Below are 115,343 nucleotides of genomic sequence, written 5' to 3'. Positions count from 1 at the left end.
TCGGGTTTTTAAAAAAGCTACCACTATTACCTAATTCTTTTGGGTCTGGCAACTTACTTTGGCGAATTGCTATAACGGCATTGGAAATATCTTTTATGGTAGGGTTGGTTATCGCTTCTTTTTCTAATTGTTGTTCAATTGCTCCGTAGCCAGAGTTAATTTTGTGGTCTTTTTTGGTGAAAGAAAAAGTTACCGACGTAATTACAAATTGATCTTTTCCTTCATTTTTAAAAAATGAATCTCTGTAGCCAAATTTACATTCCTCTTTGGTTAAGGTAATTAATTCTTGGTCTTCTATTCTAATAGCTTCACAACTAACAAAACAATCTTTTAACTCTATACCATATGCGCCAATATTTTGAATAGGTGCGGTACCGGTATTTCCAGGTATTAAGGACATGTTCTCCAATCCTCCAAAATTATTCTCAAGGGTCCACATGACCATATCATGCCAGTTTTCGCCTGCCATCACCTTCACTTGTGCGCTGTTTGCAGATTCTGATACAATTTTCTTTCCCTTTAAATCTACATGAATAAACAATGCTTCAATATAATCTGAAAGCAACATATTACTACCGCCACCTATAATGATTTTTCTGTCATAATCATGGTTGCCAAGAATATCCTGTAATTCTTCAATAGACGTAACTTCAACAAAGAATCTTGCTGTAGCATCAATACCAAAAGTATTATAGTTTTTTAGGGAAAAGTGTTCATGTACGATCATTAACCTTTGTAACTTTTAAGTGCTTCTTTTAAAATTTGAACAGCTCTTTTTAAACTATCTTGGTCAAGAACATATGCAATTCTAATTTGATTTTTACCTAGTCCTTCTGTAGCGTAAAACCCTGCTGCGGGTGCTACCATAACAGTTTCGTTGTCTATGTTAAATTCCTCTAGCAACCATTGAGCAAAGTGATCGGCATCTTTAATAGGTAGTTCTGCTATACAGTAAAAAGCACCTTGCGGTTTAGCAATTTTAATACCTTCAATTTTTTCTAATTCCGCAATAAGCAGATTCCTTCTTGCAACATATTCCGTCTTTACTTCAGCAAAATAGCTATTTGGTGTATCTAAAGCCGCTTCACTTGCAATTTGCGCATATGTAGGTGGTGATAGTCTAGCCTGTGCAAATTTCATTGCCGTTGCAATAAACTCTTTATTCTTTGATACCAAGTATCCAATTCTAGCACCACACATACTATATCTTTTAGAAACCGAATCAATGACAATAGCGTGTTCCTCCAATCCTTCTTCTTTTAAAATGGAAGCATGGGTTTTATTGTCATATGTGAATTCTCTATAAACTTCATCTGCTACCAGATAAATATTGTGTTTTTTAACTAGAGTAGCTAATTTTTGAATTTCTTCCTTGCTATATAAATATCCTGTAGGGTTACCAGGGTTACATATTAATATAGCCTTGGTTTTAGGTGTAATTAGTTTTTCGAAATCCTCAATAGGAGGTAGTGCAAAATTATCTTCTAATTTAGAAACTACAGGTACTACGGTTACGCCACATGCTGTTGCAAATCCGTTGTAATTCGCATAAAAAGGTTCAGGGATGATGATTTCATCATCTGTATCTGCAATGGTGTTCATTGCAAAAGACAATGCTTCTGATCCACCGGTAGTTACAATAATATCTGTAGCACTTACTTGAATGTCGTTTTTAAGGTAGTACTGCGCAATTTTGGTTCTAAAAGTCTCAGAACCTTCGGTACGGCTGTATTCCAATACATTTATATCATTATTTTTCACAGCGTCTAAAGCTTGCTGCGGAGTCTTAATATCTGGTTGCCCTATGTTCAAATGAATGACATTAACTCCTCTCTTTTTTGCATTTTCAGCAAACGGAACTAACTTTCTTATAGGTGATTGAGGCATGGTGAGCCCCTTATTTGATACAGATGGCATATTATTCGAATTTTTCACAAAAGTGATAAATGATTATGGTTCTTACAAAGTAATTAGGCTTTTATTTGGTTTTGCCTATCGTGTTAAAATTAGGTACTGTATCAAATTATTATGTATCTTAAAAAGGGTTAACTAATTCATATAGATTATGTTACGTAAATATAGAATACTATTGATTCTTTTGTCATGTTGTTTTTCCTTTTCAGGAATAGCACAAACCTATCAATTACCTGCCGGAAAGAAATTTCATAAAGTAAAGTTTCAATTGATTAATAATCTCATGGTCATACCTATTGATGTCAATGGCACGGAGTTATCTTTTGTGTTAGATTCTGGTGTTGGTACACCAATTTTATTCAATTTGGCGGATCAAGATTCTATTCAATTAAATAATGTAACCGAAATTACAATTAATGGGCTAGGGGAAGGGGACCCGATCAATGCATTAAAATCTACCGGAAATTTTGTGCAGTTAGGTAATGTCAAGAATACTTCCCAAAACATTTATGTAGTAATGGATGCTGGTGTTAACTTTTCGCCAAGCCTTGGTGTGCCTGTGCATGGTATAATTGGATATGATCTATTTAGAGATTTTGTAGTTGATATAAACTATGTAAAGCATACCATAAAATTTCATGACCCTGAACTTTATAGGTACAAAAAATCTAAGAACACTAGGGTTGTAGATATGTCTGTCATTAGAAAGAAGGCATATTTAGATGCATTTGTTATGATAAGTAAGGATGAGGAAATACCTGTAAAAATGTTATTGGATACGGGAAGTAGCGATGCAGTATGGCTATTTGAAGATGAAAGAATTCAATTGCCCGAAAAGCATTATCAAGATTTTTTAGGAAAAGGGTTGGCAGGTGATATTTTTGGGAAGCGAACAAAAATAAATCATTTAAAGATTGCAGATTTTGTACTGAGTGATGCAAAGGCGGCTTTTCCTGATATGGAGACGTTCACTACAATTTCAGATTTTGGAGGTAGAAACGGAAGCTTGGGCGGTGAGGTGATAAAACGTTTTAATGTGGTATTCGATTATAGAAATGAAAAATTGATAATGACCAAGAATGCCAATTTCGGTAAACTATTTCAATATAATATTAGCGGAATTGATTTGCAACATGCGGGTATGCGTTATGTTTCAGAACGAATTACCGATTCAAACGGTGTGCTAAATAGCAGTGCCAAAACCTATGGAAATGTACAAATTATACTTCAGGGTGCTACAAGGTTAAGTTTGGTGCCAGAGATTATAGTTTCGGGTATACGCCAGGGGAGTCCGGCACATTCGGCGGGCTTACGAGAAGGCGATGTCATTCTGGCAGTGAACGGTAAGCGAATCCATCGATATAAATTACAAGAGATTATGCATATGCTTAATTTTAAAAAGGACAAAAAAATTAAGGTTTTGGTAGAAAGGTATGACAGCGACCTGCTCTTTAGTTTTGTCTTAAAACCTTTATTTGACGAACAGTAAAGCATAAAAAAAGCCAAACTTTTCAGTTGGGCTTTGAATTTTTAAAAAGTTCTTTTATTTGGTACCAGTAGTAGCTTGAACTTCTCCTTTGATTTTTAAAACCTTAGTAGGAGTGTCAGCGTTAGAAATAACCGTAATTGCTTTACGGATAGGACCAACTCTATTGGTATCATATTTCACTTGAATTTCACCTGTTTTACCTGGTAAAATTGGATCTTCTGGTTTTTTTGGAATGGTACAACCACAACTAGAACTAACTTTACTCACTATAAGTGGTGCAGTTCCTGTGTTTGTAAATTCAAAAACTCTTACTCCGTCAGATCCTTTAGCGATTTCGCCGTAATCCACAGTTTCAGATTTAAACTCTATTTTGGCAGCTGCGTCCTGTGCAGTTAAACTAAAACCTAGTAAGCCAACAAATAATACAAGTACTATTTTTTTCATCATTTATAATTTTGGGTGGATGTCAAAATTAAATCTTTTCAGATCAACCTCAAAATCCTTTTGTTATACTCTAACGTTACTTATTTTTGTTTCGTATTTATCTTTGGGTGAAATTTAGCTGAAATGACCGTTAGAATGTCAGTTCGGCTTTAATTTTTAATAACCCAGTTTATTATTATTCAAAAACTGTTCCAAAAAATGGAAATTCCTTCAAAATATAATCCGCAGGCCACAGAATCACAATGGTATGATTACTGGATGAAAAACGGCTACTTTCACTCAGAACCAGATGAAAGAGAACCATATAGTATCGTTATACCACCACCAAACGTAACTGGTATTTTGCATATGGGGCATATGTTGAACAATACAATACAAGATGTACTCATAAGAAGAGCCCGTCTTTTAGGAAAAAATGCATGTTGGGTACCGGGAACGGATCATGCCTCTATTGCAACCGAGGCAAAGGTAGTTGCGAAATTAAAAGAGCAAGGCATCAATAAAAACGATCTTACCAGAGATGAGTTTTTAAAACATGCGTGGGATTGGACAAATGAATATGGCGGAATCATTTTAGAACAGTTGAAAAAACTGGGTTGTTCTTGTGATTGGGACCGTACTGCGTTCACCATGGATCAAGAGCGTTATGATAGTGTTATTAAGGTTTTTATTGATCTCTATAACAAAGGGCTAATATACCGTGGGTATAGAATGGTGAATTGGGATCCTGAAGCACAAACAACCTTGTCTGATGAAGAAGTTATCTATGAAGAAAAACAAGGTCTTTTATATTATTTGTCTTATGCCATAGAAGGGTCAGATGAGAAAGTAACCATTGCAACCACAAGACCGGAAACTATATTAGGAGATACCGCAATTTGCATTAATCCGAACGATGAGCGTTTTACACATCTAAAAGGTAAAAAAGTAATTGTTCCTATCTGTAATAGAGTAATTCCTATTATAGAAGATGAATATGTAGATGTGGAATTTGGTACAGGGTGTTTAAAAGTAACGCCTGCACATGATATCAACGATAAAGCATTAGGAGAAAAACATAACCTAGAAACTATCGATATTTTTAATGATAATGCAACCTTAAATAGTTTTGGATTGCATTATGAAGGTAAAGATCGTTTCGTAGTAAGAAAAGAGATTTCTAAAGAATTAGAAGATTTAGGTATTCTGGTTAAGACTGAGACCCATATTAATAAAGTAGGTACTTCAGAAAGAACCAAGGCTGTTATTGAACCTAAATTATCTGATCAATGGTTCCTGAAAATGGAAGATTTGGCAAAACCTGCTTTAGAAGCGGTGATGGAGAGTGGCGATGTAAAGTTGCATCCAAAGAAATTTGAAAACACATACCGTCATTGGATGGAAAATGTTCGTGATTGGAATATTTCTAGACAACTATGGTGGGGACAACAAATACCAGCATTTTATTTTGGTGACGGACAAGAAGATTTTGTTGTAGCGGCTAACATAGCAGATGCATTAAAACTTGCAAAAGATAAATCAGGTAATTCAGATTTAAAAGAAAGTGACTTAAGACAAGATGCCGATGTTTTAGATACGTGGTTTTCATCGTGGTTATGGCCAATGAGTGTATTTGGCGGTATTATGGAGCCAGATAATGAAGAGATAAACTATTACTACCCAACAAACGATTTAGTAACCGGACCGGATATTCTATTTTTCTGGGTAGCTAGAATGATTGTTGCAGGGTATGAGTTTAGAGGAGAGAAGCCTTTTGAAAATGTTTATTTCACCGGATTGGTAAGAGATAAGCAACGAAGAAAAATGTCAAAGTCATTGGGTAATTCACCAGATGCTTTAAAATTAATAGAGGATTATGGAGCTGACGGAGTTCGTGTAGGTCTTTTGTTAAGTTCAGCTGCAGGTAATGATTTAATGTTTGATGAAGATCTTTGTCAGCAAGGAAAAAACTTTGCTAATAAAATTTGGAACGGTTTCAGATTGGTGAAAGGATGGGAAATTGCAGATATTCCTCAACCAGAGGCTTCAAAACTTGGTTTAGAGTGGTATGAGTCAAAGTTGAATAAGACATTATTAGAGATTGAAGATCATTTTAGCAAGTTCCGTATTTCAGATGCTTTAATGTCAATATATAAGTTGGTTTGGGATGATTATAGTTCTTCTTTATTGGAGATTATTAAGCCTGCATATCAACAGCCTATTGATAGAACTACTTTTGATAAGGTAATAGAGTTGTTTGAGCAGAACCTTAAATTGTTGCATCCTTTTATGCCATTTTTGACCGAAGAAGTTTGGCAACATATTGCAAAAAGAGATGAAACTGAAGCTTTGGTCATATCAAAATGGCCAGCCGTTGGTAAAATTGATGAAGAGTTAATAGCTCAGTTCGATTTTGCTGCTGAGGTAATATCCGGTGTTAGAACTATAAGAAAGAATAAGAATATTCCAATGAAAGAATCATTGGAGCTATCAGTTCTAAATTCTGAAAATGCAAGTAACCGTTGGGATGTGGTAATTTCCAAACTTACCAATGTATCTGAAATCAGTTATTTAGATGAACAGTTAGAAGGTGCATTGACTTTTAGGGTAAAGAGTAACGAGTATTTTGTGCCTATGGAAGGTGCTATTGATATAGAGGCAGAAATCATTAAGATCAATGAAGAGCTAAAATATACTAAAGGCTTTTTAACATCAGTTCAAAAGAAACTTTCTAATGAACGATTTGTAAATAATGCTCCTGAAAAGGTCATAGCTATAGAACGCAAAAAATTGGCTGATGCCGAAGCTAAAATAGAAACATTGGAAAAAAGTTTAGCTAGTTTAGGCTAACATTTCATTCCGTAAATTACGAAAGCCTCATTCCTAAACAATTAGGAATGAGGCTTTTTCTATTGTTAAAAGTATTTAGGTAGTCATGATGTTTTCGTATTTTTAAATAGAACAAAAAAGCTAAGAAAATGAAACCACTAAAAAAAGAAGATATTAAGCAAGAGGTATTTGATTTGTATGATGCCTATGCCCATAATAAACTAGAACGTAGAGACTTTGTACAGAAACTGTCCATGTACGCCGTAGGTGGTCTCACAGTGCCATCGTTAATGAGTTTTCTAATGCCAGATTATGAGAATACTTTTTTGGTTGATAAAAACAATCCAGATTTGGATTCGGGTTTCATTACTTATAATTCTCATAAAGGAGGTGGTGAAATCAATGCATTATTATCCAAACCAAAATCGGCAGAAGGCAAATTGCCAGGTATCGTAGTGGTTCATGAAAATAGAGGATTGAACCCCTATGTTGAAGATACAGCGAGAAGAGCAGCTTTGGCTGGTTTTATAACTATTGCACCAGACGCATTGAGTCCGTTAGGTGGTTACCCTGGTAATGACGATGAAGGTCGCGCTATGCAACGTAAAAGAGATAGAAATGAAATGCTTGAAGATTTTATAGCGGCATTCGAGTATTTGAAAAATCATGAAGATTGCAATGGTAAAATCGGTGTAGTAGGTTTTTGTTTCGGTGGATGGATTTCTAATATGATGGCAGTAAAAGTATCGGATTTATCTGCTGCAGTACCTTTTTATGGAGGACAACCAACAGAGGGTATTGAAAACATTAATGCACCATTAATGTTACAGTATGCCGGATTGGATGAACGCGTGAATGCGGGTTGGCCAGCATATGAAAAAGCATTGAATGAATTAGGTAAAGAGAATGTTGCTTATTTCTATGACAATGTAAATCATGGCTTTCATAATACGTCTACACCTAGGTATGATGAACCAGCGGCAGAATTAGCTTGGTCACGTACCATGGATTTTTTCAAAAAAAAATTAGTATAAAGCACTGGTTTTAAGGACTTGTAGGTGTGATTGAACTGGTGAAGTTTCTGATATAGAGCTAGTAATCAATTTGTTTGAGTTAAGCTAACACGGCTAATCCCTTTAATTTTGTAGTATAAACAATCTAAAAACACACACATTATGAGAAGTCTATTATGGTTAGTAGCAGTTATTTGTATAATTATATGGTTATTGGGAATGTTAGGTATAGTACCAGGTCTTGCAACCGGTAGTTTAGTTCACATTTTATTAGTAATAGCGGTTATCGTTATTCTTTACAATATCATTTCAGGTAAAAAGGTCTTGTAATTTCAATTTTACAAACCAATTTTATCAAAAAAATATATGAACCCTTGATTAATGTCAAGGGTTTTTTTATGCTTAAATAGTATCTTTAGTACTATGATTAGACCTTATGTACTTGCCGAAACCAATTGGGAACATTTAAAAGATGAAAAAATAGAATTGGCAATTTTGCCATGGGGAGCCACAGAAGCTCATAATTATCATTTACCCTATGGTACGGATAATTATCAAGTACAAAGTATGGCTGAGTCTGCTGCTGGTGTCTCTTGGGAGAAAGGAAGAAAGGTAATGGTTTTGCCTACTATACCTTTTGGTGTTAATACAGGTCAGAGTGACATATATTTAGATATGAATTTGAATCCGTCTACTCAATTGGTTATTTTAAAGGATTTGGTAACCGTACTAAATAGGCAAGGCATAAAGAAATTATTGCTGTTCAATGGTCACGGAGGTAATAATTTTAAACCGATTATAAGGGAATTAGGATTATTGTTCCCAGACATGTTTATCAGTTTTTGTTTCTTTCCACCCATGTTCGATAAATCTAAATATTTTAAGGAAGAGGGTGATCATGCCGATGAAATGGAAACGAGTTTAATGCTTTATTTAAGACCTGATTTAGTATTGTCAAAGGAGAAATGGGGTAGTGGTAGTGCTAAAAAGTTTAGGATAAAGGCTTATAATGAAGGTTGGGCTTGGGCAGAAAGGCAGTGGTCAAAGGTTAGTAGTGATACGGGTATAGGTAATCCGGAGTTTGCTACTACAGATAAAGGAGAGCGTTTTTTTAATGATGTGTGTGCAAAGTTAGATGATTTATTTTGCTCACTTTGCGACGCTGATTTGGAAGATCTTTATATTTAATTTTTTACAACAATTAAATGTTCTGCTGTAGATTCTTTTATGGCTGCTCGTTTTAGGTGAATATCCAAATCAATTTTTAAAGAAAAAAGGGCACTTAGAATAATTATATTTTTAAATATGTATTGCCCTGCTAAAGTAAAAACCAATTCACCTTTTCCAAAAATCTCCTCTGGCATTAAAAATAGAGGTGTAAATGTGAATAGAATATGAATTATAGCAATACTGATAATAATTCTAGGTTTCCAATTAAGTAGAAGAAAGATGCCTATCAATGTTTCGCCTACTGCTAATAATAGTAACCCTAATTGAGAAGGTAGAAATCCTAATGTTAGTATACCAATAGTGTCTTTGGCTAAATCTTCAGCCGGACTCAAATGTGGTATAAATTTAATACATCCAAAAATTAGATAAACAACTCCAATAGAGTTTCGAAGAATATTGGACTTTAATTTTTCTAATCTTTTCATCGAATGGAAGACATTTGTTTAATGATTATTTTAGACCATATATAGGCAGCATTTACTAAACACCAAGATAATGGTTAATCAGTATTTAATTCTTTGTTGGCTAAATCAATATAAGACTGCATGGCTTTTTTCTTGCTCATATTCTTTGCCTGAATTAGTGCATTTGCTTTAAAAGCATTAATTAATGGAGTTTTACTGCCAGGATTGTCAAAATTGGCATTTGCAATCTTATAGTAAGCATATAGTTTTAAAAGTATATCTGCCGGTATTGGTTCAGTATAGTTATTGACCAAGGCAACGGTCTCCTCAAATTCAATACGTAATTTCTTCATTTTCGTTTGGGTCAACAAAAGTAGCTATACAAGTCTCATTACCTTTAACCTTTTGGTTTAGCTTTACATTAATTTGGCAATCTAAAGGTAAAAACAAATCGACTCTAGAACCAAATTTTATAAATCCTGCATCGTCTCCCTGTTGTACGCTTTCTCCTTTTTCGGCATAATTTACAATTCGTCTAGCAAGTGCACCAGCTATTTGTCTGTATAGGATTTCGCCAAACTTAGGGGTTTTTATAACTACAGTGGTTCTTTCATTTTCTTCACTTGATTTTGGGTGCCAGGCAACTAAAAATTTACCAGGGTGGTATTTGGAAAAAGTAATTAAACCACTAGCGGGATATCTAGTTACGTGAACATTGACCGGTGACATAAAAATAGAAACCTGTCTTCTTTTCTCATTAAAATATTCTTTCTCTAAAACTTCTTCTATAACTACAACTTTCCCATCTACAGGAGAAAGAATTTCATTGAAATCCTTTCTTGCCAATCTCTTTGGATTTCTAAAGAATTGCAAAATTATAATAAGTAAAACTAGACCAAGAATTTGTATAGCTAATTTTAGCCATGCTATGTCAATAAAGTAGTGGGCCAAGATTATACTTGAACCTATAATCAAAAAAGAAAACAATATTATTTTTTGTCCCTCTCTATGAAACATAACTGAAAATATTTAAAGTTAAATAAGCAAATGGTGCGGCAAAGACCAGGCTGTCCAATCGATCTAACATACCGCCATGGCCAGGTAATATGGCTCCGCTATCCTTTACACCTGCAGCTCTTTTAAATTTAGATTCTATTAAATCACCAAGGCTACCGGCTACTACAATAACCGTTGCAAGAATCATCCATTGAACAGGACTTATAAGAGCTTCAAAAGTAGCCATTAAATAAGCTGCCGCTAGTGCAAATATAAAACCTCCTAAAGTACCTTCAATGGTTTTTTTAGGAGAAACTGAAGGAAAAAGTTTAGTTCTGCCAATACTTTTGCCTACTAGGTATGCAAATGAGTCGTTTACCCATATTAAAATAAAAATACCCATAATCAATAGTTTGGCAAACGCATCGTTTTTATAAGGTATCATTGTCAGAAAAATACAACCTCCGCCTATGTAAAAAAGACCGATTAAGAATTTTAATGTCGTATTAAGTTTTAAAGGTTTTTTAGCAAATAGATTATATAATAGATAAATATCTATTGCTATGGTAATAACCATAAGAATATTAATGATCTGCTGGTCTTTGACTAAATAGATATAGGCCCACCATAGTGCTAAATAGGCTGCAAAAATATGATAGCCTTTTAAGTGTACTAATTTTTTATACTCGTATAAACAAGCAAGTCCAAAGGTCATAAATAAAAAATCAAAGGCATCAGAACTTAAAAAGACTGCTGACAATAATAGGATTATGTACACAGCCCCTGTTAGTGACCTTCTTAGAATTTCTTTCATACTATAAATCTTCCAGAAGTAAAAGATAAAGATTTTTAGTACTACTACCATAAGTTAGAAAATCATCTGAATTCTCTGCGGTAGCTTTAAAGTGTTTTAATGTAGTTATATTGGCCGGTATTCTTTGGCCGTATTTTTTCTTGATGGTCTTTAAACCTTCTCCTATGGATTCTATTAACTGGCTAGTAGTGGCAAACACCACAACATTGCTAGGTAGTTCGTTTACCTTTTTTTCTAATAGTTGGTTGGAACAAACCAGAATACTGCCGTTTTGGGCTATAAGATGCTCACAAGTGGTAAAAAATACTTCGCTGTCGCGAGCATTATCAGTAAACGTAATAGATTCCTTAGAAAATTTTTGGGCTAGCCTTTCATTGAGAACAAAGAAAGGCTCACTTTCCCAATTATTTTCTGTAACAATATTTCTAATTGCTTTTGAAACTTCTGCGTCAGAATCGCAATAAATGAACTTACCTCCGTTCTGCTTAAAATGAATTGTAAATTTTTCATCAACAGGAATATTTAAATCAGGCATATGATCGCCGCGCGTTTCCGCGGTTTCCTTAGAAACCTTCTTCTTGCCACCACCAAATAAAATATCTAAAAACCCCATTTATGTTGTTGAAATAATTGCTGATCTAAAGTATTGCAATATTACTTATTCTCTGTAATTTCTTGCTCTTCTGTAGATTTGTTGTCCTCTTCTTCTTTCAGTTTCTTTTCGTTTTCCAAGGCTAAAATATCCTTTTCGAAATTTCGCTTACCAAAGATTTTTTCTAAATCTTCCTTAAAGATAACTTCTTTCTCCAACAATCTTTCAGCTAAAGTTGTAAGTTTATCCTTATTGTCAGTTAAAACCTTGATAGCGCGTTGATACTGCTCTTCAATTATTTTAGAAATTTCAGCATCTATCTTACGAGCGGTGTCCTCACTATAAGGTTTTGAGAAACCATAAGAATCTTGGCCAGAAGAATCATAATAGGTAATATTACCTATTTCATCATTAAGACCGTAGATAGTTACCATTGCCCTTGCTTGTTTGGTGACTTTTTCTAAATCACTTAAAGCACCGGTAGAAATTTTATTGAAAATAACTTTCTCTGCAGCTCTACCACCCATAGTTGCACACATTTCGTCCAACATTTGTTCAGGTCTAACAATTAAACGCTCTTCAGGTAAATACCATGCAGCACCTAATGATTGCCCTCTTGGTACAATAGTAACCTTCACTAAAGGAGCAGCGTGTTCTAACATCCAACTAGTGGTTGCATGACCAGCCTCGTGATAGGCAATAGTCTCTTTCTCACCTGGAGTAATAATTTTATTTTTCTTTTCAAGACCACCTACAATTCTATCTACAGCATCTAAGAAATCTTGCTTGGTTACCGCTTTTTTCTCGTTTCTAGCTGCAATTAATGCCGCTTCGTTACAAACATTTGCAATATCTGCACCAGAGAAACCAGGAGTTTGTCTAGCCAAGAAATCAAGATCAAGAGTCTCTGCCGTTTTAATAGGTCTTAAGTGAACTTCAAAAATTTCTTTACGCTCGCGAATATCCGGTAGGTCAACATAAATTTGTCTATCAAATCTACCTGCACGCATTAATGCTTTGTCCAATACATCTGCACGGTTGGTTGCTGCAAGTACAATAACATTTGTATTTGTACCAAAACCGTCCATTTCAGTTAATAATTGATTCAATGTATTTTCACGTTCGTCATTAGAACCTGTAAAGTTATTTTTACCTCTAGCTCTACCAATGGCATCAATTTCATCAATAAAAATAATGGCTGGAGATTTGTCTTTTGCTTGCTTGAACAAATCACGTACTCTAGATGCACCAACACCTACGAACATTTCTACGAAATCTGAACCGGATAACGAGAAGAAAGGCACTTTAGCTTCACCGGCAACGGCTTTGGCTAAAAGGGTCTTACCTGTTCCTGGAGGTCCTACAAGCAATGCTCCTTTAGGTATTTTACCACCTAATGAGGTATACTTATCAGGATTTCTTAAAAACTCAACAATCTCTTCTACTTCTTCTTTTGCACCTTCTAAACCAGCGACATCTTTAAAGGAAGTTCTAGTATCTGTCTTTTCGTCAAATAATTTTGCTTTAGACTTACCAATATTGAAAATTTGACCTCCTGCGCCACCGCCGCCACCGCCGGACATTCTGCGCATTAAGTATATCCAAATACCAATAATCAATACAAATGGTAATAGAGATAACAAGAAATCTAAAATGGCTGTAGACTCTTTACCAAATTCAATAATAGTATCTAAATTATTTTCTTTTTTGATTTCAGTTATTTCATTCTGAAATATTTGAAGATCACCGTAATCTAAGGTATACTGAGGAACATTACCAGAAGATGGTAGAAATGATTTCTCGTTCACATCTTTATGTACCTCTTTAGCAATAGCCTCATCGGTTAAAAATACTTTAGCTTGATTTGTATTTGTGATAATTAAAATCTTCTTAACATCACCATTTCGCAAATACTGCTGTAATTCTGAAGTAGTCGTTTTTTGGGTACTAGCTAAATCATCACTATTGAATAATTGAAATCCAATTAGTAATACTGCTACTAATCCATAAATCCACCAAGAACTAAATTTTGGTTTTTTCGGATTTGTTTTGTTTTCTTTTGCCATTTTAATTTTTTATTAGTTTACGCTACTTTCTATGGTTGTGAATTTTGCATCTCCCCATAAACCTTCTATGTCATAAAACTCTCGAACTTGCTTTTGGAATATATGAACAACTACATTTACGTAGTCCATTAGTACCCATTCCGCATTGTCCTCGCCTTCTACGTGCCAAGGTTTATCTTGAATCGCTTTACTTACTGTTTTTTGGATAGAACCTACTATAGCATTTACATGCGTATTTGAAGTACCGTTACAAACTATGAAGTAATCACAAACGGTATTCTCAATTTCTCTTAAATCTAATAGGTTGATATTGTGACCTTTTACTTCGTCAATTCCCTGAATTATTAATGCAATTAACTCATCTTTGCTAGTTTTACTTTCCTGCATTCAAAAATTTTAGTTTTTACAAAGTTATTATTTTTTTGTTCTTTTAGGACTAGTTTTTAACAATACATTAAAGATTCACAATAAGAACAGTAAATGCAAATAATCAAACTTGATGCCACGCAATCTACAAACACCTATTTAAAGGACCTGTCATTTAAAAAAGAACTTGATGATTTTACTGTGATTACCACAAGTAATCAAACTTTAGGTAGGGGGCAAATGAGTGCTAAATGGGAGTCTGAACCGGGTAAAAACTTAGCATTCAGTATGTTGAAAAATAATATTAACATACCAATACAGCGTGTTTTTTTGGTAAGTGTTTGTGTATCTCTTGCCATTGTAGATGCTTTATACCGTTTAGGAATTCCTGATTTAAGCATTAAATGGCCTAACGACATTCTGTCAGGTAATTCTAAAATAGGGGGTATATTGATAGAAAATATTTTGTCCGGGTCTAAAATTAAACGAACTATTATAGGATTTGGCTTAAATGTGAATCAAGAAGTTTTCAAAAACGCACCAAATGCATCTTCATTGAAAAATATTATGGATGTAGATTTTAATCTTGATTCGGTTTTTTATTCCCTAATAGAACAGTTGCATTTGTATTTAAACAAACCAATAGATTCTTTAGAGCAAGAATTGTATGCGCAATATCATTCTTACTTATTTAAAATAGGAGATAGGAGTAGTTTTAAAAATCAAGATGGTTCACAATTTACCGGCACAATAGAAAAAGTTTCTATTGGCGGTAAACTTATTGTGAGACATGAAGATGGTGGTCTTCAAGAATATGGGTTAAAAGAAATACAGCTAATGTATTAGACCTTTGCCAAATTCGTTGATAATGTATTGATGAAATTGGTAATAGGTTTTTTGATCATCATTGCCATCATAGCATTGAATTCACCTTTAAAACTTAGAACAACTTCACTCTTATTCGCATCTATTTCTATGATATCTGCTGTTAATGTAAAAGGTAGTTTTTCACTAGCGGCACCCAAAACAATTTGACTGAAAGGTGTTTGTTCTTTCTTTTCCAAAACAATTTCTGGCATACCTTTTAAAGCAAAAAGAAATCTATTCTCATTTAAAACTTCAAATTTGTCAATATTTTCAGGCATTAACAATCTAAAATTAGGCAGGTCATTTAAGAAGTTAAAAGTGTCTTCTGTATTTTTAGATATTTCTGCCTTAGGTGTTTCTATAAACATAATTATTTATTTGTCCATTTAGAAGGGTCTTTCCTCCATTCCATTAATGTAATCAACTGCTCTTCTTTTACGTATCCCGTTTCAGATGCTTGTTCAATTAAATATTCGTAGCTACTTAAAGTGTGTAGCTCTGTATTTTTTTCTTCAAAATTTTTGGTGGCGGTTTCAAATCCGTAAGTAAAGATTGCCAACATGCCCTTTACGCTCGCGTCAATAGCTCTTAGGGCGTCTACGGCATTTAAGCTGCTTTTTCCTGTGCTAATTAAATCTTCTATAACAACAACCGTTTGGTGCGCTTCTAAATGACCTTCTATCTGATTTTGACGACCGTGGGATTTAGGCTCAGGCCTTACATATACGAAAGGTAAATTTAGTTTGTCAGCAACTAAAGCCCCAATTCCTATTGCTCCTGTAGCTACACCTACAATACAATCTGGCTTGCCATAAAGTTGTTCTACTTGCTTTGCCATTTCATCGCGGATATAGTTTCTGATGATAGGATAGGATAGTAAAATTCTATTATCGCAGTATATTGGAGATTTCCAACCCGAAGCCCATGTAAAAGGATTTTCCGGTGTCAATTTTATTGCATTAATTTGCAAGAGAAGCTCTGCTGTTTTTTTTGCAGTGTTTTTGTCTAAAACCATGACGCAAATGTATAAAGTTTTTGTTAATGAATTGCCTTTGATTTTGACAAATAAACTCTCTGATACAACAAATGGGGAGTATTTTTCATTAAATCAAGAATCAATAGAAGAGGCAATAAGTTCATTGAGGAAGGGGAAATTGAGGGAAGCGTTTATTTATCATCCTAATTACGATGAAATTTTAAAAAAGTTTACTCAAGTTATTCCCTTAGTAATTGCCGGTGGCGGTGTAGTAAGAAATAAAGAGGGGAAAGTACTTTTTATCTACAGAAACGATAAATGGGATTTACCTAAAGGTAAATTGGACAAGGGTGAGTCTATAGAGGAATGTGCCATACGTGAGGTAGAAGAAGAAACTGGTGTTAGAGGTCTTGTTATAGATAATTATATTAGAACAACGTATCATGTCTTTAAGCGTAACGGAATCAATAAACTTAAACAGGTTTATTGGTATGATATGAGTACCGATTTTGATGGCAAATTAAAGCCAGAGAAAAAAGAAGGCATTTTTAAAGTACGCTGGAAAGGACCAGAGAAAATTAAAAAGGCCCTGGAAAATTCATACGTAAACATCAAAATACTATTCGGAGAAGATTAAAAGTTACTTTTTTATCTTATAAACCGGATATTGTAAATGTGCTTTTTCGTAAAGATCACTTTGCTTAAAAAGCCAATCTAATTGCTTGTACCAGTTTTCGTTGAAATCTGAATCAAGCATTTTTTTATCCTCAAATTTTGCTTTAAGAATAGTGTCGTTTTCTAACATTTTAAGGGCGGTATCTTCAAACACATAAGGGGAGAAGCCCTCTTTTTGTTGAAGAATGGTATCAAAGAAATTCCAGTTAAAAAATGAATCTACTGCAGATGGCTCTAAAGTTTCTAGAATATATCTAAAACCAGGCTGATTTGTAGGTACTATGATGTCGCCTGCATGAAATTCTTTTGTTTCATATGATGTAGTCACAGTAGTATTATAGTGTGGGTAGTGGCCTTCATAAGGAGATGAATATGTTTGGTATTCATGTATTTTATAAGATTCTACAGATATGGTTGAATCTTTTTGAAGAGTGGTATAGGTTATCTTATTTAAATGTAATTTTTCAATGATATTATCCCACTGTCTTCCTATCACGTATGCTTTAGGAATTTTAATAGAATCTGAGGCAATGAAATAATCTTGATAGGCTACTTCGGTTTCTATTGGTACTTCTCGGTTGTATTTTAACCTTTTTAAATCTGTAACTTCACTAATTATGGTATCTGCCTTATAGCCCTTAAATATATACTTGCTAACATTTGTAGTGTCAACTTCATAGGCAATGGGGTAATATTCTTTTGCGTTGTTTTTTAAGAATGCGGCATCTCTTAAAGATTTTATTTTACTTCCGTCTTTTTCGGCAATGGCAATCATTTTTCGCATGAGTTCATAAGTGCCTTCTACACGCATGTCGTATGGCTTTAGCATATGAGTTTCTACCATCATGCCAACAGTATTAAATAATGTAGTGTAGCCTGTAGAATATCTAGGGTGATCCATGAACTGTTTAAAACCTTTTTCTGGCGGACTATTGAAGACATTTACATAAGGTGTAATATCCCAATTAGATTTGGATAAAGAATCTTGTAATTGGGGCATTAATGAACCATGAATATATTCACCTAATTCACCGCCCAATTTATTGTGTTGTGTAAATAAATGTGTAAGAGTATATTGGTAGTCTGCACCGTTGCTTACATGGTTGTCTATAAAAACATCAGGATTTATGAGGTGAAAGATTTCTGCAAAAGTTTCTGCATTCTTGGTGTCCGTTTTTATAAAATCTCTATTTAAATCGTAGTTTTTGGCATTACCTCTAAATCCATATTCCAAAGGTCCGTTTTGGTTTGCACGTGAGGTACTATTCCTATTTAGTGCGCCACCAACGTTATAAATTGGTATAGTGGCAATTATAGTTTCTTTTGGAGTTTCAATCTCATTACTTGCCAAATCGCGAAATAATAACATGGTTGCGTCAATGCCATCACTTTCACCGGGGTGAATACCATTGTTGATTAACATTATAGTATTGTTTTCGCTTAACTTTTTAAAGTCAAAATCGCCCTTGTCGCTGAAAGTAACTATATGCAACGGTTTACCGCTATCTGTAGTACCAATGGTTTGTATGTTGATTGAAGAAAATTCTTTTGATAATTTTAGGTAAAAATCTATGACCTCCTCATAGGTGGCAGTTTCTGTTTTGTTCGATACTTCATAAGGAGTAGGAAAATCTGTCTTTGTATTTTCAACTTTACTTTCGCAAGAGAAAATTAAGAACGCTAAAATGAGGATTGATATATTTTTCATGTACAGACAATTTTAATGGTGATGAATTCCATTCACTGAATGTAAAAATAATCAATACTTCTATTGACTTAAGCTACTTGGGTAATTTCTGTAATTTTATTTCTGTCAATTGGTTTTTGGTTGAAAGTGATTAAGTGGTGGCTTTTGTTTTTATAATATTCCCATTGTTTCTTGTCATAGGGGTCTATAGAAGAGGTTACAATGTTAATTCTGATTTTGTTGGTTATTGGAAGTTCAATAAAGGCCTCTAAAAACTCCCAGCCGTCCATTATGGGCATATTGATGTCCAAAAATATAACCTGTGGAATTGCCTTTTTATTTGTGTAGAAATCAGTTATTGCGTCTAATGCAATTTTACCGTTTTCATATGATTGTATTGAATTGCATTCAACACTTGAAGATATTAATTTACGTAAACCAAATACTGTTATAGCATCGTCGTCAATTATAGTGATGTCACTAATTTTTTTCATTAAAGAAAATTTTAAATTTTGTTCCTTTTCCTACTTCACTACTAACTTCTACTTTGCCGTTCATAGCGTCTATTTGGTTTTTTGTCAAGTACAGACCAATGCCTCTTGCATCTTTGTGGTCATGAAAGGTTTTATACATGCCAAAAAGTTTTTCACCGTATTTGTTTAGGTCGATACCTAGCCCATTATCCTTTATGGAAACAATGGAGTAACCCTCCTTTTTCTCGGCACTTAGAATAACATGTCCGCCTCTTTCTGGATGTCTGTATTTAACTGCATTGGTAATAAAGTTGGTTATGATACTATCTAAGTATGCCGGTACTGCTTTTATGTTGAAACTCGCAGGAATATTATTTTCAATTTTACTTTTGTTGTTAGAAATAAATGGAGATAGATTTTGGCATACATCAACAACCTTGTTATGTAAGTTTATTTCTTTGATTTCAATATTGGTATTTGTGTTAATTGAAACAACCTCGTTTAAATTATCTAAGGTTTCTAATAGATTATTTGAAGCTTTAGTTAGCATTGAAACTATATTCTTCTTTTCAACTTCATCTTCTTCGCTTTCCAAAAAGTTTAAGAGCATGGAGAAATTAGCAGAGTGAGAACGTAGGTTATGTGAAACTATATGTGCAAAGTTCAACAGTTTTTTATTTTGAACCGATGCAATGTTTATAATATTTCTAAGCTCTTTTTCTTTTTCTTTTAATGTTGATATATCTAAGCTGATTCCTACAATACCATATGCTTCACCTTTATTGTTTAAAAGAGGTATTTTAGAACTTAGAAAAGAGGTTTCTTTACCGTCTAAAGTGGTTTTTACAGTCTCTTTCCCTATTACAGGTCTAAGCGTGTTCATTACCTTTAAGTCTTCTTTCCTAGACTTTTTAGCGGCATCGTATGAATACAATTCAAAATCACTTTTTCCTATAATTTCCTTTGGGTCATTAATCCCTAAATACTCACATTCAGCTTTATTGACTAAAACCTTTCTAGATTCGGTATCTTTTATATAAACATTTACGGGTAGGTTATCAATCAGTGTTCTAAGTAATTTTTCATTGTCAATAGTCTTTAAATCCGCTTCTACTTGCTCATGAATATCTTGAAATGTACCTATTAAACCAACCATTTCGCCTTTATTGTAAATAGGTTTTCCGCCGGCCATTACCCATTTTTCTTTACCTGTGGCCGTTATAATTTGCAGCTTTAGATTACTCCAGGATTTACCTTTGTTTTGAGCTTCAAATAATGCCATTGAAATAGTGTTTCTACTATGACCTTCTTTATAATAGAAAAGAGCTGTTTCAATATTTGGATGAAAATCTGGAGAAACCTCATGAATAGACTTTGTGGTGGAGCACCAGAATAATTGGTTGTCTACAATATTATATTCCCATCTTCCAATTTTGGTAATTTCTGCTTGCTGTTGCAAGAGTAACTCTTTCTTGTTGAGTTCTAGCTCATTGTTTACAGCTTCGGTAATGTTACTTAATTGAATTATAGCCCCTACTATATTTTCATTGGTGTCGTACCATGGTGCATTTGTCCATTCAAACCATAGCTCTTGCCCATTAGAGTCGATAGTTTGATGAATACCCATAGGTTGTGGGTTTCCTTTAAAACAATTATCTAAAACCATTTTCCATTTATGGCTTAGGTTAGGGAAAACCGCAAATAAGCTTTTAGAGGTAATACGCTCTTCATTCTTATTAAAAATACTCGTCCATTTATCAGATGTCTGAACAATGTTGTAATTAGTGTCAATAAAAGCCGTTGGTGTTGGCAATTGTCTAATTAGGTACGAGGCACTTGATATCTGGGGAACTTTTATCATACCGGTGTAATTTCTTACGAATGTAGTGCGATTGCTATATTTTGTGGAAAATTTGTTGTGAATATTATCATTATCGTTGTAAATGGTTTAATTTACTATATAATCAATGACTTTTTACTTTTTATTGAAATAAAATTTAAAAGTAGTGCCATGCCCAGGAGAACTGTCAACGGTAATTTTTCCATTCATTGCGTCCATTTGATTTTTGGTTATGTACAGGCCAATTCCACGAGATTCTTTGTTTCTGTGAAAAGTTTTATAAAGACCGAATAATTGATCTCCATATTTTTCCAAATCAATACCTAGACCATTATCCTCAATACATAAAATAGTATAATTTTTGTTCTCTTCAGTACTTAATATAATTATTGGAGCTTTATCATCAGATTTATATTTTATCGAATTTGTAATGCAATTTGTTAGTATGCTATTTAAATAGGCGGGTAAAGCCTTAACTTTTATATCATCGGATATCTCGTTGATAATTTTACCATTATTCTGTTTTAACAGACCGGCTACATTTTGTTCAACAATAAAAACACTTTCATTTAAAGGAAGTAATTTTTTTTCATTATTCAAATTAGATTTTACGGCAACTATTTCTCTTAACCCTTTTATCGTTTCCGATAAGTTGTCAGATGCATTGAAAAGCATTGTCATGTACTTATTGCGTTGAGATAACCCTTTTTCATCGTTTAAGAAATTTAATAACAACGAAAAGTTTGTTGCGTGGGTTTTTAAATTATGAGAGACCATATGTGCAAAATTTAGCAATTGATCGTTTTTCTCTCTAGAGGCACTTATGGTATTTTTCAATTTCTTCTCTAATTTCGTTTGGGTGGTAATATTTTCAATAGTACATAGGATACTTTTTTTATTGTTTAATCCTTTAACTAAGCTACCGGTAACCTTAAGATTTAAGCTGTGGTTAGATTTATTTGAAAATGTAAACTTTACTGGTTCAAAAGATTCTTTTTCTTTTAATTGCGTAACTAGGTCGGTTTCTTTATTTAGAAAAGATTTGCCAATAAATTCTTTGAAATTCTTATTGATAAAATATTCTTTTTCAAAACCGGATAGTTTTATGAACTGTTGATTTACATTTAAAAAGTTGCCATTTTCAAAATCAATAATGGCTAAACCTAAAGGCACTTTCTCAAATAAAGGATATTCACTTAATTCAGCCTCAAGGATGGTTTTTTTAACCTCAATTTTATTATCTTCATCTACTTGTTGAATTGTGCCTATTATTCTAGTACAAGTACCATCTTTAAACTTAGGTCTTCCAATGGTATTTACCCATATTAAGTTCCCGTTTTTTTGTCTTAACTGCGCTTTTACGTTCCAGGGCTTACCTAGATTGATAGCGTCTTCCACAACTTTTTGTATTAATTTTTGAGATTCGTCCACATAAAATTCTATAGCATTTTCTAGAGTGGGTTCAAAATCTATGGGAAGGCCGTGAATTTTATTTACAATAGGTGTCCAAAGCAAAGAATTATTTAAAGCATCAAGTTCCCAACTTCCAATTTTGGCAACTGAAGCTTTATTGTTAAGTAGTAATTTGGTCTTGTTGAGTTCTAGCTCTAATTCTTGAGTTTTAGTTATAGGTTCAATTTTTATAATCACACCTATTATATTGCCATAACCATCTTTCCAAGGGTTTAGGTGCCAAATAGAATCTTCTGATGAATACTGGCAATCATTAGCGTTATACTTAAATTTGATATCCCGAAGCCCATCTAAACTATATTTTAGTCTAGTTTTCAGTTCTTGAGCTAGTTCTGGAAATAAATCAACAAAGTGTTTACCTTCTACTTGATCTAAATTTAACTGAAAATTGGCCTCCCATCTTGGTGAGGCACTAATTAATTTAAAATCTGTATCTATAATTACAATAGAAGATGGAATTTGCTTGATCCAGTCTAAAGAAAACGATGAACTATTTTTTGATCTAATCATTGGTGGAAAGAATTTTCTTACGAATTTATAGGAAAATTACAGTTTGCCCATGTAAATTGTTGTGTTTTTGTGAAAAGTTGTGGTTGAAATTGGAATTCTTGTTGTCTGGCCGACGAACGACACTTATTTTCTTACAGAATTGGGTACTAAACCTGTATAATCGCCTCCATTGCGTATTACGTCTCTTACAATAGAGGAGCTAATGTAAGATTTGCCCGATGAGGTCAATAGAAACACGGTTTCTATCTCAGATAGTTTTCTGTTTGTGTGTGCAATTGCCTTCTCAAACTCAAAATCACCCGGATTTCGTAATCCTCTTAAAATAAAATTTGCATCGACTTTCTTACAAAAATCCACTGTTAGTCCTACATATGATTTTACAGATATAGAAGGTACATCTTTAAAAGCTTCTTCTATAAATTGTATACGTTGTTCTAGGCTAAACATATACTTTTTATCTGCATTTTTTCCGATAGCGATTATGACTTCATCAAATAAAGTGATACCACGCATAATTATATCATGGTGACCTAAAGTTAAAGGATCAAAAGAACCGGGAAAAATTGCGCGTCTCATAAGTATATTTTACTCGATAATCGAGAATTAAATAATCCAACATTTATGTCGAAATATTAGTTGTGTTTTTAGTTCAATACCTCGCGGGCTTGCTTAGAGGTAATTTACATCTTAAATATAGGCAATTTATGACAATGCCTCATTAATGGCGTACTCAAATAACATACCTAATTCAATACCAGCTTCTTTTGCTTGTTGAGGTAAAATGCTTTCAGTAGTTAAACCTGGTGTAGTGTTCATTTCTAATAAGAAAGGTTCATTGCCTATAAATATAAATTCACTTCTAGAGAACCCCGTCATTTTTAGCACGTCATAAATTCTTTTTGTTGCTATAGTTACCTTTTCCAATTGTTCAGGGTTTATTCTTGCAGGTGTAATTTCTTGAGATTTACCTTCGTATTTAGCTTGGTAGTCAAAAAAGTCATTTTCAGAAACTATTTCTGTTATCGGTAAAACTGTAGTTTTTCCATTCAGTTTTAATACACCGACTGAAACCTCTGTGCCGTCAAGAAAACCTTCAATAATAATTTCATCATCTTCTTTATAGGCTGTTTCAATAGCGGCTTTAAGCTCTTCTGATTTATAGACTTTAGTAATACCAAAACTACTACCAGACTTATTGGCCTTTACAAAACAAGGTAGCTTGACCTTATCAATAATTTCGGTTTCATTTATTTCGTCGCCTAAGTTAAGATAGTAAGATGGTGCTGCTTTAATTCCGTAAGGTTTTAAAACGCTCAACAGATCTCTTTTATTGAAGGTTAAAGCAGCTTGGTAGAAATTACAAGAAGTATGTTTTATTCCTAATAATTCAAAATAAGCTTGCATGAGTCCGTCTTCACCAGGCGAACCATGAATGGCATTAAAAACACAATCAAATGTTATTGATGTGCCGTTTAAAGGGATAGAGAAGTCATTTCTGTCTACAGATGTTTCATTGCCCTTATCATCTACATATACCCATTTGTCTTTGGAAATATGTATTCTATATAGATTGAATTTACCTTTGTTCAGGTAATCATAGACCACATTTCCACTTTTAAGCGATATTTTATATTCACTAGAATAACCGCCCATTATAATTGCAATATTTTTTTTCATGTGTATGGTCTAATAAGAATGTTAAAGCAAAGATGGAGTATTGAAATAAAATAAAAAAGAAAACATTCGGCATTCAACAAATATGAAGTATTTTTTATCATACCAAGAACTATAAACCAATGCTGTAAAATGGTATGAGGGCATTTACTATATTTGTCGGGTCAAATAATATGTATGAGGAATTTTTTCAATTTTTTAAAAAGTAAGACTTTTTTAATTCAGCTTGGTCTTGCGTTGTTGGTATTGATTATAGTGATTTTTGTCACATTAAGATACCTAAACAGTACCACCAATCATGGTGAGTTTGTAGAAGTACCGGATTTTTCTAAAAAATCTGTTATGGATATGAGAAAATCAATTGAAGAAGCTGGCTTGCGATATGAAGTTTTAGACTCTGCAAACTACAATCCAGATTACCCTAGGTTCTCTATTATTGAACAAAATCCTTCTGCGGGATCAAAAGTTAAGGAGAATAGAAAAATATATTTCACTGTAAATCCTTCAGGATATAAAAAAGTAACCGTTCCTAAAATTATTCAAGTAACCAAGCGTAATGCTTCTTCAATGTTGAAAGCCGTAGGTTTAGATGTACAACGTGTAACTTATGTAGATGAATTGGGTAAGGATATGGTATATCGTATAAAGTATAAAGGAAAAGATATTAAGCCAGGTGACAAACTACCTAAAACATCTAAGATAGAATTGGTATGTGGTAATGGTAGTATTACAGAAAGAGCAATAATTAAAGCGGAATCTGAAGATTAGATGGAGGATAATATTGAGCGACCAGAAAATGAAGATGGAGAACTTTTTGAGCATCATAAGGTTGTAGCTTCTAAAGGTCAAGTTCCTTTGCGTGTAGACAAATTTTTAATGAATTTCATTGAAAATGCAACACGAAATAAAATACAGCAATCGGCTAAAGATGGTCACGTTTGGGTCAATGACAAAATCGTAAAATCCAATTATAAGGTTAAGGCAGGTGATGAGGTTAAGGTGTTATTTGAGCATCCGCCACACGAATTTTTATTGGTTCCAGAAGATATTCCATTAGACATCGTTTATGAAGACGATGTTTTAATGGTGGTGAATAAACCGGCGGGCATGGTAGTGCACCCAGGGCACGGTAATTATTCTGGTACATTGATCAATGCATTAATTTATCATACAGATAATTTACCATCAAACAGCAATGAAAGACCGGGCTTGGTACACCGTATAGATAAAGATACCTCTGGTCTGTTGGTAGTTGCAAAGACAGAAGCGGCTATGACACATTTAGCAAAGCAATTTTTTGATAAGACTTCTGAGCGTGAATATGTTGCTTTGGTTTGGGGTAATATTGAAGAAGATGAAGGTACAATAGTTGGTAATGTGGGTAGAAATCCTAAAAATCGCCTACAAATGCATGTTTTTCCAGAAGGGGAAGAAGGTAAGGAAGCGGTAACCCATTTTAAGGTATTGGAAAGATTAGGTTACGTCACCTTGGTATCTTGTAAATTAGAGACCGGCAGAACACATCAAATTCGTGTGCATATGAAATACATTGGGCATACATTGTTTAATGATGAACGTTACGGTGGAGAGAAGATTTTAAAAGGAACAACCTTTACAAAGTACAAGCAATTTGTAGAGAATACTTTTAAATTACTGCCAAGACAAGCATTGCATGCCAAGACATTAGGCTTTGTTCATCCCGTCACAGGAGCGCATATGAGCTTTGATTCTGAAGTGCCGAAAGACATGACCAGTGCCATAGAAAAATGGAGGGGTTACAGTAAAAATAGTATAGAATAAGATTCTTCAATACCACTATTTAAACTCTTTTTTGTCTTTTGTAGGTCTTCCTAATTATCCTGTTTATTTTTGGGGTACTAAAATTGCACTATGAAAATTGTTATTTCTCCGGCTAAGTCATTGAATTACGAAAGTGAGTTGCCAACTACAACATATACGTCACCAGAATTTATAGAAGATGCTGAAAAGCTGAATAAGGTTTTAAAGAAAAAGAAACCAAAAGCGCTTTCTGAACTAATGTCTATTTCAGATAATTTGGCGCAATTAAACTGGCAACGCAATCAAGATTTTACAGTACCGTTTACACCAAATAACGCAAGGCCTGCGGTTTATGCCTTTAGCGGAGATGTTTACCAAGGTTTAGAAGCGTACACGTTACCTGAAGAAAAAATGGAGAAGTTGCAACAAACCCTTAGAATTTTATCTGGGCAGTACGGTATTTTGAAACCATTGGATTTAATGCAGCCATATCGTCTAGAAATGGGTACTTCTTTAAAAATTGGGAGAAAGAAAAACTTGTATGAATATTGGGGAGAGAGGCTAACAGATCATTTAAACAATGAGATGGTAGATGGTGAACTTTTGGTAAACTTGGCTAGTAATGAATACTACAGTGCACTAAAACCTAAAAAAATAAAAGCAGAAATTATTACTCCGGTTTTTAAAGATTGGAAGAATGATAAGTTAAAGATCATAAGTTTCTTTGCTAAGAAGGCAAGAGGTGCTATGGTTAGATATATTATTGATACCAATGCTAAAACCCTTAACGATATTAAAGGGTTTAATTTAGACGAATACCAATTTAGTCAAGAACATACCTTAAAAGAAAACCAACCTGTCTTTATTAGATAAAATATAATCTACTCTTTTTCGTTCATAGAGTATATAATAATATGTCTATGAATAGGGTTTATTTACTTTCAGTAATTATCGTTGTACTTCTGTTCTCTTGTACAGATAGAGATGATGAAGTTAACTTGGTCAATATTCGCGTTCAAAACAGTACAGAACTTTTTTTTAGCGAAGTGCGTATAGTTGAAAATGACACTGTTTATGAGAATATTGAAGCAGGTGAATTTTCAGAATATATGGAATTTGAAAGGGCGTATGCGTATACGGCATTATCAATTCTAACAGATTCTACTAGCTTAAATTATGTGCCTGTAGAGATGTCAACAGACACTTTACCAATAGGATTTTATACGTACGAGATATCTTTAGATGAAGAGAATCAAGTAGACTTAACCTTTAGAATAGACGATTAGAGCTACTTCTTTTTATTGATTTTTATTTTTTCTTCAACCGTAGGTCTCTTTTTAATTTTACGTGGTCTTCTTGCTCCATAAGAACTATTGGATATTTTTCCTTTTTTTGATTTTTTGTCTCCTTTTCCCATCTCTCTATTTCTTTGATTTCTGTTTAAGTTAGTAAATTAGAGAAGATTTATCTGTAAAATAGGCTCATGAGAATAAAACACTAATGCAAAAGAAATTTCAACATACTCACCCATATGAACCTTTTATAGATGAATTTACTGAAAAGTTAATTGTAGGAACATTACCGCCGCCCCGTTTTACCACTGGAGATTTAAAAGCGGGTGATGTCAATTTTTGCTATGGAAGTCGTGATGGTCAGCTGTGGCCAATTTTAGATAAAATATTCAATTTAAATCTAAAGTTTGAGACTTCTAAAGAGGCAATTGACCAACGTAAAAATTTTTTAAGGGAAAGACAAATAGGTATTTGTGATATTGTAGCATCTGCTGAACGTGAAAAAATAGATGCATCAGATATTGGAATGCAAAATATTGAGTTGAGAGATGTTTTAGGATATTTAGAAAAGTATCCGAAAGTACATACAATACTTTTTACTGGAGGAAATAGTAAAAATGGACCTGAGTATTTTTTTAGGAAACATTTGAAAGAACATGGGTTGATGCTAAACAGGGTTACTAATGATGTTCCAAGAAATCACAACTTCACGCATCCTGTAACGAACAAAGTAATTAGAACAATCTCATTGATTGCTCCTTCTGGCGCCGCAAATAGAGCGGTGGGAAGTCTTGATAGTTATAAGAGAATGAAAAAAGAAAATCCTAAGTTCAATACCGTTGATTTTAGGGTTCTTCAATACCAAGGTTACTTTTAAGGAGAAGATTTAGTTTCCTAATCTCTACAAACTAAAAAGAGTCCTGCTTTTGAGACAAGACTCTTTTACGAGAACACTATATGAAAATGAAAAATTTTATTACTTATTTACACTGTAAAGATATATAGCTTGTCTTTTATTTTGGAATATTTGTTGTCAATACACACAATTTTGTGGTATACTTCTATGAATATGATATTTCACAAAAATGATTCTCTATTTTCTCTTGGAATAGCGATATTTATGTTCGAATTTTAAAATGTTTGCCGTAAAGTCACGGCTAAAAGTTTTTAATATATGCAACAACAAGAAAGGTTAGCAGAATTTAAGAAATCTGTTCAAAATAAATTTAACGTATACAATAGTCTATTTTTAAACTTACCCTACGAGAACATCGAGAATGTGGGTATGTTGATTCCGTTATTGCTGAATCAATCTGAAAAAGGATTGAGCGATGGGCTAAACCCTAAGGAAATACTGGAAAACTTTTTCGAGAATTTTGTAGAGATAAAATCCGAAAAAGAACAGATAGACTTCATGTTTCGCATCATACAATATGTAGAGCGTCAAGTGGTGCTTTATGATAGTGTTGAAGATGCTGCATTTCCAAAATTACATAAGCATTCAAGTTCTTTGTCTTTAAAAGATTATTTTCAATTGGTTGAAAAGAATAATTCTTGGGATACCATTTGGGATAAACTAAGCACTTTCAGTGCACGTATTGTTTTAACAGCACACCCAACACAGTTCTATACTCCAGCGGTATTGGATATTATCACTAATCTTAGAACATTGATTTTAGAAGATAAAATAGATGAAATAGATGTAGGACTGCAACAATTAGGTCTTACCTCATTGATAAATGCTAAAAAGCCAACTCCGTTAGATGAAGCAAAGAATATTATATACACCTTAAGACATGTTTATTATGATGCTATCGGAGACATGTATGCCTATATAAAGGGTAGTGTAGGCTCCAAGCAATTTGAAAATCATGATATAGTAAAGTTAGGGTTCTGGCCTGGTGGTGACCGTGATGGTAATCCGTTCGTAACTGCAGATATTACCAGAGATGTAATGAACGAACTTCGTTTAACATTAATGAAGTGTTATTACAATGATTTAAAGGGGTTGGTACATAAGCTTACTTTTAAAGCGGTACAAGAACCTTTACAGAAATTGAGGTCTAACTTGTATACCGCTATGTTCGATAGTTCAAAGGATATTGGTTATGAAGATTTAATTGTTCCTTTAGAGGAAATAAGGTCAATACTTATTGAGAAGTACCAAGGTCTTTATTTAAAAGATTTAGAAAAATTTATTGATAAGGTAAAGATTTTTAAAGTTCACTTTGCAACCATAGATATTCGCCAAGACCACAGTATGCATACCAAAGTAATGGTAGAGGTTTTGAAAAAGAACGGATTTATTAAAGAGGAACTTAACGAGTTATCCGAAGAAAAATTAATTGATATTCTATTGCATGAGAATTTAAATTTATCTGCAAGTGATTATGAAGAGGATATTGTAAAGGATACCATTAAGAATATATTACAGCTACAGACCATACAGTCAAAGAACGGTGAAGAAGGGTGTAACAGATATATAATCAGTAACTCAGAAGATAAGTTCTCTATACTATTTGTTTACGCATTATTTAGATGGTGTGGTTGGGCAGATAAGGAAATAACTTTTGACATTGTACCATTGTTTGAAACTATGAATGGTATGGATACAGCTCAAGATACAATGCAGTTCTTATTTAACTTACCAGAATATAAAGCTCATTTAGAGAATAGAAATAAAAAGCAAACTATAATGCTTGGTTTTTCAGATGGTACTAAAGATGGTGGTTATTTAAAGGCGAACTGGTCTATTTTGAAAACTAAAGAAGAGCTGTCAGAAGTTTGTGATCAGCATGATATTGCCGCCGTATTTTTTGATGGTAGGGGAGGACCACCAGCAAGAGGTGGTGGTAAAACGCATCGCTTTTATGCAGCACAAACCAATAAAGTTGCAAATAATGAAATTCAGTTAACCATTCAAGGGCAAACAATTACCAGTACCTATGGTACAAAAGAACAGTTCATTTATAATAGTGAACAGTTGCTTACGGCTGGGTTGTCAAATACCATTTTAGAAAAGGAAATTGTTATTTCAGAATCCGATAGAAATTTGATAGAAGAATTATCTGAATCAAGTTTCAAAAAATATGATGACTTAAAGCATCATGACAAGTTTATGCCGTACTTGGAAAATATGAGTACCCTTAAATATTATACCAAAGCTAACATTGGTAGTAGACCGGGGAAAAGAGGAAACAAGGCGAAACTAGAATTGTCAGATTTAAGAGCAATTTCATTTGTGGGATCTTGGAGTCAGCTAAAGCAAAACGTGCCAGGTTATTACGGTATTGGTACAGCTTTGAAAAAAATGGAAGATGAAGGTAGATTTGATGAAGCTAAAAGATTGTATGAAGAGGTGCCGTTCTTTCAAGCTTTGATGATGAACAGTATGATGAGTCTTACCAAATGTTATTTTGAGTTGACTAGTTATATGAAGGAGAATGAAGAATATGGAGCCTTTTGGGAAATTCTTCTTGCAGAATATGAGTTATCTAAAGCAATGCTCTTAAAACTTTCTGGTATGGAAATATTAATGAAGAAAGAAGCGATATCTAGAGAATCCATAAAAATTCGTGAAAGCATTGTATTACCATTATTAGTAATTCAACAATACGCATTACAAAGAATTGGAGAGGGGACGGAGTTTAAAGAGTTGTATGAAAAAATTGTAACAAGGTCTCTTTACGGAAATATTAATGCAAGTCGAAATTCGGCATAGAGCTGTTTGAAATTATCAATTAAAAAAGCCCGATTCCATTTAGAATCGGGCTTTTTGTTTTTTTGCTGAAAAAGTGAACTATTTTTTATTTTGTTGATTTTTAATAGTCTCTTTATCAATATCAAATGTGTTTGTTTCTATATTGGTATTCCCAGTTGGGTTTGTAGGATTGTTCTGTTCTACTTTTCTTTTAAACTTTTTATTATCTTTTATAATTCCCATAGTTCTATTTTTTTAGGTTCAATTTTAAGATACCAAATAGAAAACGAGAACTCCGTTAATAGGTTTATAAAGCTTTGTTATAGAGTGTTAAACCTACCTATTCTACTGCTTCAGGACTAAGCAGTGCATAAAATAACTCTATTCCATAGGCAATTTGTCCAATCTTTAAATTCTCATTAGGGCTATGCTGATTATTGTCTGGGTTGACCATGGGTACAATGAATGCTGGAATCTTCAATTCATTAATGAAAGGAGAAATAGGAACCGTACCACCCATTATTCTTATCTGAACAGGTTTTTCTCCGAATGTTGTTTCCATAGTTTTTACAATGCTGTTTCCAAAAGGATTACTTAAATCAGTTCTAAAAGCATCGGTCACCGAACCTTCTTTAATGGTAACTATTTTGTCATATTTTAATCGGTCTACCATTGTCGGCTCAGTACTCATTACGTGATAGCCTTGACTTTTAATGTGGTCGACTACTAATTTTTTAAGACGAGTGCCATCGGTTTCAGGTACCAATCTTAAGTCCAATTCTGCCGTAGCAGTGGCTGGTACAATAGTTCTAGCTTTCTCACCGATCCACCCAGAACCTAACCCACGAATATTCAATGAAGGATATTGCAATGCCTCTTGGTAAAAACCACCAACTTTTTCAGGATTGGATATTGCTAAATTTTTATTGATTTCTTCGATGTTATCAGGCACACTTTTTAGAATTTCTAGCGTAGTCTCGTCTAAGGTAATTCCGTCATAATATCCTTTTATTAGAACTTTACCATCAGTATCTTTCATTGTAGCTAACAGTTGCGCCAATTGAAAACCAGGATTGGGAGCGTAATTTCCATAATGTCCACTATGTTGAGGTTTTATCGGTCCGTGAGCAGTTATTGATAAAGTTGTAATGCCTCTACAGCCATAAACAATAGTTGGTTTTGCTGAAACATGAACAGGACCATCATTAATAATTAAGAAATCGGCCTGTAGCAAATCTTTATAGGTACGAACCGCTTTTGGTAACGGGGCGCTACTTTTTTCTTCTTCACTGTCTAATATAACCTTTACGTTGTACGGAATATCAATATTATCTTTTTTAAGCGCATCAATAGCGTTCAAGAACATGATAATAGGTCCTTTATCATCAGAAGTGGATCTACCAAAAAGTCTCCAATCATAGTTGATGTCATCATCTAGATCAGCGAATGATTCGTTTTTCCAACCATCTTTTGTTTTAGACTTTAGAGTGACTTTATAAGGATCAGGTTGATCCCATTTGGTGGCATCTACAGATTGACCGTCTAAATGCATATAAAATAAAATGGTCGGTTTACTGTCGTCCATAGGTAAAGCTCCAAAAAACAATGGTAGACCTTCCGTTTCTAGAATGGTACTGTTAAAGCCACGTTCAGTGAATTTTTTTCTAAGCCAAAATAAGTTAGAATCGATGTCGTCTGCATTTAATGCATCATTGGGTATGGCTACAAATTCCCTTAATTCTGTAATAGCACTAGCTACTTTAGATTTTATAAGAATGGAGTCTTGTGAATGGGCTGAATACAGAGATAATAGCAATGCAAGGGTAAGAAATCTTTTCATGTTCGTTCTCGTGGATATATTCTCTAAATGTAAGCAATATGTAGGGAAAAGTGGGAGATATGATTGCTTAGATGTGTTAATGTAAATCTTAAATTTTATGCAATAAAAAAGGTATTAAAATAAATTAGATTCAAATTTATTTTAATACCCAAGGTAAATACCAACTTATGTGAAATTGCTATCGAATCCCTTCAATAAATTCAGAAATGGCATTAACACCGTTACTTGTCAAATGCTTAATAAAAGCAGAACCTATAATTGCACCTTTTGCTATTTTTGTGGCTTGTTGAAAGGTTTCGGCATCTTTAATTCCGAATCCTACTATTTGTGGCGTGTTTAGGTTCATTTCTGCTATACGTTCAAAATAACTTTCTTGTTCCTGACCAAAGCCAGATTTTGAACCTGTTACACTTGCAGAACTTACCATGTAGATAAATCCATTAGAGGCGTTATCTATTTGGCGAATACGGTCATCACTAGTTTGTGGTGTAATAAGGAAAACATTTAAAAGTCCGTATTTTTTAAACGTTTCTTCATAATCTTCTTGATAAACATCTAACGGAAGATCAGGTAGAATAAGTCCGTCTATTCCAATTTCCTGACATTTTTTACAGAATGCCTCCACACCATATTGTAACATCGGGTTGAAATAACCCATGATAATTAATGGAATAGAAACCGTTTTACGAATATCTTTCAATTGATTGAAAAGTACTTCAGTAGTCATTCCGTTTTTCAATGCAGCAGTAGAGCTTTCTTGAATTGTTGGTCCGTCAGCTAAAGGATCACTAAATGGTAATCCTATTTCAATCATATCAACCCCGTTTTTTTCTAAATCTTCAATGATTTTAACGGTATCGTTGAGTGCAGGGTAACCGGCGGTAAAATATATGGAAAGCAATTTTTTATCTTCTTGTAATCTTGTTGTAATTCTATTGTTCATAATAGTATTATGCTAACTTAAAATAATCTATATATGTATTCAAATCTTTATCTCCACGACCAGAAAGGCTGATAACGACAACATCATCTTTTTTGAATTTTTTATGTTCAAAAATTGCAAACGCATGTCCCGTTTCAATAGCAGGAATAATACCTTCTAGTTGAGATAATTCTAAACCTGCAGCCATAGCTTCATCATCTGTAGCAGAATAAAATTCGGCACGACCAGATTTGTAAAGGTGTGAATGCATAGGACCTACGCCAGGATAATCTAATCCTGCGGAAATAGAATAAGGTTCAGTAATTTGTCCGTCAGTAGTTTGCATCAACATGGTTTTACAACCGTGAATAATACCGACTTTACCAAGTGCGGAAGTTGCAGCACTTTCTCCAGAATTTACTCCTTTACCTGCAGCTTCAACCGCAATAATACCAACCTCAGGTTCATGTAAAAAATGATAATACGTACCAGCTGCGTTACTACCGCCACCAATACAAGCCACTACATAATCAGGGTTTTCACGACCTTCTTTTTCTTTTAATTGCCACTTTATTTCCTCTGAAATTACAGATTGAAAACGGGTTACCATATCTGGGTAAGGATGCGGGCCAATAGCTGACCCAATAATATAATGGGTGTCTACCGGATTGTTGATCCAATCTCTAATAGCTTCGTTCGTGGCATCTTTTAGGGTTCTACTTCCAGATTTTGCAGGTCTTACCTCGGCACCCAACATTTTCATACGAGCTACGTTAGGTGCTTGACGGGCAATGTCAATTTCGCCCATATACACAATACATTCCATGCCCATTAGGGCACAAACGGTAGCGGTGGCAACACCATGTTGTCCTGCGCCGGTTTCGGCTATAATTCTGGTTTTACCTAGCTTTTGAGCCATTAGAATCTGACCAATGGTATTATTTACTTTGTGTGCACCAGTGTGGTTTAAATCTTCTCTTTTTAAATATATTTTACAGCCGTGCTTTTCAGAAAGGCGTTTAGCAAAATATAGGGGAGAAGGTCTACCAACATAGTCTTTTAAAAGCTGATTGAATTCTTTCTGAAAAGAATCTTCATACATCAGTTTTAAATAATTTTGTCGTAGTTCTTCAACGTTTGGGTACAACATTTCGGGTATAAAGGCACCGCCAAATTCACCGTAGTATCCTTTTTCGTCAGCATTATAATTCATAGCGCTTCTTTAAACTTTTGTAATTCTTCAATATTTTTTAAACCCGGTTCTATTTCAAATGAGCTATTGACATCAATGGCATAGCAGTATTTAGACTCAGGTGTTTTTGTAAACTCGTTAATTTTATCAAGATTATTTAGACCAATACCTCCGCTTAAAAAGAAGGGTTTGGTAGAAGGGTAATCTTTTAAGACAGACCAATTAAATGTGTAACCATTGCCGCCAGGTAATTTTCCTTTGGTGTCAAAAAGATAATAGTCGCACACATTTTCATAGGGAGTCAACACATCAAAATCAAATTTATCTTTGATAGAGAAGACTTTAATAATGTCTACTTTCCGATTTATTCTTTTTAATTCAGCTGCAATTTTAATACAATATTCCGGACTTTCATGACCATGCAATTGCAAGCCTTGTAGCTTATATTTACTTACTATATCAACGATATAATCAAAGTCGGCATCGACAAATACACCAATTTTACTTATGGTATGCGGTAGTTCTGGAATTTCACCTTCAAAAAAGCGTGATGAATGTTCCCAAAAAATAAAGCCAAGATAATCTGGTCGCAATTGTGCAACTTCGACCGTATTCAATTTCATACCGCAAACCTTCAATTTCATTATGCTTTCTTTAAGTCATTAATAAATTGAATAGCACTTTTACCAGGGTTGTCGGTTTTCATGAAATTTTCACCAATAAGAAAACCTTGATAACCATATTCCTTCAACTCTTTAATAGCTTCAATAGAGCTGATTCCGCTTTCTGATACTTTAACAAAATCATCGGGAATTAAGTTTGAAAGTGATTTGCTAGTCTCTAAACTAACTTCAAAAGTCTTTAAATTTCTATTGTTAACACCTAACATATCTATACTAGGCATAATAGATTTGTGAAGCTCTTCTTCGTTATGAACCTCTAAGAGTACATCTAGACCCAAGCTTTTAGCCAACTCAGAGAATTTTTTAATTTCTTCCCTAGTCAGAACAGCAGCTATTAAAAGTATAACATCGGCACCATAAGCTTTGGCTTCTATAATTTGGTATTCACTGATTATAAATTCTTTGCGAAGTAAAGGGATTTGTGCGGATGCCCTGGCAATTATTAAATCTTCTAAAGAGCCACCGAAATATTTAATATCTGTCAGCACGCTCATACCACAAACGCCTGCTTTTTCATAACCCATTGCTACCTGTCCAACATTAGCATTTTGATTTATGCTTTCTTTTGATGGGGATCGACGTTTAAATTCTGATATAATTCCCGTGTCACTATTTCTAAGTGCTTGAGCCAAAGAAAATGTATCTCTTTTAAAAATTACCGAATGGGTATACTGAGAAGCTGGAAAAATCAAACTTTTTAATTCAATTTCCTTTCGTTTATCCGCTACAATTTTATCTAGAATATTCATAACATATATGTTTATTATAGTCTCGTTAATTCGAGACACGGCAGTCGATTTAATTTTTACTCAGTTCCTGTATTTTTTTCAAAGCTGCCAACCCGTTACCACTTAATAGCGATTCCTTAGCTTTTTCAAAACCCTCAAGAGGAGTTAGGTTTTCTACCGTAGCAATGGCGATACCTGCATTGGCACAGACCACATTATTTTGTGCTTCGGTACCTTTGCCTTGTAAAACGTTCATGAAAATTTGAGCGGATGATTCTATACCATCACCACCAACAATATCCGATTGTTTAATTTCTGCCACACCAAAATCAGATGGTTTTAGCATTGCCTCGGTAGTATTTGAAATTGTCTTGGTGCTACCTGTCAATGATATTTCGTCATAACCGTCTAAAGCATGTAGCACAGTAAAATTCTTATCGGTTTTCTGATAAAGATAGCCATACATACGAGCTAGCTCAAGGTTAAAAACACCCACCATTTGGTTCTTTGGAAATGCAGGGTTTACCATTGGTCCTAACATATTAAAGAATGTTTTTACTGCTAAATCTTTACGAATAGGAGCCACATTTTTCATAGCAGGATGAAATAGGGGAGCGTGTAATACACAAATTCCTGCCTTATCGATACATTTTTCAAGAAAGCCGGCATCGTTACTAAATTTTATCCCAAGAAATTCCATCACATTACTACTTCCGCATTTAGAAGATACTCCGTAATTACCATGTTTAGTAACTTTAATACCAGCGCCAGCAGTTACAAAAGAAGAAAGTGTAGAGATATTAAATGTGTCTTTACCATCACCACCAGTTCCGCAAAGGTCAATAGGGTTGTAAGCAGATAAATCTACCGCTAAACATAAATCTAGCAATGCATCTCTAAATCCTTCAAGTTCCTCTATAGTAATACTACGCATCATATAGACTGTTAAAAAAGCAGCGATTTGACTTGTGTTGTAGTCACCTTTAGCAATATTTACCAATATGCGTTTCGCATCTTCTTTGGAAAGTATTTCGTGATTTATAAGTTTATTAAGTGTCTCTTTCATAGGCTCCACCTAACCTCCTCAAAGGGGAGGAATAAAGGTCTCCTTATTTATTTTTATTCGTGTTAGTCTTCATCTTCTTATTCAGTTTACCTCTGAGTTGCTAGGAACGTAACCAATTTTCTAACATTTTTTTACCCTGTAGCGTAAGCACCGATTCGGGATGAAATTGCACGGCACGCACATCATAAGTTTTATGACGAAGCGACATAATTTGTCCGTTTTCATCAACCGAAGTTGTTTCTAAAACTTCTGGTAAATCAGGATTTACCACCCAAGAATGGTATCTGCCAACTTCGATTTCATTTGGTAGCCCTTCAAAAATAATATCATCTTTTGTGATTTTTATTTTAGTTGCAATACCGTGATACACTTCATCCAAATTTATTAGGGAACCGCCAAATACTTCGGCGATTGCCTGTTGCCCCAAACAAACTCCAAAAATACTTTTGGTAGGTGCATATTTTTTGATGATTTGTTTTAATAATCCAGCTTCATCAGGAATACCTGGACCTGGAGAAAGTACAATTTTATCAAAAGCATCAACCTCTTCTACGGTAAGTTGGTCATTACGTTTTACAATAACCTCGCAACCTAATTCCTCTAAATAATGTACGAGGTTATAAGTGAAACTATCGTAATTATCTATAACTAATATTTTCTTCATCTTAAATGTCTTCAGCTATTTCTAATGCCTTGGTCAAAGCGCCTAGTTTGTTATATGTTTCTTGTAGTTCGCTTTCTGGGTTTGATGCAGCGACCAATCCGGCACCAGCTTGATAATGTAGTTTATGATTTTTACTTAAAAAAGTTCTTATCATGATGGCATGGTTGAAATTTCCATAAAAATCCATAAAACCTATAGCGCCACCATAATACCCACGACTGGTTTTTTCATATTTTTCTATAAGTTGCATGGCCATGTGTTTTGGAGCGCCACTTAATGTGCCGGCAGGAAAAGTGTCAGCTACCACTTTCATGGTAGGGATATCACTTTTCTTCATTCCTGTAACCTTAGAAACTAAGTGTATCACATGAGAGAAAAACTGTACTTCTCTATAGTTTTCTACCTTCACAACACTACCGTTTCTACTAAGGTCGTTACGAGCAAGATCTACTAACATGACATGCTCACTGTTTTCTTTATCGTCGGTCTTTAGTTCTTTGGCAAGTTGCGCATCTTGTTCATCGTTTCCGGTTCTTTTAAAAGTACCTGCAATGGGGTGAATTTCAGCTTTACCCTCGCTAACGATCAGTTGTGCTTCTGGTGAACTGCCAAATATTTTAAAATCACCATAATCAAAATAGAACAAATATGGCGACGGATTTACAGAACGTAAAGCTCTATACACATTAAACTCATCACCTTTAAAACCTTGAGAAAAACGACGGCTTAAAACTAGCTGAAATACATCGCCACGTTGACAATGCTTTTTTGCTAAATCTACATGCTCTCTATATTCTGCATCTTCTAGATTGGATTCTCTTTTGCCTTCTATTTTAAAATTATACGTGGCAAAATTTCTAATACTTAAAAGCTGTTCCAATTCTGGAATGTTATTCTCTGTGTTATAACAATGCGCAAAAAGATAAGCTTCGTTCTTATAATGGTTTATAGCAATGATATTTTGATACACGGCATAGTAAATATCTGGAATATGAACAGAGTCATCTTTAACCGATATATCTACATCTTCAAAATACCGAACGGCGTCGTAAGCCATATAACCAAACAAGCCGTTATTAATGAATTTATAGTCGTTGTTATCTGCTTTAAAGGTTTTGCTAAAGGTGTCAATGATCTCAACAACGTTGGTTTCAGGAGTAATTTGTATTTCTTCTGTAGTCCCGTCAGGAAATTGTTTTACAATAACCTCATTCTCCACTTTAATTGAAGCGATAGGGTTACAACATATATAGGAGAAACTGTTGTTGTTAGCGTGGTAGTCGCTACTTTCTAATAAAATACTATTAGGAAAACGGTCTCTTATTTTTAGATAAACGCTTACCGGCGTCATGGTGTCGGCAAGAATTTTTTTGTGATATGTCTTAAATTGATAGGTCATAGGTACTTTTATAAAATAAAGAAGGCTTGTCGTGATGACAAGCCTTTATATAGTTTTACTACAATGATGCTTTGCTCACGATGTTTTTCGTAAGTTGTTCCACCACCAAGTATTTGCGATTAAATTTTTCATTAAGCATCAAATATAAAAAGGAATTTGAAACTTTCAAACTTTAGATCGTCAAAAAATAAAATCCCTTTGAAATTTATCAAAGGGATTTTAAATTGTTGTAATTTGATTGTATTAAAACGATTATAATGCTAAGTCTACCACCAAATCAAAATCATCATAGATAGCTTTATCGCCTAGGTTATCGAAAAAGCTTCCAGAACCATACTTGATGTCATATTTTGTTCTGTCTACTTTAAGTGTTGCAGTAGCTTTGTTTTCAAACATAGAAACCACAAGGGTAACAGGTTTTGTAATACCTTTAATAGTTAAGTCTCCTGTTACGGTATATGAATTGTCGTTCATGGCTTTAACAGAAGTAAAGGTCAATTTAGAGGTCGGGTTACTTTCTACACCAAAGAAATCAGCAGATTTTAAATGACCTTCAAGTTTTTCTTTTCCTTTACCAGCTTCTAGATCATTATTTGAAATTGAAGTCATATCAATTACAAATTCGCCACCTATTAATTTTTTGCCTTTCATTTCTAGATGACCAGATTTTAGATTGATGGTTCCTTCATGAGAACCAGTAACCTTATAACCTTTCCAAGTCACTGAACTTTCGCTAACTTTTACTTCTTTTTTCTCTGAGTCGATAGGATCAGAAGCTGTTGCTGTAAATCCAAAAACGGCAACGAATACTAAACTTAATAATGATTTTTTCATGTGTCTAATTTTAAAATGATTGTGTTTAATTTATATATGTGTAATAATTTGTTCTTTAGAATATCTCACTTTAGGGTAGTTTTGGGTCTCGTCTTCAGGAGATCTATAGCCAACAGCTAAAACTACAGCAGCATTTAAACCTTTGTTGTTAAGACCTAAAATTTCGTTATACTTTGCATTTTCAAAACCTTCCATAGGGCAAGTGTCTATTTCCATTTCTGCCGCTATCGTCATTAAATTTCCTAAAACAATGTAAGCTTGATTAGATGTCCAAGCGCCTTTGTGTGTATCCGGTAAATCTAATAAAGTTGATTTCATTGTCTGTGAAAAATCTTCAAGATCTTCTTTAGAAAGACCTCTAGTTGCCATAATGTTAGCAATATAATCATCTATCATAGTGCTGTCAAAAGTAGTTTTGTTCACTAAAACAATGATATGAGATGCATCTGTTATTTGAGGTTGGTCATAAGAAGCTTTTCTTAATTGAGTTCTTATGTCTACATTTTCAATAACGTATATATGGTAAGGCTGAAGACCGTATGATGAAGCTGTTAATCTTGCTGCTTCTAATAATGTATTTAGATTTTCGCTGCTTACTTTTTTCGAGTTATCGAATTTTTTAGTGGCATAGCGCCATTTTAATTTATCTAGTAATGTGTCCATTATAGTTTTTAAAATTTATTTAATAGTTCATTGAGTTCATGTAATTCAGCATCGTTAAAGTTTTTTAGTATCTTTTTCTCTGCTTCAAAAAGTATTCCATCAATTTCATTTAACATATTTAAACCACCTTTGGTGATTATAATTTCAACCTTACGCCTGTTTTTAAGGCAAATGGTTCTATTGACAAAACCTTTTAAAATTAATTTATCTACTAGGCGAGTGGTGTTGCTCATCTTTGTAACCATTCTTTCGTTGATGGTGGATAGATTGGCTGGTTTGCCATTTTGACCTCTAAGAATTCTTAAAACATTAAATTGTTGAATAGAGACATCAAAAGGTTTAAGTACCGTTGCTATTTCTTCATCAATTTTATTGGCAACCAATGCTATATGAATAAGCGTCCGTTTTTCTAACGGCATCTGTTGGTTGGTTTTAATAATTTCTTCTACATTCATGTCGATACAATAATTGTATATACAAATGTATAATTATTTTTAGTATTCCGGTTTATGTGTAGATTAAAAATTTGTTAAATTCGTGAGCGATATTCAAATAAAGAAAAATCGATTATTTTTACTACTTATAATATATACTATGGCAGATTTATCACAACAAGATTGGGAAGAGCAGTTAGAGAAAGATTCTAATGCAGTAATACTAGATGTTAGAACAGAAGAAGAAATAGAGGATGGGATCATACCTAATGCAATAAACATTAATATTTATAAAGGACCTGAGTTTGTAGCGGAAATTGAGAAGCTAGATAAAACTAAAAATTATTATGTGTATTGTAGGTCTGGCGCAAGAAGTGGTCAAGCATGTGCAATTATGAATAACTTAGGTTTTGACAAGACATTTAACCTTCAAGGTGGGTTTATGAATTGGGAAGGCGAAACAGCTTAGTTTTATTTCTTTTTAAAAAAATGACCCGCTTAACGGCGGGTTTTTTATTTTTATAAAATGAAGGAAGACTTGCTTCATTTTATTTGGAAATATAAGAAGTACCCCTTAAAGGGACTTGTGACTACGTCTGGCGAAGTAGTGCATGTAGTATCTGCAGGTCTGCATAATCATTTGAGTGGTCCAGATTTTTTTAATGCTCAAATAGAATTAAACGGGCAATTATGGGCAGGTAATGTTGAAATTCATATAAAATCATCAGATTGGTATGCGCATAATCATCAAGAAGATGGTAACTACAATAATGTTATTCTGCATGTAGTATGGGAAGATGATGTAGCTGTTTTTAGAAAAGATGGAACAGAAATACCTACTTTGTCTTTAAAAGAAATTATACCCTTAAAGCTACTGCATACCTATCAAGAACTTTTTAATAGTAAAAATTATAAATTCATTAATTGTGAAAACGAGTTTAAGGATGTTGATGAATTTTTAAAGAGCAATTGGCTTGATCGTTTATTTGTGGAGCGATTAGAACAGAAATCAATTTTTATTAATCAACTATTAAAGGAAACAAACAATGATTGGGAGCAGGTGTTGTTTTTAATGCTTTTAAAAACCTTTGGTTCTAAAATCAATAGAGAATCGTTTATTGAGATCGGAAAGTCAATTGATTTTTCAATTATTCGTAAGTTGTATGACAAACCCGTACAAATAGAAAGCTTGTTTTTTGGGCAAGCAAATTTATTGGATAGAAAAAATAGCAATGACACCTATTTGGTGGAATTAAAAAAGGAATATGAATTCTTAAAAAACAAGTTCGGTTTAAACCCTGTTTTTAAGTCTCCAGAGTTTTTTCGTTTAAGGCCATCAAATTTCCCAACTATTAGACTAGCTCAATTGAGTGCCCTATATTCCAAAAACAATAACCTATTTCATTTGTTGATTGAAAATGAACAATCTAACGTTTCTGAAATCTTAAATACACGAACATCTGAATATTGGGAAACCCATTTTAATTTTGGCAAGGTCTCGAAAAAAAGTAAAAAAAGAATTTCAACTTCGTTTTTGAATCTACTGCTTATAAATACTATAATTCCTTTAAAGTTTGCTTTTAGTAGGTACAAAGGAGGTTTAGATAATGAAAGGTTTCTAAAAATGATGCCAGAAATTAAAAAGGAAGAAAACAGTATTATAACTAACTTTGGTAAGCTAGGTGAAAGGCTTGAAAACGCTAAGGATTCTCAGGCATACCTTCAGTTATATACTAACTATTGTGTAAAAGACAAATGTTTAGATTGTGCGGTAGGGGCTTCATTAATGAATATAAAAGTCTAATTTTATAGCCCATGAACGTATTTTATAAATTACTACATTACTTTCAAAAACGAGGGTATGAGGTATGCGGTAGAATCGCGGAAAGATTAGGTATAAGGGCTAGAGTGGTAAGGACATCATTCATTTATCTCACCTTTGTTACCGTAGGCTTTGGGTTTGCACTTTATCTGTTCTTGGCTTTTTGGCTTAGAATAAAAGATTTGATTTATACAAAACGAAATTCAGTTTTTGATCTTTAACATATGATGAAATTATTTAAGTCTAAAATATATTTGGCATTGACTTTAATGCTGATGGTTTTGGCTTTTGGGGTTTTAGGATATCGTTTTGTGGCAGACTATTCTTGGGTGGATGCATTTTATATGACCATAATAACAGTAACCACTGTTGGTTTTTCAGAGGTTAGGCCAATGGGTCCCGAAGGAAAAATTTTCACCATTATTCTTATAGTTACAAGTGTATTCATAGTTGGTTTTGCTATTACGATAGTTACCGACTACCTTCTCTCTAGAAATTCTGTAGAACTGCTTAAAAAGAAAAAAATGAAAAATGCTATAGCAAATTTAAATCAGCATGTTATCGTATGTGGTTTTGGTAGAAATGGTATGCAAGCTGCTGAAAGGCTAAAAGCATACAAAAGACCTTTTGTGGTTATAGAGAAAGATAAAGAGGTGATAGAACGTTATGAAGATGATGTTTTATTTATTGAAGGCGATGCCAACGATGATGACATATTGTTAGAGGCGGGTATAGAAAGAGCTCAGTATTTAATAGCTACTTTGCCAGATGATGCAGCCAATCTTTTTGTAGTATTGTCCGCAAGGCAAATGAAAAAGAATCTTTTTATTATCAGTAGGGCCTCTTTAGTTAATTCACAAAAAAAATTATTCTTGGCAGGAGCTAATAAGGTAATTATGCCAGATAAAATAGGTGGAGACCATATGGCATCTCTAGTGGTAATGCCAGATCTTATTACATTTATGGACAAGCTCTCTATTGAAGGTGAACATACAACTAATTTAGAAGAGGTTGCTATAGAGGATTTTGCGGATCAGATAGAATGTAATTCTTTACGGGATTTAGATTTACGTAGAAAAACAGGATGTACCATTATAGGTTATATTTCACCTGATGGTGAGTATACTATAAATCCAGAAGCCGATATGCAGTTACAGCCTAAAAGTAAGGTTATAGTATTGGGTAGACCAGAACAAATTAAGAAATTGAACGAAATGTTTAATATAGAATAATCATCTTTCTGCCATATATATTTGATTGCATCCATTATTTTTAGGATATTGCTAGACAAACTAACTCAAAAATAAATTCTAAACTTATGAAGTATAAACTTCTAATGCTATTAACATTCTTATTTCCATTTTTCACAATTGCTCAAGAAAAAGGTTTAGATGAAAAAGTAAATGATGCCTTTATGCCTTTTGCAACATGGTGGGAAGCAACAGTTTTAACTTCTGTTCCAATAGCGGGCTACAATATTCCAATCGTTTTAATTCTATTGATTGCAGGAGCTACTTTTTTTACGATTTATTTCAAATTTCCTGGTATTACTAAATTTCCTTTAGCTATTAATGTAGTACGAGGTAAATATGAGGAAATTGAAAAGTACGGACTTGAAAAAGTTCAATTACATATGACGGACGATGGAGATATTCCAGATACTATTAGGGATGAAAGTGAAGAAGGTGAGGTAAGTCACTTTCAGGCTTTGGCAACTGCAGTTTCTGGTACTGTTGGATTGGGTAATATTGCCGGTGTAGCTGTTGCGATTGCATTAGGTGGTCCAGGTGCTACTTTTTGGATGATTGTATGTGGTATAATTGGTATGTCAACAAAATTTGTTGAGTGTACATTAGGTGTAAAATATAGAGATGTAGGTCCTGATGGTACTGTATATGGAGGCCCTATGTATTATTTATCTAGAGGGTTAAGTGAGAGTAATTTCAAAATATTAGGTAAAATATTGGCAGGTCTCTTCGCAATACTATGTGTAGGAGCTTCCTTTGGTGGTGGTAACGCTTTCCAATCTAACCAAGCTGCGGTACAACTAACTTCCATGTTTAATTTGGAAGGTGGTGCAACCGGGGTTATCATAGGTGTGATTCTTGCAATTTTAGTGGGTATTGTAATAATTGGTGGTATTAAAAAAATTGCCAGTGTTACGGAAAAAATCGTACCCTTCATGGCAGGTATTTATGTGTTGGCTTCTTTAATTATCATTTTTGCTAATATCAAGTATATAGGTGATGCTTTCGGTATGATCTTTTCGGGAGCTTTTTCTCCTGATGCAGCTATAGGTGGGGTAATTGGTGTGATTATAGTTGGTTTTCAAAGAGCGGCTTTCTCTAATGAGGCAGGTGCTGGCTCTGCTGCCATAGCACACTCTGCTGTAAAAACAAGGTATCCAGCAAGTGAAGGTATCGTTGCGTTATTAGAGCTATTTATTGATACGGTTGTAATTTGTACAATGACCGCTTTGGTTATTATTTTCTTTAATATGGATGCTGGTGCTTTTGATTATGGTAACGGTATAGGTAGTACGGTTATGCTAAACGAATCTGGTGCATATGTTGGTGGTGTTGATTTAACATCAATGGCTTATGATTCAGTAATTCCTGGTTTTAGATATGTACTTACAATTGCAATTATTTTATTTGCATTTTCAACAATGATTTCTTGGTCTTATTATGGACTGCAATCTTGGAAATACTTGTTTGGAAGAGGTAAAACTGCAGATATAGCGTATAAAGTACTTTTCTTAATGTTTGTTGTTATTGGTGCAGCAGCTACCTTAGATGCAGTTATTAAATTTTCAGATGCAATGATACTTGCTCTGGTATTCCCGAATATGATTGGTCTATTAATTTTGTTCCCTAAGGTGAAGAAGAGCTTTGATAGATATTTAACAGCGATAAAGAAAGTGTATTAATAAGTATCGATTTTGAAAAATATCAAATCCCACTTTAAGTTCAATAAACAGGAACGAAGTGGGATTTTCTTTTTGCTATTTTTTCTGATTAGTATACAATGTGGTTATTATCTGTACAAGGCAAAAACAATAGATCGATCTACGCCCCTACAAATTGATAGTGTGCTTCAATCTGAAATTGATTCTTTGAAAATTGTGGCGTTAGAAAAAGATACTGTTCGCATATTTCCTTTTAATCCAAATTTTATTACTGATTTTAAAGGATATGCATTAGGTATGTCTGTTGCTGAAATAGATAGGTTACATGAATTTAGAAGTAAGGAAAGTTTTGTGAACTCAGCTAAAGAATTTCAAAATGTAACAAAAGTTTCAGATTCATTACTAAATACCATTTCTCCATTTTTTAAATTTCCTGAATGGACTCAAAATAGAAAAACGAAATCTACATTCAAATCAAACACATTTACTCAAAATAATAAAGTAAAGAAAGTAGTGTGGAAAGATTTGAATACTGCAACGGCAGAAGACTTGAAACAAGTAAGTGGAATAGGGGAAAAATTGTCTGCTAGAATAATTAAGTTTAGAGATCGTCTCGGCGGATTTTTAGTTGAGGAACAGTTGCAAGATGTATATGGTCTAGAGGCAGATGTAGTTGAAAGAGCTTTAAAAAAGTTTAAGGTAGTAACGAAGCCCAATATTTTAAAAATAAGTGTAAATACTGCGACTGTTGAAGAATTGTCTAAATTAATATATCTGCAAAAACACGTCGCTAAGAGCATTGTAAATTATCGTAATCTCAACGGAAGTATCAATTCTTTGAACGAATTAGAAAAAATTGAAGAATTTCCGTCAGAGCGTATTAATAGAATTGCTTTATATTTGTCATTATAAAAAAAACGCTATGCAAAGTATGTACTTCACAGAAGAACATCAGTTATTTAGGAACAGCCTAAAAGATTTTTTACAGAAAGAAGTAGTCCCTCATATAGATAAATGGGAAGAAACTGGAACTATAGAAAGGTTCATTTGGAAGAAATTTGGAGATATGGGCTATTTTGGTCTGGCAACGCCTGAAGAAGATGGTGGTTTGGGTCTTGATCTTTTCTATACTATTATTTTGTTAGAAGAGTTGCAAAAGATAAATTCTGGAGGGTTTGCGGCGGCTATTTGGGCACATGCGTATTTGGCAATGACCCATTTGAATAAAGAAGCAGATTCTTTTTTAAAGGAAAAGTATTTACGACCAAGTGTAAATGGTGATAAAATAGGTTGTCTTTGTATTTCGGAGCCTTTTGGTGGCAGCGATGTTGCGGCAATGAGAACCACGGCAGTAAAGCAAGGTGATCATTATGTTTTAAATGGTTCCAAAACTTTTATCACAAATGGGGTATATGCCGATTACATGATCGTGGCGGCAAAAACAAGTCCTGAGTTGGGTAATAAGGGAATTAGCATTTTTGCTGTGGATAGAAATAGTGTAGGGGTAACGGCTAACAAATTGAATAAATTAGGTTGGCGGGCTTCTGATACTGCAGAATTGGCATTCGACAATGTTAAGATTCCTTTAGAAAACCTAATGGGTGAAGAAAACATGGGCTTTTCATATATAATGGAGCATTTCTCTTTAGAAAGATTGATAATGGGGGTTAATGCTCATGCAAGGTCAGAACATGTTTTAGACTATGCTTTGAACTATATGTCAGAAAGGGAAGCTTTTGGTAGGTCTATAAATAAATTTCAGGCACTTAGGCATCGTGTAGTTGATTTACATGCGGATATAGATATGTGTAAAGAATATAATTATTCCGTAGCGTATCGTTTAGATAAAGGACAGTATGTTGTTAAAGAGGCGACCATATCTAAGTTAAAATCGACAAAAGTTGCTGATGAAGTAGCTTATGAATGTTTGCAGTTTTTAGGAGGTTACGGATATATTGAAGATTACCCAATGGCACGTAACTTTAGAGATAGTAGGTTAGGTCCAATAGGCGGTGGTACATCAGAAATATTGCGAGAAATTATTTCTAAGATCATTATTGATAAGAAAGAATACAAACCAGCTACGGTATAGTTGGTCAAATTAAATTTTTAAATATTAGCTTAAAGGTTGTTGATTTAAATATAGTTACTATATTTGCAGCCTTAATCACAAAAGAGAGGAGGTTTAGCCCATGTTAATAATACCAGTAAAAGAAGGAGAAAACATCGATAGAGCTTTAAAGCGTTTCAAGCGTAAGTTCGATAAGACAGGTACAATGAGACAGTTACGTAAGCGTCAACAGTTCAATAAGCCGTCGGTAGTTCGTAGAGCACAGATACAAAAAGCAGAATATATTCAAGGTCTAAGAGATCAGGAAGAAGTTTAGACTTTGTCGTATAAGATATAAAATCCCGCAAATTGCGGGATTTTTTTTGCTCAAATTTCACCAAATTCAAAACTTTAATACCTTTAGGTGATGTTTTTAAGTGAATTTATTTCTTATCTCTCTTTGGAGAAAAATTATTCTAAACATACGATTAAGGCGTATGAGAATGATTTGCTTGAATTTAGTGATTTTTGCTTATCAAGTTATGATATCCATGATATTGATATTATAGAATATAATATTGTTCGGTTTTGGATAGTTAAACTGTCTGAAAGTAAAATCAATAATAGGTCAATCAATAGGAAAATAGCATCGCTGAAAGCTTATTTTAAGTTTCTTCAAAAAATAGAAGTGACAGATGTTAACCCTTTGAATAAGCATAAGGCATTAAAGACTGCTAAGAAAGTTGAGATTCCTTTTTCTGAATTAGAGATGGAGAAGGTGTTATCGCAAATAGAGTATAAAGAAGATTTTGAGGGTAAAAGAGATGAGTTGTTAATACATGTATTGTATGTTACAGGTATGCGTAGGGCAGAGGTTATTGCTCTAAAAGTATTAGATGTTAATTTTGAAGCAATGACAATTAAGGTCTTGGGTAAACGCAATAAGGAGAGAATTATACCAATGCTTTTAGAGACCAAAGAGAAATTTATAGATTATTTAAATGGGCGTGAAAGCTTGAGTGAAGTTGTTGACGAAGAAACTATGTTCTTAACGAAGTCAGGCAATAAATTGTATGAAACACTTGTTTATAGGTTAATAAAAAAGTACTTTAGAGAGGTTTCCTCAAAGGTGAAGACGAGTCCGCATATTCTGAGGCATACCTTTGCTACGCATCTTTTAAATAAAGGCGCGGATTTAAATGCTGTTAAAGAGTTGTTAGGTCATTCTAGTTTGGCTTCTACCCAGGTTTACACACATAATAGCATTGCAGAGTTGAAAAAAGTTCATGCAAAAGCTCATCCTAGGGGAAACAAATAATTTTTGTTAAATCAGGCTAAATTCTTAAAGCCATAAATTTTCTGACTATGAAAGTAAATACGCAATCGGTAAATTTTAATGCAGACGATAAGTTGATTAATTTCCTTCAAAATAGACTTGACAAAGTGGAAACCTTTTATTCTAAGGTGATTAGCTCAGATGTTTATATGAAAGTGGAGAACACGAGTGCCAAAGAGAATAAGATAGTAGAGATTAAAATTTCGGTTCCTAAAGATAAATTTGTGGTAAAAAAACAATGTAAATCATTTGAAGAGGCTGTAGACTCTGCTTGTAGTTCGCTGGAACGTAGGCTAATAAAGCAAAAAGAAAAAATAAGATTACATGCTTGATAAAAATTTTTCAAAATTTGTTTTGAATAAACAAAAAATACTATACATTTGCAGTCCGTTAGAAATAGCGGGCTTTTTTATGACAGAAAAAGTCGTGAAATAAGCCGATGTAGCTCAGCTGGCTAGAGCAGCTGATTTGTAATCAGCAGGTCGTGGGTTCGAGTCCCTCCATCGGCTCTTAAGTTCTTTAAAATATTAGTTTGAGGGGAGATACTCAAGCGGCCAACGAGGGCAGACTGTAAATCTGCTGACTACGTCTTCGCAGGTTCGAATCCTGCTCTCCCCACTAAACTATTTTCTAAGGAATTTTATTGAAATATTGTAATATTATAAGCGGGAGTAGCTCAGTTGGTAGAGCGTCAGCCTTCCAAGCTGAATGTCGCCGGTTCGAACCCGGTCTCCCGCTCTATAAATTTGACAGTAATGTCATCCCTGCGAAGGCAGGAATCTATCTTTTGGGTGGGTTCAACACTTTACGCCGGTGTAGCTCAGGGGTAGAGCGTTTCCTTGGTAAGGAAGAGGTCACGAGTTCAATTCTCGTCATTGGCTCAATTAAGGTATAAATTTGTACACTAATATAAACTAAGAATAAAATACATTAAACATGGCAAAGGAAACTTTCGATCGTTCCAAACCGCACTTAAATATAGGTACTATTGGACACGTGGATCACGGTAAAACTACATTGACTGCTGCTATTACTACTGTTTTGGCAAATGCAGGTCTTTCTGAATTGAGAAGTTTCGATTCTATCGATAACGCTCCTGAGGAAAAAGAAAGAGGTATTACAATTAACACTTCACACGTAGAGTATTCTACAGCTAACCGTCACTATGCACACGTTGACTGTCCTGGTCACGCGGATTATGTAAAGAACATGGTTACTGGTGCTGCTCAAATGGATGGTGCTATATTAGTTGTTGCTGCTACAGATGGTCCTATGCCACAAACACGTGAGCACATCTTATTAGGTCGTCAGGTTGGTATTCCAAGAATCGTTGTATTCATGAACAAAGTGGATATGGTTGATGATGAGGAGTTGATCGAGCTTGTTGAAATGGAAGTAAGAGAATTGCTTTCTTTTTACGAGTATGATGGTGATAATGGACCTGTAATCGCTGGTTCTGCATTAGGTGCATTGAACGGTGAGCAAAAGTGGGTTGATACTGTAATGGAATTGATGGCTGCTGTTGATGATTGGATCGAGCTTCCTAAAAGAGATGTTGATAAGGATTTCTTAATGCCTGTTGAAGATGTATTTACTATTACTGGTCGTGGTACTGTTGCAACTGGTCGTATAGAAACTGGTATTGCTAACACTGGTGATCCTGTTGAGATTATTGGTATGGGTGCTGAGAAATTGAACTCTACTATTACTGGGGTTGAAATGTTCCGTAAGATATTAGATAGAGGTGAGGCTGGTGATAACGTAGGTATCTTGTTAAGGGGTGTTGAAAAATCTCAAATTAGCCGTGGAATGGTAATCTGTAAGCCAGGTTCTGTTAAGCCACATGCTAAATTTGAAGCTGAGGTTTACGTATTGAAAAAAGAAGAAGGTGGTCGTCATACGCCATTCCATAATAACTATCGTCCTCAGTTTTACGTAAGAACAACGGATGTAACAGGTAATATTGCACTTCCTTCAGGAGTTGAAATGGTTATGCCTGGTGATAACTTAACAATTACAGTTGAATTGATTCAGCCAATCGCATTGAGCGTAGGTCTTCGTTTCGCTATCCGTGAAGGTGGTAGAACAGTAGGTGCTGGTCAAGTAACTAAGATTATAGATTAATTTTAATCTAAAATAAGTATTGTGTATAAGGGTGTCCTGCTCAAGCGGGACACCTTTACATGCAAATAATAGAATACGTGATTTAATTATCGCTATTCATACGGGTGTAGCTCAGTTGGTAGAGCACTGGTCTCCAAAACCAGGTGTCGGGAGTTCGAGTCTCTCCTCCCGTGCCACAATAGAATTTGGAATATAGGTATCCTATTTGTTGAAATTGTAAAAAGCATTTAAATGTTCACATATATAAAAGAATCCGTTGAAGAGTTGAGGAATAATGTTACTCTTCCGTCACGTGCAGAATCATCTAACTTGATGGTTATTGTAGCTGTGTTTTCTATCCTTTTTGCTTTGGCAACTTGGGGAGTAGATACGGTCTTTAGTAAGGTGATTAAATCTTATTTCAACTTCGTTTTAAACTAAATAGGACTATGTCAGAAGTATTGGATAAAAAGTGGTACGTTGTAAGAGCTGTTAGTGGTCAAGAGAATAAAATCAAAGGATACATTGAGAGTGAAGTAGAGCGTCATGGTTTCTCTGACTATTTAGAAGATGTTCTTGTTCCTACCGAAAAAGTTGTTCAAATCAGAAATGGAAAGAAGATAAACAAAGAAAGAGTTTATTTTCCTGGTTATATCATGATTAAAGCGAACCTTGGTGGTGAAATGGTTCATATTATAAGGTCTATTACGAATGTAATAGGTTTTTTAGGTGAAACTAAAGGAGGGGATCCTGTTCCTTTAAGAAAGAATGAAGTGAACAGAATGCTTGGTAAAGTAGATGAGCTAGCTGTAAATACAGATAGCGTTGCAATTCCATTTGTATTTGGTGAAACGGTAAAAGTAATTGATGGTCCTTTCAATGGCTTCAATGGTACTGTTGAGAAAATAAATGAGGAAAAACGTAAGCTTGAGGTTATGGTTAAGATTTTCGGAAGAAAAACACCATTAGAGTTAAGTTACATGCAGGTAGAGAAAGTATAAGTATTAGAATAAGTGTTACATACATATAATTAAAGTAGTGTTGCTTCCGTAAACACACTTTCAATTTAATTTTAAACAATGGCAAAAGAAATAGGTAAAGTAGTTAAACTACAAGTTAAGGGAGGTGCAGCGAATCCATCGCCACCGGTTGGACCTGCCTTAGGAGCTGCTGGTGTTAACATAATGGAATTCTGTAAGCAGTTTAATGCTCGTACGCAGGATAAACCAGGTAAGATATTACCAGTTGTTATCACCGTTTACAAGGATAAGTCTTTCGACTTCGTTGTAAAAACTCCACCGGCGGCAATTCAGCTATTGGAAGCGGCTAAGATTAAAAAAGGATCTGGCGAACCTAACAGAGTAAAATTAGGTAGTGTTACCTGGGACCAAATCAAGGCAATAGCCGAAGATAAAATGGTTGACCTTAATGCATTTACGGTAGAATCTGCTATGAGTATGATAGCTGGTACTGCGCGTTCTATGGGTATGAAGGTAGCAGGAAAAAAACCTTTTTAAAATCTTAAAAGTAATTAAATGGCAAAGTTAACTAAGAAGCAAAAGGAAGCGCACTCCAAAATAGAGAAAGATAAATTATACTCTGTTACGGAAGCTTCAGCTTTAATTAAAGAGATAACCAATACAAAATTCGATGCATCTGTAGATTTAGCTGTTCGTTTGGGTGTAGATCCAAGAAAAGCAAATCAAATGGTTCGTGGTGTGGTAACATTACCTCATGGAACTGGTAAAGATGTTAAGGTTTTGGCTTTGGTAACACCAGACAAAGAAGCAGAGGCTCAAGAAGCAGGTGCAGACTATGTTGGTTTAGATGAGTATTTGGAGAAAATTAAAAGCGGTTGGACAGATGTTGATGTAATCATCACTATGCCAAGTGTAATGGGTAAATTAGGACCTTTAGGTCGTGTATTAGGACCAAGAGGTTTAATGCCTAATCCAAAAACTGGAACTGTTACTATGGATGTAGCGAAAGCTGTATCTGAGGTTAAGGCAGGTAAAATAGATTTTAAAGTTGATAAAACCGGTATCGTACATGCTGCGATAGGTAAGGCTTCTTTTACTGCTGATAAATTGGCAGATAATGCTAAGGAGTTGTTGGATACTTTGAATAAGATGAAGCCAACTGCGGCAAAGGGTGTTTATATGAAATCAATTTTCATGTCTAGCACAATGAGTCCTAGTTTGCAATTAGATCCAAAGTCAGTTTAACAACTGGTAGTTAAAAATTAATAGTATGACAAGAGAAGAAAAAGCAACGGTTATAAAAGATTTGACTACGCAGTTGGCAGATAGCAGCACTATATATGTAGCTGATATCTCAGGTTTAGATGCAGGAACAACTTCTGATTTAAGAAGAGCTTGTTTTAAAGCTGATATTAGACTAGCTGTAGTTAAAAATACATTGCTTGCAAAGGCAATGGAAGCTTCTGATAAAGAATTTGGTGAATTACCGGAAATATTAAAAGGGAATACTTCTCTTATGTTTTCTGAGGTTGCCAATGCTCCAGCAAAATTAATAAAGAATTTCAGAAAGAAATCTGATAAGCCTTTATTGAAAGGAGCTTTTGTAGAAGAAGCAATTTACATAGGTGATGAAAACTTGGATGCTTTAGTTAGCATTAAGTCTAAGGAAGAAATGATTGGAGAAATCATTGGATTATTACAATCTCCAGCTAAAAATGTTATTTCTGGACTTAAATCTGGTGGTGGAAAAATCGCTGGTATCCTTAAAACATTATCTGAAAGATAAGTACGCACAATAAACTAAGTATATTTTAAAAATTTTATTAAACGATAGAAAATGGCAGATTTAAAAGATTTCGCAGAACAATTAGTTAACTTAACAGTTAAAGAAGTAAACGAGTTAGCTGATATATTAAAAGATGAGTACGGTATTGAGCCTGCAGCAGCAGCAGTAGCAGTAGCTGCCGGTGGTGGTGGTGAAGCTGGTGAAGCAGCAGAAGAAAAAACTGAATTCGATGTAATATTGAAAGCAGCAGGTGCTTCTAAATTAGCAGTAGTTAAATTGGTTAAGGAATTAACTGGTTTAGGTTTGAAAGATGCGAAAGATATCGTTGATAGCGCGCCAAAAGCTGTTAAAGAAGCAGTTACTAAAGATGAGGCTGAAGGTATCAAAAAATCATTGGAAGAAGCTGGAGCAGAAGTTGAGCTTAAATAATAGCAACAACCATATTACTTTTGGTTTAGGTCTTTGCGCTTTTTGCGTTTAGACCTAAGCCATTTTATAGAATTAGGTATATTAAGAGGTATACTACTCATTTAGTACTCACGATCAAAACACTGTCCGTAGATGTTCACAAATAATACTGAAAGAATAAGCTTCGCTTCCGCAAGAAACACACCGGATTACCCGGATTTCTTAGATATTCAGATTAAATCTTTCCAAGACTTTTTTCAACTAGAGACTAAATCAGATGAAAGAGGTAACGAAGGTCTTTATAACACCTTCATGGAAAATTTTCCAATTACTGATACAAGAAATCAGTTTGTATTGGAATTTTTAGATTATTTCATAGATCCACCAAGATATTCTATTCAAGAATGTATCGAACGTGGTCTTACTTACAGCGTTCCTTTAAAAGCACGTCTTAAATTATATTGTACGGATCCTGAGCATGAGGATTTCGAAACAATTGTACAGGATGTTTATTTAGGTACGATTCCTTACATGACTCCAAGTGGTACCTTTGTTATCAATGGTGCTGAAAGGGTTGTTGTTTCTCAGTTGCACCGTTCTCCTGGTGTATTCTTTGGACAGTCTTTCCATGCAAATGGAACAAAATTATATTCTGCTAGGGTAATTCCTTTTAAAGGTTCTTGGATAGAATTTGCTACCGATATTAATGGCGTTATGTATGCTTATATCGATAGAAAGAAAAAATTACCGGTTACTACATTGTTCAGGGCTATTGGTTTTGAGCGTGATAAGGATATATTAGAGATTTTCGACCTATCGGAAGAAGTTAAGGTTTCTAATGCCGGACTTAAAAAAGTACTTGGTCGTAAATTAGCAGCAAGAGTTTTGAACACTTGGCACGAGGATTTTGTTGATGAGGATACTGGTGAGGTTGTATCGATCGAGCGTAATGAGATTGTACTTGATAGAGATACCATTCTTGAAAAAGAGCATATAGCAGAAATTATTGATGCAGATGTAAAAACTATTCTTTTACATAAAGAGAATAATGCACAATCTGATTATGCTATTATTCATAATACATTACAGAAAGATCCAACGAACTCTGAAAAAGAAGCAGTTGAGCATATCTATCGTCAATTACGTAATGCTGAGCCGCCAGATGAGGAAACAGCACGTGGTATTATAGATAAATTATTCTTCTCTGATCAACGTTACAACTTAGGTGAAGTTGGCCGTTATAGAATGAACAAAAAATTACAGTTGGATATTGGAATGGACAAGCAAGTCTTGACTAAAGAAGATATCATAACTATCATTAAATATTTAATTGAGTTAATTAACTCAAAAGCAGAAATTGATGATATTGATCACTTGTCTAACCGTCGTGTTAGAACAGTAGGTGAGCAATTGTCTTCTCAATTCGGTGTTGGTCTTGCGCGTATGGCAAGAACAATCCGTGAGCGTATGAACGTTCGTGATAATGAGGTGTTTACACCTATAGATTTAATTAATGCGAAGACATTGTCTTCAGTTATTAATTCTTTCTTTGGTACAAACCAGTTATCTCAGTTTATGGATCAAACAAATCCGTTAGCAGAGATTACGCACAAAAGAAGATTATCTGCATTAGGTCCAGGTGGTTTATCTAGAGAGCGCGCAGGTTTTGAAGTACGTGATGTTCACTATACGCACTACGGTCGTTTATGTCCTATTGAAACTCCAGAAGGTCCGAACATTGGTTTGATATCTTCTTTATCTGTATTTGCGAAAGTAAATCCGATGGGCTTCTTAGAGACACCATATAGAAAAGTTACGGATTCTGTAGTAGATTATAAGAATTTCGCATATTTAAGTGCTGAGGAGGAAGAAGGAATGAAAATCGCGCAAGCGAATATTCCTATGAAAGAAGACGGTACAATTGATGCTGAAAAGGTTATTGCAAGGGAAGAAGGTGATTTCCCTGTTGTAGATCCATCAGAAATTCAATATACGGATGTTGCTCCAAATCAAATTGCATCTATTTCTGCATCTTTAATTCCTTTCTTGGAACATGATGATGCAAACAGGGCTTTGATGGGATCTAACATGATGCGTCAGGCAGTTCCGTTGTTAAAACCACAATCGCCAATTGTTGGTACAGGTTTGGAACGTCAAGTAGCTTCAGATTCAAGAGTACTGATCAATGCAGAAGGTGATGGTGTTATTGAGTATGTAGATGCTCAAAAAGTTACTATTAAGTATGATAGAACTGATGAAGAAAGATTAATCAGTTTCGAGGACGATAGTAAGACTTATTTCTTGGTGAAGTTTAGAAAGACCAACCAAGGAACGAACATTAACTTGAAACCAATTGTACAAGTTGGTGATAGAGTTAAAAAAGGTCAAGTTCTTTGTGAAGGTTATGCAACTGAAAAAGGTGAATTAGCATTAGGTAGAAACTTAACAGTTGCGTTTATGCCATGGAAAGGATATAACTTTGAGGATGCTATTGTAATTTCTGAAAAAGTTGTTCGTGATGATATTTTCACGTCTATTCACGTTGATGAGTATTCTTTAGATGTTAGAGATACTAAATTAGGAGCAGAAGAGCTTACGCATGACATACCTAACGTTTCAGAAGAGGCTACAAAAGACCTTGATGAAAATGGTATGATTAGAATTGGAGCAGAGGTTAAGCCTGGTGATATTCTAATAGGTAAGATTACTCCTAAAGGAGAATCAGATCCAACTCCAGAAGAAAAATTATTACGTGCTATTTTTGGTGACAAGGCTGGTGATGTAAAAGATGCTTCATTAAAAGCTTCACCTTCGTTAAGAGGTGTTGTAATCGATAAGAAATTATTCTCTAGATCAGTTAAAGACAAGAGAAAACGTTCTGAAGATAAAGAAGAGTTATCTAAACTGGAATTAGAATATGAAGTAAAATTCCAAGAATTGAAAGATGTTCTTGTTGAGAAATTATTTACTATAGTTAATGGTAAAACTTCTCAAGGTGTTCTAAATGATTTAGGTGAAGAAGTATTACCTAAGGGTAAAAAGTATACGATGAAAATGTTGAATTCTGTTGATGATTTCGCTCACTTAGTTGGTGGAAGCTGGACAACAGATAGTGATACTAATTCATTAGTAGCTGATTTGCTTCATAACTATAAAATTAAACTTAACGATTTACAAGGTAACTTGAGAAGAGATAAGTTTACAATATCTGTTGGTGATGAGTTACCAGCTGGTATTATGAAGTTGGCTAAAGTCTATATTGCTAAAAAGCGTAAGCTTAAAGTTGGTGATAAGATGGCAGGTAGACACGGTAACAAAGGTATTGTATCTAGAATAGTGCGTCATGAAGATATGCCGTTCTTGGAAGATGGAACTCCTGTTGATATCGTTCTTAATCCACTGGGTGTACCTTCTCGTATGAACATTGGACAGATTTATGAAACTGTATTAGGTTGGGCTGGGCTTAAACTTGGTAGAAAGTACGCGACTCCAATTTTTGATGGTGCTACTTTAGATCAAATTAATGCTTATACTGACGAAGCAGGTATTCCAAGATTTGGTCATACATACTTATATGATGGTGGAACTGGACAACGTTTTGATCAACCTGCAACGGTAGGTGTGATCTATATGTTGAAACTTGGACACATGGTAGATGATAAGATGCATGCTCGTTCAATAGGACCATACTCTTTAATTACACAACAACCATTGGGTGGTAAAGCTCAATTTGGTGGTCAGCGTTTTGGAGAAATGGAAGTTTGGGCACTTGAGGCTTATGGTGCATCTGCAACTTTACGCGAGATTTTAACGGTTAAATCTGATGATGTTATCGGAAGAGCTAAAACCTATGAATCTATCGTTAAAGGTGAGACAATGCCAGAACCTGGTTTACCAGAATCTTTCAACGTTTTAATGCACGAACTTAAGGGATTAGGTTTGGATATTAGACTTGAGGAATAGTTCAATATTTTATATTGAAGAACTATTAAGTAAAACAAATTAAAACATTATCAGCACGCTATTATGGCTAGAATAAAAGATAATAACCCAGTAAAAAGGTTCGATAAAATTTCAATAGGATTAGCTTCGCCAGAATCTATTTTGGCAGAGTCTAGAGGTGAAGTTTTAAAGCCTGAAACAATTAACTATAGAACTCACAAACCAGAACGTGATGGTTTATTCTGTGAGCGTATTTTTGGTCCAGTTAAGGATTATGAATGTGCTTGTGGTAAATACAAGCGTATTCGTTACCGTGGGATCGTATGTGACCGTTGTGGTGTAGAGGTTACAGAGAAAAAAGTTCGTAGAGATCGTGTAGGTCATATTAACTTGGTAGTACCGGTTGCTCATATCTGGTATTTCCGTTCTTTACCAAATAAAATAGGATACTTATTAGGTTTGCCGTCCAAGAAATTGGATATGATAATTTACTACGAACGTTACGTAGTTATTCAGCCAGGTATAGCTAAAGGTCCTGAAGGAGAAGAAATCCAAAAAATGGATTTCTTGACTGAAGAGGAGTATTTAAATATTATTGATACTATTCCTCAAGAAAATCAATATTTAGAAGATTCTGACCCAAATAAGTTTATTGCTAAAATGGGAGCAGAGTGTTTAATTGATTTGTTAGGTAGAATAAACCTTAAAGAACTTTCTTTTGAGCTAAGACATAAAGCAAACACAGAAACGTCTAAACAACGTAAAACGGAAGCTTTAAAACGTTTGCAAGTTGTAGAAGCTTTAAGAGAATCTCAGGAGAATAGAGAAAATGAGCCAGAATGGATGATTATGAAAGTAATTCCGGTTATACCACCAGAATTACGTCCATTAGTGCCATTAGATGGAGGTCGTTTTGCAACTTCAGATTTAAATGATCTTTATAGAAGGGTTATTATTCGTAACAACCGTTTGAAGAGATTAGTAGAAATTAAAGCACCAGAAGTTATTCTTAGAAATGAGAAACGTATGCTTCAGGAAGCTGTCGATTCTTTATTTGATAATACAAGAAAGGCATCTGCTGTAAAAACTGAATCTAACAGACCGTTAAAGTCACTTTCAGATTCATTAAAAGGTAAGCAAGGTCGTTTCCGTCAAAACTTACTTGGTAAGCGTGTTGATTATTCTGCACGTTCGGTAATTGTTGTTGGACCGGAATTGAACTTATACGAATGTGGTCTTCCAAAAGATATGGCTGCTGAATTATACAAGCCTTTTGTAATCAGAAAACTGATAGAAAGAGGTATTGTAAAAACAGTAAAGTCCGCTAAGAAAATTATAGACAAAAAAGAGCCTGTAGTTTGGGATATTTTAGAGAATGTATTGAAAGGTCACCCAGTTTTATTAAACAGGGCTCCTACATTACACCGTTTAGGTATTCAAGCTTTCCAACCTAAATTAATAGAAGGTAAAGCAATTCGTCTTCACCCATTGGCATGTACTGCATTTAATGCGGATTTTGATGGGGATCAAATGGCGGTTCACTTACCATTAGGACCAGAAGCAATTTTAGAAGCACAACTATTGATGCTTGCTTCTCAAAACATATTAAACCCTGCGAATGGTTCACCTATTACGGTACCATCACAGGATATGGTCTTGGGTCTGTATTATATGACCAAAGAGCGTAAATCAACACCAGAAGTACCAATTATTGGTGAAGGTTTAACATTTTATTCAGCAGAAGAGGTGGAGATTGCTTTTAATGAAGGCATGGTAAATCTTAATGCAGGTATTAAAGTTAGAGCTAAAGATTTCAATGAAGAGGGTGAGTTGGTTTATAAAATTATACCTACTACCGTAGGTCGTGTATTATTTAATAATCACGTACCAGAGGAAGCAGGTTTTATTAACCAAGTATTAAATAAGAAAGCCTTAAGAAATATTATTGGCGATATTTTAGCGGTAACTAGTGTTCCTGTTACAGCTGCATTCTTGGATAAGATTAAGACTATGGGATATGAATTCGCTTTCAAAGGTGGATTGTCCTTTAGTTTAGGGGATATTATTATTCCTGCTGAAAAAATGGACATGATCGGTGAAGCCAATGTTCAGGTTGATGGTATTATGGCCAATTATAACATGGGTCTTATTACTAACAATGAAAGATATAATCAGGTTATTGATGTTTGGACATCTACTAACGCTCAATTAACAGAGTTGGCTATGAAACGTATCCGTGAGGATCAGCAGGGTTTCAACTCGGTGTATATGATGCTTGATTCTGGTGCAAGGGGTTCTAAAGAACAAATTCGCCAGTTAACAGGTATGCGTGGTTTGATGGCTAAGCCTAAAAAATCTACTGCCGGTGGTGGGGAGATTATTGAAAACCCGATTCTTTCTAACTTTAAAGAAGGTCTTTCAATTCTTGAGTACTTTATTTCTACTCACGGTGCACGTAAGGGTCTTGCGGATACCGCTTTGAAAACGGCAGATGCTGGTTACTTAACAAGAAGATTGGTAGATGTTTCTCAAGATGTTATTATTAACACCGAAGACTGTGGAACACTGAGAGGTGTAGAAGTTCAGGCGCTTAAGAAGAATGAAGAAATCGTTGAAAGCTTAGGTGAAAGAATTTTAGGTCGTGTATCATTACATGATGTATATAACCCAATGACCGAAGAATTAGTACTTCAAGCTGGTCAGCAAATAATGGAAGCTGATGTGAAGAGAGTTGAAGCATCTCCGATTGAGAAAATCGAAGTACGTTCTGCTCTTACTTGTGAAGCTGAAAAAGGAATTTGTGCTAAATGTTACGGAAGAAACCTTTCAACCAATAAAATGGTACAAAGAGGTGAAGCCGTAGGTGTTGTTGCTGCTCAGTCAATTGGTGAGCCTGGGACACAGCTTACACTTAGAACATTCCACGTAGGTGGTATTGCAGGTAACATTTCTGAAGATAACAAATTAGAAGTGAGATTCTCCGGTGTTGCTGAAATTGAAGATTTGAGAACAGTTACTGGTGAAGGTTCAGATGGTAAGCCAGCTGAAATTGTAATCTCTAGAACTAGTGAGATAAAAGTTGTTGATGCTAAAACAGGTATTACTCTAAGTACAAGTAATATTCCTTACGGTTCACAATTATTTGTTGAGAACGGAGCTAAGGTTGCTAAAGGAGATGTAATCTGTTCTTGGGATCCATATAACGGTGTTATCGTTTCAGAATTCCCAGGTAAGATTGCTTATGAGAATATTGAACAAGGTGTAACTTATCAAGTTGAAATTGATGAGCAAACCGGTTTCCAAGAAAAAGTTATTTCTGAATCTAGAAACAAGAAGTTGATACCAACATTATTGATTCAAGATGCTAAAGGTGAAACTTTACGTTCGTACAACCTGCCTGTAGGTTCTCACATTATGGTAGATGATGGAGATAAGATTAAGGAAGGTAAGACGTTGGTTAAGATTCCGCGTAAATCCGCTAAGGCAGGTGATATTACGGGTGGTCTTCCAAGAGTTACTGAATTATTCGAAGCAAGAAATCCTTCAAACCCAGCTGTAGTATCTGAAATTGATGGTGTAGTTTCTTTTGGTAAGATCAAGAGAGGTAACAGGGAAATTATCATTGAATCTAAATTAGGCGAGGTTAAGAAATATCTAGTGAAACTTTCTAATCAAATCTTAGTACAAGAAAACGATTATGTTAGAGCTGGTATGCCATTGTCTGATGGTTCTATTACTCCAGAAGATATCTTGGCAATTAAAGGACCATCTGCTGTTCAACAGTACTTGGTAAACGAAGTTCAGGAAGTTTATAGATTACAAGGTGTGAAGATTAATGACAAACACTTTGAGGTCGTTGTTAGACAAATGATGCGTAAAGTAAGAATTCAAGATCCAGGTGATACAATCTTCTTAGAGAATCAATTGATTCATAAAGATGATTTCATTAGGGAGAATGATGAAATCTTTGGTAAGAAAGTGGTAATGGAAGCAGGTGATTCTGATAACCTTAAACCAGGTCAAATTGTTACTCCTAGAGAGTTAAGGGATGAAAATTCTTTATTAAGACGTGGAGATAAGGCATTGGTTGAAGCCAGAGATGCTGTTTCAGCAACTGCAACTCCAATATTACAAGGTATTACAAGGGCATCATTACAGACGAAATCATTTATTTCTGCTGCATCGTTCCAGGAAACGACTAAGGTGTTAAATGAAGCTGCTGTAAGTGGTAAGATTGATACATTAGAAGGTCTTAAGGAGAATGTTATTGTTGGTCATAAGATTCCGGCTGGTACGGGTATGAGAGACTATGATAGCATTATTGTTGGATCCAAAGAAGAATATGATGAAATAATGGCCAGAAAAGAGGCATTAAGATTCTAATTTTATACTAACCCTCAAATTTTATTTGGGGGTTATTTTTTTAATAAAACTATAATATGAGTGACAATAAGAATCCGAGTCAAAAACAAATTAATATTGAATTGGATGAGAAGATGGCAGAAGGAATTTATTCTAATCTAGCTATTATTAATCATTCAGTTTCTGAATTTGTAGTTGATTTTATTAGTATGATGCCAGGAGCTCCAAAGGCAAAGGTGAAGAGTAGAATTATACTTACCCCGCAACATGCTAAGAAGTTTTTAAAAGCATTGAATGATAATGTACAACGGTTTGAAAAAGCTAATGGTACAATAAAGGATTATGAACAGCCTTCAATACCAATGAACTTTGGTCCGACTGGTGAAGCATAAAAAAAGCCCAACGTATAAAGTTGGGCTTTTTTTATTCGAATTCAGAGGTAAAGTGTAGTTTTACAGAGGGATATTTTTGCTGCGTCATTTGCAGGGAGAATTGGGAATCTGCTAAAAACACTAATTGACCTTTTTTGTCCTTTGCCAAGAATTTTTGCTTTACACGTTCAAATTCTTTGAACTCATCTGTTTTTCTGTTTTCTGTGCCTACCCAACATGCTTTATAAACATTAAAGTTCTCGTAACTACATTTAGCTCCATATTCATGTTCCAGTCTATATTGAATAACTTCAAACTGTAAAGCACCTACAGTTCCAATAACTTTTCTGCCATTTAATTCTAAAGTAAATAATTGGGCTACACCTTCATCCATTAATTGGTCAATTCCTTTGTAGAGCTGTTTGGACTTCATAGGGTCGGCATTGTTGATATACCTAAAGTGTTCGGGAGAAAAGCTTGGAATGCCTTTGTAATGTAGACTTTCGCCTTCTGTTAATGTATCTCCGATTTTAAAATTACCTGTATCATGCAATCCTACAATATCTCCTGGATATGAAATATCTACAATTTCTTTCTTTTCGGCAAAAAATGCATTAGGACTCGAGAATTTTAATTTTTTACCATTTCTAACGTGTAAATAAGGTTTGTTTCTTTCAAAAGTGCCAGACACTATTTTAATGAAAGCTAATCTATCTCTATGCTTAGGGTCCATGTTTGCATGGATTTTAAAAACAAATCCAGTCATTTCTTTTTCATTTGCTTCAACAAGGCGCTCTTCTGCATTTTTTGAACGTGGGGTAGGTGCTATTTGAACAAAACAATCTAATAGCTCTCTAACACCAAAATTGTTTAACGCAGAACCAAAGAATACAGGTTGTTGGTCGCCTTTAAGATATAGTTCTTTGTCAAAACTTGGGTAAACACCCCAAACCAATTCTAAGTTATCTCTTAATTCAGATGCTGCTTTACTTCCTATTATTTTATCTAACTCCGGATTTGCAACATCGTCAAAAGCAATAGTCTCTTCAATGTTCTTTTTACTATCACCACTAAAAAGATTGATATTTTTTTCAAAGATGTTATAGATACCTTTAAAATCGTAACCCATGCCAATTGGAAAACTCAGCGGAGTAACGGAAAGACCTAATTTTTGTTCCAATTCATCTAATAGATCAAAGGCATCTTGCCCTTCTCTATCCAACTTATTAATGAATACCAGCATTGGTATTTTACGCATCCTGCAAACTTCAACCAGTTTTACGGTTTGTTCTTCAACACCCTTTGCAACGTCAATAACAACAATTACACTATCAACTGCAGTTAAGGTTCTAAAAGTGTCTTCAGCGAAGTCTTTGTGACCAGGAGTGTCAAGAATGTTGATTTTTTTGTCTTTATAATTAAAAGCAAGAACAGAAGTGGCTACAGAAATACCTCTTTGTCTTTCAATTTCCATGAAATCACTGGTAGCGGTTTTTTTGATTTTATTGTTTTTAACAGCTCCCGCTTCTTGAATTGCACCACCAAAAAGTAATAATTTTTCAGTTAATGTAGTTTTACCTGCATCTGGGTGAGAAATTATTCCAAAGGTTCTTCTACGTGCTATTTCTTGCTTAAAGGTCATATTCAAAATTTGTGCAAAAGTAATATAAATTCAATTCTTAAGATTTATGAAATGCTGTGGGTAGGGTAAATTTATTTTCTTGTGTATAAAACTGATTAACTGTGAGTTATGTGCGTGTGTGTAAATAAGGTATATATTATTAAATATTTTATAGTCTTTTATTAAGAATTCCACGTAAATAATATTGAAATGTTAAATATTCTTAATTAATTATTGCGCGTTTTTTGCCGATTGCCCCTTTATTTCTTTGGTTAATCGAAAAAGAATTTGAGTTGATTCAATTATAATATATCTTAGCATCGTTTAATAAGACTGCCCCACTTTCTTATAACGAACAATTAAAAACACTACCAAATGCCATGGTGATTAGTAAAACACTAACACTTATGGGTAAAATTACTTTTTTTAAAACGGTCGGGTTTATATTAAAAAACTCTAGGCTATTTAATTTTTGCTTTCTAACCTTTTTTTATGTTTTCAATTTATTTGGAATAGAGGTTATAGATAAGCATAGAGTTAATACTTTAATAGCAACAGATAGTTGTGTTGAATTAGATTCTAAAGAGATACGTGCAGAAGATTTAGGTGTCGGAAGCGGTATTTATGATGGAAGTTTAGCCGTTAATAATATTGATGTTAGCTACAAATGGGGATTGCCTGAAGGTAGTATTCTTCTATCGATGACAGGGGGAAGTACTTTTAGCTCAGGATTATTTATGGTCCGTGAAGGGTTTAGTACGACTTTTACGGTTTCTGGTTCGGTTCCGGTTTATATAACTGCTAAACATTCAGAGCTGACAGCTGCCAATAGTAGGGATGGAATCGTAGCATTAGATGGCGTAAATTATGACTTCACTACTGCAGTTTTAGCAAATGGTTTAACCTCTAATATTGAAGGTGATAATTATTATATCCAAAACAACACAAATCACATTATTGATGAACATGAAAGGTTTACTTGGAAATCTAACTCAGTTGCAAACCAGATAGAGTTTTATACAACTTCACCTTTTCATAGTGCTATTATTTTAAGTTTGAGACCTTTAGTGTGTCAAGCAGAACCTGGACCCGATACCGATGGTGACGGGGTTCCTGACAGTGCTGATCTTGATGATGATAACGATGGTATTTTGGATACGGAAGAGGATCCTGATTTAGATGGTGACAACGACCCGTTGACAGATCCTTTGGATACTGACAATGATGGAATACCTAATCATTTGGATATCGATAGCGACGATGATGGTATTCCGGATAATGTAGAGGCACAGACAACTGACGGTTATATAGCGCCAAACGAGGACGATGCCGCAACGTATGCTTCAAACGATGGTGTCAACAGTGCATACCCTGATGGACTTACACCTGTGAATACTGATGGTACTGATGAGGAAGATTATTTAGATGATGATAGCGACAATGATTTGGTTCCGGATAACAACGAGGGTAACGATTTTAATTTTGACGGTATTCCCGATCAGACCTTTACAGGTATCGATACGGATGGTGACGGACTTGATGATGGTTACGAAGGTTCTGATGTGAACGATGGTTTCGATGTCAATGATGAGATTGATGATCCTGCTAACGATTTACCTGATACGGATGGTACAGAAGATGTAAATTACCGTGATCTTGATGACGATGGCGATGGTATCGATACTCCGGACGAGGATGCGAACAATGATGGCGACCCTACCAATGATGATAGTGATAATGATGGTACACCTGATTATCTTGATCCAGACAGTCCTGGACCCGATACCGATGGGGACGGGGTTCCTGACAGTGCTGATCTTGATGATGATAACGATGGTATTTTGGATACTGAAGAGGATCCTGATTTAGATGGTGACAACGACCCGTTGACAGATCCTTTGGATACTGACAATGATGGAATACCTAATCATTTGGATATCGATAGCGACGATGATGGTATTCCAGATAATGTAGAGGCACAGACAACTGACGGTTATATAGCTCCAAACGAGGACGATGCCGCAACGTATGCTTCAAACGATGGTGTCAACAGTGCGTATCCTGATGGACTTACACCTGTTAATACTGATGGTACTGATGAGGAAGATTATTTAGATGGTGATAGCGACAATGATTTGGTTTTCGATAACAACGAGGGTAACGATTTTAATTTTGACGGTATTCCCGATCAGACATTTACAGGTATCGATACGGATGGTGACGGACTTGATGATGGTTACGAAGGTTCTGATGTGAACGATGGTTTCGATGTCAATGATGAGATTGATGATCCTGCTAACGATTTACCTGATACGGATGGTACAGAAGATGTAAATTACCGTGATCTTGATGATGATGGCGATGGTATCGATACTCCTGACGAGGACGCGAACAATGATGGCGACCCTATCAACGATGATAGTGATAATGATGGTACGCCTGATTATCTTGATCCAGACAGTCCTGGACCCGATACCGATGGGGACGGGGTTCCTGACAGTGCTGATCTTGATGATGATAACGATGGTATTTTGGATACTGAAGAGGATCCTGATTTAGATGGTGACAACGACCCGTTGACAGATCCTTTGGATACTGACAATGATGGAATACCTAATCATTTGGATATCGATAGCGACGATGATGGTATTCCAGATAATGTAGAGGCACAGACAACTGACGGTTATATAGCTCCAAACGAGGACGATGCCGCAACGTATGCTTCAAACGATGGTGTCAACAGTGCATACCCTGATGGACTTACACCTGTTAATACTGATGGTACTGATGAGGAAGATTATTTAGATGATGATAGCGACAATGATTTGGTTTTCGATAACAACGAGGGTAACGATTTTAATTTTGACGGTATACCCGATCAGACATTTACAGGTATCGATACGGATGGTGACGGACTTGATGATGGTTACGAAGGTTTTGATGTGAACGATGGTTTCGATGTCAATGATGAGATTGATGATCCTGCTAACGATTTACCTGATACGGATGGTACAGAAGATGTAAATTACCGTGATCTTGATGACGATGGCGATGGTATCGATACTCCTGACGAGGACGCGAACAATGATGGCGACCCTACCAATGATGATAGTGATAATGATGGTACTCCGGACTATTTGGATCCTGATACTGTACCTATGGAAGATTTAGATGCTATTGATGATATAGTTTCAACGCCAGTAGATACTCCAATAGAAATCGATATTCTTGACAATGATTTTGGGATTCCAACCGACGGAACTTTAACGGTAACTGATCCGTCTAACGGAACGGTGGAAATCAATGATGGAGGTACACCTGATGATATATCCGATGATACGATCACATATACTCCAAATGACGGATACGAAGGAACAGATACTATCGAGTACACTGTTTGTGATGCTGAAGGCAATTGCGATACTGCTACGGTAACCATTACAGTTGGAGAGCCCGTTGCGCTTGATGTTGTGGATGATTCTGTTTCTACCCCAATTGACACTCCAATAGAAATCGATATTCTTGACAATGATTTTGGGATTCCTACCGACGGAACTTTAACGGTAACTGATCCGTCTAACGGAACGGTGGAAATCAATGATGGAGGTACACCTGATGATATATCCGATGATACGATTACATATACTCCAAATGACGGATACGAAGGAACAGATACTATCGAGTACACTGTTTGTGATGCTGAAGGCAATTGCGATACTGCTACGGTAACCATTACAGTTGGGGAGCCCGTTGCGCTTGATGTTGTGGATGATTCTGTTTCTACCCCAATTGACACTCCAATAGAAATAGATATTCTAGACAATGATTCTGGGATTCCTACGGATGGAACGTTAACGGTAACTGATCCATCAAACGGAACGGTGGAAATCAATGATGGAGGTACGCCCGATGATATATCCGATGATACGATCACATATACTCCAAATGACGGATACGAAGGAACAGATACTATCGAGTACACTGTTTGTGATGCACTAGGTAATTGTGATACTGCAACTGTTGAAATATTAGTTGTAGATAATGATCCTACAGAAACAGACGATAATCCAATCGAAGTAAATCAAATGGTGACACCAAATGGTGATGGTAGAAACGAATTCTTATTCATTAGAGGTGTAGATAAAATCCGTAGCAGTACCTTAAAAATATTCAATAGATGGGGTGTTGCAGTTTACGAAGGTGAAAATTATAATAATCAAAATAATGTATTTGACGGTAGGTCAAGAGGTAGGTCTACGTTAAGTACAGATGATTATCTTCCAGCCGGAATATATTTCTATATATTTGATTATACTACCTTTGAAGGAGAAAACAAGGTTGATAGTGAATATCTTTATATTAGTAGATAATAGTTGATAAAATATGAATATTAAAAATAAGTTCTTAATCCTGTTTGGAGGTTTAATGCTCATGTTTGGTAGCGCAATTGCCCAACAAGATGCTCAATATACACAGTACATGTTTAATACCATGAGTGTCAATCCTGCTTACGCTGGCTCAAGGGGGCAGTTGAGTATAACTGCTTTGCATAGATCGCAATGGGTAGGTTTGGAAGGAGCACCTTCAACACAGACATTGAATATTCAGTCTCCTATTAGAAATAGTAAATTAGGGTATGGATTTTCAATTGTTAATGATGAAATAGGTGAAGGTGCTGTTCAAGAAACTTATTTTGATGCTGTTCTTTCCTATACCATTGATGTATCTGCTGAAGGTAAATTCTCATTTGGATTGAAGGCAGGTGGTAATTTAATGAATTTAGACTTTAGTCAGCTTCGAAATTTTGATGAGGAAGTTGTAAGAACTGATAATATTGAAAACCGGTTTTCACCAAATGTAGGTGTGGGTCTTTACTACCATTCATCTAAGTTTTACGCAGGTCTTTCTGCACCTAACTTATTTGAAACGGAACATTTTGACAGTTCGCAACAAGATGCAAATGATACGCAGTTTTTATCTAAAGATAGAATTAACTTCTATTTAATTACGGGTTATGTATTTGATTTGAATGGAAATTTAAAGTTTAAGCCAGCATTATTGACTAAAGTAGTAGGAGGAGCTCCTTTACAAGTTGATTTTTCCGCAAATTTTATGTTCAATGAGAAGTTTACTTTTGGCGCAGCCTATAGATGGGATGCGGCGGTTAGTGCAATGGCTGGGTTTCAAATTTCAGATCAATTTATGGTTGGTTTAGCTTATGATAGGGAAACTACAGATTTAGGTGGTACACAATTTAACGATGGATCATTTGAAGTACTCTTAAGATATGAATTGGTAAAATCATTTCAAAGATTGGTTTCACCTCGTTTTTTCTAAATGGCAAACTTATATATGAAGTATACAGTAAAATTATTAATAGTAGCCTTATTGTTCATCCAAGGGTTGGTTAATGCTCAAGAGCGATTAATTCAAAAAGGTAATGAAAAGTTTGACTCATATTCTTTCAGTCCTGCTATAGATATCTATAAAAAAGTGATGGATAAGGGGTATGTTTCGGCAGACTTACTAAGAAAATTGGGTAATTCATATTATTATAATGCAGACTACACAGATGCAGCAGAAACGTACAAGAAATTAGTGGCAGATTATTCTGCAGAGGTTACCCCTGAAGATTATTTTAAATATGCTCAATCATTAAAAACCATAGGTGAATACGATACCTCTAAATCTATAATGAATAAATTTATAGAAGTAACTAAAAGTGATGGTCGCGCTACTGCTTTTGATGATGATCGAAATTTCATGTCAGAAATTGAAGAGAATTCAGGTAGATATAATTTAGGACCTTTTGAATATAACTCCCCTTATTCTGATTTTGCTCCTTCATTTTATAAAGAAGGATTAATATTTTCTTCGGATAGAGATACCGGTAATTTTGCAAGATATCGCCATACATGGAATGCTAAAGATTTCTTGGATCTCTATGTGGTAAATTCAGATAGTACTACAGTTGATCATGTAAAGAAATTAAGTGAAAATATTAATACACGTTATCATGAGTCCACTTCTGTGGTTACTAAAGATGGTAAGACCATGTATTTTACGCGTAATAATTCTGAAAAGAGAAAAACTGTAAAGGATGATAAAGGTATCGTTAGATTAAAAATTCTAAGAGCTGTACTAACTGATGAAGGTATATGGGGAGAAGTAGAAGAACTACCTTTTAATAGCGATTCTTATTCAGCTGCCAATCCGGCTTTAAGTCCAGATGAGAATACTTTATATTTTGTATCTGATATGCCTGGTACCCTTGGTGCATCAGATTTATTTATGGTGTCTATTAATGAAGATCGTACCTTTGGTACACCTCAAAATTTAGGTTCAAATATTAATACAGAAGCTAGAGAAACATTTCCTTATATAACTAGCGAAGAAATTTTATACTTTTCTTCAGATGGTCACCCAGGTTTGGGAGGATTAGATGTATTTGCTACCAAAATTGAAGACCAAGATTTTACTGGTAAAGTTTTAAATGTTGGCGAACCTATAAATAGTAATAGTGATGACTTTACCTTTATTTTTAATGAGGAGTTAAGAACAGGTTATGTAGCATCTAACCGCGAAGAGGGTATGGGATATGATGATATTTATAGCTTTACAGAAACAAGACCTTTGGTTTTTGATTGTCTTCAAAAAGTTACTGGTACTGTAAGAGATAAAATTTCTAATGAAGTTTTAGTTGGAGCTACTATAAAGGTTATCAACGAGAATAATGAAGAGGTATTATCCACGATTACTGATTCTGATGGTAATTATACTTTGGAACTTGATTGTACTAAAGGAAACTTTGTAAGGGCACTGATGGAGGGGTATGTCCCTTTTGAAGAATACATAGGTGTATCTGATGGAAAACCAAAAATTATTGATTTTTATCTGGAAAGGGATAATATAACCGGAGGGTTTGGAGATGACCTAGCGAAACTTTTACAGCTAAGTACTATTTATTTCGATTTCGATAAATATGATATTAAAAAAGTTTCAGAAGTAGAAATAGAAAAAGTAATTGCTGCTATGGAAAAATATCCTAGTTTAAAGTTAAAAGTAAATTCTCATACAGATAGTAGGGGTCCTGCCGCCTATAATCTTTGGTTGTCAGGTAAAAGAGCAGAATCTACAGTTAATTATATGATTAATAAAGGTATCTCTAAAGACAGATTGGTCAGCGAAGGTTTTGGTGAAACAAAGTTATTGAATGAATGTTCAGATGGTGTAAAATGTTCTGCAGCAAAACATGATTTAAATAGAAGGTCAGAGTTTATTATTCTAGAATAATAAGACAGCATTAAATATTTTAAAGCGACCTAGAAATAGGTCGCTTTTTTTTACCCTATTTTTTTAAAAAGATGTTGTTTTTAGTTTTAGTATAATAGGCTAATACTTATGTTTTAATGGTAGTGATAGATAAAATGCAGTCTCTTTATTAGCATATATTTTTATTTAGACAGCATCATTCCATGTGTTCATGTGGTTATAGGCATACTTCACAACAAAAGTTAGTTTCAGCTTAATTACGTTATTATTTTTACAGATGATATTGATTGCATAATGATTTAGAATATCAATACCCCCATATGTATAATTATGAGTTTAAAGCAGTTTTATTATCTATTTTTTTTCTTTTGTGCTACAAGTTTCTATGCGCAAGAAACTTATCGCGATAACTTTAGCAGTGTCTCATATTCAAATAATAATGGTAGCTCTAATTTTTCTACTAATTGGATAGAAACTGGTGATAATGATTTGGGACCAAATAGCCAATATATTAGAATTAGTAGTAACAGGTTAGAATTTTATTATATATGGTCTGAAACAATACGTAGATCTGTAAATTTAGATGGGGCTAGTACTGCTAATTTAAGTTTCACATGGCAAACATCTAGTCTTAGTAATAGGTTTTTAGCAATTCAAGCTTCAAATAATGGAGGAGCTTCCTATAATACAATTGCCACTATAACTGGAAATAATAGTTCAGGAACCTTTAGTCAAGATATTTCGGGGTATATTTCGGCGACAACCACGTTTAGATTTCAGAAATTAGGTAATAACTGGAATAACAATGATTATGCTATTATTGATAATTTTTTGGTGACAGCAACTTTTCCTGCACCAATACCAGTAATTGAAGTAGATGATTTAACGGTTGATGAGGATACAGGTAATGCAATCTTTACCGTAAGACATTCGGGAACTAATGCTACAACTCCTTTCACGGTTAATTATGAAACTGTTGATGGTTCGGCTTTAGACGGTAGTGATTATACTTCAACCTCAGGTATTTTAAGCTTTAATGGTAATGCGGGTGATACTGAAACTGTTACGGTTCCTATTCTAAATGATGCCGCCATAGAAAATCCTGAAAATTTCTCGCTTCAATTTACATTGTCTTCAGACCCGCAAGTTGATATTAGTGACACGGCTATAGTTACCATAACTGATGACGATGCATTAATAATGACTGATGGAGGAAGTGCAACAACCTGTAGTGATACTTTCTTTGATCCAGGTGGACTTTCGAATTACAGCAATAATCAAGATGTAACGTATACCATATGTCCTGATACGGTAGATACCTATTTAAATGTTAATTTCACAAGCTTTGAAATTGTCTCTGGTGACTTGTTGTATATATATGATGGTAATTCTACTGGAGCAACTTTAATTGGTCAGTATGACAGTGCCAATGTTCCCACTTCAATAAATTCTTCCGCTGCATCCGGTTGTTTAACATTTAGGTTTGTTTCCAACGGAAGCAATACCGGTGCCGGATGGGAAGCTGAAATTAATTGTTTTCCTGATGGACCAATTATCATAATTGAAGATATAACTATTGATGAAGATGTAGGTAATGCTGTTTTTACAGTGCGGTCTACCAGGGCGGCCCATGGTAGAAATGTATTTTTATTCGGTTTTATTGAAGCACCTTTTACTGTAGATTTTCAAACTGTAGATGGTTTGGCACTTGCCGGTAGCGATTATACCACAACAGCTGGAACATTGACATTTACAGGAGAATTGAATAATGTTCAGACTATTTCAGTACCCATAGCAAATGATGGAGTACCCGAATTTGCAGAAGATTTCGATATTGTGTTTACAGGTGCAACTGCTCAGTACGCTGTAGTAAATTATAACGATACAGGAAAGGGGACAATTAACTCCCAAATTTTAGCGAATGACCCTTTAACTCTATTTCAAGAGTTTGATGGATATTATGACTATTCTACAACTGGTGGTACAATGCGTACAAGTCCAAATGGAGGTAATCCGTGTGCGGTTACCTCATCCTCTTCCAATAGTTTAGTTTCACCGGTTCCAGGAACAGCCACGGTAGAAAGAGCATACCTATATTGGTCACATTCAAGTACAGTACGTGATGCGGATGTGATTTTTGAAGGGCAAAGCGTTTCCGCCAATTTTTTGTATCAAACTTCTTTGGGGAATAGAAACTTTTTTGGCTACGTAAGTGATGTAACCACAATTGTTCAAGGTGTTTCTAATTTGTCTAGTAATGTTTTTGATTTCAGTGGTCTTACGATTAATAATACGGGAGAATACTGTAGTACTAGTACCGTTTTGGGTGGCTGGGCATTAATGGTTTTTTATGAAGATCGTTCTTTGCCCGCTGTAAATATTAACTTGTATCAAGGTTTTGATGGGCTTAGTAATGATGGTAATTCATTTACATTAGATTCGTTTTATGCTATCTCTGGTACTGGAGCAAAAGCTTCGTTTTTATCATGGGAAGGTGATCCAGATCTAAATGGGTCAAGTTCAGGCTCTACAAATCCTGAAGAACTATCTATTACAAATCAAAGAAATCAAAATTTTGTGCTTACTGGAGATGGAGGTCAATCAGGTAATAATTCGTATAACTCTACCATTTATGATAATACTGTAACACCGGTTTATAATAATGCAAATACTTATGGTGTTGATTTGGATACCTATGATATTTCCTCATTTATTCAACCAGCGGATAGTGAGGTAACAGCAAACGTTGATGTCGGTCAAGATTTTGTGATTTCAGCAGCAGTGGTGCTAAAAGTACCATCTAACCTTATTGCAGGTCGTGTTTATGAGGATGTAAACTACCCTGGTGGGGCAGGGAGAGATCAAGTAGCTTCAAGCGGGGTTGGCATTTCCGGTGCCATTGTCGAACTTTTTGATTCCTCCGGCACTTTTATCCAAAGAAAAAATACAGAGGCTAATGGAAGCTACTCGTTTGGAGGTATGGCAGATGGTAATTATCTTATTAAAGTAGTAAGTTCAACCGTAAGATCAACCAGAGATAATGGTCCTAATTGTTCTTCATGCTATCCAGTACAGACCTATAGAACTGAAACGGATTCAGGTGGTATCGTAGATATTACCAATGAAGTAGGAGGAGCTGATCCAACTGCTTTTCAAGATGTATCCTTAGGTGTTATTAATAATGCACAAAGTAGATCAAACGTAGAAGTAGAAGGAAATGGAGTAGTAGGTATAAACTTCGGCTTCAATTTTAATACTGTAGTTAATACCAATGAAGCTGGTCAGGGTTCGTTTTCACAATTTATATTGAATTCTAATACAATTGGAGAGGTTGGGTTGGATATAGAAGCGAATGGACTGTTTGATCCAGAAGCAGGTGAGGATACTTCTATTTTTATGATACCTTCTACCAATGACCCCTTAGGCAGAACTGCAGATGTTAATTTTGCAAATGGTTATTTTAATATCACAATGTCAAATTCTGATACTTTTCCCGTAGTCACTGGTACAACTACAGTTATTGACGGTAGAACACAAACTTCATATTCAGGAAATACAAATTCAGGTACAGTAGGTTCGGGTGGTGTTGGTGTAGGTATTTCAAATACGACATTACCAAATTATGATAGACCAGAAATACAAATTCATAGAATTGGGGGAGATGTTCTAGATTTAAATGGAACAGATGTTATTATTAGAGGAGTATCCGTTTACGCAAATAATAATGCCGGTATTCGCGTTCAAGGTGGCTCTGCAACCATTTCAAATAATTTGTTAGGTGTTGATGCAACTGGGTCAGGAGCAGGTAGCATTGATTATGGTATAGAACAAACTGGTGGTGAGTTGTCCGCTCTTTCTAATTATATATCTTCAAATACTGATGCAGGTATTTATATCAATGGAGGTACAAGAAGTACAGTTCAACTGAATAATTTAGAACTGAATGGTGATTCAGCTTGTTCTGATAACATTTTTGTAAAAGATGGCAGTAACATAGTTATTCAAGAAAATTTAATAGAAACGGCTGCTGCATCAGGAATTGAAATTGATGATGTGGATGGAGTAACGGTTTCAAACAATAACATACTGTCATCAGGTCTAAATGGTGGTAATTGTAGTGGTACCTATGAAGGTATGGCTATTAAACTTTCTGGTAATGGATCGGTTATAGAGCAAAATAGAATTTATTCTAATGGTAGTGAGGGTATAGTTGTCTTATCTGGTGCAACAAATACTATAAGTCAAAATAGTATATATGCAAACGGTACTGTAGTACCTAGCTTAGGTATTGATCTTAATAGGGACGGGGTTACTCTTAATGACAATACAGATTCTGATTCAGGTGCCAATAATTTACAAAATTTTCCAATTATTAATTCTGCTTTTATATCTGGAACCAACCTAGTAGTTATGGGTTGGGCATCACCAGGTAGTACTGTTGAGGTGTTTTTTACAGATGTTAATGAAGGTACCGCTACTTTAGGAGATAATCAATTAGGACTTACCCAAGACTATGGCGAAGGTCAAACTTATATTGGTACAGCTGTAGAGGGTAGTAGTAATGACCAAGATGCTTCTTCATCTTCATATTTAGATGATGATGGTAATACAGATAATACAAATAAATATAAGTTTGTATTTCCTTTGCCTTCTGGTACCGTTGTAGGAGACTTAATTACTACTACAGGAACAAGAAATAGCTCAACTTCTGAATTTTCTCCAGAAATTATAATAAGTGGTTACACTGTTATTACCAATAGGAATATAACTTATCGTATTAAAAGTAATTAAATAATAAGATAATTTTAAGAAGCTAATATTAGCTCAAGCTTGCTTTTTATTGGGGTTAGTCCGGTTAGACAACATCTTATTCATTGTTAATAATGCCCTTAACACCTTTGACAACATTTTTTTTTAAACTCCATTCCTTTAGCGGAATTTTATAATATAGAACCATGCTAAATATCTCCCCCGTATTGGCAGTATAACAATTTTTTAAATGAGGGCTTCTCTCGTCAAGAGAATAAAATTAAGATATATTGGCTTATTAGTATTTGCCTTACTATCAAGCATAAAATTACATGCACAAACCACTTTTACAGAAAGTGCAGCTTCGTATGGTCTAGATTTAGGTCAAAGGAAAGATGGTGGACACGCCTGGTCAGATTTTGATAACGATGGTGATTTAGACGTTCTTGTTCTAGAGAATAACAACAGTTCTGGAGTAAAGAGTTTTTTAATGCGCAACAATGGTAACAATACGTTTACCAATGTGCAATCTACTTTAGTGCCGGGTATGTTAGGTGATTGGGCAGAAAGGCAAGCAGTCTGGGGAGATATTAATAATGATGGACGACCAGATTTTTTAATAAACTCTTCAGGTAATAATAATGCTAGAAAAGCAATTCAAATATTCATTCAAAATACAAATGGTATTTTTGGAGATGGTATAGGTGGTTCAGCTCCAATAACAATAGGTAGATCAGGCGCAACTATTGTTATACCAAATGTAAACACGGAAGGAGTTGGTTTCTTTGATTTTGAAGGAGATGGCGATCTAGATATTTTCTTTGATAACCATGATATGGGTATTGAATTATTGAGAAATAATTTTATAGATCATACCAATCATACTGTCGCTAATCCTGCTCCAAATGTTTTATTTACCCATATAACAACTGGAAATGGTAATAATGTTACGGAATACGGATTAAATCAATTTGCTACAGATGGTGATTATGGTACCGCAGCAGATGTTAATGATGATGGTTGGGTAGATATTTTTATGCGTAAACGAGATGAAAATGACTTCTTTTTGAATCAAGGAGGTTCTTTTTCCAACGGTGCAGATTTAGGTCAAGCATCAAATAATAATAAGGGAGGTAACGGACTTTGGGATTTGGATAACGATGGAGATTTAGATGCTGTTTGGACAGAAAATGGGCGAACTCAAATACATAGAAATGACGGTGGCGGAGTATTTACGGCATTAGGCGCAGGCTCTTTTCCTGGTTTGCCACAACCTGGTAATTTAGACAATGGGAGTTCTGGTGCTAGAATAGACGCCTTGGCCGGAGGAGATATTGATAATGATGGTGATATAGATATTATCCTAGTAGGTAATAGCAGAAGTTATTTATACATCAATCAATTAAATAGTCCCACACCAGCTCCGGGTGTAATAGGTAGTGGATCAGCTATGGATTTTTCTTTAGATTCGCAACAATTCAATTCTGGTAGAGATGGTGAAGGTACTACTATGGTAGATGTTGATGATGATGGCGATTTGGATATTTACATCAATATAAATAACAATGCCAATCAATTGTACATTAATAATTTACCGGCAGCAAATCGTAATAATCACTTATTGATAGATGTTACCGAAGATAGGGGAGCCAATGGAAATACAGGCGGATTTTTAGGTAGGGTAGCTATTGGTACAAATGTATTGATTAGAGACTGTTCTGGAAATATAATTAGCGGATTAAGACAGGTAAACGGCGTATATGGTCATGGTACCCAACAACCAGAAGAAGTACATTTTGGATTACCTTTAGGTGAAAATGAAACCTATATTATAGAAGTCCACTATCCTAATTTTTATGACGCGTCAGATCCAAGTGGGTATTCAAGACTTATTGCCACGGCTATTGCACAGCCAAGTACCATTGCTGGTACCAATCATTACAAGCTTACGACTACAGATGCAGAAGCAATAGAAAACCCTAATGCACCAGTAGCGGAAGATGATGAGGTTCAGGTCACTTATGGCAATTCTGTTTCCGTACAGATACAATTATTCACGAACGATTCTGATGCAGATGGAGATAACTTTTCAATAGAAAGTGTTACGCAACCATCTGTAGGTTCCGTAGTCATTGATGATGCGGAAAACGGACTTGTAACTTATACTTATAGCGGGGCAACCCCTTTTCCTGGTGAAACTACTTTTGACTATACGATTACAGACTCAACAGATTCTCTTTGTCCTTCCTTAGGTAAGAGTGATTCTGCCACCGTACGAATATTTGAGCCTTGCACCGATCCAACAGGTATAGATACAGATGGCGATGGTATTAATGATGTCTGTGATTTGGATAATGATAATGATGGGATATTAGATTCAGACGAATGTTCATCATCGTCGGATTTGGTAGAAAATGGAAATTTTACAGATTGGATTTTTAATTCAGGATGGACGGGTTCAGGACAACAATGGAATAAAGATTCTAATCGTGCATATTACCCAGAATGGAACGGTACGGGTACGGCAAGTTTTTTCCAAACTATTAATGTAACCGCAGGTACCGTAAATACCATAACTTTCGATTTAGGAGCCGATAATAACAATGGAAGAGAGGTTACCTTAAATATTTTAATAGATGGTGTTCAGCAATTCACAGAAACCTCAAATCAAATAGTAACCAATAATGGAGGTCGTTCTCAAAATGGAAATGAGACGTTGAATATGGCTACTCGAACTTTTTCGTTTACACCATCAAGTAGTACGGTTGAAATTAGATTTAATGGCACTGCAACAGAAACGAACCATGATAGAATGTATGTTGATAATGTAATGTTAGACACAGGTTGTCCAGATTCTGATGGAGATGGTACAGCAGATATTTATGATTTGGATAGTGATGGTGATGGTTGTTTTGATGCCTTGGAGGGTGATGATAATTTAGACTTTTCTAATTTAAACGGAAATGGTAGTATAGCTGGTGCAGTAGACGATGATGGAGTTCCTGTTTTAGTAAGTGGTGGGCAAGGTAAAGGGAGTAGTGCAGATTATACAGTTACCTCAAATTTATGTGATGATGATGGAGATGGAGTAAATAATGCAAATGATAAGTGCCCTTATTTCGATGATAGTATAGATAGTGATAATGATGGCATACCAGATGGTTGTGATGTAGATGATGATAATGATGGAATATCTGACTGTGAAGAATCAATTGAAAGTGTATCTAACGAGTTTGCTTGGACATTAAATAACCCAGCCGGAGGTTTAGAAATGGATGCCAATTACACTCCAGAAGTTACTGATTGGATATTAGATAATACAGAAACCATGCTATTAAATACTTCAATTTTTGAAGTAAATGGTAGTAATGTACGTATAGATCCAATAACAGCAACAAATAAAGAAGAAGCTTTAGTAAATGGAGATTTTATAGAAGTCTCTTTTACAACAGGAACAGAAGTATCTTCGTTTGAGTTAAGGCAAATTAGGTCAGGTTGGTTTCAACCAAATAGAGGAGATTCTTATCGTTCAGCAACTGCATTTACAAGAGTAGGTTCTAATGCATGGAACACACTTTCTACTGATGTATTACATACAGATAATGGAGGTACTTATGCATCATTTCAACATTTGGATGGTGGTTCAGTTTATTTAGAGGCTAATACGGAATATGCTTTTAGGTTTTTTGTTTATGGACAAATAGATAACTCATCAGAGAACTATTCAATTTTTGACGATGTAGCCTTTGTCTTTACCGCATGTAGATCAGGTAATTTAGATGGCGATGCTAATCCAAACCATTTAGATGATGATAGTGATGGTGATGGTTGTAACGATACAGATGAAGCCTATGCAGATACCAATGCAGATTCAGATAACAATGGTATGTATGGTTCTGGAGCACCAATAATAAATGATGATGGCTCTGTTTCTGGAGCATCTTATGCTACACCAGTAGATGGTGATAATGACGGTACTTATGATTTTTTGCAGGCTGAAGGAGCACCAAGTATTACAAATGAACCTACAGATGCAAATGCATGCCCAGATGGGTCAACAAGTTTTACCGTAACATCAGACGGAGATGGTTATCAATGGCAACAATTTAATGGCGGAAGTTGGACTGACATTTCTAATGGCGGAATTTATTCTGGGGCAGATAGTGATGTTTTAACCATAACAAATCCATCATTATCCGATGATAATAATAGATATAGAGTAGTTGTCTCCAACTCTGCTTACGTATGTGAAGATACCACATCTGATGAAGCAGTATTAAGTGTTGAGGTACCTACTGTAGACGCAGGCGAAGACCAAACTATATGTGATGGCGAGTCAGCTACCCTTACAGCTACACCTACAGGAGGTAGTGGTACTGGATATACTTACTTATGGAGTACGGGAGAAACAACAGCATCGATAATTGTGTCACCATCTGGTAATACTAGTGGGAATGTAGTTGTAGATTATACCGTTTCAGTAGCAGATAGTAATGGTTGTACAGATTCTGATGAAGTAAGTATAACAGTAGAGCCAACACCATCAATAACAGTAACAAGTTCACCAAGTTGTAATTTTACCTTGTTTCAGCCTACAACCTATACTTTTGAGGTTACCGTAAGTGTAGGTACAATTACAGCTACAGACGGTACGGTGACCAATTTATCAGGTAATGTTTGGGAAATTGCAGATGTGCCAGATGGTACAGATGTTATCGTTACAGCAACTCAAGGTAGTTGTAGTAGAGATTTATCTGTTACGGCACCAAATTGTGTGTGCCCCGTTGTAGATCCACCAACAAGTGATGGTGATCAAGAATATTGTCAAGGAGATACAATTCCTGAAATTTCTGCAAGTACTAGTGGAGGAACAGAAACAATAGACTGGTATGATACTTCTACTGGAGGTAATTTATTACAAAGTAATAGCTTAACATACCAACCAACGGCGGCAGGTACTTATTATGCAGAAGCTAAAAATACCTCTACAGGTTGTGTAAGTAGTTCAAGAACAGCAGTAACGGTAACAGAGAATGCTCCACCACTTGCGAATGCGGGAGCAAATAAAACTATATGTGATGGCGAATCTGCAACATTAACGGCATCTGCTTCTGGTGGTAGCAGAGCGGGCTATACTTATCTGTGGAGTACAGGTGATACAACTCCTTCCATATCCGTAACACCGGTAGGTGACCCTACTATTAATACCACGTTAACTTATACGGTTACAGTAACAGATTCTAACGGTTGTAGTGATGATGATACAGTTGATGTAATAATTTATTCTACCCCAACAGCGACTGTTACCACAACTGATACGACTTGTGGATTAAACAATGGCGCAATTACTTTTAGTTTTCCGAATCATCCTAATAGATCGGGGATACAATTTAGTATAGATGATCAAGGTACGTATACCTCAACCGTAGCAGATTCTAGTGGGAGTTATACAATTTCAGACCTCCCATCGGGTACATATAAAGTATGGACAAGATGGGGAAATACGAATTGTCCAGTAGATTTGGGTGAATATGAGATTAATACAATACCGGTGGTTAGTTTTACCACACAACCGGTCAATCAAACTGTTTTTGCAGGAGACAATGCCATGTTCTCATCTAGTGTTACAAATGCAGACTCATTCCAATGGCAAGTTAGTACTGATGGCATTAACTATACGGATATTGTTGATAATTCTGAATATTCAGGAGCTCAAACTGATACTTTAACATTGATAAATGTGAGTAAACAAAAAGATGGCTATTCTTATAGATTACTTGCTTCAAACTCTAGTACAACTTGTTCTGCAACGCCGTCAAATGCTGCATTATTATTAGTAAATGTACGTACTGTTATTACGAATAAACGTATAACATACCGTATAAAACCAAATTAAAATTCTGGTGCTTTCTTAAATAATTTAGTAATCAATAAGGCTTTTAAGTCATTACTTTTTATGGCTTAAAAGCTTAGCGAAAAGAAGATTCCGCTAGCAGTAAATGTTCCGGTTTTTATTAAATTATTTATCACATTTTTTAACGGTAAACAAAAAGTCTATGGTTTTTCGTAGCACCAAAAACTATCCGAACAACAGTGTGTAATCGACGAACTACAATAACAATTTGCAAAGTTTTAACAACTCCACACCTCACCTTTATAAGTCTATATAGCGTAATTATTGAGTTACACAACATTTATTTTAAGGTGCACGACTTATAATGAATATTTGTGTATTGTGAATACCACAGATCCGTATTATGAAAAAGGAATATGATCTTTTTGGAATGAACATTTTGAAAAACCTATACGACCAACGAATTATTGAAGGTGGAATTGAATATTAAAAGTATGAAGAGTCAAGCTAATACAACCCTAGGTAATACCATAAAATTTATAATGGTGTTATTTACTTTACTAATATCAGGTATCTCTATGGCACAAACAACTGTGACTTTAGAAGATCAATGTAATTGTGAGGTGCTTCAAGGTACAGACGTTACTGTACCAGGCGGCGTAACACCTGCCGGAGCAGACTTGGGAGATTTGTATGTGAATACCGATACTGGTACAATTTATTTTTGGGATGGTGATTCTTGGGAGTATACGTCTACAGATGCTCAACAATTACAAAATTTTACTTTTGATGCTACTACGAATATCTTATCCCTTGAAATTGAAAATGGTAATGTAGTAACCGCAGACTTGGGAGCTTTGGATAAAACAGCTTCAGAGATTGAATACGATAATTCTACGTCTTTATTGACGGCAACGAACGTTCAAGATGCGATCGATGAGATCAATGCAGCGGCAGGAACAGTTGCTTTGGTAGATAATCTGGACGGAACTTATGATTTTACGAATGCCAATGGCGATGTAACTACGATCAGCGATACTTCGGTATCTACTATGTCAGATAACGGTGACGGAACATATACGTATACGGATGAAGAAGGAACTGTAAGTACAATCGACACGAATGCAAATGCAAATCCGTACGATAATTCTACATCTTTATTAACGGCAACGAACGTTCAAGATGCGATCGACGAGATTAATGCAGCGGCAGGAACAGTTGCTTTGGTAGATAATCTGGACGGTACTTATGATTTTACGGATGCCAATGGCGATGTAACTACGATCAGTGATACTTCGGTATCTACTATGTCAGATAACGGTGACGGAACATATACGTATACGGATGAAGAAGGAACTGTAAGCACGATCGACACGAATGCAAATGCAAATCCGTATGATAATACAACATCTTTATTGACGGCAACGAACGTTCAAGATGCGATCGACGAGATCAATGCGGCGGCAGGAACGGTTGCTTTGGTAGATAATCTGGACGGTACTTATGATTTTACGGATGCCAATGGCGATGTAACTACGATCAGTGATACATCTATATCAACGATGACTCCAGCGGTTGACGGCGTATATACATATACGGATGAAACGGGAGCAGTACAAACAATCGACACGAATGCAAATGCAAATCCGTACGATAATACAACATCTTTATTGACGGCAACGAACGTTCAAGATGCGATCGATGAGATCAATGCAGCGGCAGGAACAGTTGCCTTGGTAGATAATCTGGACGGTACTTATGATTTTACGGATGCCAATGGTGATGTAACTACGATCAGCGATACATCTATATCAACGATGACTCCAGCGGTTGACGGCGTATATACATATACGGATGAAACGGGAGCTGTACAAACAATAGACACGAATGCAAATGCAAATCCGTACGATAATACAACATCTTTATTGACGGCAACGAACGTTCAAGATGCGATCGACGAGATCAATGCAGCGGCAGGAACGGTAGCTTTGGTAGATAATCTTGACGGTACTTATGATTTTACGGATGCCAATGGCGATGTAACTACGATCAGTGATACTTCGGTATCTACTATGTCAGATAACGGTGACGGAACATATACGTATACGGATGAAGAAGGGGTAACGAGTACAATTAATACTAATGGTATTGTAATTACAGATATAATTGCAGGAAATAGGATAGCTACGGTTACCAATGCTGCAGGAGATGTTATCACAGTAAATGAAACAATTACTTCAATTGTTGATAATAATGATGGTACTGTTACATTTACTAGAGAAGATAATAGCACGCAAACTATTTCTAAAGCAACACTTATAGATAATGGTGATAGTACGTATACATTTAGTAATGGAGATGGTACTCCAATTTCTTTTGTTGGTACTGATGATCAGAATGCATCAGAAATAAATTTAGCAACTCCTATTGACGTTGATGGAGATACTGTGAACGAAACAACAGTTGAAGAAGCTATTGCAGATTTAGCAAATAATAGCAGTGATAATCAGAATTTGACAGGAGCGACATTAAATGGGTCAAATCAACTACAGATAGATATAGAAAGAGGAAGCTCTACAAATGTAGATTTATCATCTTTGAGTGAGACAGTAACTGCAGGTACAGGAGCTATAACCGTTGATGATGATGGTGATGGAAATTATACGGTAAATTCTACTGATTCCGATGAAGATGAAACTAACGAATTAGCAGTATTAGCTTCAGGACCACCAAGTACAAATGGTGTAAACTCTGGTGATACTTATGTTGATACAGACAATGGTCAATTATATGCATGGGATGGAACAATTTGGCAACAGGTTGGTGGTAGTGCAGCACCAGATGCTGATCCAGATCCAGAAAATGAGCTTTCAGACGTATCATTAACAAATACTACGTTAGAACTTACGAATCCTGCACCAGGTGCAACAGGTGTCGATTTGAACAATACGTTCGCTACTGATACTGAATTGTCAGATGCAATCACGGCAAGTGAGGCGTTAGATTTAGATAAAGACGATCAGAACGAGTTACAAGATTTGGAAGATGTGCTATTAAGAGACCCAAGTGCAGGAGGGATCGTTATCACAGATGTAGGCGCACCTGTTAATGCAAACGATGCGGTTAATAAGGCGTATGTAGATAATCTTGCCGATGATGATGTAAGTGTAACCAACACAGCAGCGGGTAATAGAATTGCTACAATTTCTGAGCCAGGTATAACAGCGGTAGATATTAATGAATCTATTACTTCTTTGACTGATAATGGCGATGGTAGCTTCACCTATACAAATGAAAGTGGAGCACCGGTATCATTCCAAGCGTCGACTATTACGGATAACGGAGACGGAACTTCAACAATTGGTTTGGCTGATGGAGGTTCTATAACAGTAGACAACGACGGAGTCGATAATGTTGATGATGCGGATAACGATCCAAGAAACGAGATTACGACAGTTGCGGATAACGGCGACGGTACTTCGACTATCGAAGATATCGACGGTAATTCGGTTACTGTAGACAATGACGGAGTAGATAATGTAGACGATGCTGATAATGTAATCGGAAACGAATACAATACAGGAAGTGCTATTACAGACGGTAGTTTGCAAATTACAGATGGCGGTGGTACAGAATCTGTTAATTTGATTAGTACTGACACAAACAATGATATTGCTTTTGGAGCAGATGGAGCATTATACTTAAATGTTGCCTCTGTCACCATATCAGAGACGATAACAACTTTAGCGGATAATGGCGATGGTAGCTTTACGTATACGAATGAAAACGGAGCACCGGTATCATTCCAAGCGTCGACTATTACGGATAACGGAGACGGAACTTCAACAATTGGTTTGGCTGATGGAGGTTCTATAACGGTAGACAACGACGGAGTAGATAATGTTGATGATGCTGATAACGATCCAAGAAACGAGATTACGACAGTTGCCGATAATGGTGACGGTACTTCGACTATCGAAGATATCGACGGTAATTCGGTTACTGTAGACAACGATGGAATTGATAATGTTGATGATGCCGATAATAATCCAACGAACGAGATCCAGACAGTAGCATCAGGAGATGGTTCTGTAGGCGTGGTAAGAACAGGTGATGATTTTGATTTATCGGTTACTTTCCCTGCTAACAACGATAACGATCCAAGAAACGAGATTACGACAGTTGCGGATAACGGCGACGGTACTTCGACTATCGAGGATATCGACGGTAATTCGGTTACTGTTGATAATGACGGAGTAGATAACGTAGACGATGCTGATAATGTAATCGGAAACGAATACAATACAGGAAGTGCTATTACAGACGGTAGTTTGCAAATTACAGATGGCGGTGGTACAGAATCTGTTAATTTGATTAGTACTGACACAAACAATGATATTGCTTTTGGAGCAGATGGAGCATTATACTTAAATGTTGCCTCTGTCACCATATCAGAGACGATAACAACTTTAGCGGATAATGGCGATGGTAGCTTTACGTATACGAATGAAAACGGAGCACCGGTATCATTCCAAGCGTCGACTATTACGGATAACGGAGACGGAACTTCAACAATCGGTTTGGCTGATGGAGGTTCTATAACAGTAGACAACGACGGAGTCGATAATGTTGATGATGCGGATAACGATCCAAGAAACGAGATTACGACAGTTGCGGATAACGGTGACGGTACTTCGACTATCGAAGATATCGACGGTAATTCGGTTACTGTAGACAACGATGGAATTGATAATGTTGATGATGCCGATAACAATCCAACGAACGAGATCCAGACAGTAGCATCAGGAGATGGTTCTGTAGGCGTGGTAAGAACAGGTGATGATTTTGATCTATCGGTTACTTTCCCTGCTAACAACGATAACGATCCAAGAAACGAGATTACGACAGTTGCGGATAACGGCGACGGTACTTCGACTATCGAAGATATCGACGGTAATTCGGTTACTGTAGACAATGACGGAGTAGATAATGTAGACGATGCTGATAATGTAATCGGAAACGAATACAATACAGGAAGTGCTATTACAGACGGTAGTTTGCAAATTACAGATGGCGGTGGTACAGAATCTGTTAATTTGATTAGTACTGACACAAACAATGATATTGCTTTTGGAGCAGATGGAGCATTATACTTAAATGTTGCCTCTGTCACCATATCAGAGACGATAACAACTTTAGCGGATAATGGCGATGGTAGCTTTACGTATACGAATGAAAACGGAGCACCGGTATCATTCCAAGCGTCGACTATTACGGATAACGGAGACGGAACTTCAACAATTGGTTTGGCTGATGGAGGTTCTATAACGGTAGACAACGACGGAGTAGATAATGTTGATGATGCTGATAACGATCCAAGAAACGAGATTACGACAGTTGCCGATAATGGTGACGGTACTTCGACTATCGAAGATATCGACGGTAATTCGGTTACTGTAGACAACGATGGAATTGATAATGTTGATGATGCCGATAATAATCCAACGAACGAGATCCAGACAGTAGCATCAGGAGATGGTTCTGTAGGCGTGGTAAGAACAGGTGATGATTTTGATTTATCGGTTACTTTCCCTGCTAACAACGATAACGATCCAAGAAACGAGATTACGACAGTTGCGGATAACGGCGACGGTACTTCGACTATCGAGGATATCGACGGTAATTCGGTTACTGTTGATAATGACGGAGTAGATAACGTAGACGATGCTGATAATGTAATCGGAAACGAATACAATACAGGAAGTGCTATTACAGACGGTAGTTTGCAAATTACAGATGGCGGTGGTACAGAATCTGTTAATTTGATTAGTACTGACACAAACAATGATATTGCTTTTGGAGCAGATGGAGCATTATACTTAAATGTTGCCTCTGTCACCATATCAGAGACGATAACAACTTTAGCGGATAATGGCGATGGTAGCTTTACGTATACGAATGAAAACGGAGCACCGGTATCATTCCAAGCGTCGACTATTACGGATAACGGAGACGGAACTTCAACAATCGGTTTGGCTGATGGAGGTTCTATAACAGTAGACAACGACGGAGTCGATAATGTTGATGATGCGGATAACGATCCAAGAAACGAGATTACGACAGTTGCGGATAACGGTGACGGTACTTCGACTATCGAAGATATCGACGGTAATTCGGTTACTGTAGACAACGATGGAATTGATAATGTTGATGATGCCGATAACAATCCAACGAACGAGATCCAGACAGTAGCATCAGGAGATGGTTCTGTAGGCGTGGTAAGAACAGGTGATGATTTTGATCTATCGGTTACTTTCCCTGCTAACAACGATAACGATCCAAGAAACGAGATTACGACAGTTGCGGATAACGGTGACGGTACTTCGACTATAGAGGATATCGACGGTAATTCGGTTACTGTAGACAACGATGGAATTGATAATGTTGATGATGCCGATAATAATCCAACGAACGAGATCCAGACAGTAGCATCAGGAGATGGTTCTGTAGGCGTGGTAAGAACAGGTGATGATTTTGATTTATCGGTTACTTTCCCTGCTAACAACGATAACGATCCAAGAAACGAGATTACGACAGTTGCGGATAACGGCGACGGTACTTCGACTATCGAGGATATCGACGGTAATTCGGTTACTGTTGATAATGACGGAGTAGATAACGTAGACGATGCGGATAATGTAATCGGAAACGAATACAATACGGGAAGTGCAATTACCGATGGTAGTCTAGAGATTACCGATGGAGGCGGTACAGAATCTGTTAATTTGATTAGTACGAATGCAGATAACGACATAGCCTTTGGAACTGACGGAGCATTATATTTGAATGTTGCCTCAGTAACGATATCAGAGACGATAACAACTTTAGCGGATAACGGCGATGGTAGTTTTACATATACGAATGAAAACGGAGCACCGGTATCATTCCAAGCGTCGACTATTACGGATAACGGAGACGGAACTTCAACAATCGGTTTGGCTGATGGAGGTTCTATAACAGTAGACAACGATGGAGTAGATAATGTTGATGATGCGGATAACGATCCAAGAAACGAGATTACGACAGTTGCGGATAACGGTGACGGTACTTCGACTATAGAGGATATCGACGGTAATTCGGTTACTGTAGACAATGACGGAGTAGATAACGTAGACGATGCGGATAACAATCCATCGAACGAGATCCAGACAGTAGCATCAGGAGATGGTTCTGTAGGCGTGGTAAGAACAGGTGATGATTTTGATCTATCGGTTACTTTCCCTGCTAACAACGATAACGATCCAAGAAACGAGATTACGACAGTTGCGGATAACGGTGACGGTACTTCGACTATAGAGGATATCGACGGTAATTCGGTTACTGTAGACAATGACGGAGTAGATAACGTAGACGATGCGGATAACAATCCATCGAACGAAATCCAGACAGTAGCATCAGGAGATGGTTCTGTAGGCGTTGTAAGAACAGGTGATGATTTTGATCTATCGGTTACTTTCCCTGCGAACAACGATAACGATCCAAGAAACGAGATTACGACAGTTACGGATAACGGTGACGGTACTTCGATTATCGAGGATATCGACGGTAATTCGGTAACGGTAGACAACGATGGAATTGATAACGTAGACGATGCGGATAACAATCCATCGAACGAAATCCAGACAGTAGCATCAGGAGATGGTTCTGTAGGCGTGGTAAGAACAGGTGATGATTTTGATCTATCGGTAACCTTCCCTGCGAACAACGATAACGACCCAAGAAACGAGATTACGACAGTTGCCGATAATGGTGACGGTACTTCGACTATCGAGGATATCGACGGTAACTCGGTTACTGTTGATAATGACGGAGTAGATAATGTTGATGATGCGGATAATGACCCAAATAATGAAATAGAACTACCAACAGGAGGAAATAACGGACAAGTACTTTCTACAGATGGCTCAGGAACATATACTTGGGTAGATCCAGATACAGGACCTCAGGGACCGGTAGGTCCAGCAGGAGCTGATGGAAACGATGGTGCAACTGGAGCAACGGGAGCACAAGGACCTCAGGGACCGGCAGGTCCAGCAGGAGCCGATGGAAACGATGGCGCTACCGGAGCAACAGGAGCACAGGGACCGGCAGGTCCAGCAGGTCCAGCAGGAGCTGATGGAAACGATGGTGCAACTGGAGCAACAGGAGCACAGGGACCCGCAGGTCCGGCAGGAGCTGATGGAAACGATGGCGCTACCGGAGCAACGGGAGCTCAGGGACCGGCAGGTCCAGCAGGAGCTGATGGAAACGATGGCGCTACCGGAGCAACAGGAGCACAGGGACCGGCAGGTCCAGCAGGAGCTGATGGAAACGATGGTGCAACTGGAGCAACAGGAGCACAGGGACCGGCAGGTCCAGCAGGAGCTGATGGAAACGATGGTGCAACTGGAGCAACAGGAGCACAGGGACCGGCAGGAGCTGATGGAAACGATGGCGCTACCGGAGCAACGGGAGCTCAGGGACCGGCAGGTCCAGCAGGAGCTGATGGAAACGATGGTGCTACCGGAGCAACGGGAGCACAGGGACCGGCAGGTCCAGCAGGAGCTGATGGAAACGATGGCGCGACCGGAGCAACAGGAGCACAGGGACCGGTAGGTCCAGCAGGAGTTGATGGAAACGATGGTGCTACCGGAGCAACGGGAGCACAGGGACCGGCAGGTCCAGCAGGAGCCGATGGTGCAACTGGAGCAACAGGAGCACAGGGACCGGTAGGTCCAGCAGGAGCTGATGGAAACGATGGTGCAACTGGAGCAACAGGAGCACAGGGACCGGCAGGTCCAGCAGGAGCTGATGGAAACGATGGTGCAACTGGAGCAACAGGAGCACAGGGACCGGCAGGTCCAGCAGGAGCTGATGGAAACGATGGCGCTACCGGAGCAACGGGAGCACAGGGACCGGTAGGTCCAGCAGGAGCTGATGGAAACGATGGTGCAACTGGAGCGACAGGAGCACAGGGACCGGCAGGTCCAGCAGGAGCTGATGGAAACGATGGCGCGACCGGAGCAACGGGAGCACAGGGACCGGCAGGTCCAGCGGGTGATCCTGCAACTGATGACCAGACATTGGCAACAACAGGTGTTGCTGGTCAAATATCAATTACAGGAGGTAATGCTATTACTTTAAATGTAAATGATGCCGATTCAAATGCATCGAACGAAATTCAAACAATAACATCAACAGATGGTTCTGTAACTGTTACTCCTAGTGGTATCAATTATAATTTATCAGTACCAACAGCAAACGGTGCAGAAACGATTGTTGAAGCTGCGCCGGACACTGACATTAGTGTTAGCGGAACAGGTACATCAGCTGACCCATATTTGATAGCGAATACAAGACCAGATATTTTCTATCCACCATCTATAGAAGTTGATGTAGCAACGACTGGTACAGGTAGAACAATAGATTTATATGCAGAGTATATTGATCAGTATGGTACTCCCGATGTAGTTAGTACAGGAGCACCAGCGGCAATACCAACATATAGTAATACAGAATTATACTATTACGTAACGCATTATGATGATACTGTTTTTGATAACGTAAGTGTTAATGCTAGTGGTGTAATGACTTATGATGTTATTGCAGCACCAACGGATTATAACACATTGATAAACGTAGTTTTTGTTGCTAAATAATTAGCTAATTCAAGTTTACATCCCAAATCGATTTGAAAAAAACGCATATATATAAAACCATATTTCTCAGTATCGTTACTACGATACTGGGAGTGTTGGTATCTAACGCTCAGTTCTTACTACAGGCACCTACGGATAGTGATCAAAATAACTTTCGTTGGTATGAAGCCTCAGATACGGCAACGGTACTTGGTACAGAATCTTTTTACGAAGTAACCCAACCAGGAATTTACTTTGCTACCTACGATGGTACTTTATGTGGTTCTAATGCAACAGGTTACTTCATTGTAACGGATTGTAATAATCCTGATAATGAAGTGACTATGGATATTACATCTAACGTACCAAGCAATGCTACAGTAAATTGGAGTCCGGCATTAACGGGGGATCAATTAAGTCCCATGGTAATTGCTACTGATGCTGTTGTTAGGTATACGGCAATGGTTACAAAGGCAGGTAATACCTTTAGTTTGCCTAATTTTACGGTAGTTTGTTTGCCACAAGCAGCAGATTTAACAGACGATATTGTAACAACAGACGAAGATGTACCGGTAATTATCGACATTTATGGCAATGATGCCGATTTACCAGATGTAGGTGCTTTAACGACCACTGACCCAGCAAATGGAACAGTAACTATAGATGAAAATGGTACTCCTAATGATCCGTTAGATGATATTGTCACCTATGCTCCAGATTTAGATTTTAACGGTACAGATAGTTTTGAGTATACTGTTTGTAATGCATATGGCGATTGTAGTACAGCTACGGTAACCATAGAGGTACTACCAATTTTAGATACCAATGATGATTCTATTGCTATAGATATCAATGAAATTATTGCAATAGATACATGGCAAGAAAACGACAATGATTTACCAAGTGAAGGTACATTTAGTGTAACACAACCAACAAATGGATCTGTAACCGTTGATGACAATGGCACGCCAAATGATCCATCAGATGATATTCCTACATATTTCCCAAATAATAATTATTTAGGAACAGATTCATTTGATTACACAGTTTGTGATACAGTAGGTAATTGTAGCACATCGACTATAACAATTCTTATCAATCCATTGGGTGTTGATATGGATAGTGATGACGACGGTATCGTTGATAGTTTTGAAGATTTGAATTTAGATGGAGATAATGATCCTTCTACCGATCCTACCGATACCGATGGTGACGGCTTCCCAGATTATTTAGATATCGATGCAGATGGCGATGGTATACCAGATAATGTTGAAGCTCAGGCTACGGCAGACTACATTCCGCCTTCAGGGATCGATGCGAATACCAATGGTTTAGATGATGCTTATGAAGCTAATGGTTTAACTGGAATATTCCCGGTGGATACTGACGGAGATAACCTACCTGATTATTTAGATGAGGATAGTGACAATGATAATGTATTGGATGCTATTGAAGCTCATGATCATGATCACAATGGTATTGCAGATGTTGTTAGCATTGGTTCAGATAAAGACAATGACGGATTGGATGATGGCTATGAAGGTGCAATTTCGGTTGATATGGATGTCAACGACGAAATAGATGATCCTTATGCTCAGCTTCCAAATACGGATAGCGACGAAGAATCGGATTATAGGGATACTGATGATGATGACGATGGTATAGAAACTCGTGATGAAGATCTTAATTTGAACGGTGATTATGTTGATGACGATACTGACGGTGATGGTATACCAAATTACTTAGATTCGGATTTAGGTCAGCTAGAAGAAGAAATAGAAGTTTTCAACGTTATTACACCTAACGGTGATGGCATTCATGATGTTCTTAGAATAAACGGATTGGAAAATTACCCAAATAACACATTAAAAATCTATAATAGATGGGGTGTGGCGGTATATATGACGAAAGCATATAATACCGAAGGTAATGTCTTTGATGGTACATCTGAAGGTAGAGTAACCGTTGATGTAGATAGTAAGTTACCGGTAGGTACATATTTTTATATTCTAGAATATGAAATGCAGAACGGAGAAACAGAAACACTATCGGGTTACATATATATAAATAGATAATTAGAATGTTGAACACATATATAACCATATTTAAAAAGATATTTCTAAAACAAGTTGTCGCTATTGCGGCAATTTGTTTCGGAGTGTTTTCTTATGGTCAGCAAGATGCACAGTATACACAGTATATGTATAATACTATTAGTGTAAACCCCGCATATGCAGGGTCTAGAGGGCATATTAGTATAGGGGCTTTGCATCGTTCTCAATGGGTAGGTTTAGATGGTGCGCCAACAACACAAACTTTCAACGCACACTCACCAATAGGTTATAGAGGTGTAGGTTTAGGTTTGTCAATAGTAAACGATGAAATAGGACCTACATCAGAAACCAATTTTGATATTGATTTCTCATATACAGTTTGGACATCAACGGAAGGGCGATTAAGTTTTGGTTTAAAAGCTAGTGCTAACTTATTGGATGTTAGGTTTTCAGAATTAAATCAGTATACAACAGACCCAACTTTACAGCAAGATATAGACAATAGACTTTCACCTAATATAGGGGCAGGTGTATATTATCGTACCAATAAATTCTATGTAGGTTTATCGGTACCTAGATTTTTAGAAACCACACATTTTCAGGAAACTAATTTATCAACGGCTAAAGAACAAATGAATTTTTATTTGATAGCGGGATATGTTTATGATCTGAATGAGTCGGTTAAATTTAAACCAGCTTTGTTGACCAAGGCTGTAAAAGGAGCCCCATTACAAGTTGATTTATCGGCAAACTTTATGTTTAACGATAAGTTTATTTTAGGTGCTGCATACAGGTGGGACGCTGCATTTAGTGGTATGGCAGGTTTCAATATATCTAATAATTTCTTAATTGGTATTGCTTATGATAAGGAAACTACAGACCTTGGTAATACAGCTTTCAACGACGGGTCATTTGAAGTAATTTTCAGATATGATTTTATTACCACCAAAAACAACCTAAAATCACCTCGTTTCTTTTAGATTTCCCTTTTTATATATTCATCATTACGTAGAATACGTAAAACGCCTTATTTTTACCTTATGAAGGAAGAACAGGTAATTCTCGTAAATCAAGATAATGAACAAATAGGCACCATGGCTAAAATGGAAGCCCATGAAAAGGCACTTTTGCATAGAGCATTTTCGGTATTTATAACAAATGAGAAAGGTGATATTATGTTACAACAACGTGCTGCATCTAAATACCACTCTCCGTTGTTATGGACAAATACGTGCTGCAGTCATCAACGTGAAGGTGAATCTAATATTGATGCGGGTAAAAGGCGACTTCAAGAAGAGATGGGGTTTCAGGCAGAATTGAAAGAATTGTTTTCTTTCATTTATAAAGCTCCTTTCGATAATGGTTTAACCGAACATGAATATGATCATGTGATGTTGGGGAGCTTCAATTCAGAACCAAATATAAATCCTGATGAAGTAGAGGCTTGGAAATGGATGTCTCCTGAAGCTGTAAAAGAAGATATTTCTAATAATCCGAATGAATATACGGCTTGGTTCAAGATTATTTTCGACAAATTTTACGAACATTTATTTAATATGCCAGCATAAAAATGAAAGTAAAAGTAAGTAGAAAGGCACATTTTAATGCAGCTCATAGGTTGTATAGAAAAGACTGGGATGATTCTAAGAATACAGAAATTTTTGGAAAGTGTAATAACCCCAATTTTCATGGACACAATTATGAAATGGTGATAAGTGTATCTGGAGAGATAGATCAAGAAACCGGTTTTGTAATGGATATGAAGGTGTTAAAAGATTTGATCAAAGTAGAAATTGAAGATTATCTAGATCATAAAAACTTGAATGTTGAGGTAGAGGAGTTTAAGAGTCTAAACCCAACGGCGGAAAATATTGCGGTAATAATTTGGAAACGACTAAGACCTCATATTGTTGCAGCGCATGATTTGGAAGTTGTACTATACGAAACGCCAAGAAATTTTGTAACATTCTCAGGCTAGTTAAGTTATAAGTTGTAAGAAAAATCCTTATTTTACGTTATACATCTAAATTAGTAGACTAACAAAAAAATAAACAATGATACATCCTTTAAAATTTAGACCTATTTTAAAAGAAAGGCTTTGGGGTGGTACCAAGCTGAAAGAGGTATTTGGAAAACCCATAGAGAGTGATATTACCGGTGAAAGCTGGGAATTGTCTACCGTACCTGGCGATATTTCTGTAGTTGCCAATGGCAGCTTAGAAGGCAAGTCACTTCAAGAACTTATAGATTCTAATGCAGAAGAATTATTAGGTAAAAGTGTAGTAGAACGTTTTGGTAAAGAATTTCCTATTCTGATCAAGTTTATTGATGCAAAACAAGATTTATCTATACAGTTACACCCAAATGATGCCTTGGCGAAAGAACGCCATAATTCGTTTGGTAAGACAGAGATGTGGTATATTATGGATGCGGATCCTAAAGCAGAACTTATTGTTGGGTTCAATAAAGATGTAACGAAAGAAGAATACGCTGAAAGTGTTGCTAATGATACCTTGCTTGATCTTCTTAATTATGAGCAAGTTAAAGAAGGAGATACGTTCTTTATTAACACTGGTAAAATTCATGCGATTGGAGCAGGGGTGATGTTGGCAGAAATTCAACAAACTTCTGATGTTACATATCGTGTTTTCGATTTCAATAGAAAGGATAAAGAAGGTAATCTTCGGGAATTACACACAGAGCTAGCTCTAGATGCTGTTGATTATGAAAAGAAAGATGACTTTAAAGTAGCCTATGGTCACGAGAAGAATGAGGTAAATACAATGGTAGATTGTCCGTATTTTAAAACAAACTTCATTGAGCTTACCAATAATCTAGATATAGATACGGCAAACAGAGATTCATTTACCATATTTATGTGTGTTGGAGGAGAAACTGTCATTAATACTGCAGAAGGTGAAGTAGCTATTAAAAGTGGAGAAACTGCTTTATTACCAGCTTTTACCCAGAAAATTTCTTTACAATCTACTGGTGCTAAATTGTTAGAGGTTACTATTTAAGTTCTAATTAACTATACGGCAATTCAAAAATTGTATTTTTGCAAAAAAATAATCAGAGATGGCAAGTATTAAAAATTTAAAGAAAGATATTAATAATGTTCTTGGAGACATTATAGAAGGTGTTTATATAGTAGAGGCTACCAATGGTACTACGCACTCAAAAGAAGGTACTGCCATTATCGATGAAGCAATTGCTACATTTGATGAATTAGTAGCTAAAATCAACAAGAACGATGTTGAGAACAAGAAAGCACATTTCAAAGAAGTAAGAAGTGATTTGGAAACTAAAGCTACTAAATTGGTTGAAGACCTAAACAAGTTAGCTTAATTCAAGACTCTTTTAAAGTAAAAAAGCATCCTATATGAATGGGATGCTTTTTTACTTTTATCAAATTGGTAAGTATTATTTAATTCTTCTTTAGGAACGTAGCCAATTCTTTACCGTATTTAGATTCGGCAACCTCTGGCGATAGTACACTGTAGATTGAATCTAAGTATTTGACATTGGCATCAGGTATTTCTTTTAAAGCGATGTATGGGGCTACAAATGACGATTTGTTATTTAGTGCAAAGTTGATTGCAAATGCATAACCTCTTTGTGTATTTCTATTGCTGATATTCGCTAATGAATCTACACTTATTTGGCTCAATTCTCCATCTACTTGGGCGGCATTCATCATTATTTCAACATTTCGCTTGTTGATACCGCTCATGGTCTGTTTGTATTCTTTTAGTTTTTCGTTAGATTCCGAACCTGTAATTTTTGCCGTAGTATCAAACGTATTCCAATCGGTATTGATCGTTATAGTACCTGGTTCGGCAAAAAAAGTAATACGATCATTTATATCATTGTTGTCTTTTTTATCTAAGTATAAATAGAATATTTCAGGACTCATTAGTTTGGTCTTGAAAGAGAAGTTTCCGTCTCCGTTTATAGCTAAGGAATCAATGGTGATTAGAACTGAGTCAGGTACGTGTTGTAAATACAGTGTACCTTTTTTAAGTCCTTTAATTTTACCATTTACAATTAAAGTCTCTTCTGCGTTATCACCACATGAGCTCAATGCCAATAGTGCGGCAACTACAAATAATATTTTTTTCATTCTTATAATTTAGGGCGCAAATATCTATAAATTTTGATAATAAAGAACGCTAACCTTTATTTTGTTAGTAACTATGATTGTTTATAAACTTGATGCTACTTCCATCAAATAGGCGCAAAGTAAAGCGCCACCGGTACCTACAACGTAGCCAAGAACTGCCAATAGAACACCGACCGATGTAAGCGAAGGATGAAATTCAGCAGCCACTACGGGAGCAGATGCTGCACCACCAACGTTTGCTTGGCTACCTACAGCTAAAAAGAAATAAGGTGCTTTAATCAGTTTGGCAACCAATATCATTAATCCGGCATGAATTGTAATCCAAATAAAGCCAACTGCAATCAATCCCGGGTTTTCAAGTACTTTGCCCAAGTCCATTTTCATGCCTATTGTCGCTACCAATATATAAATGAACATACCTCCAATTTTACTGGCACCAGCTCCTTCGTAATTTTTTGCCTTGGTAAAGGACAATGCTATTCCCAGTCCTGTAGCAATAACCACCATCCAAAAGAAAGCAGAACCTAGAAAGGAAAGGAAACTTTTTTGATCACTTACGGCATCAAAAGTACTGGTCAAATAAGAACTCAAATAATCACCAAAAAAATGAGCTATACCAACTGCTGTAAAAGCTAAGGCCAGCATAATCATGTAGTCGTTCAAGGTAGGTACACGCGTTATTTTTTCGGTAAATTCCGTCACTTTTATTTTTAGGGTTTCAATAGCTGAAGTATCTGCCTTTAACCAAGCATCTATTTTTTTAGTTCTACCAACGCCCAAAAGTACAATTGCCATCCATACATTGGCAACTACAATATCGATCAATACCATACCGCCATATTTTTCAGGATTGTATTGAAAAATTTCGAGCATAGCCGCTTGGTTTGCCCCACCACCGATCCAACTGCCAGCTATAGTAGATAATCCCCTCCAAATGGCATCAAAATCATTTCCACCAACGGTATCCGGAGAAAAAATAGATACTATAAGAATAGCAATAGGTCCGCCGATAATAATACCTGCACTACCGGTCAAGAACATGATAATAGCTTTAGAACCCAAGTTTGAAATTGCTTTAATATCAATGCTTAAAGTCATTAGAACAAGTGCCGCGGGTAACAGGTACCTACTGGCCATGAAATACAAATTAGAGAGTTCATCAGAAACAATTCCGGTACTTGTTAATATAGCCGGTAGCAAATAACACATTAGTACAGCGGGAACAATGGAATAAAATTTACTCCAAAATCCTGTTTTTAAACTTGATGTGTAAAAGATGAAACCTAAACAAAGTGCTAATAGTCCAAAGACTACCGTATCATTCGTTATCAAAGGTTGGGCAAATAAGTATGGCATACAAATATGGGTAAGTTGCTAAATTCAAATATAGTTAATTCACCAAGTTTTCGGCAATGTAATGGGCTACACCATCTTTTGTGTTAGAAAGGGTGATAAAATTGGTGATTTCTTTTACCTCTTCTCTTGCATTGGCAACTGCAACACCGAGGCCCACATTTGCTAGCATTTCAATATCGTTGTAATTATCGCCAAAGGCTATAACATCTTCTAATGTTTCGTTTTCTTGAAGAAGCAATTGAATTGCAGAAAGTTTTGACACCGCTTTTGGAGCGATCTCAATTAAAGTGTCATTAGAACGGTACAGGTTGAGCACATCACCTAATTGATCTTTAAGAATAGGCATCAATGAATCTGCACTGTCTTTGGTACACATGAGCATAATTTTATGTGCGCCAATATTTCGTTCTTCCCAATCATTTAAAGTATTAATTGTATCTTGGAACGTAGGTGTTGATTTCGTGTATTTTATTTCTTTTTCTACACGGAATGTCGTCTTAGGTACATACCATTCATTGTGGTAATACAAGCCTAGGTCAGCTTCTAATCCGTTACATAAAATATAGATATTTTTTAAAATGGAAACAGGAATAAATACTGAAGCAAGTGCTGTTTTGCCAGATAAGACCAATGCACCGTTGTAACATATAATGGGCTGATCAATTATGCCTAAGTCCGCTTGTATATAATGCATTCCACTTGGCATTCTTGCCGATACAAGTATTATTTTTGTTTCATCTTTTATTTTACCAATTTGTTCAATTGCATATTCTGAAACATCACTTTTGGAGGATAATAATGTACCGTCTAAATCTGAACAGAGAATTTTATACTTCATTTTAAATATTTAACCAGTAGGTAAGTTTTAAGTTTATAGAACGGTATTTTGGTTCAAACGAATTAACAAAATAGTTGTCATTATACACTATAAATAGGTCTGATAAAGGAGCAAAACGCCATTGAAGTCTAGAATTGAAACCTAAATTATCTCTTTGATTACTATACTGCACTAGTGTTGACCAAAAAATAGACTTACTAAAGGTAACGTCTATTTTTGGACTAATTAGCCAAATATCTGTACTTGAATAGGGATCAGGTAGCGATATTTTATCATAGTTCATGGCCAATGACAAAAATACTTTTGGTTGAAATCTTAAAAACATTTCTGCCCCTACAGAGAATCTATCACCGTTGAAAAAGCTTCCCATAGTAGGAGATATAGAATAGGCGAACCTTTTTCTACTATCAGATTGATATTCTAAAGAAACATAATTGTAATGATAACCTACCTCATTGGGTAAGGGTATGGCATCATCTATATCGGTTGGGTCAAATTCATCAAAAAGGTAGGTGTAGGTATGTGTATAGGACACATTGATTTCTGATTGGTCGTTAAATTTCGACTCCCAAGCACCCATTAAATCATAATCCGTATGAAGGAAGTCATTTTCAGGGCTCCAAGTTAAAACAGGGAAAAATTGAAAACTATGGCTTTGTAAGGCACTATCTTCTGGCCAGAAAACACGCTCAATCATTGTTGCCGATTTAAAAATATCCGTTCTACGAATAAAGCCAAGGTCTGACCTAAAATCTTCACCAATGTAAACCATGTCTTCAAAAAAGTTCCAGTTTCTGGAGTTATACTGCATAAATGCACCTGAAGAAAGATTTGCTTTGCCAGCGTTATGAGCAAAAGATTTATGCAGATAGAATTTACCGTTCCAGATATTATTATCTGAAATTAAATTATAATCTATACCTGCAACCCTATTATAACGGTCTTCAGGATCTTGAAATTCATAATCCTCAAATGATTGTCTATTGATAAAGAAAATACCAATATTGGATCGCCCAAAAACATTTTGCTGCAGGGCGAACATGGTATTGTTATTAGATGCAATTTGTTCATCTAAATCTTCAGCCGTCTGTAAATTTAGAAAGCCCAATCTTAGACCTTTGTTCAACTTTCCACTTAAACGAACGCCACCTATAATTTTATTTTCAATAGCATTGTCAGCTGTGTCTTTAGCGATACCTATACGCCTAGAGAAAAACGGATTAGCATCTCTGCCCCCACCAAAACTGCCAAATAAATCGCTGTTATCTATGAAAAACTGTCTCTTTTCGGGCAGTGAAACTTCAAAACGTGTTAGGTTGGTTACCTGATCATCAACTTCTACTTGAGAGAAATCTGGATTTACGGTAACATCCAAATTCATGCTGTTGCCAATAGCTATTTTAGCATCGCCACCTATATTAATTTTAGTTTCAGATTCATTCAATTCAAAGTCTTTTTGCGAACCAAAATTTACATAAGGGATAACGGTAAGCGGAGTACGATATTTGCCCAACGGTTTCTCAAAAACCATATCGCCCATAAATGTGAGTCCGTATATATTTTGATTTTGAGGGATATTCGTCCACGTACTGTTCTCGTTAGATTGGGTATCAAAACGGTAACTATTAAATCGCCATTTGGTTTCACCTTCTTTAAATTTAAAAGCGGTTAATGGTATAGTCATTTCAGCCGTGTAGTAGCCGTTATAAATTTTAGAATCTCCGCGCCATTTTACATCCCATGAAATGGTAAATCCGTTAAGGTTCAATCCACCGCCGGAAACTAGTCCTTCACGACGAACTCCATACGGATTGATGCCAAATAGAAAAGCATTATTGCCGTCGTTAAATGTGTCAAAAAGTAAAGTAATATTATCACTGTTTCCTGCCCTAAAGTCTCGTTTTAAGGACTGAATGGAATAATCTGAACCAGCAGTATATACGGTAATACCAATATATAGGTTAGATTCATCATATAGCATTTTAATCTCTGTCTGCTTTTTAGATTGAACAGTATCTAGGGGGAAGTATTGCCAAAATTCATCAGCCTGATCTGCAGTTGCCCATACAGGTTCATCAAGAATTCCGTCAGGAGTAATCTTAGCGTTAGTTTCGTTTACAACGAAAGATTTATCTGAAATTTGCCCATGTAAAGAGTAGCAAAAAAGTATAAGTACAAGTGTACTTAAGTATTTGGTCATTTTGGTAAATGTTTGGTGGTCAGCCAAATTTAGGTGTTTGTTTTGTTAAATAAAATGCCAAATCGAAATAAACAGGCAAATTATATAACTAAATACCAAATCAAATTAAGATTCAATTATCCATTGAACTTTTTGCTTTTCTTTTTATTGGGATTTTTAAAAAGTCTTTTGAAGAATCCGTCACGTTTTACAGGGTCACAATTCAGTGCTTCTTGAACGGTAGATGACGGTCTTGGAAATTTCGATTTGGTGTAACTGTCAAACTCGGTGTCCTTGTTCAATTCTTGCATCCATAGCCCAAATAGGGGTAGAGCGGCATTTGCACCTTGCCCGATACTCGTATTACTGAATCCGATTTCATGTTGATCAAGACCAACCCAAGTAATGTGAACCAACTTAGGGGTCAAGGCAACAAACCAAGCATCTTTATTATTTTGGGTAGTACCTGTTTTACCGGCAATGTCATTATTGAGTCCGTATGTATTTCTGAGTCTAGCTGCCGTTCCAGAATTGACAGTAGATTTCATCATTTCAATCATTATCTGACTAGTTTCTTTAGAAAAAGCGGCTTTTTCGTTCAATTTGGGCTTAAATTCAGCTAAAACGGAGTCTTTATGATTAGAAATGCTTTTGATTAAATTTGGTTGTATATACTTGCCATTATTTACATAACTGGTATACGCTTGTGCCAAATCGATGATTTTGATTTCACCAGTGCCAAGGGCAATAGAAGCTTCTTTGGGTAATTTGTCTTCAATCCCCATATTTTTAGCCATTTGCAATACATTGCCAATACCTGCCTTTCCCAAAACTTTTACAGCAATGGTGTTGATGGAATTGCTAAGACCTTCTTCCATTGAATAGTTGAGGTACGCTTCATCTTTATCGCCAGAATTAGAAGGCGACCAGCCCTTTAAATTATCATATTCTATTTCTTCTGCAGAGAAATAGGTGCAAGGAGAAATGCCTTGATCTATAGCAGTTGTGTAAACAATAGGTTTAAAAGTAGAACCTACCTGACGTTTACTTTGAGAAATATGATCGTATTTGTATCGTTCAAAATTAATACCACCCACCCAAACTAAAATATCTCCGTTTGCAGGGTCTACAGCCAGAGAACCGGTATTTAAGAATTTGGTATAATGTTGAATACTATCCATGGTACTTGCCATTATTTCTTCATCTGCTTGCCAAGATTTGAAAGTCCTTTTTTGTTTGTTCTTAGATAAACTATCAATAATTTTTTGATGTGATAATCCTGATTTTTGTAACCTTTTATATGTAGGTGTTCGCTTGGCTATTTTTTCCAATAACTTTTTATCTTTTAACCAAGGTGCGTTAGAACCGTAACTTTTTTCAAAACTATGCTGTAATATGGTCATATGTTGTACCATGGCTTCTTCAGCCAATTTTTGCATTTTGTAATTTAGAGTGGTGTAAATTTTTAATCCTGATGTGTAAATGTTATAATCCGTATCAGCTTCGTTTTGTTCTGTGATCCAGTTGAGCATTTCCTTGCGGACCTCTTCTCTAAAATAAGGTGCAATACCGGCATTGTAATCAAACTCCCTATAATTAAGATCAAGACCCTCTTGAGAGAATTTCGTTACCTGCTCTTCAGAGATAAAATCGTTATTATACATAGCACGTAGTACCAGATTACGCCTACCAAGACTTTTCTCTGGGAAAATCCTAGGGTTATACCCATAAGTAGCCTTTAACATACCAACTAAAGTAGCAGCTTGAGCAGTGGTAATATCCTTGGTTCTGGAATTGAAAAATTTTAGCGCGGCACTTTCTATGCCAAAAGTATTATCGCCAAAGGAAACCGTATTTAAATAGTTAGTTAGGATTTCATCTTTAGTAAAGATCTTTTCCAGCCTTTTGGCAATGATCATCTCCTTTACCTTGTTGACAACAATATTCGTTTTATTTCTTTCTTTTCTAGGATATAAATTTTTTGCCAATTGTTGGGTGAGGGTACTGCCACCGCCAGAAGAATTATCGCCTAAAAGCACCGTTTTGAAACCTACTCTAACCAAACTTCTGATGTCCACACCAGAGTGCTCATAAAAACGCTCATCTTCAATGGCAACTAATGCATGTATCAAATGTTCTGGAAAATCTTGGAAGGTAATAGGTTGTCTATCGTACAAATAATATTTACCTATTAATACGCTATCTGCTGTAAATACTTCAGATGCCATTTGATATTGAAAGTTAGAAAGTTCTTTTTTGGAAGGGATTTTCCCCCACAAACCAATATTAACACTAACAATGAATAGAATGAACAGGGCAAAAAGACCCAGAATACCTAAACCGATTATTTTGCGGATACTTAATTTTCGTTTAGATGATTTTCTCGTCTTCTTCTTCATGCCTGCAAGTTGAGACATAAATTTAATCTTACCAAGTTTTAACAATGCCTTAAAATTTGATGTACTATTTTTGGGCAAAATTTTAGTGATGAAAAATTATATTATTTTACTTTTTTTGGTATCTAATTTCACTTTTGCAAATGATATGTATTGGTCAAAAACCGGACATAGGGTTGTTGGTGAAGTTGCTGAGCAACATTTAAGTAAAAAGGCAAAACGAGCCATAGAAAGTTTGTTGGAAGGGGAGAGTTTGGCTGCTGTTGCCAATTTTGGTGATGAAATAAAATCTGATCGAACATACCGTAAATTCAGTGCATGGCATTATGTAAATATTCCGTTTGGAAAAACCTACGAAGAAATAGAGAAGAATGAATATGGGGACTTGGTACAAGGGGTTAATACATGTTTAGAAATTATAAAAGACGAAAACAGCAGTAAAGAGGATAAAGCCTTCTATCTAAAATTTTTGGTTCATCTAATTGGAGATCTACACCAACCTATGCATGTGGGCAGAGCAGAGGATAAAGGAGGTAACGATATACAACTACAATGGTTTGGTAGTGGTACCAATTTACATAGGGTTTGGGATTCTAATATGATCAACGAAAACGGAATGAGTTTTACGGAACTGGCTACGGAATACCCAGAAATGTCTAAGGAGCAAATTAAATTTCTACAAAGCGGAAGTTTGCTTGACTGGGTAGAAGAATCTCACCAATTGGCAGAGAAAGTTTATGCCTCTGTAGAGCCAGGTGAAAAACTAAGCTACCGTTATAGTTATGATTGGTGGCATACCGTAGAAGATCAATTACAAAAAGGCGGAGTTCGCCTTGCCGCAGTATTGAACGAGGCATTTAAATAATTATCGTTTAGATATTTTATTTCCTGTAATGTGGCGTTGTCTAGAACATCTAAATCGGTCCATTTCATCTGATCTTAATTTAGCATGCTTTGTTGCGCGACCTTGAACACGTTTGCGCCACATTCTAAAACTACTTGGTTTCATTTCGCGACGCATAACTTCAATAGTTTCTTGTTCGCTAATACCAAATTGAAAAGTAATGGCCTCAAACGGCGTACGGTCTTCCCATGCCATCTCAATAATACGGTCTAATTCTCTTTCTGTAAATTCTTTGTTCATAGCGTTATAAAGGTACTACATGATATTATAAAGTAGAAACTTGTTCTTATTTTATTGTAGCTCAAAATAAGTAAACGATAGGATAAAAAAACAAATCCGGATAGTATATGAAAACACCATCCGGAAGCTTTAATTTTTTAGAACTATATATATGGTATAACTTTTACACCAAAACATTCTTTAGTTCATTCCTGTACTCTGACGGATTTTGACCTGTAAATGCTTTAAAAGATTTATTGAAGTGAGAAAAGTTGTTGAATCCGCATTCAAAACAAACTTCGGTAATGCTCATCGGTTTTTCTGCCAAAAGCTTGGAGGCATGTACTAAGCGATACTCATTTACAAATTGTACAAATGTTTTATTTGTGATTTTTTTAAAGTACCTACAGAAAGATGGTATGGTCATACTTACCATAGAAGATATCTCCTCTAGCGTCAATTCTTCTCTAAAGTTATTTTTAACGTGATTGAATACAATGTTAATACGGTCATTATCCTTAACGTCTGTGGTAAATGAAAAACCTTCCGCATTCAATAACCGCATATCATCTGAATTACCGAGTTCGTTTAATATATTAAGGATGGATAATAGTCTTTGAAAATCGGTTTGATATTCCAAAACCTCCATTTTATCTCCTATTTTCAGTTTCGTCTTGCCAGAAAAAGCAATTCCGCCACTAGCACTGCTGAATAAGCTAGCTATTTTCTTCATTTCTGGAAGCTTGAAAAAATCTGGTCCTAAGAAATCTAACTTCATTTGTACAACAGTTTCGCTCGTATTGCCGGTAAGGGCATCTGTAAATCCGCAATGAGGTAGATTGCTACCTATTAATATAAGGTCACCATTGGTATAATAAGATACGTGACTACCAATTTGCCTTTTACCAGAACCACCGTTTACATAAACCAATTCAAGTTCTGGGTGATAGTGCCATAGGTTGTTTTTGTTTAATCTATTTTCATCAAACTTCTGATAAGTGAATGATTTACCGAAATCTGGTTTTATGGCTTCAAATGTAGGTTTTTGTTTTACCATGATATTTTGGGTTTATACTATAAAATTAAACCTTCTATTATGTATGTTCTTTGCAAAATTAACTAAAATATGTGGAATCTTAACCAAAGGGTAATAATGGATATGTAAGGTGGTTAAAATAGCACATAAATTGGGAAATTATGATGTAGTGAGAGCTTTATAACGGCTGTATGTTTGTAGTGTAAATTATCATTAACCCTTAAATAATTTATATTATGAAAAACCTAGTAAAATTCACAACAGTTGTTGCCTTTATGTTCGCTACAGTAGCAGGCATGGCAAGAGAGCCGAAATTAAACCTATTATCTGCAGGTAAAGCCAAGAGTGTGGTTTTAACTATGAATGCATCTACAAATGGTGTTCAGGTTAAGTTAATGGATTCTGATTTAAATGTTATTTATTCAGAAAAAATGGCCGAGGGTCAGTTTAGCAAGAAATTAAATCTAAAAGATTTGGTAGATGGAGTATACTTCTTATCTGCTGATGATCAAATGACAGCATATTTATATACAATCGTTTTAGAAAACGATAATGTGAAAATCGTAGAATCTGATGAAGAAATCAAGCCTTTCTTTAGAAAGACTGATAATATGATCTTCATGAACTATTTAAACTTAGATAGAGCAGATATGTCTATCAAGATTTACGATACAGAAAGTAGAACAGTATTTACACAAGAAGTAGCAGATGAGTTGATTGTTGAAAAAGCATTCAATTTTACAGATGCTTTCCCTGGTACTTACACGGTTACCGTTAAGTCTGCAGGTAAAACATATACTGAAGAGTTTGTTGTTAATTAAGTTGATTTAAGTTGATTTAAGAAGGGGACGGGAGCGTCCCCTTTTTTTTGCTATAAATTTAAGTACATAAAAGCCCAATACATTAAAGCAAATTGTATTGGCAATCTCAGTAAAAGTGCCCACTTTGGTAATCCTGCACTTGCCTTTTCGCTAGACAACATATAAAAGTGTACCAATAAGAATACGGCAAGCATAGCAATAATGCCATAAATTGAAAAGTTTTTAGTCTCTTTAAAAAATAGACCAATACCCAAAACAATCTCTGCTACACCGCTTAGCAGAACCAAAGCTTTGTGAGCAGGTAAGTAGCGTGGCATAATTCTAAGATATATCTTAGGTTTTATAAAATGCATAAAACCCGCAAAAATATAGATTGCGCCCATTAGATATAAGTGCCACGGATAAGTCATACGTATTTTAAAGTTTAATATTTTAAGCTTTGGTGTTTGCGGAAATCCAATTCATAATTTTTTCTTCAAGTAAGGCTAACGGTACGCAACCTACTTCTAAAACTTTCTCATGAAATACTTTAATGTCAAAATCTTTACCAAGATTAGCTTCAGCTTTAGCACGAAGTTCCATGATTTTTAGCTGACCTATTTTATAGGATAGTGCCTGACCAGGATTTGCCATATATCGTTCTATTTCAGAAGTAATACTAGCCTCTGATTCTGCTTCGTTATCTAAAGAATATTTAATTGCCATTTCTCTAGACCATCCTTTAGAATGTAAACCTGTATCTACAACCAAACGAACTGCACGGTGCATTTCTGCACCTAACATTCCAAAATATTGGTATGGGTCAGTGTACAAACCTAGCTCTTTACCTAAAGATTCGGTATATAAGGCCCAACCTTCACCGTAGGCGCTATACCAAAGTGTCTTTCTGAATTCAGGTAAGTTTTCATTTTCTTGAGTAAGTGAAATTTGAAAATGGTGACCCGGTATAGCCTCGTGCAAGAATAAATCTTCATCTGAATACGTGTTGTAAGAGGTAACGTCTGGTATAGGAACATAAAATATTCCAGGTCTGGTACCATCTAAAGAACCAGGGTTGTATTCTGCACTAGCGGAAGCTTCTCTAAAAGCCTCTGTACGTCTTACCTCAAAAGGAGTTTTAGGTTGTTTGCTAAATAAAGCATTTACCTTAGGCATCATTCTTTTGTGGATGTCATTGAAATTATCGATAACCTCTTGTGGGTCTTTAAAGGGCATCAGTTCCTTTTTGTTACGAACTTCATTAAAGAACGCTTTTAGGTCACCATTAAAACCAACTTGCTTTTTAACAGCTTCCATTTCAGCGCTAATTCTAGCTACTTCTTTTAATCCAATTTCATGGATTTCTGAAGCAGTCATATTAGTTGTAGTGTACAATTTTATTTGATGTGCATAAAATTCATCGCCATTTGGTATTCGTTGTATACCACTAGTTTCTCTACCTGCATTTAAATATTCGGTAGCCATAAAATCATGAAGTTCTTTGTATGCAGGAATTATTTTATTGGTAATCACAGCTGTATAAACTTCGGTTAATCGTTGTTTATCTGAGTCGGAAAAATCTGCAGGGAAGTTTTTGATCGGACTGTAGAACAAGTTGTCTACAAGTTCAGTATTAGCAACACTTGCAAGTTGCGGTAATACTTTTTTGATAAGCGATTTAGGTAATACGTTTTTAAATTTGATACCTTCTTGCATTTTAGATTTGGCAGAATGTAACCAAACCTCGTAGTCTTCTAAACGCTTGCTCCAGTTTACATAGTCTTCTGTTGTTTTAAATGGTTGTGCACTTGAGCCACCAGCTAATTGCCCTATCATTAAATTCATGGACCACATTTGGTCTATTGGAGTGTACTGCTCAAAAGCCAGTCCCTCTAAATTTACTTCACATTCCCATTTTAATATAGATTTGGACATTAGCTCACTTTCAGAAAGTTGCGCATTGTCAAATTTTTCCGCTTTTTCTAAATAGTTTTGGTAATAGTTGACTAATTCTTTCTTATAGCTATCAGAAAGAAAATTTGGTAAAGTATCATTGTATCTATTATCACCTTGAAAAGTAGCGTTTAACGGATTCAATTTTAATCCGTCATCATAATAGTGAGCCAATAGGGTCATGAAGCCAATATTATGTACGGTGGGGTTGGTAGAAACTTCGCCGTTCGTTCTTAGTTGCGCTTGTGTATGTAGCCCAATAGTTAGGGCAAGTAGTATAACTAATTTTTTCATTGAATTGAATATTAAAATATTATAGGTATTTCTTGAACCTGTCCTTTTTGTATTGCGGTACAGACTCGTTGGTCATGAACAGTTCCAGCAAATCTTTAGATTTTTCTTTTGCGAACATCAATTCATAAAATTGTTGAGAGGTAAATGTATTTCTAGATTGTTCCACTAATATCATTTCATCACCGGCAGCTACAAGACCTTCTTCTAGTATTTTTACATAGGTACCTGGATGATTATGGGTAATAAATTCTTTAAGTATTTTTTGCGTGCCAAAACGGATGCCTAGTTTATAACAAGGTTCACGTGGCTGAGAAACTTGTACGAGCGCTTTACCGAGTTTATAAATATCGCCGACGCGAATTTTAGATTCATCTAGACCTTCTACGGTTAAGTTTTCACCGAACATGCCCCAATCCCATTCTAAATCTGGGTAAAGATTTTTCCAATAACCATAATAGTCGGCAGAGAAAAGATAGCATGCTTTGTTGGTGCCACCATGGTGAACACGGTCTATTATAGTGTCATCTTTAACGTCATTTTTAGTTAGAAATAAACTTTTAGAAGTTGGGTATTTGAAGATACCGGTTTGCTCTGTGGCGCCGTTCCATTCAAAAGTTACTGCATCTCCTATGTTCGTTGAAATCACCTTCATGTGGTGAAGATAAAAAAAGCACTAGTATTTATAATCAAAGGTTTACCTAAAGTTGACCAAACTGTTATTAAATTGGTTGAAAACAGCTTGTGTAAATGATTAACTATAGATTTTTATGCTTCATATTTGCTAATTTCTAAATTTAGAAATTAGACTATTTGTAAAGATTAGTTGTCACAGTGTCTTTTAATATGATAGTATTTTGAGCGTTTTGAGATGAGCTATTTTCTGGGAAGTACCAAAAGGGGATGGTAATCAGCGTATCTCTTTCAAAAACTCCTTTTTCCTTCTCGTCCGGACCGATTATTCTAAGAAAGTGTTTTCCTCTTGGTAATTTTTCTAGGTCTAATATGGTTTCAAAACCAAACTGTTCTTGTTTATTTTTAGTCAAATTAAAATTATAAACTTGTTTTTTTGAGTCTATTTGAAGTTCGAAAATAGAATCGAATACTTTTAAATATTCAGATTGAATTCCAAGATGGTCTACTGGTGTGACTTGAAAACTAACTAAACCTGAAGCTGACTGCATATTAGATAAATGAAACCCAAACCCCCTTTCATCTTCTTCGGGTAAAAGAGTAGAATCATTTTTAAAAACAGCATCTTCCATATAATTAGTGTAGCTTATAAATATTGGTAAATAAGATTTTTCTATGATTTTAGAAGGTATTGAGGCAAAATTTACCATATCGGTATCTTCTAATAATTGGTCTTCATAATTTTCTTTACCTGTAAATTGTTGCGAAGTACTCTGTTCATGGTCAAGATAGTTGGATCTTAACGTGCCAAATCCAGAAGAAAAAAATGAAACAATAAAATAAACGGGTACTATTAATATACCGATCCAACGCGCTTTTTTCTGATCTAAGAAATTATATACTAAGGGTCTATATAAAAAAGAAAGGGTAATGTAGCTAAAAACCCTATAAATTGGATAGTATATTATTGATGTCCATTTGTACTTTTTTAAAATACCAGCTCCTAGAAAATCAATCAGTAATAATAGGATACTGAAAACGTAAATAAAAATGAAACTCCCATTTGTATATTCATAAAACGTTTCAGAAATAGATTTGATTATTTCAAGATAACTTATAGTCACGGCCATAACACCTATGACCATAAAAAATGAAATTAAATAGAAAATCATTAAGAAAGCTAGCGCAAATAAGGTGCTGCAAATATTCTCAAGTCTAGAAATATAATGATCAAACGAACCTACCTTTTCTTTTAAAAAATCTGAGAATTTTTTAGAGTAGTTTAAATTTCGATAATCAATATCTCCAGATACATATCGTAATCCAATTGCGCCAATCCATAAACCTCTAATAACTACATGAGTTAATAATACTATTATTAAAATAAGTATGCTAGTTAATAAAGTACTCAATAGAAAATTGTTAAGAATGTACTCTTTTTGTATAGATTTAAAGTATTCTAACTCTATACTACCATAACTTGTAATCAACCCATAAATAGCAAACCCAGAAATAATGAGTTCTAGTTGCCAACTTTCTTGCTGCAGGTTATCCAGTAGTTTTTTAAATTTTTTACTACGGTAGTCGTTTTTCATTTGGTCAGTGGTTTCTCAACTGAAAGATAACAACATTTAACAAAAAAGCCACTACAAAAAATGTAGTGGCTTTTCTTAAGATTATAGGAAATGGAAATTACTTTACCATCTCGTAGCTACGCTTAATGAAATCTGTTAAAGCTTTACCTTTAAGTAAACCTTTAGATAACTTCGCTAAGTCTAGTGACTGATTGATCAATCGCTCTTTTTTCTTCGCTGTCTTTGTATTTAAAAACTCGCTAACCAATGGGTGATTCGTATTAACGATTAGGTTGTACATGTCTGGCATAGAACCCATACCAAACATACCACCGCCACCGCCAGTCTGTTGCATTTCTTTCATACGACGCATAAACTCAGGCTCTGTAATAGTGAACGGAGAAGAATCGCTATCCATAGCTTCTAATTGAACTGTAAAGCTTTTATCAGTAATAGCTTCTTCCAATTCTTTCTTCAAGGTTTCTTTTTCTTCTTCAGATAATTTAGAGATTTGAGTTTCTTCCTTTTGAATCAATTTGTCAATATGATCGGCATCTACACGAGCAAAAGAAATATTCTCTTTAGAGCTTTCTAGCTTCTGCATTAAGTGACCGATGATTGGCGAATCTAATAACAACACTTCGTAACCTTTTGCCTTTGCAGTTTCAATATAACTGTGTTGTGCTTCTTTGTCAGATGCGTAAAGAATAACTGTTTTTCCGTCTTTATCTGTCTGTGTATCTTTTATTTTCTCTTGTAACTCTTCAAACGTAAAGTAAGAACCATCTACCGTTGGGTAAAGTGCAAACTTATCTGCTTTGTCAAAGAACTTATCTTCAGAAAGCATTCCGTATTCAATAACGATTTTAATATCGTTCCATTTTGCTTCAAACTCGGCACGATCATTTTTGAACAGCGAGTTCATTTTATCAGCCACCTTTCTAGTGATGTAAGAAGATATTTTCTTCACTGCACCATCAGCCTGTAAATACGAACGAGATACGTTTAGCGGAATATCTGGAGAATCAATAACACCGCGTAACATGGTCAAGAATTCAGGAACGATACCTTCAACGTTATCAGTAACGAATACCTGGTTTTGGTATAGTTGAATTCTATCTTTCTGCTGATTTAAATCGTTAGAGAGTTTTGGGAAATATAAAATACCCGTAAGGTTAAAAGGATAATCTACATTTAAATGAATATGAAACAAAGGCTCCTCAAATTGCATTGGGTAGAGCTCTCTGTAAAAACTTTTATAGTCTTCCGGCTTTAAATCTGCAGGTTGCTTTGTCCATGCTGGGTTAGGGTTGTTAATGATATTGTCAACCTCTTGCGTTGGCGCAGGATCTTCTTCTTTTGCACCTTCAGGTTTTGGTAAAGTTTCAGTCTTCATTCCAAATTTGATCGGAATAGGCATGAACTTATTATACTTTGTTAAAAGCTCGTTTATTTTACCATCTTCTAAAAACTCGGTAGAATCATCTGCGATATGAAGAATGATTTCCGTACCACGCGTTTCTTTTTCAGCTGGTTCCATGATAAATTCTGGAGAACCGTCACATGACCAATGAACCGCTGGCTCATCTTTAAAACTCTTAGTGATAATCTCAACTTTATGGGCAACCATAAATGCAGAATAGAATCCAAGTCCAAAATGACCAATAATTCCTGAATCTTTAGCAGAGTCCTCATACTTGTTCAAGAACTCTTCAGCACCAGAGAAAGCTACCTCGTTAATATATTTCTTTACTTCTTCTTCTGTCATACCAAGACCTTGGTCAATGATATGTAGTTTTTTGCCTTCTTTGTCTGCTTTAACCTCTATAATAGGGTTGCCATATTCAACCTTTGCCTCGCCAATTGTGGTCAAGTGCTTCATTTTTAAGGTTGCATCTGTTGCATTTGAAATTAATTCTCTTAGAAAAATTTCGTGATCACTGTACAAGAACTTCTTGATCAGTGGAAAAATGTTGTCTACGGACACATTAATTTTACCTGTTGCCATTTTTTATATTTTTTATGCCACAGTCAGTGCGGCCATTGTTAATAATGATTGTTCGTTGCTATTGGTCAAAAAAAATACCATAATAGCTTATTGTGACAAACTGACAGTTTACTGCCTATAAAAGTTTAACATATATTTTTGTTTATGAAATATTAAAAAACGTTAAACATAATGTATATTTGTATTGTGGTTATGAAAAAGTGCTATGAAAAAGAATTTTAAGCATAATCA

Annotated in this window: 91 protein-coding genes and 5 tRNA genes (1 of these 96 only partly in view); 52 read left to right on the top strand and 44 right to left on the bottom strand. The window is 35.6% G+C overall.

The features are described from left to right. Both murB and P177_RS15005 read right to left on the bottom strand, forming a co-directional pair. Positions 1-727 carry the 5' portion of a UDP-N-acetylmuramate dehydrogenase gene (murB, locus tag P177_RS15010; RefSeq protein ID WP_036156029.1) on the bottom strand. 290 nt of this gene lie to the left of the window's left edge, so the window shows 727 of its 1,017 coding nt (coding positions 1-727); it begins with the start codon at positions 725-727; the stop codon falls past the left edge of the window. Continuing rightward, positions 727-1,917 carry a pyridoxal phosphate-dependent aminotransferase gene (locus P177_RS15005; protein WP_036156027.1) on the bottom strand — a complete coding sequence of 397 codons (1,191 nt, stop codon included), beginning with the start codon at positions 1,915-1,917 and terminating at the stop codon, positions 727-729. The genes murB and P177_RS15005 overlap by 1 nt, the downstream gene beginning before the upstream one ends. Before the next feature lie 148 nt (positions 1,918-2,065). On the opposite strand from P177_RS15005, the gene P177_RS15000 reads away from it, so the two are divergent. After that, positions 2,066-3,403, top strand: a complete 1,338-nt coding sequence (locus tag P177_RS15000; protein WP_036156025.1) for an aspartyl protease family protein — start codon at positions 2,066-2,068, stop codon at positions 3,401-3,403. A 54-nt stretch (positions 3,404-3,457) separates the two neighbouring features. Here P177_RS15000 and P177_RS14995 read toward each other — a convergent pair whose 3' ends face one another. Then, entirely contained in the window at positions 3,458-3,850 is a 393-nt protein-coding gene (locus tag P177_RS14995; protein ID WP_084135100.1) for a DUF1573 domain-containing protein, read from the bottom strand. A gap of 195 nt (positions 3,851-4,045) precedes the next feature. On the opposite strand from P177_RS14995, the gene P177_RS14990 reads away from it, so the two are divergent. From P177_RS14990 to P177_RS14975, 4 genes are all read left to right on the top strand, one after another. Beyond that, complete coding sequence (locus P177_RS14990) at positions 4,046-6,676, top strand: valine--tRNA ligase (protein WP_036156023.1); 2,631 nt, start codon at positions 4,046-4,048, stop codon at positions 6,674-6,676. A gap of 128 nt (positions 6,677-6,804) precedes the next feature. Then, positions 6,805-7,689, top strand: a complete 885-nt coding sequence (locus P177_RS14985; RefSeq protein WP_036156021.1) for a dienelactone hydrolase family protein — start codon at positions 6,805-6,807, stop codon at positions 7,687-7,689. 141 nt (positions 7,690-7,830) lie between these two features. Further along, on the top strand, positions 7,831-7,998 hold the full coding sequence (locus P177_RS20120; protein WP_027067903.1) for a lmo0937 family membrane protein: 168 nt from the start codon (positions 7,831-7,833) through the stop codon (positions 7,996-7,998). A gap of 93 nt (positions 7,999-8,091) precedes the next feature. Then, positions 8,092-8,856, top strand: a complete 765-nt coding sequence (locus P177_RS14975; protein WP_036156019.1) for a creatininase family protein — start codon at positions 8,092-8,094, stop codon at positions 8,854-8,856. Here the strand turns inward: P177_RS14975 and P177_RS14970 are convergent. The 7 genes from P177_RS14970 to rsfS all read right to left on the bottom strand — a co-directional run bounded on the left by P177_RS14970 (position 8,853) and on the right by rsfS (position 14,157). Continuing rightward, positions 8,853-9,323, bottom strand: a complete 471-nt coding sequence (locus P177_RS14970) for a hypothetical protein (RefSeq protein ID WP_051941865.1) — start codon at positions 9,321-9,323, stop codon at positions 8,853-8,855. The two genes, P177_RS14975 and P177_RS14970, sit on opposite strands and share 4 nt — an antisense overlap. A 74-nt stretch (positions 9,324-9,397) precedes the next feature. Beyond that, complete coding sequence (locus P177_RS14965; RefSeq protein WP_036156018.1) at positions 9,398-9,655, bottom strand: acyl-CoA-binding protein; 258 nt, start codon at positions 9,653-9,655, stop codon at positions 9,398-9,400. Continuing rightward, entirely contained in the window at positions 9,636-10,319 is a 684-nt protein-coding gene (locus P177_RS14960; protein ID WP_036156016.1) for a phosphatidylserine decarboxylase family protein, read from the bottom strand. Before P177_RS14960 ends, P177_RS14965 begins: the two co-directional genes overlap by 20 nt. Next, on the bottom strand, positions 10,309-11,112 hold the full coding sequence (locus P177_RS14955; RefSeq protein ID WP_036156014.1) for a phosphatidate cytidylyltransferase: 804 nt from the start codon (positions 11,110-11,112) through the stop codon (positions 10,309-10,311). The genes P177_RS14960 and P177_RS14955 overlap by 11 nt, the downstream gene beginning before the upstream one ends. 1 nt (position 11,113) lies before the next feature. Next, the gene (locus P177_RS14950; protein WP_036156013.1) at positions 11,114-11,725 is read right to left on the bottom strand and encodes an LUD domain-containing protein; all 612 of its coding nucleotides are present in this window, start codon (positions 11,723-11,725) and stop codon (positions 11,114-11,116) included. 41 nt (positions 11,726-11,766) lie between these two features. After that, positions 11,767-13,770, bottom strand: coding sequence for an ATP-dependent zinc metalloprotease FtsH (ftsH, locus tag P177_RS14945; protein WP_036156011.1), 2,004 nt, complete (start codon positions 13,768-13,770; stop codon positions 11,767-11,769). A gap of 12 nt (positions 13,771-13,782) precedes the next feature. Next, complete coding sequence (gene rsfS / locus P177_RS14940) at positions 13,783-14,157, bottom strand: ribosome silencing factor (RefSeq protein ID WP_036156009.1); 375 nt, start codon at positions 14,155-14,157, stop codon at positions 13,783-13,785. A gap of 93 nt (positions 14,158-14,250) precedes the next feature. Here rsfS and P177_RS14935 point away from each other — a divergent pair, with 93 nt between their 5' ends. Further along, on the top strand, positions 14,251-14,982 hold the full coding sequence (locus P177_RS14935) for a biotin--[acetyl-CoA-carboxylase] ligase (RefSeq protein ID WP_036156007.1): 732 nt from the start codon (positions 14,251-14,253) through the stop codon (positions 14,980-14,982). On the opposite strand, the gene P177_RS14930 is transcribed toward P177_RS14935, so the two are convergent. Together P177_RS14930 and pyrE are read right to left on the bottom strand one after the other, a co-directional pair. After that, positions 14,979-15,371: a hypothetical protein gene (locus tag P177_RS14930; RefSeq protein ID WP_036156005.1), complete on the bottom strand. Its 393-nt coding sequence runs from the start codon at positions 15,369-15,371 to the stop codon at positions 14,979-14,981. The genes P177_RS14935 and P177_RS14930 overlap by 4 nt on opposite strands. A gap of 2 nt (positions 15,372-15,373) precedes the next feature. Further along, positions 15,374-16,018 carry an orotate phosphoribosyltransferase gene (gene pyrE, locus P177_RS14925; RefSeq protein WP_036156003.1) on the bottom strand — a complete coding sequence of 215 codons (645 nt, stop codon included), beginning with the start codon at positions 16,016-16,018 and terminating at the stop codon, positions 15,374-15,376. Positions 16,019-16,025: 7 nt separating this feature from the next. Between pyrE and P177_RS14920 the strand changes: the two genes are divergently transcribed. Continuing rightward, positions 16,026-16,616: an NUDIX hydrolase gene (locus tag P177_RS14920; protein WP_036158568.1), complete on the top strand. Its 591-nt coding sequence runs from the start codon at positions 16,026-16,028 to the stop codon at positions 16,614-16,616. A gap of 3 nt (positions 16,617-16,619) precedes the next feature. Here the strand turns inward: P177_RS14920 and P177_RS14915 are convergent, their stop codons facing one another. The 6 genes from P177_RS14915 to P177_RS14890 form a co-directional block, all read right to left on the bottom strand. Next, the gene (locus P177_RS14915; protein ID WP_036156001.1) at positions 16,620-18,362 is read right to left on the bottom strand and encodes a M14 family metallopeptidase; all 1,743 of its coding nucleotides are present in this window, start codon (positions 18,360-18,362) and stop codon (positions 16,620-16,622) included. A gap of 68 nt (positions 18,363-18,430) precedes the next feature. Continuing rightward, on the bottom strand, positions 18,431-18,835 hold the full coding sequence (locus tag P177_RS14910) for a response regulator (protein WP_036155999.1): 405 nt from the start codon (positions 18,833-18,835) through the stop codon (positions 18,431-18,433). Then, on the bottom strand, positions 18,822-20,675 hold the full coding sequence (locus P177_RS19500; protein WP_051941864.1) for a PAS domain S-box protein: 1,854 nt from the start codon (positions 20,673-20,675) through the stop codon (positions 18,822-18,824). The genes P177_RS14910 and P177_RS19500 overlap by 14 nt, the downstream gene beginning before the upstream one ends. A 114-nt stretch (positions 20,676-20,789) precedes the next feature. Further along, the gene (locus P177_RS19495; protein ID WP_051941863.1) at positions 20,790-22,637 is read right to left on the bottom strand and encodes a PAS domain S-box protein; all 1,848 of its coding nucleotides are present in this window, start codon (positions 22,635-22,637) and stop codon (positions 20,790-20,792) included. Between the two features lie 123 nt (positions 22,638-22,760). Next, positions 22,761-23,213, bottom strand: a complete 453-nt coding sequence (gene coaD / locus P177_RS14895; RefSeq protein WP_036155997.1) for a pantetheine-phosphate adenylyltransferase — start codon at positions 23,211-23,213, stop codon at positions 22,761-22,763. Positions 23,214-23,339: 126 nt separating this feature from the next. Then, entirely contained in the window at positions 23,340-24,314 is a 975-nt protein-coding gene (locus P177_RS14890; RefSeq protein WP_036155996.1) for a D-alanine--D-alanine ligase, read from the bottom strand. Positions 24,315-24,488: 174 nt separating this feature from the next. Between P177_RS14890 and P177_RS14885 the strand changes: the two genes are divergently transcribed. The 4 genes from P177_RS14885 to P177_RS14870 all read left to right on the top strand — a co-directional run bounded on the left by P177_RS14885 (position 24,489) and on the right by P177_RS14870 (position 27,376). Further along, complete coding sequence (locus P177_RS14885; protein ID WP_036155994.1) at positions 24,489-25,079, top strand: PASTA domain-containing protein; 591 nt, start codon at positions 24,489-24,491, stop codon at positions 25,077-25,079. After that, complete coding sequence (locus P177_RS14880; RefSeq protein ID WP_036155992.1) at positions 25,080-26,111, top strand: RluA family pseudouridine synthase; 1,032 nt, start codon at positions 25,080-25,082, stop codon at positions 26,109-26,111. Positions 26,112-26,201: 90 nt separating this feature from the next. Further along, positions 26,202-26,963, top strand: coding sequence for a peroxide stress protein YaaA (gene yaaA, locus P177_RS14875; RefSeq protein ID WP_036155990.1), 762 nt, complete (start codon positions 26,202-26,204; stop codon positions 26,961-26,963). 47 nt (positions 26,964-27,010) lie between these two features. Then, entirely contained in the window at positions 27,011-27,376 is a 366-nt protein-coding gene (locus P177_RS14870; protein ID WP_157486580.1) for a hypothetical protein, read from the top strand. Between the two features lie 2 nt (positions 27,377-27,378). Here the strand turns inward: P177_RS14870 and P177_RS19855 are convergent, their stop codons facing one another. Continuing rightward, positions 27,379-27,507: a 30S ribosomal protein THX gene (locus P177_RS19855; protein WP_084684706.1), complete on the bottom strand. Its 129-nt coding sequence runs from the start codon at positions 27,505-27,507 to the stop codon at positions 27,379-27,381. 83 nt (positions 27,508-27,590) lie between these two features. Between P177_RS19855 and P177_RS14865 the strand changes: the two genes are divergently transcribed. Continuing rightward, positions 27,591-28,259 carry a uracil-DNA glycosylase family protein gene (locus P177_RS14865; RefSeq protein ID WP_036155986.1) on the top strand — a complete coding sequence of 223 codons (669 nt, stop codon included), beginning with the start codon at positions 27,591-27,593 and terminating at the stop codon, positions 28,257-28,259. Between the two features lie 297 nt (positions 28,260-28,556). After that, positions 28,557-31,103 carry a phosphoenolpyruvate carboxylase gene (locus P177_RS14860; protein ID WP_036155984.1) on the top strand — a complete coding sequence of 849 codons (2,547 nt, stop codon included), beginning with the start codon at positions 28,557-28,559 and terminating at the stop codon, positions 31,101-31,103. 78 nt (positions 31,104-31,181) lie between these two features. Here P177_RS14860 and P177_RS20235 read toward each other — a convergent pair whose 3' ends face one another. From P177_RS20235 to P177_RS14805, 12 genes are all read right to left on the bottom strand, one after another. Beyond that, a complete protein-coding gene (locus tag P177_RS20235) occupies positions 31,182-31,325 on the bottom strand; it encodes a hypothetical protein (protein WP_167333116.1) in 144 nt (47 codons plus the stop codon). 97 nt (positions 31,326-31,422) lie between these two features. After that, positions 31,423-32,922: a M20/M25/M40 family metallo-hydrolase gene (locus P177_RS14855; protein WP_036155983.1), complete on the bottom strand. Its 1,500-nt coding sequence runs from the start codon at positions 32,920-32,922 to the stop codon at positions 31,423-31,425. Between the two features lie 178 nt (positions 32,923-33,100). Further along, the gene (trpA, locus tag P177_RS14850; protein WP_036155981.1) at positions 33,101-33,865 is read right to left on the bottom strand and encodes a tryptophan synthase subunit alpha; all 765 of its coding nucleotides are present in this window, start codon (positions 33,863-33,865) and stop codon (positions 33,101-33,103) included. Positions 33,866-33,872: 7 nt separating this feature from the next. Next, complete coding sequence (gene trpB, locus P177_RS14845) at positions 33,873-35,057, bottom strand: tryptophan synthase subunit beta (protein WP_036155979.1); 1,185 nt, start codon at positions 35,055-35,057, stop codon at positions 33,873-33,875. Then, a complete protein-coding gene (locus P177_RS14840) occupies positions 35,054-35,680 on the bottom strand; it encodes a phosphoribosylanthranilate isomerase (RefSeq protein WP_036155978.1) in 627 nt (208 codons plus the stop codon). The genes trpB and P177_RS14840 overlap by 4 nt, the downstream gene beginning before the upstream one ends. Then, positions 35,680-36,468 (bottom strand): indole-3-glycerol phosphate synthase TrpC, encoded by a 789-nt coding sequence (gene trpC / locus P177_RS14835; RefSeq protein WP_036155976.1) that lies wholly within the window; start codon positions 36,466-36,468, stop codon positions 35,680-35,682. The genes P177_RS14840 and trpC overlap by 1 nt, the downstream gene beginning before the upstream one ends. Positions 36,469-36,517: 49 nt before the next feature. Then, the gene (gene trpD / locus P177_RS14830; protein ID WP_036155974.1) at positions 36,518-37,513 is read right to left on the bottom strand and encodes an anthranilate phosphoribosyltransferase; all 996 of its coding nucleotides are present in this window, start codon (positions 37,511-37,513) and stop codon (positions 36,518-36,520) included. 100 nt (positions 37,514-37,613) lie between these two features. Then, positions 37,614-38,177, bottom strand: a complete 564-nt coding sequence (locus tag P177_RS14825; RefSeq protein ID WP_036155973.1) for an anthranilate synthase component II — start codon at positions 38,175-38,177, stop codon at positions 37,614-37,616. Position 38,178: 1 nt separating this feature from the next. Beyond that, positions 38,179-39,576, bottom strand: coding sequence for an anthranilate synthase component I family protein (locus P177_RS14820; protein WP_036155971.1), 1,398 nt, complete (start codon positions 39,574-39,576; stop codon positions 38,179-38,181). A 252-nt stretch (positions 39,577-39,828) separates the two neighbouring features. After that, positions 39,829-40,410 carry a YceI family protein gene (locus P177_RS14815; RefSeq protein WP_036155969.1) on the bottom strand — a complete coding sequence of 194 codons (582 nt, stop codon included), beginning with the start codon at positions 40,408-40,410 and terminating at the stop codon, positions 39,829-39,831. 30 nt (positions 40,411-40,440) lie between these two features. Next, complete coding sequence (locus P177_RS14810; RefSeq protein ID WP_036155968.1) at positions 40,441-41,073, bottom strand: NAD(P)H-dependent oxidoreductase; 633 nt, start codon at positions 41,071-41,073, stop codon at positions 40,441-40,443. Positions 41,074-41,081: 8 nt separating this feature from the next. Further along, positions 41,082-41,528: a MarR family winged helix-turn-helix transcriptional regulator gene (locus tag P177_RS14805; RefSeq protein ID WP_036155966.1), complete on the bottom strand. Its 447-nt coding sequence runs from the start codon at positions 41,526-41,528 to the stop codon at positions 41,082-41,084. A 139-nt stretch (positions 41,529-41,667) separates the two neighbouring features. Here P177_RS14805 and P177_RS14800 point away from each other — a divergent pair, with 139 nt between their 5' ends. The 25 genes from P177_RS14800 (at position 41,668) to P177_RS14685 (ending at position 63,596) form a co-directional block, all read left to right on the top strand. After that, positions 41,668-41,976, top strand: a complete 309-nt coding sequence (locus P177_RS14800) for a rhodanese-like domain-containing protein (protein ID WP_036155964.1) — start codon at positions 41,668-41,670, stop codon at positions 41,974-41,976. Between the two features lie 57 nt (positions 41,977-42,033). Continuing rightward, positions 42,034-43,311 (top strand): DUF2851 family protein, encoded by a 1,278-nt coding sequence (locus tag P177_RS14795; protein WP_036155962.1) that lies wholly within the window; start codon positions 42,034-42,036, stop codon positions 43,309-43,311. Between the two features lie 11 nt (positions 43,312-43,322). Next, a complete protein-coding gene (locus P177_RS20400; RefSeq protein WP_073247339.1) occupies positions 43,323-43,550 on the top strand; it encodes a PspC domain-containing protein in 228 nt (75 codons plus the stop codon). Positions 43,551-43,553: 3 nt separating this feature from the next. Next, complete coding sequence (locus P177_RS14790) at positions 43,554-44,561, top strand: potassium channel family protein (RefSeq protein WP_036155960.1); 1,008 nt, start codon at positions 43,554-43,556, stop codon at positions 44,559-44,561. 86 nt (positions 44,562-44,647) lie between these two features. Beyond that, complete coding sequence (locus P177_RS14785; RefSeq protein ID WP_036155958.1) at positions 44,648-46,258, top strand: alanine/glycine:cation symporter family protein; 1,611 nt, start codon at positions 44,648-44,650, stop codon at positions 46,256-46,258. 162 nt (positions 46,259-46,420) lie between these two features. Beyond that, a complete protein-coding gene (locus P177_RS14780; protein WP_245233050.1) occupies positions 46,421-47,149 on the top strand; it encodes a ComEA family DNA-binding protein in 729 nt (242 codons plus the stop codon). A 10-nt stretch (positions 47,150-47,159) separates the two neighbouring features. Then, positions 47,160-48,329 carry an acyl-CoA dehydrogenase family protein gene (locus P177_RS14775; RefSeq protein ID WP_036155955.1) on the top strand — a complete coding sequence of 390 codons (1,170 nt, stop codon included), beginning with the start codon at positions 47,160-47,162 and terminating at the stop codon, positions 48,327-48,329. Between the two features lie 100 nt (positions 48,330-48,429). Then, a complete protein-coding gene (gene rpsU / locus P177_RS14770; RefSeq protein ID WP_036155953.1) occupies positions 48,430-48,624 on the top strand; it encodes a 30S ribosomal protein S21 in 195 nt (64 codons plus the stop codon). 90 nt (positions 48,625-48,714) lie between these two features. Continuing rightward, on the top strand, positions 48,715-49,605 hold the full coding sequence (locus P177_RS14765) for a tyrosine-type recombinase/integrase (RefSeq protein WP_036155951.1): 891 nt from the start codon (positions 48,715-48,717) through the stop codon (positions 49,603-49,605). A gap of 47 nt (positions 49,606-49,652) precedes the next feature. Then, on the top strand, positions 49,653-49,955 hold the full coding sequence (gene hpf / locus P177_RS14760; RefSeq protein ID WP_036155949.1) for a ribosome hibernation-promoting factor, HPF/YfiA family: 303 nt from the start codon (positions 49,653-49,655) through the stop codon (positions 49,953-49,955). 103 nt (positions 49,956-50,058) lie between these two features. After that, positions 50,059-50,132, top strand: a tRNA-Thr gene (locus P177_RS14755). Between the two features lie 27 nt (positions 50,133-50,159). Continuing rightward, a tRNA-Tyr gene (locus P177_RS14750) sits at positions 50,160-50,241 on the top strand. Between the two features lie 47 nt (positions 50,242-50,288). Next, positions 50,289-50,361 (top strand) — tRNA-Gly (locus P177_RS14745). Between the two features lie 71 nt (positions 50,362-50,432). Next, a tRNA-Thr gene (locus P177_RS14740) sits at positions 50,433-50,504 on the top strand. Between the two features lie 55 nt (positions 50,505-50,559). Then, on the top strand, positions 50,560-51,747 hold the full coding sequence (gene tuf, locus P177_RS14735) for an elongation factor Tu (protein ID WP_036155947.1): 1,188 nt from the start codon (positions 50,560-50,562) through the stop codon (positions 51,745-51,747). 100 nt (positions 51,748-51,847) lie between these two features. Further along, positions 51,848-51,923 (top strand) — tRNA-Trp (locus P177_RS14730). A 55-nt stretch (positions 51,924-51,978) separates the two neighbouring features. Next, the gene (gene secE, locus P177_RS14725; protein ID WP_036155945.1) at positions 51,979-52,167 is read left to right on the top strand and encodes a preprotein translocase subunit SecE; all 189 of its coding nucleotides are present in this window, start codon (positions 51,979-51,981) and stop codon (positions 52,165-52,167) included. 8 nt (positions 52,168-52,175) lie between these two features. After that, positions 52,176-52,727 (top strand): transcription termination/antitermination protein NusG, encoded by a 552-nt coding sequence (gene nusG / locus P177_RS14720; RefSeq protein WP_036155943.1) that lies wholly within the window; start codon positions 52,176-52,178, stop codon positions 52,725-52,727. Positions 52,728-52,805: 78 nt separating this feature from the next. Continuing rightward, positions 52,806-53,243: a 50S ribosomal protein L11 gene (gene rplK, locus P177_RS14715; protein WP_027067854.1), complete on the top strand. Its 438-nt coding sequence runs from the start codon at positions 52,806-52,808 to the stop codon at positions 53,241-53,243. Between the two features lie 18 nt (positions 53,244-53,261). Then, positions 53,262-53,951 carry a 50S ribosomal protein L1 gene (rplA, locus tag P177_RS14710; protein ID WP_036155941.1) on the top strand — a complete coding sequence of 230 codons (690 nt, stop codon included), beginning with the start codon at positions 53,262-53,264 and terminating at the stop codon, positions 53,949-53,951. Between the two features lie 25 nt (positions 53,952-53,976). Continuing rightward, on the top strand, positions 53,977-54,492 hold the full coding sequence (gene rplJ / locus P177_RS14705; RefSeq protein WP_036155939.1) for a 50S ribosomal protein L10: 516 nt from the start codon (positions 53,977-53,979) through the stop codon (positions 54,490-54,492). A 51-nt stretch (positions 54,493-54,543) separates the two neighbouring features. Then, the gene (gene rplL / locus P177_RS14700; protein WP_036155937.1) at positions 54,544-54,921 is read left to right on the top strand and encodes a 50S ribosomal protein L7/L12; all 378 of its coding nucleotides are present in this window, start codon (positions 54,544-54,546) and stop codon (positions 54,919-54,921) included. A 132-nt stretch (positions 54,922-55,053) separates the two neighbouring features. Beyond that, positions 55,054-58,863, top strand: a complete 3,810-nt coding sequence (gene rpoB, locus P177_RS14695; RefSeq protein ID WP_036155934.1) for a DNA-directed RNA polymerase subunit beta — start codon at positions 55,054-55,056, stop codon at positions 58,861-58,863. 63 nt (positions 58,864-58,926) lie between these two features. Then, positions 58,927-63,225 (top strand): DNA-directed RNA polymerase subunit beta', encoded by a 4,299-nt coding sequence (gene rpoC / locus P177_RS14690; RefSeq protein WP_036155932.1) that lies wholly within the window; start codon positions 58,927-58,929, stop codon positions 63,223-63,225. A gap of 56 nt (positions 63,226-63,281) precedes the next feature. Next, positions 63,282-63,596 (top strand): DUF3467 domain-containing protein, encoded by a 315-nt coding sequence (locus P177_RS14685; RefSeq protein WP_036155930.1) that lies wholly within the window; start codon positions 63,282-63,284, stop codon positions 63,594-63,596. 31 nt (positions 63,597-63,627) lie between these two features. Here P177_RS14685 and P177_RS14680 read toward each other — a convergent pair whose 3' ends face one another. Next, the gene (locus P177_RS14680) at positions 63,628-65,217 is read right to left on the bottom strand and encodes a peptide chain release factor 3 (RefSeq protein WP_036155928.1); all 1,590 of its coding nucleotides are present in this window, start codon (positions 65,215-65,217) and stop codon (positions 63,628-63,630) included. Positions 65,218-65,603: 386 nt separating this feature from the next. Between P177_RS14680 and P177_RS14675 the strand changes: the two genes are divergently transcribed. From P177_RS14675 to P177_RS14620, 12 genes are all read left to right on the top strand, one after another. Then, a complete protein-coding gene (locus P177_RS14675; protein WP_051941862.1) occupies positions 65,604-69,566 on the top strand; it encodes an Ig-like domain-containing protein in 3,963 nt (1,320 codons plus the stop codon). A 13-nt stretch (positions 69,567-69,579) separates the two neighbouring features. After that, on the top strand, positions 69,580-70,533 hold the full coding sequence (locus P177_RS14670; protein WP_036155926.1) for a PorP/SprF family type IX secretion system membrane protein: 954 nt from the start codon (positions 69,580-69,582) through the stop codon (positions 70,531-70,533). 15 nt (positions 70,534-70,548) lie between these two features. Beyond that, positions 70,549-72,489 carry an OmpA family protein gene (locus tag P177_RS14665; RefSeq protein ID WP_036158558.1) on the top strand — a complete coding sequence of 647 codons (1,941 nt, stop codon included), beginning with the start codon at positions 70,549-70,551 and terminating at the stop codon, positions 72,487-72,489. A gap of 309 nt (positions 72,490-72,798) precedes the next feature. Then, complete coding sequence (locus P177_RS14660) at positions 72,799-77,259, top strand: Calx-beta domain-containing protein (protein ID WP_036155925.1); 4,461 nt, start codon at positions 72,799-72,801, stop codon at positions 77,257-77,259. A gap of 208 nt (positions 77,260-77,467) precedes the next feature. After that, positions 77,468-83,113, top strand: coding sequence for an FG-GAP-like repeat-containing protein (locus P177_RS19490; protein WP_051941861.1), 5,646 nt, complete (start codon positions 77,468-77,470; stop codon positions 83,111-83,113). Between the two features lie 452 nt (positions 83,114-83,565). Further along, complete coding sequence (locus tag P177_RS14650; protein ID WP_245233089.1) at positions 83,566-92,769, top strand: hypothetical protein; 9,204 nt, start codon at positions 83,566-83,568, stop codon at positions 92,767-92,769. A 32-nt stretch (positions 92,770-92,801) separates the two neighbouring features. Beyond that, a complete protein-coding gene (locus P177_RS14645; protein ID WP_245233049.1) occupies positions 92,802-94,823 on the top strand; it encodes a T9SS type B sorting domain-containing protein in 2,022 nt (673 codons plus the stop codon). Between the two features lie 5 nt (positions 94,824-94,828). Beyond that, entirely contained in the window at positions 94,829-95,782 is a 954-nt protein-coding gene (locus P177_RS14640) for a PorP/SprF family type IX secretion system membrane protein (RefSeq protein WP_036155921.1), read from the top strand. Positions 95,783-95,842: 60 nt separating this feature from the next. Further along, positions 95,843-96,370, top strand: coding sequence for an isopentenyl-diphosphate Delta-isomerase (gene idi, locus P177_RS14635; protein WP_036155919.1), 528 nt, complete (start codon positions 95,843-95,845; stop codon positions 96,368-96,370). Positions 96,371-96,372: 2 nt separating this feature from the next. After that, positions 96,373-96,780, top strand: coding sequence for a 6-pyruvoyl trahydropterin synthase family protein (locus tag P177_RS14630; RefSeq protein WP_036155917.1), 408 nt, complete (start codon positions 96,373-96,375; stop codon positions 96,778-96,780). 79 nt (positions 96,781-96,859) lie between these two features. Beyond that, the gene (locus tag P177_RS14625; protein WP_036158549.1) at positions 96,860-97,822 is read left to right on the top strand and encodes a type I phosphomannose isomerase catalytic subunit; all 963 of its coding nucleotides are present in this window, start codon (positions 96,860-96,862) and stop codon (positions 97,820-97,822) included. Between the two features lie 58 nt (positions 97,823-97,880). Further along, positions 97,881-98,150 (top strand): hypothetical protein, encoded by a 270-nt coding sequence (locus tag P177_RS14620; protein WP_036155915.1) that lies wholly within the window; start codon positions 97,881-97,883, stop codon positions 98,148-98,150. Between the two features lie 79 nt (positions 98,151-98,229). Here P177_RS14620 and P177_RS14615 read toward each other — a convergent pair whose 3' ends face one another. From P177_RS14615 to P177_RS14595, 5 genes are all read right to left on the bottom strand, one after another. Then, positions 98,230-98,925: a DUF4369 domain-containing protein gene (locus tag P177_RS14615; RefSeq protein WP_036155913.1), complete on the bottom strand. Its 696-nt coding sequence runs from the start codon at positions 98,923-98,925 to the stop codon at positions 98,230-98,232. A gap of 81 nt (positions 98,926-99,006) precedes the next feature. Continuing rightward, the gene (locus tag P177_RS14610) at positions 99,007-100,281 is read right to left on the bottom strand and encodes a DUF819 family protein (RefSeq protein WP_036155911.1); all 1,275 of its coding nucleotides are present in this window, start codon (positions 100,279-100,281) and stop codon (positions 99,007-99,009) included. A gap of 34 nt (positions 100,282-100,315) precedes the next feature. Beyond that, positions 100,316-101,119: a Cof-type HAD-IIB family hydrolase gene (locus P177_RS14605; RefSeq protein WP_036155909.1), complete on the bottom strand. Its 804-nt coding sequence runs from the start codon at positions 101,117-101,119 to the stop codon at positions 100,316-100,318. A 1-nt stretch (position 101,120) separates the two neighbouring features. Next, positions 101,121-103,319, bottom strand: a complete 2,199-nt coding sequence (locus P177_RS14600; protein WP_036155907.1) for a DUF5916 domain-containing protein — start codon at positions 103,317-103,319, stop codon at positions 101,121-101,123. A 116-nt stretch (positions 103,320-103,435) separates the two neighbouring features. After that, on the bottom strand, positions 103,436-105,697 hold the full coding sequence (locus P177_RS14595; RefSeq protein WP_036158546.1) for a transglycosylase domain-containing protein: 2,262 nt from the start codon (positions 105,695-105,697) through the stop codon (positions 103,436-103,438). Positions 105,698-105,785: 88 nt separating this feature from the next. Here P177_RS14595 and P177_RS14590 point away from each other — a divergent pair, with 88 nt between their 5' ends. After that, positions 105,786-106,559: a S1/P1 nuclease gene (locus P177_RS14590; RefSeq protein ID WP_036155905.1), complete on the top strand. Its 774-nt coding sequence runs from the start codon at positions 105,786-105,788 to the stop codon at positions 106,557-106,559. Here the strand turns inward: P177_RS14590 and P177_RS14585 are convergent, their stop codons facing one another. Both P177_RS14585 and P177_RS14580 read right to left on the bottom strand, forming a co-directional pair. Continuing rightward, positions 106,560-106,838, bottom strand: coding sequence for a TIGR03643 family protein (locus P177_RS14585; RefSeq protein WP_036155903.1), 279 nt, complete (start codon positions 106,836-106,838; stop codon positions 106,560-106,562). A gap of 163 nt (positions 106,839-107,001) precedes the next feature. Next, positions 107,002-107,874, bottom strand: a complete 873-nt coding sequence (locus tag P177_RS14580; protein WP_036155901.1) for an AraC family transcriptional regulator — start codon at positions 107,872-107,874, stop codon at positions 107,002-107,004. 215 nt (positions 107,875-108,089) lie between these two features. Here P177_RS14580 and P177_RS14575 point away from each other — a divergent pair, with 215 nt between their 5' ends. Beyond that, positions 108,090-108,674 (top strand): hypothetical protein, encoded by a 585-nt coding sequence (locus P177_RS14575; protein ID WP_036155899.1) that lies wholly within the window; start codon positions 108,090-108,092, stop codon positions 108,672-108,674. A 50-nt stretch (positions 108,675-108,724) separates the two neighbouring features. On the opposite strand, the gene P177_RS14570 is transcribed toward P177_RS14575, so the two are convergent. The 5 genes from P177_RS14570 to htpG form a co-directional block, all read right to left on the bottom strand. Continuing rightward, a complete protein-coding gene (locus P177_RS14570; RefSeq protein WP_036155897.1) occupies positions 108,725-109,084 on the bottom strand; it encodes a DoxX family protein in 360 nt (119 codons plus the stop codon). A 22-nt stretch (positions 109,085-109,106) separates the two neighbouring features. Beyond that, positions 109,107-110,900, bottom strand: a complete 1,794-nt coding sequence (locus P177_RS14565; protein WP_036155894.1) for a DUF885 domain-containing protein — start codon at positions 110,898-110,900, stop codon at positions 109,107-109,109. 19 nt (positions 110,901-110,919) lie between these two features. Continuing rightward, positions 110,920-111,552 carry an MOSC domain-containing protein gene (locus P177_RS14560; protein ID WP_036155892.1) on the bottom strand — a complete coding sequence of 211 codons (633 nt, stop codon included), beginning with the start codon at positions 111,550-111,552 and terminating at the stop codon, positions 110,920-110,922. A gap of 154 nt (positions 111,553-111,706) precedes the next feature. Next, the gene (locus P177_RS14555; protein WP_036155890.1) at positions 111,707-113,125 is read right to left on the bottom strand and encodes a hypothetical protein; all 1,419 of its coding nucleotides are present in this window, start codon (positions 113,123-113,125) and stop codon (positions 111,707-111,709) included. 97 nt (positions 113,126-113,222) lie between these two features. Next, entirely contained in the window at positions 113,223-115,112 is a 1,890-nt protein-coding gene (gene htpG / locus P177_RS14550; RefSeq protein ID WP_036155888.1) for a molecular chaperone HtpG, read from the bottom strand. Positions 115,113-115,343: the final 231 nt, after the last annotated feature.

It is taken from the genome of Maribacter forsetii DSM 18668 (assembly GCF_000744105.1).
Taxonomy (GTDB): Bacteria; Bacteroidota; Bacteroidia; order Flavobacteriales; family Flavobacteriaceae; genus Maribacter; species Maribacter forsetii.
The sequence above is the reverse complement of the archived record's forward strand: the minus strand, read 5'-3'. Positions and strand labels throughout refer to the sequence as shown.

Coding starts and splice junctions, on each gene's coding strand:
- rplA (WP_036155941.1), top strand. CDS start 53,262: ATGGCAAAGTTAACTAAGAAGCAAAAGGAAGCGCACTCCAAAATAGAG.
- P177_RS14685 (WP_036155930.1), top strand. CDS start 63,282: ATGAGTGACAATAAGAATCCGAGTCAAAAACAAATTAATATTGAATTG.
- trpB (WP_036155979.1), bottom strand. CDS start 35,057: ATGAATTATAATGCTGACGAAAAAGGATACTACGGTGAATTTGGCGGT.
- P177_RS14885 (WP_036155994.1), top strand. CDS start 24,489: ATGAGGAATTTTTTCAATTTTTTAAAAAGTAAGACTTTTTTAATTCAG.
- trpA (WP_036155981.1), bottom strand. CDS start 33,865: ATGAACAATAGAATTACAACAAGATTACAAGAAGATAAAAAATTGCTT.
- P177_RS14910 (WP_036155999.1), bottom strand. CDS start 18,835: ATGAAAAAAATTAGTGACATCACTATAATTGACGACGATGCTATAACA.
- P177_RS14555 (WP_036155890.1), bottom strand. CDS start 113,125: ATGAAAAACGACTACCGTAGTAAAAAATTTAAAAAACTACTGGATAAC.
- P177_RS14775 (WP_036155955.1), top strand. CDS start 47,160: ATGCAAAGTATGTACTTCACAGAAGAACATCAGTTATTTAGGAACAGC.
- htpG (WP_036155888.1), bottom strand. CDS start 115,112: ATGGCAACAGGTAAAATTAATGTGTCCGTAGACAACATTTTTCCACTG.
- P177_RS14955 (WP_036156014.1), bottom strand. CDS start 11,112: ATGAAAGAAATTCTAAGAAGGTCACTAACAGGGGCTGTGTACATAATC.
- P177_RS14840 (WP_036155978.1), bottom strand. CDS start 35,680: ATGAAATTGAAGGTTTGCGGTATGAAATTGAATACGGTCGAAGTTGCA.
- P177_RS14815 (WP_036155969.1), bottom strand. CDS start 40,410: ATGAAAAAATCATTATTAAGTTTAGTATTCGTTGCCGTTTTTGGATTT.
- P177_RS14665 (WP_036158558.1), top strand. CDS start 70,549: ATGAAGTATACAGTAAAATTATTAATAGTAGCCTTATTGTTCATCCAA.
- P177_RS20235 (WP_167333116.1), bottom strand. CDS start 31,325: ATGGGAATTATAAAAGATAATAAAAAGTTTAAAAGAAAAGTAGAACAG.
- P177_RS14600 (WP_036155907.1), bottom strand. CDS start 103,319: ATGACCAAATACTTAAGTACACTTGTACTTATACTTTTTTGCTACTCT.
- P177_RS14620 (WP_036155915.1), top strand. CDS start 97,881: ATGGCAAGTATTAAAAATTTAAAGAAAGATATTAATAATGTTCTTGGA.
- P177_RS14880 (WP_036155992.1), top strand. CDS start 25,080: ATGGAGGATAATATTGAGCGACCAGAAAATGAAGATGGAGAACTTTTT.
- P177_RS14990 (WP_036156023.1), top strand. CDS start 4,046: ATGGAAATTCCTTCAAAATATAATCCGCAGGCCACAGAATCACAATGG.
- P177_RS14610 (WP_036155911.1), bottom strand. CDS start 100,281: ATGCCATACTTATTTGCCCAACCTTTGATAACGAATGATACGGTAGTC.
- idi (WP_036155919.1), top strand. CDS start 95,843: ATGAAGGAAGAACAGGTAATTCTCGTAAATCAAGATAATGAACAAATA.
- rpoB (WP_036155934.1), top strand. CDS start 55,054: ATGTTCACAAATAATACTGAAAGAATAAGCTTCGCTTCCGCAAGAAAC.
- P177_RS14585 (WP_036155903.1), bottom strand. CDS start 106,838: ATGAACAAAGAATTTACAGAAAGAGAATTAGACCGTATTATTGAGATG.
- P177_RS14995 (WP_084135100.1), bottom strand. CDS start 3,850: ATGATGAAAAAAATAGTACTTGTATTATTTGTTGGCTTACTAGGTTTT.
- P177_RS14590 (WP_036155905.1), top strand. CDS start 105,786: ATGAAAAATTATATTATTTTACTTTTTTTGGTATCTAATTTCACTTTT.
- P177_RS14920 (WP_036158568.1), top strand. CDS start 16,026: ATGTATAAAGTTTTTGTTAATGAATTGCCTTTGATTTTGACAAATAAA.
- P177_RS14820 (WP_036155971.1), bottom strand. CDS start 39,576: ATGACCTATCAATTTAAGACATATCACAAAAAAATTCTTGCCGACACC.
- P177_RS14915 (WP_036156001.1), bottom strand. CDS start 18,362: ATGAAAAATATATCAATCCTCATTTTAGCGTTCTTAATTTTCTCTTGC.
- P177_RS14975 (WP_036156019.1), top strand. CDS start 8,092: ATGATTAGACCTTATGTACTTGCCGAAACCAATTGGGAACATTTAAAA.
- coaD (WP_036155997.1), bottom strand. CDS start 23,213: ATGAGACGCGCAATTTTTCCCGGTTCTTTTGATCCTTTAACTTTAGGT.
- rplJ (WP_036155939.1), top strand. CDS start 53,977: ATGACAAGAGAAGAAAAAGCAACGGTTATAAAAGATTTGACTACGCAG.
- P177_RS20400 (WP_073247339.1), top strand. CDS start 43,323: ATGAACGTATTTTATAAATTACTACATTACTTTCAAAAACGAGGGTAT.
- P177_RS14985 (WP_036156021.1), top strand. CDS start 6,805: ATGAAACCACTAAAAAAAGAAGATATTAAGCAAGAGGTATTTGATTTG.
- tuf (WP_036155947.1), top strand. CDS start 50,560: ATGGCAAAGGAAACTTTCGATCGTTCCAAACCGCACTTAAATATAGGT.
- P177_RS14870 (WP_157486580.1), top strand. CDS start 27,011: ATGAATAGGGTTTATTTACTTTCAGTAATTATCGTTGTACTTCTGTTC.
- P177_RS14965 (WP_036156018.1), bottom strand. CDS start 9,655: ATGAAGAAATTACGTATTGAATTTGAGGAGACCGTTGCCTTGGTCAAT.
- trpD (WP_036155974.1), bottom strand. CDS start 37,513: ATGAAAGAGACACTTAATAAACTTATAAATCACGAAATACTTTCCAAA.
- P177_RS19490 (WP_051941861.1), top strand. CDS start 77,468: ATGAGGGCTTCTCTCGTCAAGAGAATAAAATTAAGATATATTGGCTTA.
- P177_RS14630 (WP_036155917.1), top strand. CDS start 96,373: ATGAAAGTAAAAGTAAGTAGAAAGGCACATTTTAATGCAGCTCATAGG.
- P177_RS19500 (WP_051941864.1), bottom strand. CDS start 20,675: ATGATAAAAGTTCCCCAGATATCAAGTGCCTCGTACCTAATTAGACAA.
- rsfS (WP_036156009.1), bottom strand. CDS start 14,157: ATGCAGGAAAGTAAAACTAGCAAAGATGAGTTAATTGCATTAATAATT.
- P177_RS14865 (WP_036155986.1), top strand. CDS start 27,591: ATGCAAAAGAAATTTCAACATACTCACCCATATGAACCTTTTATAGAT.
- hpf (WP_036155949.1), top strand. CDS start 49,653: ATGAAAGTAAATACGCAATCGGTAAATTTTAATGCAGACGATAAGTTG.
- P177_RS14805 (WP_036155966.1), bottom strand. CDS start 41,528: ATGAATGTAGAAGAAATTATTAAAACCAACCAACAGATGCCGTTAGAA.
- P177_RS14795 (WP_036155962.1), top strand. CDS start 42,034: ATGAAGGAAGACTTGCTTCATTTTATTTGGAAATATAAGAAGTACCCC.
- P177_RS14650 (WP_245233089.1), top strand. CDS start 83,566: ATGAAGAGTCAAGCTAATACAACCCTAGGTAATACCATAAAATTTATA.
- P177_RS14855 (WP_036155983.1), bottom strand. CDS start 32,922: ATGAAAAGATTTCTTACCCTTGCATTGCTATTATCTCTGTATTCAGCC.
- P177_RS19495 (WP_051941863.1), bottom strand. CDS start 22,637: ATGATTAGATCAAAAAATAGTTCATCGTTTTCTTTAGACTGGATCAAG.
- P177_RS14890 (WP_036155996.1), bottom strand. CDS start 24,314: ATGAAAAAAAATATTGCAATTATAATGGGCGGTTATTCTAGTGAATAT.
- P177_RS14595 (WP_036158546.1), bottom strand. CDS start 105,697: ATGAAGAAGAAGACGAGAAAATCATCTAAACGAAAATTAAGTATCCGC.
- P177_RS14785 (WP_036155958.1), top strand. CDS start 44,648: ATGAAGTATAAACTTCTAATGCTATTAACATTCTTATTTCCATTTTTC.
- P177_RS14950 (WP_036156013.1), bottom strand. CDS start 11,725: ATGGGGTTTTTAGATATTTTATTTGGTGGTGGCAAGAAGAAGGTTTCT.
- P177_RS14675 (WP_051941862.1), top strand. CDS start 65,604: ATGGGTAAAATTACTTTTTTTAAAACGGTCGGGTTTATATTAAAAAAC.
- P177_RS14800 (WP_036155964.1), top strand. CDS start 41,668: ATGGCAGATTTATCACAACAAGATTGGGAAGAGCAGTTAGAGAAAGAT.
- P177_RS14660 (WP_036155925.1), top strand. CDS start 72,799: ATGAGTTTAAAGCAGTTTTATTATCTATTTTTTTTCTTTTGTGCTACA.
- P177_RS14860 (WP_036155984.1), top strand. CDS start 28,557: ATGCAACAACAAGAAAGGTTAGCAGAATTTAAGAAATCTGTTCAAAAT.
- rpsU (WP_036155953.1), top strand. CDS start 48,430: ATGTTAATAATACCAGTAAAAGAAGGAGAAAACATCGATAGAGCTTTA.
- P177_RS14580 (WP_036155901.1), bottom strand. CDS start 107,874: ATGGTAAAACAAAAACCTACATTTGAAGCCATAAAACCAGATTTCGGT.
- P177_RS14680 (WP_036155928.1), bottom strand. CDS start 65,217: ATGACCTTTAAGCAAGAAATAGCACGTAGAAGAACCTTTGGAATAATT.
- yaaA (WP_036155990.1), top strand. CDS start 26,202: ATGAAAATTGTTATTTCTCCGGCTAAGTCATTGAATTACGAAAGTGAG.
- P177_RS14810 (WP_036155968.1), bottom strand. CDS start 41,073: ATGGACACATTACTAGATAAATTAAAATGGCGCTATGCCACTAAAAAA.
- rpoC (WP_036155932.1), top strand. CDS start 58,927: ATGGCTAGAATAAAAGATAATAACCCAGTAAAAAGGTTCGATAAAATT.
- P177_RS19855 (WP_084684706.1), bottom strand. CDS start 27,507: ATGGGAAAAGGAGACAAAAAATCAAAAAAAGGAAAAATATCCAATAGT.
- P177_RS15000 (WP_036156025.1), top strand. CDS start 2,066: ATGTTACGTAAATATAGAATACTATTGATTCTTTTGTCATGTTGTTTT.
- P177_RS14615 (WP_036155913.1), bottom strand. CDS start 98,925: ATGAAAAAAATATTATTTGTAGTTGCCGCACTATTGGCATTGAGCTCA.
- P177_RS14825 (WP_036155973.1), bottom strand. CDS start 38,177: ATGAAGAAAATATTAGTTATAGATAATTACGATAGTTTCACTTATAAC.
- trpC (WP_036155976.1), bottom strand. CDS start 36,468: ATGAATATTCTAGATAAAATTGTAGCGGATAAACGAAAGGAAATTGAA.
- P177_RS14670 (WP_036155926.1), top strand. CDS start 69,580: ATGAATATTAAAAATAAGTTCTTAATCCTGTTTGGAGGTTTAATGCTC.
- P177_RS15005 (WP_036156027.1), bottom strand. CDS start 1,917: ATGCCATCTGTATCAAATAAGGGGCTCACCATGCCTCAATCACCTATA.
- ftsH (WP_036156011.1), bottom strand. CDS start 13,770: ATGGCAAAAGAAAACAAAACAAATCCGAAAAAACCAAAATTTAGTTCT.
- pyrE (WP_036156003.1), bottom strand. CDS start 16,018: ATGGTTTTAGACAAAAACACTGCAAAAAAAACAGCAGAGCTTCTCTTG.
- nusG (WP_036155943.1), top strand. CDS start 52,176: ATGTCAGAAGTATTGGATAAAAAGTGGTACGTTGTAAGAGCTGTTAGT.
- P177_RS14560 (WP_036155892.1), bottom strand. CDS start 111,552: ATGAAGGTGATTTCAACGAACATAGGAGATGCAGTAACTTTTGAATGG.
- P177_RS20120 (WP_027067903.1), top strand. CDS start 7,831: ATGAGAAGTCTATTATGGTTAGTAGCAGTTATTTGTATAATTATATGG.
- P177_RS14930 (WP_036156005.1), bottom strand. CDS start 15,371: ATGTTTATAGAAACACCTAAGGCAGAAATATCTAAAAATACAGAAGAC.
- P177_RS14970 (WP_051941865.1), bottom strand. CDS start 9,323: ATGAAAAGATTAGAAAAATTAAAGTCCAATATTCTTCGAAACTCTATT.
- P177_RS14605 (WP_036155909.1), bottom strand. CDS start 101,119: ATGAAGTATAAAATTCTCTGTTCAGATTTAGACGGTACATTATTATCC.
- P177_RS14570 (WP_036155897.1), bottom strand. CDS start 109,084: ATGACTTATCCGTGGCACTTATATCTAATGGGCGCAATCTATATTTTT.
- rplK (WP_027067854.1), top strand. CDS start 52,806: ATGGCAAAAGAAATAGGTAAAGTAGTTAAACTACAAGTTAAGGGAGGT.
- P177_RS14765 (WP_036155951.1), top strand. CDS start 48,715: ATGTTTTTAAGTGAATTTATTTCTTATCTCTCTTTGGAGAAAAATTAT.
- P177_RS14790 (WP_036155960.1), top strand. CDS start 43,554: ATGATGAAATTATTTAAGTCTAAAATATATTTGGCATTGACTTTAATG.
- P177_RS14935 (WP_036156007.1), top strand. CDS start 14,251: ATGCAAATAATCAAACTTGATGCCACGCAATCTACAAACACCTATTTA.
- P177_RS14960 (WP_036156016.1), bottom strand. CDS start 10,319: ATGTTTCATAGAGAGGGACAAAAAATAATATTGTTTTCTTTTTTGATT.
- P177_RS14640 (WP_036155921.1), top strand. CDS start 94,829: ATGTTGAACACATATATAACCATATTTAAAAAGATATTTCTAAAACAA.
- secE (WP_036155945.1), top strand. CDS start 51,979: ATGTTCACATATATAAAAGAATCCGTTGAAGAGTTGAGGAATAATGTT.
- P177_RS14565 (WP_036155894.1), bottom strand. CDS start 110,900: ATGAAAAAATTAGTTATACTACTTGCCCTAACTATTGGGCTACATACA.
- P177_RS14575 (WP_036155899.1), top strand. CDS start 108,090: ATGAAAAACCTAGTAAAATTCACAACAGTTGTTGCCTTTATGTTCGCT.
- rplL (WP_036155937.1), top strand. CDS start 54,544: ATGGCAGATTTAAAAGATTTCGCAGAACAATTAGTTAACTTAACAGTT.